General features: G+C 37.6%; 97 protein-coding genes, 2 tRNA genes, 1 other RNA gene and 1 pseudogene (1 of these 101 only partly in view). 51 read left to right on the forward strand and 50 right to left on the reverse strand.

The features are described from left to right. The first annotated feature begins 291 nt into the window (after positions 1-291). The 4 genes from BUA71_RS01375 to BUA71_RS01390 are packed head-to-tail and all read left to right on the forward strand — an operon-like array spanning position 292 to position 4,646. Positions 292-1,221, forward strand: coding sequence for an ABC transporter ATP-binding protein (locus BUA71_RS01375; protein WP_072875969.1), 930 nt, complete (start codon positions 292-294; stop codon positions 1,219-1,221). Beyond that, positions 1,214-2,506, forward strand: coding sequence for an ABC transporter permease (locus tag BUA71_RS01380; protein WP_072875971.1), 1,293 nt, complete (start codon positions 1,214-1,216; stop codon positions 2,504-2,506). The genes BUA71_RS01375 and BUA71_RS01380 overlap by 8 nt, the downstream gene beginning before the upstream one ends. Positions 2,507-2,548: 42 nt before the next feature. Next, positions 2,549-3,478, forward strand: coding sequence for a DUF6268 family outer membrane beta-barrel protein (locus tag BUA71_RS01385; protein ID WP_083572013.1), 930 nt, complete (start codon positions 2,549-2,551; stop codon positions 3,476-3,478). A 1-nt stretch (position 3,479) separates the two neighbouring features. Next, complete coding sequence (locus BUA71_RS01390; RefSeq protein ID WP_072875973.1) at positions 3,480-4,646, forward strand: sigma-54-dependent transcriptional regulator; 1,167 nt, start codon at positions 3,480-3,482, stop codon at positions 4,644-4,646. 177 nt (positions 4,647-4,823) lie between these two features. Here the strand turns inward: BUA71_RS01390 and BUA71_RS01395 are convergent, their stop codons facing one another. Then, positions 4,824-5,417 carry a hypothetical protein gene (locus BUA71_RS01395; RefSeq protein ID WP_072876840.1) on the reverse strand — a complete coding sequence of 198 codons (594 nt, stop codon included), beginning with the start codon at positions 5,415-5,417 and terminating at the stop codon, positions 4,824-4,826. A 269-nt stretch (positions 5,418-5,686) separates the two neighbouring features. Between BUA71_RS01395 and BUA71_RS01400 the strand changes: the two genes are divergently transcribed. From BUA71_RS01400 to BUA71_RS01420, 5 genes are all read left to right on the forward strand, one after another. Next, on the forward strand, positions 5,687-7,075 hold the full coding sequence (locus BUA71_RS01400) for a M20/M25/M40 family metallo-hydrolase (protein ID WP_072875975.1): 1,389 nt from the start codon (positions 5,687-5,689) through the stop codon (positions 7,073-7,075). Positions 7,076-7,282: 207 nt separating this feature from the next. Beyond that, complete coding sequence (locus BUA71_RS01405; protein ID WP_072875977.1) at positions 7,283-8,653, forward strand: MATE family efflux transporter; 1,371 nt, start codon at positions 7,283-7,285, stop codon at positions 8,651-8,653. A 2-nt stretch (positions 8,654-8,655) separates the two neighbouring features. Next, positions 8,656-8,886: a hypothetical protein gene (locus tag BUA71_RS01410; RefSeq protein ID WP_072875979.1), complete on the forward strand. Its 231-nt coding sequence runs from the start codon at positions 8,656-8,658 to the stop codon at positions 8,884-8,886. Next, positions 8,887-9,480 carry a phosphatase PAP2 family protein gene (locus BUA71_RS01415; RefSeq protein WP_072875981.1) on the forward strand — a complete coding sequence of 198 codons (594 nt, stop codon included), beginning with the start codon at positions 8,887-8,889 and terminating at the stop codon, positions 9,478-9,480. A gap of 629 nt (positions 9,481-10,109) precedes the next feature. Further along, positions 10,110-10,541, forward strand: coding sequence for an organic hydroperoxide resistance protein (locus BUA71_RS01420; protein WP_072875983.1), 432 nt, complete (start codon positions 10,110-10,112; stop codon positions 10,539-10,541). A gap of 193 nt (positions 10,542-10,734) precedes the next feature. Here the strand turns inward: BUA71_RS01420 and BUA71_RS01425 are convergent, their stop codons facing one another. Beyond that, positions 10,735-11,310, reverse strand: a complete 576-nt coding sequence (locus BUA71_RS01425; RefSeq protein ID WP_072875985.1) for a DUF2911 domain-containing protein — start codon at positions 11,308-11,310, stop codon at positions 10,735-10,737. A gap of 189 nt (positions 11,311-11,499) precedes the next feature. Between BUA71_RS01425 and BUA71_RS01430 the strand changes: the two genes are divergently transcribed. Further along, a complete protein-coding gene (locus tag BUA71_RS01430) occupies positions 11,500-12,201 on the forward strand; it encodes a peptidoglycan DD-metalloendopeptidase family protein (protein WP_072875987.1) in 702 nt (233 codons plus the stop codon). A gap of 34 nt (positions 12,202-12,235) precedes the next feature. On the opposite strand, the gene BUA71_RS01435 is transcribed toward BUA71_RS01430, so the two are convergent. The 7 genes from BUA71_RS01435 to BUA71_RS01460 form a co-directional block, all read right to left on the reverse strand. Next, positions 12,236-12,712, reverse strand: a complete 477-nt coding sequence (locus BUA71_RS01435; RefSeq protein WP_072875989.1) for a DUF4199 domain-containing protein — start codon at positions 12,710-12,712, stop codon at positions 12,236-12,238. 259 nt (positions 12,713-12,971) lie between these two features. After that, entirely contained in the window at positions 12,972-16,331 is a 3,360-nt protein-coding gene (gene secA / locus BUA71_RS01440; protein WP_072875991.1) for a preprotein translocase subunit SecA, read from the reverse strand. An 88-nt stretch (positions 16,332-16,419) separates the two neighbouring features. Then, the gene (locus BUA71_RS01445; RefSeq protein ID WP_006989959.1) at positions 16,420-16,641 is read right to left on the reverse strand and encodes a DUF2795 domain-containing protein; all 222 of its coding nucleotides are present in this window, start codon (positions 16,639-16,641) and stop codon (positions 16,420-16,422) included. Between the two features lie 249 nt (positions 16,642-16,890). Beyond that, entirely contained in the window at positions 16,891-17,463 is a 573-nt protein-coding gene (locus BUA71_RS01450; RefSeq protein WP_072875993.1) for a cob(I)yrinic acid a,c-diamide adenosyltransferase, read from the reverse strand. Positions 17,464-17,700: 237 nt separating this feature from the next. Beyond that, positions 17,701-17,868, reverse strand: coding sequence for a hypothetical protein (locus BUA71_RS17585; protein WP_175545924.1), 168 nt, complete (start codon positions 17,866-17,868; stop codon positions 17,701-17,703). A gap of 200 nt (positions 17,869-18,068) precedes the next feature. Next, positions 18,069-19,574 (reverse strand): OmpP1/FadL family transporter, encoded by a 1,506-nt coding sequence (locus BUA71_RS01455; protein WP_072875995.1) that lies wholly within the window; start codon positions 19,572-19,574, stop codon positions 18,069-18,071. 97 nt (positions 19,575-19,671) lie between these two features. Then, positions 19,672-20,748, reverse strand: a complete 1,077-nt coding sequence (locus BUA71_RS01460; RefSeq protein ID WP_072875997.1) for a hypothetical protein — start codon at positions 20,746-20,748, stop codon at positions 19,672-19,674. A 111-nt stretch (positions 20,749-20,859) separates the two neighbouring features. Between BUA71_RS01460 and proS the strand changes: the two genes are divergently transcribed. From proS to rpsT, 4 genes are all read left to right on the forward strand, one after another. After that, positions 20,860-22,338 carry a proline--tRNA ligase gene (gene proS, locus BUA71_RS01465; protein WP_072875999.1) on the forward strand — a complete coding sequence of 493 codons (1,479 nt, stop codon included), beginning with the start codon at positions 20,860-20,862 and terminating at the stop codon, positions 22,336-22,338. Positions 22,339-22,413: 75 nt separating this feature from the next. Further along, positions 22,414-22,485: transfer RNA gene (locus BUA71_RS01470), tRNA-Glu, on the forward strand. A 67-nt stretch (positions 22,486-22,552) separates the two neighbouring features. Further along, positions 22,553-22,624 (forward strand) — tRNA-Glu (locus BUA71_RS01475). A gap of 30 nt (positions 22,625-22,654) precedes the next feature. Continuing rightward, complete coding sequence (rpsT, locus tag BUA71_RS01480; RefSeq protein WP_072876001.1) at positions 22,655-22,903, forward strand: 30S ribosomal protein S20; 249 nt, start codon at positions 22,655-22,657, stop codon at positions 22,901-22,903. A gap of 107 nt (positions 22,904-23,010) precedes the next feature. On the opposite strand, the gene BUA71_RS01485 is transcribed toward rpsT, so the two are convergent. Together BUA71_RS01485 and pepE are read right to left on the reverse strand one after the other, a co-directional pair. Further along, on the reverse strand, positions 23,011-23,925 hold the full coding sequence (locus BUA71_RS01485; RefSeq protein WP_072876002.1) for a glutaminase: 915 nt from the start codon (positions 23,923-23,925) through the stop codon (positions 23,011-23,013). A 73-nt stretch (positions 23,926-23,998) separates the two neighbouring features. Continuing rightward, positions 23,999-24,712, reverse strand: a complete 714-nt coding sequence (pepE, locus tag BUA71_RS01490) for a dipeptidase PepE (RefSeq protein ID WP_072876004.1) — start codon at positions 24,710-24,712, stop codon at positions 23,999-24,001. 156 nt (positions 24,713-24,868) lie between these two features. On the opposite strand from pepE, the gene BUA71_RS01495 reads away from it, so the two are divergent. The 7 genes from BUA71_RS01495 (at position 24,869) to BUA71_RS01525 (ending at position 31,124) form a co-directional block, all read left to right on the forward strand. After that, complete coding sequence (locus BUA71_RS01495) at positions 24,869-25,666, forward strand: carboxypeptidase-like regulatory domain-containing protein (RefSeq protein ID WP_072876006.1); 798 nt, start codon at positions 24,869-24,871, stop codon at positions 25,664-25,666. A gap of 10 nt (positions 25,667-25,676) precedes the next feature. Continuing rightward, positions 25,677-26,444 (forward strand): carboxypeptidase-like regulatory domain-containing protein, encoded by a 768-nt coding sequence (locus BUA71_RS01500; protein WP_072876008.1) that lies wholly within the window; start codon positions 25,677-25,679, stop codon positions 26,442-26,444. 33 nt (positions 26,445-26,477) lie between these two features. Continuing rightward, the gene (locus BUA71_RS01505) at positions 26,478-27,245 is read left to right on the forward strand and encodes a carboxypeptidase-like regulatory domain-containing protein (protein ID WP_072876010.1); all 768 of its coding nucleotides are present in this window, start codon (positions 26,478-26,480) and stop codon (positions 27,243-27,245) included. Between the two features lie 41 nt (positions 27,246-27,286). After that, a complete protein-coding gene (locus tag BUA71_RS01510) occupies positions 27,287-27,790 on the forward strand; it encodes a DUF6702 family protein (protein ID WP_072876012.1) in 504 nt (167 codons plus the stop codon). A 61-nt stretch (positions 27,791-27,851) separates the two neighbouring features. Beyond that, entirely contained in the window at positions 27,852-30,158 is a 2,307-nt protein-coding gene (locus BUA71_RS01515; protein ID WP_072876014.1) for a M1 family metallopeptidase, read from the forward strand. 70 nt (positions 30,159-30,228) lie between these two features. Next, positions 30,229-30,501, forward strand: coding sequence for a Sec-independent protein translocase subunit TatA/TatB (locus tag BUA71_RS01520; RefSeq protein ID WP_072876016.1), 273 nt, complete (start codon positions 30,229-30,231; stop codon positions 30,499-30,501). Between the two features lie 65 nt (positions 30,502-30,566). Further along, positions 30,567-31,124, forward strand: coding sequence for a phosphatase PAP2 family protein (locus tag BUA71_RS01525; protein WP_072876018.1), 558 nt, complete (start codon positions 30,567-30,569; stop codon positions 31,122-31,124). On the opposite strand, the gene BUA71_RS01530 is transcribed toward BUA71_RS01525, so the two are convergent. Next, entirely contained in the window at positions 31,117-31,758 is a 642-nt protein-coding gene (locus BUA71_RS01530; RefSeq protein WP_072876020.1) for an O-methyltransferase, read from the reverse strand. The genes BUA71_RS01525 and BUA71_RS01530 overlap by 8 nt on opposite strands. Before the next feature lie 543 nt (positions 31,759-32,301). On the opposite strand from BUA71_RS01530, the gene kynU reads away from it, so the two are divergent. The 3 genes and pseudogenes from kynU (at position 32,302) to BUA71_RS17955 (ending at position 35,367) form a co-directional block, all read left to right on the forward strand. After that, a complete protein-coding gene (kynU, locus tag BUA71_RS01535; protein ID WP_072876022.1) occupies positions 32,302-33,582 on the forward strand; it encodes a kynureninase in 1,281 nt (426 codons plus the stop codon). A 10-nt stretch (positions 33,583-33,592) separates the two neighbouring features. Then, positions 33,593-34,513: a serine hydrolase gene (locus BUA71_RS01540; protein ID WP_072876024.1), complete on the forward strand. Its 921-nt coding sequence runs from the start codon at positions 33,593-33,595 to the stop codon at positions 34,511-34,513. A 93-nt stretch (positions 34,514-34,606) separates the two neighbouring features. Continuing rightward, positions 34,607-35,367 (forward strand): annotated as a pseudogene (locus BUA71_RS17955) (arylamine N-acetyltransferase family protein). Positions 35,368-35,422: 55 nt separating this feature from the next. Here BUA71_RS17955 and BUA71_RS01550 read toward each other — a convergent pair. The 8 genes from BUA71_RS01550 to BUA71_RS01585 form a co-directional block, all read right to left on the reverse strand. Continuing rightward, positions 35,423-35,917 (reverse strand): DUF192 domain-containing protein, encoded by a 495-nt coding sequence (locus tag BUA71_RS01550; protein ID WP_072876026.1) that lies wholly within the window; start codon positions 35,915-35,917, stop codon positions 35,423-35,425. Beyond that, a complete protein-coding gene (lgt, locus tag BUA71_RS01555) occupies positions 35,914-36,735 on the reverse strand; it encodes a prolipoprotein diacylglyceryl transferase (protein WP_072876028.1) in 822 nt (273 codons plus the stop codon). The genes BUA71_RS01550 and lgt overlap by 4 nt, the downstream gene beginning before the upstream one ends. A gap of 52 nt (positions 36,736-36,787) precedes the next feature. Further along, on the reverse strand, positions 36,788-37,030 hold the full coding sequence (yidD, locus tag BUA71_RS01560; protein ID WP_072876030.1) for a membrane protein insertion efficiency factor YidD: 243 nt from the start codon (positions 37,028-37,030) through the stop codon (positions 36,788-36,790). A 156-nt stretch (positions 37,031-37,186) separates the two neighbouring features. Next, positions 37,187-38,671 carry a cysteine--tRNA ligase gene (cysS, locus tag BUA71_RS01565; RefSeq protein WP_072876032.1) on the reverse strand — a complete coding sequence of 495 codons (1,485 nt, stop codon included), beginning with the start codon at positions 38,669-38,671 and terminating at the stop codon, positions 37,187-37,189. 33 nt (positions 38,672-38,704) lie between these two features. Further along, positions 38,705-39,382 carry a GTP cyclohydrolase I FolE gene (gene folE / locus BUA71_RS01570; protein WP_175545926.1) on the reverse strand — a complete coding sequence of 226 codons (678 nt, stop codon included), beginning with the start codon at positions 39,380-39,382 and terminating at the stop codon, positions 38,705-38,707. Positions 39,383-39,692: 310 nt separating this feature from the next. Beyond that, complete coding sequence (locus BUA71_RS01575; protein ID WP_072876033.1) at positions 39,693-41,153, reverse strand: glutamate synthase subunit beta; 1,461 nt, start codon at positions 41,151-41,153, stop codon at positions 39,693-39,695. Positions 41,154-41,155: 2 nt separating this feature from the next. Further along, positions 41,156-45,679, reverse strand: coding sequence for a glutamate synthase large subunit (gltB, locus tag BUA71_RS01580; RefSeq protein ID WP_072876035.1), 4,524 nt, complete (start codon positions 45,677-45,679; stop codon positions 41,156-41,158). Between the two features lie 256 nt (positions 45,680-45,935). Further along, the gene (locus tag BUA71_RS01585) at positions 45,936-47,078 is read right to left on the reverse strand and encodes an acyl-CoA dehydrogenase (protein ID WP_072876037.1); all 1,143 of its coding nucleotides are present in this window, start codon (positions 47,076-47,078) and stop codon (positions 45,936-45,938) included. Positions 47,079-47,171: 93 nt separating this feature from the next. Between BUA71_RS01585 and BUA71_RS01590 the strand changes: the two genes are divergently transcribed. After that, complete coding sequence (locus tag BUA71_RS01590; RefSeq protein ID WP_072876039.1) at positions 47,172-48,236, forward strand: anhydro-N-acetylmuramic acid kinase; 1,065 nt, start codon at positions 47,172-47,174, stop codon at positions 48,234-48,236. Positions 48,237-48,320: 84 nt separating this feature from the next. Further along, entirely contained in the window at positions 48,321-49,547 is a 1,227-nt protein-coding gene (locus BUA71_RS01595; RefSeq protein WP_072876041.1) for a Glu/Leu/Phe/Val dehydrogenase dimerization domain-containing protein, read from the forward strand. 340 nt (positions 49,548-49,887) lie between these two features. Here BUA71_RS01595 and BUA71_RS01600 read toward each other — a convergent pair whose 3' ends face one another. After that, a complete protein-coding gene (locus BUA71_RS01600; RefSeq protein ID WP_245812533.1) occupies positions 49,888-51,072 on the reverse strand; it encodes a porin in 1,185 nt (394 codons plus the stop codon). 345 nt (positions 51,073-51,417) lie between these two features. Between BUA71_RS01600 and BUA71_RS01605 the strand changes: the two genes are divergently transcribed. Continuing rightward, on the forward strand, positions 51,418-51,606 hold the full coding sequence (locus BUA71_RS01605) for a hypothetical protein (protein WP_072876043.1): 189 nt from the start codon (positions 51,418-51,420) through the stop codon (positions 51,604-51,606). 76 nt (positions 51,607-51,682) lie between these two features. Here BUA71_RS01605 and fahA read toward each other — a convergent pair whose 3' ends face one another. Continuing rightward, positions 51,683-52,972 carry a fumarylacetoacetase gene (gene fahA, locus BUA71_RS01610; protein ID WP_072876045.1) on the reverse strand — a complete coding sequence of 430 codons (1,290 nt, stop codon included), beginning with the start codon at positions 52,970-52,972 and terminating at the stop codon, positions 51,683-51,685. Positions 52,973-53,082: 110 nt separating this feature from the next. On the opposite strand from fahA, the gene glyA reads away from it, so the two are divergent. Beyond that, positions 53,083-54,354, forward strand: a complete 1,272-nt coding sequence (gene glyA, locus BUA71_RS01615; RefSeq protein ID WP_072876047.1) for a serine hydroxymethyltransferase — start codon at positions 53,083-53,085, stop codon at positions 54,352-54,354. A 274-nt stretch (positions 54,355-54,628) separates the two neighbouring features. Here the strand turns inward: glyA and BUA71_RS01620 are convergent, their stop codons facing one another. Together BUA71_RS01620 and BUA71_RS01625 are read right to left on the reverse strand one after the other, a co-directional pair. Further along, a complete protein-coding gene (locus BUA71_RS01620) occupies positions 54,629-55,042 on the reverse strand; it encodes an acyl-CoA thioesterase (protein ID WP_072876049.1) in 414 nt (137 codons plus the stop codon). Beyond that, positions 55,042-56,112, reverse strand: a complete 1,071-nt coding sequence (locus BUA71_RS01625) for a glutaminyl-peptide cyclotransferase (protein WP_072876051.1) — start codon at positions 56,110-56,112, stop codon at positions 55,042-55,044. The genes BUA71_RS01620 and BUA71_RS01625 overlap by 1 nt, the downstream gene beginning before the upstream one ends. 87 nt (positions 56,113-56,199) lie before the next feature. Between BUA71_RS01625 and ffs the strand changes: the two genes are divergently transcribed. The 3 genes from ffs (at position 56,200) to fsa (ending at position 57,857) form a co-directional block, all read left to right on the forward strand. Continuing rightward, an RNA gene (gene ffs, locus BUA71_RS01630) (signal recognition particle sRNA small type) lies at positions 56,200-56,298 on the forward strand. A 45-nt stretch (positions 56,299-56,343) separates the two neighbouring features. Continuing rightward, positions 56,344-57,165: an SDR family oxidoreductase gene (locus tag BUA71_RS01635; protein WP_072876053.1), complete on the forward strand. Its 822-nt coding sequence runs from the start codon at positions 56,344-56,346 to the stop codon at positions 57,163-57,165. A gap of 35 nt (positions 57,166-57,200) precedes the next feature. Then, positions 57,201-57,857 carry a fructose-6-phosphate aldolase gene (gene fsa / locus BUA71_RS01640; RefSeq protein ID WP_072876054.1) on the forward strand — a complete coding sequence of 219 codons (657 nt, stop codon included), beginning with the start codon at positions 57,201-57,203 and terminating at the stop codon, positions 57,855-57,857. A gap of 312 nt (positions 57,858-58,169) precedes the next feature. On the opposite strand, the gene BUA71_RS01645 is transcribed toward fsa, so the two are convergent. Beyond that, positions 58,170-59,585, reverse strand: coding sequence for a TlpA family protein disulfide reductase (locus BUA71_RS01645; protein ID WP_072876056.1), 1,416 nt, complete (start codon positions 59,583-59,585; stop codon positions 58,170-58,172). A 180-nt stretch (positions 59,586-59,765) separates the two neighbouring features. Between BUA71_RS01645 and BUA71_RS01650 the strand changes: the two genes are divergently transcribed. Next, positions 59,766-61,397, forward strand: a complete 1,632-nt coding sequence (locus BUA71_RS01650) for an ABC-F family ATP-binding cassette domain-containing protein (protein WP_072876058.1) — start codon at positions 59,766-59,768, stop codon at positions 61,395-61,397. Positions 61,398-61,593: 196 nt separating this feature from the next. On the opposite strand, the gene BUA71_RS01655 is transcribed toward BUA71_RS01650, so the two are convergent. After that, entirely contained in the window at positions 61,594-63,951 is a 2,358-nt protein-coding gene (locus BUA71_RS01655; RefSeq protein WP_072876060.1) for a TonB-dependent receptor, read from the reverse strand. Between the two features lie 469 nt (positions 63,952-64,420). Between BUA71_RS01655 and BUA71_RS01660 the strand changes: the two genes are divergently transcribed. Further along, on the forward strand, positions 64,421-64,783 hold the full coding sequence (locus tag BUA71_RS01660) for a CoA-binding protein (protein WP_072876061.1): 363 nt from the start codon (positions 64,421-64,423) through the stop codon (positions 64,781-64,783). Here BUA71_RS01660 and BUA71_RS01665 read toward each other — a convergent pair. After that, entirely contained in the window at positions 64,754-66,199 is a 1,446-nt protein-coding gene (locus BUA71_RS01665) for a sodium:solute symporter (protein ID WP_072876063.1), read from the reverse strand. The genes BUA71_RS01660 and BUA71_RS01665 overlap by 30 nt on opposite strands. Positions 66,200-66,290: 91 nt before the next feature. Between BUA71_RS01665 and recR the strand changes: the two genes are divergently transcribed. Together recR and BUA71_RS01675 are read left to right on the forward strand one after the other, a co-directional pair. Then, entirely contained in the window at positions 66,291-66,908 is a 618-nt protein-coding gene (recR, locus tag BUA71_RS01670; RefSeq protein WP_072876064.1) for a recombination mediator RecR, read from the forward strand. A gap of 264 nt (positions 66,909-67,172) precedes the next feature. Beyond that, positions 67,173-67,394, forward strand: coding sequence for a hypothetical protein (locus tag BUA71_RS01675; protein WP_072876066.1), 222 nt, complete (start codon positions 67,173-67,175; stop codon positions 67,392-67,394). A gap of 312 nt (positions 67,395-67,706) precedes the next feature. Here BUA71_RS01675 and BUA71_RS01680 read toward each other — a convergent pair whose 3' ends face one another. The 3 genes from BUA71_RS01680 to BUA71_RS01690 all read right to left on the reverse strand — a co-directional run bounded on the left by BUA71_RS01680 (position 67,707) and on the right by BUA71_RS01690 (position 71,766). Further along, positions 67,707-69,218 carry an amidohydrolase family protein gene (locus BUA71_RS01680; protein WP_072876068.1) on the reverse strand — a complete coding sequence of 504 codons (1,512 nt, stop codon included), beginning with the start codon at positions 69,216-69,218 and terminating at the stop codon, positions 67,707-67,709. 67 nt (positions 69,219-69,285) lie between these two features. Further along, positions 69,286-70,323, reverse strand: a complete 1,038-nt coding sequence (locus BUA71_RS01685) for a patatin-like phospholipase family protein (protein ID WP_072876070.1) — start codon at positions 70,321-70,323, stop codon at positions 69,286-69,288. A gap of 252 nt (positions 70,324-70,575) precedes the next feature. Further along, positions 70,576-71,766, reverse strand: a complete 1,191-nt coding sequence (locus BUA71_RS01690) for a CynX/NimT family MFS transporter (RefSeq protein WP_072876072.1) — start codon at positions 71,764-71,766, stop codon at positions 70,576-70,578. A gap of 195 nt (positions 71,767-71,961) precedes the next feature. Here BUA71_RS01690 and BUA71_RS01695 point away from each other — a divergent pair, with 195 nt between their 5' ends. The 5 genes from BUA71_RS01695 to BUA71_RS17960 all read left to right on the forward strand — a co-directional run bounded on the left by BUA71_RS01695 (position 71,962) and on the right by BUA71_RS17960 (position 77,136). Then, positions 71,962-72,795, forward strand: a complete 834-nt coding sequence (locus BUA71_RS01695; protein ID WP_072876074.1) for a mechanosensitive ion channel family protein — start codon at positions 71,962-71,964, stop codon at positions 72,793-72,795. Positions 72,796-72,936: 141 nt separating this feature from the next. Further along, the gene (locus tag BUA71_RS01700; protein WP_245812534.1) at positions 72,937-74,010 is read left to right on the forward strand and encodes a lipoate--protein ligase; all 1,074 of its coding nucleotides are present in this window, start codon (positions 72,937-72,939) and stop codon (positions 74,008-74,010) included. Positions 74,011-74,405: 395 nt separating this feature from the next. After that, positions 74,406-75,506: a transporter substrate-binding domain-containing protein gene (locus BUA71_RS01705; protein ID WP_072876076.1), complete on the forward strand. Its 1,101-nt coding sequence runs from the start codon at positions 74,406-74,408 to the stop codon at positions 75,504-75,506. A 58-nt stretch (positions 75,507-75,564) separates the two neighbouring features. Beyond that, positions 75,565-76,452: a serine hydrolase domain-containing protein gene (locus BUA71_RS17765; protein WP_317040881.1), complete on the forward strand. Its 888-nt coding sequence runs from the start codon at positions 75,565-75,567 to the stop codon at positions 76,450-76,452. Positions 76,453-76,527: 75 nt separating this feature from the next. Beyond that, positions 76,528-77,136, forward strand: a complete 609-nt coding sequence (locus tag BUA71_RS17960; protein ID WP_317040882.1) for a DUF3471 domain-containing protein — start codon at positions 76,528-76,530, stop codon at positions 77,134-77,136. 457 nt (positions 77,137-77,593) lie between these two features. On the opposite strand, the gene BUA71_RS01715 is transcribed toward BUA71_RS17960, so the two are convergent. Continuing rightward, positions 77,594-78,454, reverse strand: a complete 861-nt coding sequence (locus BUA71_RS01715; protein ID WP_072876078.1) for a formate/nitrite transporter family protein — start codon at positions 78,452-78,454, stop codon at positions 77,594-77,596. 329 nt (positions 78,455-78,783) lie between these two features. On the opposite strand from BUA71_RS01715, the gene BUA71_RS01720 reads away from it, so the two are divergent. Next, on the forward strand, positions 78,784-79,368 hold the full coding sequence (locus tag BUA71_RS01720) for a thioredoxin family protein (RefSeq protein ID WP_072876080.1): 585 nt from the start codon (positions 78,784-78,786) through the stop codon (positions 79,366-79,368). A 163-nt stretch (positions 79,369-79,531) separates the two neighbouring features. Here BUA71_RS01720 and BUA71_RS17460 read toward each other — a convergent pair whose 3' ends face one another. Both BUA71_RS17460 and BUA71_RS01730 read right to left on the reverse strand, forming a co-directional pair. Then, on the reverse strand, positions 79,532-80,383 hold the full coding sequence (locus BUA71_RS17460; protein ID WP_072876082.1) for a hypothetical protein: 852 nt from the start codon (positions 80,381-80,383) through the stop codon (positions 79,532-79,534). A 17-nt stretch (positions 80,384-80,400) separates the two neighbouring features. Then, positions 80,401-81,048: a hypothetical protein gene (locus BUA71_RS01730; protein WP_072876084.1), complete on the reverse strand. Its 648-nt coding sequence runs from the start codon at positions 81,046-81,048 to the stop codon at positions 80,401-80,403. A gap of 488 nt (positions 81,049-81,536) precedes the next feature. Here BUA71_RS01730 and BUA71_RS01735 point away from each other — a divergent pair, with 488 nt between their 5' ends. Both BUA71_RS01735 and BUA71_RS01740 read left to right on the forward strand, forming a co-directional pair. Next, complete coding sequence (locus BUA71_RS01735; protein WP_072876086.1) at positions 81,537-82,997, forward strand: sodium:solute symporter family protein; 1,461 nt, start codon at positions 81,537-81,539, stop codon at positions 82,995-82,997. Positions 82,998-83,374: 377 nt separating this feature from the next. After that, the gene (locus tag BUA71_RS01740) at positions 83,375-84,631 is read left to right on the forward strand and encodes an MFS transporter (protein ID WP_217653600.1); all 1,257 of its coding nucleotides are present in this window, start codon (positions 83,375-83,377) and stop codon (positions 84,629-84,631) included. Between the two features lie 114 nt (positions 84,632-84,745). Here the strand turns inward: BUA71_RS01740 and BUA71_RS01745 are convergent, their stop codons facing one another. The 3 genes from BUA71_RS01745 to BUA71_RS01755 all read right to left on the reverse strand — a co-directional run bounded on the left by BUA71_RS01745 (position 84,746) and on the right by BUA71_RS01755 (position 87,427). Beyond that, on the reverse strand, positions 84,746-86,038 hold the full coding sequence (locus tag BUA71_RS01745) for a chloride channel protein (RefSeq protein ID WP_072876088.1): 1,293 nt from the start codon (positions 86,036-86,038) through the stop codon (positions 84,746-84,748). A gap of 227 nt (positions 86,039-86,265) precedes the next feature. Further along, the gene (locus BUA71_RS01750; RefSeq protein WP_072876090.1) at positions 86,266-86,658 is read right to left on the reverse strand and encodes a DUF3037 domain-containing protein; all 393 of its coding nucleotides are present in this window, start codon (positions 86,656-86,658) and stop codon (positions 86,266-86,268) included. Then, positions 86,648-87,427: a HipA family kinase gene (locus BUA71_RS01755; protein ID WP_072876092.1), complete on the reverse strand. Its 780-nt coding sequence runs from the start codon at positions 87,425-87,427 to the stop codon at positions 86,648-86,650. Before BUA71_RS01755 ends, BUA71_RS01750 begins: the two co-directional genes overlap by 11 nt. 434 nt (positions 87,428-87,861) lie before the next feature. Here BUA71_RS01755 and BUA71_RS01760 point away from each other — a divergent pair, with 434 nt between their 5' ends. After that, positions 87,862-88,794 (forward strand): isoaspartyl peptidase/L-asparaginase family protein, encoded by a 933-nt coding sequence (locus tag BUA71_RS01760; protein ID WP_072876094.1) that lies wholly within the window; start codon positions 87,862-87,864, stop codon positions 88,792-88,794. On the opposite strand, the gene BUA71_RS01765 is transcribed toward BUA71_RS01760, so the two are convergent. Continuing rightward, positions 88,782-89,657 carry a cyanophycinase gene (locus BUA71_RS01765; RefSeq protein ID WP_072876096.1) on the reverse strand — a complete coding sequence of 292 codons (876 nt, stop codon included), beginning with the start codon at positions 89,655-89,657 and terminating at the stop codon, positions 88,782-88,784. The two genes, BUA71_RS01760 and BUA71_RS01765, sit on opposite strands and share 13 nt — an antisense overlap. Before the next feature lie 92 nt (positions 89,658-89,749). On the opposite strand from BUA71_RS01765, the gene cphA reads away from it, so the two are divergent. Next, entirely contained in the window at positions 89,750-92,368 is a 2,619-nt protein-coding gene (gene cphA, locus BUA71_RS01770) for a cyanophycin synthetase (protein ID WP_072876098.1), read from the forward strand. A gap of 103 nt (positions 92,369-92,471) precedes the next feature. On the opposite strand, the gene BUA71_RS01775 is transcribed toward cphA, so the two are convergent. Continuing rightward, positions 92,472-93,908 carry an exonuclease domain-containing protein gene (locus BUA71_RS01775; RefSeq protein WP_072876100.1) on the reverse strand — a complete coding sequence of 479 codons (1,437 nt, stop codon included), beginning with the start codon at positions 93,906-93,908 and terminating at the stop codon, positions 92,472-92,474. Positions 93,909-94,659: 751 nt separating this feature from the next. On the opposite strand from BUA71_RS01775, the gene BUA71_RS01780 reads away from it, so the two are divergent. From BUA71_RS01780 to BUA71_RS01790, 3 genes are all read left to right on the forward strand, one after another. Further along, positions 94,660-96,144, forward strand: coding sequence for an MDR family MFS transporter (locus tag BUA71_RS01780; protein WP_072876102.1), 1,485 nt, complete (start codon positions 94,660-94,662; stop codon positions 96,142-96,144). 407 nt (positions 96,145-96,551) lie between these two features. Continuing rightward, complete coding sequence (pta, locus tag BUA71_RS01785) at positions 96,552-98,645, forward strand: phosphate acetyltransferase (protein WP_072876104.1); 2,094 nt, start codon at positions 96,552-96,554, stop codon at positions 98,643-98,645. Positions 98,646-98,651: 6 nt separating this feature from the next. Then, the gene (locus tag BUA71_RS01790) at positions 98,652-99,839 is read left to right on the forward strand and encodes an acetate/propionate family kinase (RefSeq protein WP_072876106.1); all 1,188 of its coding nucleotides are present in this window, start codon (positions 98,652-98,654) and stop codon (positions 99,837-99,839) included. A 115-nt stretch (positions 99,840-99,954) separates the two neighbouring features. Here the strand turns inward: BUA71_RS01790 and BUA71_RS01795 are convergent, their stop codons facing one another. Further along, positions 99,955-101,154 carry an aminotransferase class I/II-fold pyridoxal phosphate-dependent enzyme gene (locus BUA71_RS01795; protein WP_072876108.1) on the reverse strand — a complete coding sequence of 400 codons (1,200 nt, stop codon included), beginning with the start codon at positions 101,152-101,154 and terminating at the stop codon, positions 99,955-99,957. A 160-nt stretch (positions 101,155-101,314) separates the two neighbouring features. Here BUA71_RS01795 and BUA71_RS01800 point away from each other — a divergent pair, with 160 nt between their 5' ends. Next, the gene (locus tag BUA71_RS01800; protein ID WP_072876110.1) at positions 101,315-101,773 is read left to right on the forward strand and encodes an Lrp/AsnC family transcriptional regulator; all 459 of its coding nucleotides are present in this window, start codon (positions 101,315-101,317) and stop codon (positions 101,771-101,773) included. Between the two features lie 227 nt (positions 101,774-102,000). Here the strand turns inward: BUA71_RS01800 and BUA71_RS01805 are convergent, their stop codons facing one another. Together BUA71_RS01805 and BUA71_RS01810 are read right to left on the reverse strand one after the other, a co-directional pair. Further along, positions 102,001-102,909, reverse strand: a complete 909-nt coding sequence (locus BUA71_RS01805; RefSeq protein WP_072876112.1) for a bifunctional metallophosphatase/5'-nucleotidase — start codon at positions 102,907-102,909, stop codon at positions 102,001-102,003. A 4-nt stretch (positions 102,910-102,913) separates the two neighbouring features. Continuing rightward, the gene (locus BUA71_RS01810) at positions 102,914-103,681 is read right to left on the reverse strand and encodes a 5'-nucleotidase C-terminal domain-containing protein (protein WP_072876114.1); all 768 of its coding nucleotides are present in this window, start codon (positions 103,679-103,681) and stop codon (positions 102,914-102,916) included. A 349-nt stretch (positions 103,682-104,030) separates the two neighbouring features. Here BUA71_RS01810 and dapA point away from each other — a divergent pair, with 349 nt between their 5' ends. Next, positions 104,031-104,912 (forward strand): 4-hydroxy-tetrahydrodipicolinate synthase, encoded by an 882-nt coding sequence (gene dapA / locus BUA71_RS01815; RefSeq protein ID WP_072876116.1) that lies wholly within the window; start codon positions 104,031-104,033, stop codon positions 104,910-104,912. Positions 104,913-105,398: 486 nt separating this feature from the next. Here the strand turns inward: dapA and yidC are convergent, their stop codons facing one another. The 6 genes from yidC to BUA71_RS01845 form a co-directional block, all read right to left on the reverse strand. Beyond that, positions 105,399-107,276, reverse strand: coding sequence for a membrane protein insertase YidC (gene yidC / locus BUA71_RS01820; protein WP_072876118.1), 1,878 nt, complete (start codon positions 107,274-107,276; stop codon positions 105,399-105,401). 51 nt (positions 107,277-107,327) lie between these two features. Then, positions 107,328-108,962, reverse strand: coding sequence for a CTP synthase (locus tag BUA71_RS01825; RefSeq protein WP_072876120.1), 1,635 nt, complete (start codon positions 108,960-108,962; stop codon positions 107,328-107,330). A 189-nt stretch (positions 108,963-109,151) separates the two neighbouring features. Next, positions 109,152-109,388 (reverse strand): DUF3820 family protein, encoded by a 237-nt coding sequence (locus BUA71_RS01830; protein WP_072876122.1) that lies wholly within the window; start codon positions 109,386-109,388, stop codon positions 109,152-109,154. Continuing rightward, the gene (locus BUA71_RS01835; protein WP_072876124.1) at positions 109,385-109,756 is read right to left on the reverse strand and encodes a response regulator; all 372 of its coding nucleotides are present in this window, start codon (positions 109,754-109,756) and stop codon (positions 109,385-109,387) included. Before BUA71_RS01835 ends, BUA71_RS01830 begins: the two co-directional genes overlap by 4 nt. Next, positions 109,753-110,619, reverse strand: a complete 867-nt coding sequence (locus BUA71_RS01840; RefSeq protein WP_072876126.1) for a histidine kinase — start codon at positions 110,617-110,619, stop codon at positions 109,753-109,755. The genes BUA71_RS01835 and BUA71_RS01840 overlap by 4 nt, the downstream gene beginning before the upstream one ends. 14 nt (positions 110,620-110,633) lie before the next feature. Beyond that, positions 110,634-111,206: a carboxymuconolactone decarboxylase family protein gene (locus tag BUA71_RS01845; RefSeq protein WP_072876128.1), complete on the reverse strand. Its 573-nt coding sequence runs from the start codon at positions 111,204-111,206 to the stop codon at positions 110,634-110,636. A 439-nt stretch (positions 111,207-111,645) separates the two neighbouring features. On the opposite strand from BUA71_RS01845, the gene BUA71_RS01850 reads away from it, so the two are divergent. Then, positions 111,646-113,172: a GH3 family acyl-acid amido synthetase gene (locus BUA71_RS01850; protein ID WP_072876130.1), complete on the forward strand. Its 1,527-nt coding sequence runs from the start codon at positions 111,646-111,648 to the stop codon at positions 113,170-113,172. 53 nt (positions 113,173-113,225) lie between these two features. Here BUA71_RS01850 and BUA71_RS01855 read toward each other — a convergent pair whose 3' ends face one another. The 3 genes from BUA71_RS01855 to BUA71_RS01865 all read right to left on the reverse strand — a co-directional run. Further along, the gene (locus BUA71_RS01855; RefSeq protein ID WP_317040883.1) at positions 113,226-113,900 is read right to left on the reverse strand and encodes a M48 family metalloprotease; all 675 of its coding nucleotides are present in this window, start codon (positions 113,898-113,900) and stop codon (positions 113,226-113,228) included. Between the two features lie 127 nt (positions 113,901-114,027). After that, positions 114,028-114,507: a DUF4168 domain-containing protein gene (locus tag BUA71_RS01860; RefSeq protein ID WP_072876132.1), complete on the reverse strand. Its 480-nt coding sequence runs from the start codon at positions 114,505-114,507 to the stop codon at positions 114,028-114,030. Positions 114,508-114,745: 238 nt separating this feature from the next. Then, positions 114,746-115,343: the 3' portion of a Cof-type HAD-IIB family hydrolase gene (locus BUA71_RS01865; protein ID WP_072876134.1), read on the reverse strand. 200 nt of this gene lie beyond the right edge of the window; 598 of the gene's 798 nt are visible here — the last part of the coding sequence; its start codon lies off the right edge, out of view; its stop codon occupies positions 114,746-114,748.

Here is a 115,343-nt window from a genome sequence, read left to right on the forward strand (position 1 = left end):
TATTCATATATTTGATTATCACTAAGTCTTTTAGTGATATTTTTTCTTTTTCATAGCAATTTTTTTCCCATCCTTAATTCTATTAAGGGTGGGTTTTGTTTTTATAGATATTTGGAATATTTTTAGCAATTGCAAAAAAGAACTTTCCTGGATTATTAATTTTATTGCAATTCGGTTTTTTTATACAGTATTTTAACGCTTTTATAATTTTCTTAGGATTGGCTCACGGCTATTTTTTTACTTTTGATTTAGCTTTAGAGAAAGACTACTTATTTATTACCTTATTACTTTATGGAAAACCTCCTGGTTGCAGAAAATATTTATAAGAAATTTGGCGGTTTTACCGCACTCAACAATGTTTCCATTAGCATACCAAAAGGTAGTATTTTTGGACTTTTAGGACCTAACGGCGCGGGCAAGACTACCCTTCTTAGAATTATAAACCAAATTACCATGCCAGATGAAGGTCAGGTTTTTTTAGATGGAAAACCGCTGCATCCTTCAGATATTGCACATATAGGTTACCTTCCCGAGGAACGCGGACTGTATAAATCTATGAAGGTGGGAGAGCAGGCACTTTACCTGGCTCGTTTAAAAGGCTTATCTAAAGCAGAAGCTAAAGCACGCCTGGAATATTGGTTTAAAAAATTACATATTGAAGGTTGGTGGAATAAAAAGATTCAGGAGCTTTCTAAAGGGATGGCGCAAAAGGTGCAATTTATCATTACCGTGTTACACAAACCTAAGTTATTAATTTTTGATGAACCTTTTAGCGGTTTCGATCCTGTAAATGCGGGCTTAATTAAAGACGAAATCCTTCAGCTTAAAGAAGAAGGTGCTACTATCTTATTTTCAACGCATCGTATGGAGAGTGTTGAAGAGTTATGTGATTATATGGCTTTAATCCATAAGTCGAACAAATTATTAGATGGAAAAGTTTCAGAAATAAAAAGAGAATATAAGTCCAATACCTATGAAGTTGGTCTGGAAGCCGAAAATGAGACCGAACTACTCAAAGAACTAAACGAGCGATTTGTTTTGGGTAAAGCCAAATTTCAAAGTATAAACGATGATTTAAAATTAACCATTCAGCTTCAGGAAAACGAGACTCAAAATGATCTTTTAACATACCTAATAGGAAAAGCCAGAATAAATCACTTTGTAGAGGTGATACCGTCAGTAAACGATATTTTCATTAAAACCGTTACTCAAAATGCGTAATTTAAAGCTCATCATTCAGCGGGAATATCTAGCGCGGGTAAGGAATAAAACCTTTATCATCATGACTTTTTTGAGTCCGCTTATTTTGGTGGGAATGTTTGCACTAATCGCATACCTAAGTATGTTGAACAGTAGTGAACAGCATATTATTGGCTTGTATGATGAAACAGAAATGTTTTCTACTGAATTTATCGATGCTGAAGAAATACAATACCTGGACCTTTCTGATAGAAGTTTGGAAGAAGCGAAAACCCTGGTTAGAAATGAAGGTTATTACGGCCTAATTTATATACCGAAAAATGTAGGGAAAGGCATGGAAAATGTAGCTTTCTACGGAAAAGAATCTCCTGGTTTTGGCACGGTACAAACGCTGGAAAAGACTATTGCCGATAGGTTGACCCGGCAGGAATTGGTGACACGAGGTGTAGATTTGAGTGAGCTGGACGATGCCAGAAGACAGGTAAAGCTTGAAATTCAGAATTTTTCAGGAGAGCGCACGTCAAAAATGTCCAATTATATAAAAATGTTTTTTGGTGGCGCCGCCGGTTATCTCCTTATGATGTTTATTATAATTTATGGAAATATGGTGATGCGTAGTGTGATAGAGGAGAAGACCAATAGGATTATTGAGATTATTGTTTCTTCGGTTAAACCCATTCAATTAATGATGGGTAAGGTTTTGGGGACTTCCCTTGCCGGGATAACTCAATTCAGTATTTGGTTACTGTTAGGTGGCGTTTTATCATTAATTTCTTTCTATATTTTGGGGATAGATTTATTTAGTGTTCAAAAAGATCAATTAGCAAATATAGAACAGGTGGTGCAACCAGAAATTGCGCAACTTGTAGTAGATGTTCTTAATTTACCTATTTTCAATTTAATCATTTTTTTTGTTATCTATTTTATTTCGGGATATTTTCTCTATAGCGCTATATATGCTGCCATTGGAGCGGCAGTAGATAGCGAAACCGATACCCAGCAATTTATGTTCCCGGTAATTCTTCCTTTAATGCTTGGCATTTATGTTGGTTTTTTCTCGGTAATTGAAAATCCGCACGGTAGTATTGCCACAATTTTTTCTATGATTCCGCTTACCTCACCTATTGTAATGCTTATGCGCATTCCTTTTGGGGTTCCCTGGTGGGAGCTTGCAATTTCTTTGGGGATTTTAATATTGACTAACTTTGCTGTAATTTGGCTGGCGGCAAAAATATACCGGGTTGGTATTCTTATGTATGGTAAAAAAGCCAGTTACAAAGAGCTTTTTAAATGGCTTAAATACTAAAAAACATAATTGATAAATAATCAAAATAATAAAGAACTAGCGATGAAAATTAAGAGGCAAGATTATAATTGCTTAAAAGCTATTATTTCTTTAGTTTTTATTGTTTTTATGATTATTCCGGTTAAATCACAATCTACAGATTTAGCCCGGCTTGAATATACCTACTTCCCCCAATCGAACTCAGACAACTCGTTTAGGAGGTTTAGAACTTTTGCAAATTTTCCTATAGTTTTAAATGGTAAAGGAGCTTATTTAATTCCCGGTTTGGAATATAGAAACGTAAGTTTTAAATACAGGAACAACGAGCTTTTCTCTACAGAACACCTGGATAGGTTTCAATCATTTACCGGGAAAATAGGTTATACCTTTAAAATGAATAAGCATTGGCGTTTTGGGATTGAAACAGGGCTTAAAATTGCGTCTAATTTTAGTAATAAGAAAACCGTAAATGACGATTATATTTATACAGGAGCCGTTTATTTCATGAAGTCAAAAGAAGAAGAGGTCAATGCAAAACCCTGGCGTCTAATTTTTGGCCTTAGTTACTCTACCACCCGCGGTTATCCCTTTCCTTTACCGGTAATTAACTACTATAAAAGGTTTGAACCTAATTGGGCTTATGCACTTGGAATACCAAAAACCAATTTAAAATATTTTATAAAAGACAAACATGAGTTGCAGGCTTTTGTGACTTTAGATGGCTTTTTTGCTAATATTCAGAATAATTTTAATCCGTATCTTCGAAGTCGGCCAAACTCAAATAAATTGGCCGAAAATGTTTCTATGACGGTTTTATTAAGTGGACTGGGCTATCAATATAACTTTACAGAACATATTTCATTTTACCTCTATGCCGGTTACACCGTTATAAATGATATTAGGCTAAGGGATGGTGACCACGAGGATTTATATACAATAGACGATAACAACACTTTTTACGCCCGTAGTGGCTTAAAATTTAGTATTTTATAATATGGCACAAATTTTATTAATTGAAGATGAAGCAGCAATTAGAAGGGTTTTAGTAAAAATTCTTTCTGAAGAAAATAAAAAGTATGAAGTAGAGGAGGCTGCAGATGGATTGGAAGGAGTAGAAAAGATTAAGGATAAAGATTTCGATCTGGTTCTTTGTGATATTAAGATGCCAAAGATGGACGGGGTGGAAGTGCTGGAGGCTATCATGAAAATTAAGCCTGAAATCCCCGTAGTGATGATTTCTGGTCACGGCGACCTTGAAACGGCTGTAAACACGATGAAAAAAGGTGCTTTTGACTATATTTCGAAACCACCAGATCTTAACCGATTGCTCAACACCGTAAGAAATGCTTTAGATCGAAAAGAGTTGGTAGTAGAAAACACCCGACTTAAAAAGAAAGTGAGCAAGAATTTTGAAATGATTGGTGAGTCTGAAGAAATTCAAAGAATTAAACAATTAATTGAAAAAGTAGCACCTACCGATGCCCGCGTGCTTATTACAGGCCAAAATGGAACCGGAAAAGAATTGGTAGCACATTGGTTGCATCAAAAAAGTGATAGGTCTAAAGCAGCAATGGTAGAAGTGAATTGTGCAGCTATTCCTGCAGAATTAATAGAGAGCGAACTCTTTGGCCACGTAAAAGGCGCTTTTACATCTGCTAATAAAGATAGGGCGGGTAAGTTTGAAGCTGCCAACGGCGGTACAATTTTTCTCGATGAAATTGGCGATATGAGCCTTTCTGCCCAGGCTAAAGTGCTACGTGCACTTCAGGAAAACAAAATTTCCCGGGTGGGAAGTGATAAAGATATTAAAGTAGATGTGCGTGTGGTTGCAGCGACCAATAAAGATCTCAAAAAAGAAATTGAAGAAAAGAAATTTAGGGAAGATTTATATCATCGTTTGGCAGTAATTTTAATAGAAGTACCTTCCTTAAATGAGCGCAGGGATGACATCCCATTACTTATCGATTATTTTAGTGAGAAGATTTCGGCAGAACACGGTTCCAATAAAAAAGAGTTCACTAAGGATGCAATCAATACTTTAAAGGAATATGACTGGCGCGGAAACATTCGGGAATTGCGCAATGTTATAGAGCGTCTGGTTATTCTTGGTGGAGATGAGATCTCAGAAGAAGATGTGCAGTTGTTTGGTAGTAAATTTTAATTGCGGGACGATAGCCAAAATTTGATTCTACGAGAAAGAACAGCCTAGAAATGCAAGAATTTTTTCTGAATAATGTATCCTTTTTGATCGAAATTGTTGAAAAATAAACTTACTTCACTCTAAAAGTTATTTCCCCGATTCCTTGAAGAATTTAATTTTTAGAGTGAATTTTTAGTTTTAATCTTTTGGAGGTGGGTTATACCTCAAAAAATACATAGTGTCCCCGCTGGGGTGGTCCCACTCATGGAAAAGCTCAAACCCAAAACGTTGATAAACCAGGGCGTTTTTGCGCATTCTCGTTTCGGCATATAGCGGAATTTGATATTCCTTTGCCTGCCGGTAAAACTCGTCTTTCATTTCCTTACCCACCTGGGTATCTGCTCCCCTGGAGTCGGCTAAAATTCCCCAAAACCAGCAATATAAATAATCTCCCTCTTGCGGACGTTGCTTTTGGATATAATTTTGGTTTTTTACAATACTGTAAGCATTTCTAATGCCGGTTACATTAAGCACTAAGCCAATTTGTGTTCTAATATCTTTAAGAAAATTATCGTCTTTTTTATTGGTACGGAACAAAATAGCAATACCTTTTCTATTTTTAGAAATCACTAAAGCATCTTTCTCAATAGCTTTCTCTACCATATGAGTAGCCAAATATCTAAAACGCTTATGGCGGTCACCACCTTTTTTTACAATCTCCATTGAAGATGGGATTTCTTTTAAAAGGCTGGTTACCTTGGCGATAATCTCTTCTTTTTCTTCTTTGTTCACACCATATTTATTTAGCGGCGAAGATATAAAATTTATCCTTTTTTTGATCAATTGTTAAGCTTTGAATGCTTGTTGCTTCTTAAAGTTTATCGGGAATTTTAAAAGTGATCCAGGAAACTTTTGGTATAAAAGTTGAAAACCGATTATTAAAGATTAATCGGCTTATCTCAACCTACAGGTAGCTATTTATAAAACCTATAATTTAAAGCTTAGCTTGTCTAGATTAACTATTTTAGCAACATAGTTTTATGGCATAAAAGTTTATTTAAATGAAGAAATTTTTGTTTTTATTATCTGGTATATTATTAAGTTTTGGCTTAACTGCTCAAGAAAATACAATTAAAGAAAATGATTCTATACAGATACGTAAAATATTCAATACGGCTCTTGTGAATGGGAAAGCTTATAACTGGCTAGATCATCTTTCCAATGCTATTGGAGGAAGATTGTCTGGTTCATTAAATGCTCAAAAAGCCGTAGAATATACGCAATCTCAATTGGAAGAACTTGGTTTGGACAAAGTTTGGTTACAGCCTGTTATGGTGCCAAAATGGACCCGCGGAACCCGGGAATATGCTTATATACAAACAGGCCCAGGTTCTTCAACCGAAGTAAATATAGCGGCTCTTGGCGGCTCTATAGCTACACCTACCGGTGGTTTAAAAAAACAGGTAATTGAAGTGCAGGGGCTGGAGGAGCTGGAAGAGTGTAAAGGAGAGATAAAAGATAAGATTGTATTTTATAATCGCCCAATGGATCCTACACATATCCAAACTTTTAAAGCTTATGGAAGCTGTGTAGATCAGCGCTACTCGGGAGCTGAGGCCGCTGCAAAGTATGGCGCTGCCGCGGTTATTGTGAGATCGCTTAGTTTAAAGATAGACGAGCATCCCCACACCGGCTCTATGAGTTATGGCAATCTCCCAAATAGTAAGCGAATTCCCGCAGCAGCGATTAGTACTAAAGATGCCGATTATCTAAGCGGAATTTTAAAGCTGAAAAAAGATTTGGAATTTTATTTAAAATTGAGCTCAGAAAATCGCGGGGAAGTGAAATCCTATAATGTGATAGGCGAAATTACCGGAAGCGAATTCCCAAAAGAAATTATGCTTGTTGGCGGGCATCTTGATTCCTGGGATTTAGGCGATGGCGCCCATGATGATGGCGCAGGGGTTGTGCAGTCTATGGAAGTGCTTCGATTACTCAAAGAAATTGATTATAAGCCTAAACGAACCCTAAGGGTAGTGCTTTTTATGAATGAAGAAAATGGTTTGCGTGGCGGAAAGAAATACGCTGAAGTTGCAAAAATCAACAATGAAAACCACATTTTTGCTTTAGAAAGCGATGCCGGAGGGTTTACACCACGCGGATTCTCATTTGAAGCGAGTGATGCACAATTTGCAAAAATAGAAGGTTGGAAAACACTTTTTAAACCTTATCTTATTCACTATTTTGAACAGGGGGGAAGTGGAGCAGATATAGGCCCATTAAAAAATGAGCATATAGTACTTGCGGGCCTGGCACCAGATTCGCAACGTTATTTTGATATTCATCACGCAGCTACCGATACTTTTGAACAAATAAATAAACGTGAATTAGAATTGGGAGCTGCCACTATGACTTCTCTAATTTATCTAATTGATAAATATGGACTGTAAAGTCAACAACTTTTCTGGAGCTTTTATGTTTTAAGAAAGAACAAAAATCGTAGCTATCATCTTTTAGTCTTTTTTCTTGTCTCTATCAGCCTAGCAATTTTGATTCTTAATTAGATAACATTAAAGCATAGATATCAATCAGCTTTTATTTCGATTTCAATTTTTGGACGATAAATTCCTATTATATTTGCCGCCAAAATTAGAGGTTTGCAATTACAGGCTTATACCAAAGAATTCAGTAAAAATTTACAGCTCGCTTTTCCCGTGATGATGGGACAATTGGGACACGTGCTCGTTGGGCTGGTAGATAATTTAATGATTGGTAGATTGGGACCTGCATCACTGGCCGCGGTATCCCTGGGAAATAGCATGATTTTTATTGCGCTTTCTATGGGAATTGGTTTTTCTTTTGCCATTACTCCGCTAATCGCAGAGGCAGATGGAGCTAAAGATATTAAAAACGGTAGAAGCTATTTTCACCATGGCCTTATCCTTTGTACTATAAACGGTATTTTACTATTTCTGGTATTATTAATAGCAAAACCGGTATTGTATTACTTAGATCAGCCCCCAGAGGTTGTAGAGCTCGCTTTACCATACCTAAATATTGTAGCTTTCTCTATGGTGCCGCTTATGATCTTCCAGGCATTTAAACAATTTGCCGATGGACTTTCCCAAACAAAATATGCGATGTATGCCACACTTATCGCTAACGTGGTGAATGTAGTCTTTAATTATATTCTTATTTATGGTGTTTGGATCTTCCCTAGATTAGAATTGGAAGGTGCAGCAATTGGTACTTTAATTTCCCGTTTTTTTATGCTTTGGTTTATTTGGGAAATTTTAAGAAGAAAGAAAAAGTTTGCCGAATATTTTAAATGGGGTAGAAAAGAAGCACTTAATTCAAAAGTCTTCAAACGCCTATTGAACCTCGGGTTTCCTACAGCCCTTCAAATGCTTTTTGAAGTAGCCATTTTTACGGCCACTGTTTTTCTTGCCGGTTTACTGGGAACAAATCCCCAGGCCGCCAACCAAATTGCATTAAACCTGGCTTCTATGACGTTTATGATTGCTGTAGGCCTTGGGGTTACCGCTACAATTAGGGTGGGAAACCAAAAAGGCCTGGCACAATTTAAAGATTTAAGAAGAATTGCGCTTTCCACCTTTTTGCTGGTATTTTTAATTGAAGCTGTTTTTGCACTTGCCTTTATTTTATTAAAAGATTGGTTGCCTACTTTTTATATAGATAATGCTGAAGTGATTTTACTTTCAGCGCAACTATTGGTGGTGGCCGCTTTATTTCAGCTAAGCGACGGCTTGCAGGTAGTTATCCTTGGGGCTTTAAGAGGTTTGCAGGATGTGAAGGTTCCCACACTAATCTGTTTTATATCTTATTGGATTATAGGTTTTCCGGTTTCCTGGTATTTTGGAAAAGCGAAGATGATGGGAAGTATGGGGATTTGGCTGGGGTTACTGGCCGGATTATCTGCTTCGGCATTATTGTTGTACTTTCGGTTCAATTATTTATCAAAAAAACTTATTTTAAAAAATTATAAACTTGCTCAATCTAAAATATAACTATGGAGATTCCTAAATTCCTTCTTGGTGATAATACCGATTTCCCTACTGCGGTTTTTGTGGTTCATACCGATTTTCCAAGGTTTATAATTAATCTTGAAAATGACGAAGTAGAGTGGTTGGAAGAATTTGACCAACAAGACGAAGATGAACTAAAAAATGAGACTGAAAACCTTATTAAAGAAGCGTCTGCTTTTTACGATAGGGAAGTGACCAGGTATGAAAAAGACTAAATGGAGAGAATAATTGAATTAGATCATCAACTTTTTATATGGCTTAATAATTTAGGCTCAGAAAATTGGGATTGGCTATGGTTGTTTATTACGGATAAGTGGTCGGCAATACCGCTTTACGCCTTTTTATTGTTCTTAATTTTTAAAAAATTTGGATGGAAAGCCAGTTTGCTTACCATGCTGTTTATAACTCTGTTAATTACAGCTACAGATCAATTGGGGAATATTTGTAAAGATTTCTTCGATCGTTTAAGGCCCTGTCGTCAGGAAGGCGTTATGGAATATACCCGTTTTGTCGCCAAAAGATGTGGTTCTTATGGTTTTTTCTCTGCTCACGCTGCTAATTCTATGGGCGTGGCAGTTTTTCTAGTACTCATATTCGGAAAAACCTATTCCAAATATATTTATTTTTTAATTTGTTGGGCTTTACTCGTCGCTTATAGCAGGGTTTATGTGGGAGTTCATTATCCGGGAGACATTGTGGCCGGCATCATAGTCGGGATATTTTTTGGTTTTTTATTTTATAAACTGCATACTTATGTTCAGGCGAAGGTTTTTAAAAAACTTAATAAGCAATCTGTGATTAACGAGTAATAATTGTTTAATGATTTTTTAGTATTAATTTTACACATCGATTTCCGTAAAAGACGTTATTCTGAAAACTGTTTATTCCAAATAGTTTGATTTGAATTTTTTATTACCTCAGTTCGACCTAAGTTGATTGAAGTTCAAAGCCAGTTGGTTCGAGACCCCTTACAAAAGTTTTAAAAAACGCTAATATTGAAATAATACCTTCAAAATTAAAGCCGAAAGAAGTTGCAATGAATTTCGCTGAAAAAAGGGTGGTTGCATGAGTATCTTTAATAGAATGCAAGTTCATAATTTCCTGTAAAGACAGATTTAGCTGAAATTGCTAAAAAATCAAGGTTTTTAAGTTGGTTACAGCTTAGTTTTTATTTTTCCCTACAGGATGATGATTATTCGAAGGGCAGCGCTTTAAAGGCGAAATATGATACTTAAAAACTATTGAAGCTCAAACTTTAAGTTAATAATTCAGACAGCTTTTTTTTGCTATTATAGCTTATCATTATGGTCAACCCATGTCAATTTTCACTCGTTTTTCTTAAGTCGGGTTATTTATGACAAATTTATGAACCCAATCTTTGTAAGCCTGCTTTATGCTTGTTATATTGAGAGTTTATCAATTAAACCAATATATAGAGATGAAAAATTTGTATAAAACAACGGTAACTACAAAAGGAGCTAGAAATGGTCACGCAAAAAGTGACGATGGACTACTGGATGTAGCTTTGAGTGTACCCAAATCCATGGGCGGCGACGGTGGTAATAATACCAACCCAGAGCAATTGTTTGGAGCGGGATATTCCGCTTGTTTTGGAGGTGCTTTACAACTAGTTGCAAAGAATCACGGGGTAGAATTAAGTGAAGACCTTAGCGTAAGTGCAGTGGTAGAGTTAGGTAAAACCGAAGAAGGCAATTTACAATTGGCAGTTATTTTAGATTGCTATTTACCCGGAGTGGATGTAGAAACTGGTGAGAAAATCGTTAACGAAGCTCACGAAGTTTGTCCTTATTCCCGCGCCACCAGAGATAATATAGACGTTACCTTAAACCTAATGGTTGACGAGGATTAAACATTTCTTTGCTAAAAGAAAGTTGTGACTGTCTAAAAAGCACTTTGATTTACTATCGGGATAAACGAAAGTATTTTCAACTTTTTGGAAATCAATAAGTAGGTTAAAGCACTTTGATGATAATAACGTTAAAGTTTACTTTTAAAACAGCCATTTACTATTTTCTTAAAATATCAAAGCTCACAAATACTTGCTATTTGTGAGCTTTTTTTATATCCTGTTTTATGGGAATGCTCAAAAAAGTTTTGTCCCAGGCTAATTGTAAATAAATAAAACCGTTTTGTTCTGTAAACTTTATTGTGAATTGGTCGAGACTATTTTTTAACTTTTTGGCGGGGACTTCAAGCACTAGTGCATCAAAAGCTGCGTCTCTATAAGCTTCTTCGTCCAGGTTTATTCCCCAGGGGTACATCCTATCGTTAAATATAACTTTCCAGGAATTTTCTTTGGGGATTGTCCAGAGTGTATATTTTCCTGCTTTTAATAATGATCCATCTATAAGGATATCTTTATTCGTAGAAAATGTGGTAGCTTCATTAGCTCCCGTTCGCCATACTTTATTATAAGGAATAAGCTCTCCAAAAATTTCCCTGTTCTTTTTATAAGGCCGGTTATAGAAAACTTCCAAATGTAAATCATCCCTGTTATAGCTCACTGTATCTTCCGGACTGTGGGATTTGGTATTGGAGTGAAATAAAAAAACAACCACAGCAGCAACAGCCATGATTGCAATTCCTATTTTTAAATATGTTTTTACAGGCTTTTTCATTTTAAGCTTATCCTTACGCTAAATTGCACTTTTAATAGGCGATATATAAATGCTTCAAAAAACGTGCAATTTTTCAACTTATCGAAAAAAGTAAAATTAATGCAAATTTGGGCAATGTTTTGCTAAACTAAAATGCTTGCTGTAATTTTAGCGATTCCCCAAAAAAATAAAAATTATTAAAAGTTGCTTATGGGACCCGACGGTTTTTCTGAATTTCTATCTAAACTCACTTTGGGGTTTACCAGCGTATTGGATGCTAATTTAAAGGAAGAAGATTATATTGTTATAGATCTTTCTGAAAATAATGTGGAGCTCAAAAAAGTAGATATTTCTTCCTCCCGCGCTTTTTCTAAATATATCGCAGAATATTTAAATGCTTTTGGAAAGAAAGTTGCCTTTGGAGGTTATTCAGAAGTGCGTAAACTATATCAAAGAAGCGAATTGTTTACTGCTTCAAAAGACGAAAATCACAATAGGAATATTCACTTAGGTTTAGATTTTTGGGCCGATGCTTATACCGATGTTCTGGCAGTTTTAGATGGAAAAATTCATAGTTATAACGATAATGCAAATTTTGCGGATTATGGCCCGACAATCATTTTAGAACATAATTATGAAAACAAAGTATTCTACTCGCTGTATGGCCATTTAAGTAGAGAGTCTTTGCAGAATCTTGTTCTGGGAACCAAGATAAAAAAAGGAGAGAAAATTGGTGAATTAGGTAGTCCAGAGGAGAACGGAGACTATGCGCCACATCTGCATTTTCAAATTATCGAAGATCTGAAAGAAAAAATTGGAGATTTTCCCGGAGTTACCTCCAGGAAGGATCTGGATTTTTATTTACAAAATTGTCCCAATCCCAATTATTTACTTAAACTTAGAAGTAATTAAGATTAAAGTTTATCGAGGTCCAATAAAACAATACTTATTTTCTCTTTAAAACAAGTGCTACCAGTGCGCTGGTTATAACTCCCATAGTTAGTGCATTAGATATACCCTGTACTATATAGGAGTTGAGGTTGAAAAAAGCTTCGGCGTCTTCCTGGCTCATTCTTTCAGCATCAACGTTGTAGTCAATTATATTATTAAAGAAATCTGGGCTTATTAATTTGTGCGCAATAACCTGGTGTAAAGGAGAAAGCAAAGCTATTACCACACTTAAAATGATTCCTGAAACAAAACCTTGCTTCCAACTCATTTTTCCGTGAAAAATCGTTTGCTTTTTATCCCGAATTGCCAAAAAATACACAACTATCGCGATAAATCCGAAGAAATTAGTGTATAGTGCTTGTTTGTCAATATGTTCATTGTGCCAGCCCAGTAGTTTTTCGAGATAGGTCCATATTACCATAAGCACGAAAAAAATCACGCCCCATTTTATTTCAATTTGATATTTCTTCATAGGAAAACTAATGTAAGAGCTAAATTAATCAAAATATTAAATTACAGAAATATTGCCTTTACGATTTAATACTAGTCTGATTTTGATGCTAAAAGTCTTTGATATTAGAGACCTCAAAGGTGTCAAAAACCTGTGAGATCTTTTACGTTACTTTATAGAAGAAACTACGAGATACAGAAGTGATATGATAAATAGGGTCTAAATAAAAAATTCCCGAAAAATTAATTCCCGGGAATTTTAAAAAGACCTCATTTTAAGGTTATTGATCTACTATAACCCAGTCCCCTTTATCTAGTAAGGGAATTGCTTGTTTGTATTTTACGGTTTTATTTTCACCGCTCATTACATTTTTAATGGTGACCTTTTCGTTACGACCAATTTTTGGTTTATCACGGGTAATGGTTTCAGTAACCTGGGGACGACGTTGCTGCTGGGTATTCCCAGCTGCTCTACTTTCAGAAGCCCTTTCATCCATATTAGGAATTTCTTCTTTCTGGGTTTCTACTTTTTCCTTTTTGCGCTGTCTGGCTTCCTGAATATTACCTACATTTCCTTCTGGAATTTCTCCTTTAAACAGGAAAGAGATAACATCGCGGTTCACCTGGTCTAACATAGCTTTAAATAATTCAAAAGCTTCAAACTTGTAAATTAATAAAGGATCTTTTTGCTCGTGAACGGCTAGCTGAACGCTTTGTTTTAACTCATCCATCTTACGAAGGTGAGTTTTCCAGGCGTCGTCTATTATGGCAAGACTTATATTTTTCTCAAAATCTTTAACCAATTGCACTCCTTCAGATTCGTAGGCTTTTTCAAGATTAGTGATTACCTGTAAAGTTTTTTGACCATCTGTAAAGGGCACCGAGATTCTCTCAAAATTATTAGCTTCATCTTCATAAACCTGCTTAATAACCGGGAATGCCCGGGCAGCATTGTTTTCCATCTTAGAATCATAATGCTCATAAGCCGCTTTATATACCACTCCTGAGATCTTTTGAACTCCCATTTTTTCAAATTCGTCTTCCGAAATTGGGGAATTCATAGAGAAATACCTAATCAACTCAAACTCGAAGTTCTTAAAGTCTTGTGCGACTTTGTTGTTTTCGGTAATTGCTTCAACGGTATCAAAGATCATATTGGCGATATCTACCCGCAAACGATCTCCAAATAGAGCGTGATAACGACGCTTATAAATTACTTCCCGCTGGGCATTCATCACATCATCATACTCCAATAAACGCTTCCTGATCCCGAAGTTATTTTCTTCTACTTTTTTCTGGGCGCGTTCAATAGATTTAGAAATCATGCTATGCTGAATCACTTCACCTTCTTCCAGCCCCATTCTATCCATTAATTTGGCTATTCTTTCTGAACCAAATAAACGCATTAAGTTATCTTCCAAAGAAGCGTAGAATTGAGAGCTACCAGGATCTCCCTGACGCCCAGCACGACCTCGCAACTGCCTATCTACACGTCGGGAATCGTGGCGTTCGGTTCCTACAATGGCCAGCCCGCCGGCTTCTTTTACTTCTTTAGTTAATTTAATATCGGTACCTCTACCGGCCATGTTGGTGGCGATGGTCACGATACCAGATTTTCCTGCTTCTGCAACAATATCTGCCTCACGTTTGTGCAGTTTAGCGTTTAAAACATTATGCGGAACGTTTCTTAATTTCAGCATCCTGGAAAGTAATTCTGAAATTTCTACCGAAGTTGTACCAATAAGCACGGGTCTTCCGGCATTGGAAAGCTCGGTAACGTGGTCTATTACCGCGTTATATTTTTCACGTTTGGTCTTATAAACCAAATCATCTTTATCGTCTCTGGCGATTGGACGATTGGTGGGGATTTCTACTACGTCTAGTTTGTAAATTTCCCAGAACTCCCCGGCCTCTGTCACTGCAGTACCGGTCATCCCAGATAATTTGCCGTACATTCTAAAGTAATTCTGAAGGGTTACCGTGGCAAAAGTTTGGGTTGCATCTTCAATCTTCACGTTTTCTTTGGCTTCAATTGCCTGGTGCAAGCCGTCGCTGTAGCGCCTGCCGTCCATAATACGACCGGTTTGCTCATCTACAATTTTCACCTTGTTATCTATCACCACATACTCATCGTCTTTTTCGAAGAGGGTATATGCTTTTAATAACTGGTTAAGGGTGTGAATACGCTCACTTTTTACACTGTAATCTCTAAAAAGCTCCTCTTTTTTCTCGGCTTCTTCTTCTTTAGAAAGTCCTTCATTTTCAATCTTAGCGATTTCCATGCCCATTTCTGGCATTACAAAGAAATCTGCGTCACCATCTGCCGATAGGAATTCAATTCCTTTATCTGTAAGGTCTATCTGGTTGTTTTTTTCTTCAATGGTAAAATACAGGTCGGCATCAACTTTGGGCATTTCCCGGTTGTTGTCCTGCATATAGTGATTTTCGGTCTTTTGCAGCAGCTGTTTTATACCTTCTTCACTTAAAAATTTAATAAGTGCTTTATTCTTTGGTAGGCCCCTGTAAACCCTAAGCAATAGGAAAGCGCCGTCTTTAGTATTTCCTTCGGCAATAAGCTTCTTGGCTTCGGCAAGAACCTTAACAAGATGTTTTCGTTGTAGATCTACGATATTGGAAACAGCCGGCTTAAGCTCGTGAAACTCGTGTACATCACCTTTGGGAATTGGCCCTGAAATAATTAATGGGGTACGCGCATCGTCAATAAGTACAGAATCCACCTCATCCACAATTGCAAAGTTGTGAGGACGTTGCACTAAATCTGTTGGAGCGTGGGACATATTATCCCTCAAATAATCAAATCCAAATTCATTATTGGTTCCGTAAGTGATATCGGCATTATAAGCTTTTCTTCTCGCTGCCGAATTTGGCCGGTGATAATCAATACAATCTACACTCATCCCGTGAAATTCAAAGATAGGAGCCATCCAGGCGCTATCCCTTTTTGCCAGGTAATCGTTTACGGTTACCAGGTGCACACCATTTCCGGTTAGGGCATTAAGGTACATAGGAAGTGTTGCCACAAGCGTTTTACCTTCCCCGGTTTGCATCTCGGCAATTTTCCCCTGGTGCATGGCAACCCCGCCAATTAGCTGCACGTCATAGTGAATCATATCCCAGGTTACCGGTTTACCGGCCGCATCCCAGGAATTGTTCCATATAGCGTAATCTTCTTCTAAGTTTACATAATCCTTTTCTGCTGAAAGTTCCCGGTCATATTCCGAAGCGGTAACTTTTAATTGCTTGTTATGAAAAAAGCGTTTAGCCGTTTCTTTTACCGTGGCAAAAGCTTCGGGCAAAATATCATTGAGAACCCCTTCTGAAACTTCGTAAGATTTTTCTTTTAGCGAGTCGATTTCGGCATAGATATCTTCTTTCTTGGTAATATCATTGGTCGCATCAGCTTCAGCTTCCAGCGCTGTGATCTTCTCGTTGATATCTTGTATTGCTTCGGCAATCTTTTCCTTAAAGCTCGTTGTTTTAGCTCTAAGTTCGTCTAAGCTTAAGGCCTCAAACTCTGCTTCGAGATCTTTAACTTTGTTTACTATGGGTTGTATAGCTTTGACGTCTTTTTTAGATTTATCGCCGACAAATACTTTTAGTACAGAATTTAAAAAATCCATAATAGTTTTTGTTTAATAGGGGTTCAAATGTACGCAAAAAAAAAGCCTCACTATGGAGACTTTTTTCTATTTTTTGCGCATTATTTTTTTAATATTCATCCTCATTCCAAAGATAATCTTCGTCTGTAGGATAATCGGGCCAGATTTCTTCAATAGAATCATACGAGTCGCCTTCATCTTCTATCGATTGTAGGTTTTCTACTACCTCGAGCGGCGCACCTGTTCTAATTGCATAATCAATTAACTCGTCTTTAGTTGCAGGCCACGGGGCATCACTTAAATAAGATGCTAATTCTAAAGTCCAATACATGGGTTAATCAAGTTTTATATTTTTGCAAAAATAAATTTTTAAATGGAATAGCCAAGAAAAAAATCTATAATTTAATCAATACCGGTAAGAACATACACAATAATCATATTTTTTCTTCGAAATATGAAACTTATGAAGTGAAACCACGTATCTAAATAAGCATTTTATAAATTGATAAGAAAGATTATACCAATAAACGTAACTTATAAAACGATAAGACAGTTCTTCTTTGTGCTGAACCGGAAGAAATTAAGTCTTCTGCGGAATCCATTGAATCTCTTCGGCCTGTAACCTTTTAGACAAGATTCGTGCCAGCACAAAAAGATAATCTGACAATCTATTGAGATATTTTAAAACATGATCATCAAAAGCTTCTACTTCATATAGAGCACTCGCCAGTCTCTCAGCACGGCGACAAACACAGCGGCCTATGTGACAGAATGACACACTTTGATGACCTCCCGGAAGAATAAAATGGGTCATCGCTGGAAGTTCTTCGTTCATTCTATCTATCTCCTGCTCTAAGAGTTCAATATCTTCCGCAGTGATTTTTGGAATATTTAAACGTTCTTTTCCGTTTTTAAGCTTTTGCTTTTCGGGATCTGTCGCCAACATAGATCCAATAGTGAAAAGACGATCTTGAATTTTACTTAAAACATCTTTTGCCTCTTTACCGGTATCTTGATCGCGTATAAGGCCAATATGGGAGTTGAGTTCATCTACTGTGCCATAACTTTCTATGCGCAAATGATGTTTAGGAACCCGCGTACCGCCAAAGAGCGCTGTGGTCCCTTTGTCTCCTGTTTTTGTATATATTTTCATATTATTTAGTTGAGGAATTAAACAAATGTCGCGTTTGTTTTATATGTTTCACAAAATTATTTAAAAAATACACGAACGATTAATTTTTAGAGGTCTATAAACATGTTTTCAACTTATTTTCAGAAAAAGTTTAACTAGTTTTAAACTAGACCTATTTAAAAATGTAAGAAGTAAGTAAAGCGGAAGAGTCTTAGAAATTTGTTTCGCTAATTTTAGTTAGAAATAGGGTAGAGGTAGTCAGGTTTTGTCCTGTTCCTCACGACGCTCCATGTAGCGTTTTCTGAAATTTCTATTTTTTCGTGCTTTCCTATTCTTTTTTGCCCTACGGGAATTCCAAATAAAATAAGCGAGAAAAACTGCGATAAGAATAATATAAACCCAGGTCTCCTGATCAAATTGAAACATATTGCATTATATTTTTTCACAAGATAAGAAATCTGAAATATTACCACCGGTAAAACATTTTCTAATTATTCTAATTTTTGCTCAAACTTGAACTAAAGATTTTAGTTGAAACAAAAGATTAGTGTTGTCTTTAACTTAAAGCTTCTAAATACTAAAAAAGCGCAGAAGATGATGAAGTTTATCTCCTGCGCTTTTTAATTTTAAAGTCCGAAGCTTAATGAAAGTACCACATTAGAAATTTTACGATCTATATTTGCAGTATTTGTTAATCCTACTTCATAAAGCCTGGGGTTTTCTTCATAACTGGAGTGGGTGTAAGCAAGGTCTAATTTTATGTTTCCAAAGTCATAACCCAAACCTCCGGAATAACCATTAAGGTCGCCAACCGTAGTTTCATTGGCATAAGGACTTTGCTCATAACGGTAGCCTCCTCTTAGGCTCCAGTTATTAATTCGATATTCCCCACCAAGTCTAAAAGTAGAAACGGCCTGAAGTTCTTCAGAAATATTATTGTTTTGATCTATAAACTCAGAATCGTTTTTAGGCCTGAATTCAGTAGCTGAAAAATCTTTATAAGAATAATCGAAACTAATTAGTCCTCTCTTTCCAAAAATTACTGCAAGGCTTCCGGTTAACTTCCCGGGGGTCCTAAGCTTATAATCGGGATAAATATTAATAATATTCGGGTTTACTACGGCGCGCTCACCAGCATTGTTGTTAGTTTCTAAGTACTGCGTGTTTTCTTCACTTATATTGTACCAGGTAGGTGATTCATAGGAAGCCCCAACCCTAAAACGATCATTTAATTTTGCAATGGCCCCAACCTGAAATGAAAATCCATCTCCATTGGTACTTAGGTTGTTTTCAAACCTAACTTCATTGGTAGCGCTGCCAGCGTTATCATTGGTTTCTATAAATCGAGTCGCCCTATCATAATTTAAAAAGTGTGCATTTAAGTTAGCCCCTAAATAGAGAAAATCTTTAAATTGCGTTCCGAAATTAAAACTGAATTTTCCATTCAAGCCCGTTGATACCTCGTGGTAATCCTGGTTAAAAGATCCCGCACCAATTAAAGAGTTGTATTGGGTGTTTTCTGGGGTGTTTTTATCGTGATCTAAAACATAAGCTTGATAGCCTAAAAAAGCTTGTTGAGCACCGTGACCGTGACGTTCCCCTAAAAACTGATACAAATCTGAAATTGTTTCATCTTCCCTTGTTTGTAATAATTCTAAAGGAGTGCCCTGGGCATAACCCAAAAAATATTGATCTATAGAAGTTTGACTTATCCCGCGGGCAACAAAAGCATCTTCAAAATTATTTGTAGTGCCGTAGTTTGCGCCAATGCTAAATTTCCTCCAGGGACTATTGTTTCTGGCTTTAAAAACAAGTACACCACCGGCCTGGTTAAAATTAATTTCAGAATTATTATTACTGGTGCTGGTACCAAAGTAATTTACGTCCTTATTATTAAAACGGTCGCTTAAAGTAATTGTTCCGAAGGAACTAATAAAAACAGCCGATGATGCCGGGTTAACCTGCAAGGCCGATAAATCTCCACCTAAAGCGCCAAAAGCACCGCTCATCGCTCTAAAACGAGCAGTACCGTTTAATTCTTCAGTAGAATATCGAAAAGCGTCAGTGATATTTTGAGCTTGCACACCTGCTGTGATAAGAATAGTTCCCAGTAATAGAAATATCTTTTTCATAATTCTTTTTAAATTTAATTCAGAAAAAACCTTACAGGATTTACTGTAAGGTTAATTTCATAATATGCTTAATAATATTGTTTAAACCGCCTTAGCATTATCTTCCTCTTCCTCCAGACCTGGACGAAGATGAAGAGGAGCGGCTACTGCCTCCAGAACTTCTTGTTCCGCTAGACCTTGAACTACTGGAACGTCTCACGGTACCACTACTGCTCCTTGAAGATCTTGAAGACCTATTATAAGAGTTGTTCGATCTTGAGCTTCTATTAGAACGGTTAATGCTAGAGTTTCTTCGCGTAGTAGTAGATCTATTCACTCGTGAAGGTTCGCTTCTACGACTGGAACGACTATATACCCTGGAGTCGTCCTTAGAACTACGGGAGTAGCTTCGGCTATTATTACTGTTGCTTCTTATTGCTTTTATACTTCTGGAATACGAAGAGTTGTTGGACCTCACAGTAGAATTACTACCTCTTCTGTATGTAGAATTACTGGACCTGCGTCCATAGTGGTAGGCAACATCTCTATAATGATTATTATTACCATAATAAGGGTTATTTAAATAACCTCTTCTCCAAAACGGACTGTAGTATCCGCCATATCTATAACCGTAACCATATCCATAGCCGTGTGCCCAATATGGGCCGTAGCTACCCCAGTAAGGTCCATAGCCCCAGTGTGGGAATGCTCCCCAATACGGGTTGCCCCAATAACCGGCATAACCATAGCCGTAACCATAATAACCCCATCTAAAGGGATTGTAATAGCTACCGTAGTAAGGCCTGTTGTAAATATTTATAGTGTATTGATCTGGATCATTTCCCCAGGGTGCGTTTCCGCCATTATAAGATTGCTCTTCTTCATAGTATGTACCATCTTCAGAGGCGTTGGCAGAAGAATAGGATTCCACATCGGTAAATACGATTTCATCGGCCATTTGACCGTAGAATTCAGATTTTTCAGAAAAAAGATTTTTATAATAATTGTTCCCTGCATTATTGTTATTAGCACGTTGAGATTGCTTTTTGGTCACCGGTGCCTGTACATCTGCATCACCGTAAATTCCATCTTCGTAACCAGAATATTGGTAAGAACCACAAGATGCCAATAATAGCAATAACATAGGTGCAACCAGAATCATGGTGTTTTTTGGAAAGTAATAATTGCGTATCATTAGCTTAGGTTTTTATTGTTGAACATTACAAAAATAGTTAGTTTTGCGCTAACTAAACCTGCATTTATATTGTATTTAATAAAAGTACAAGATTTATGCCAAATCACTGGAATGAGTAAAAAACTGACTAAGAGAAGCGAAGATTATTCAAAATGGTATAATGAGTTGGTAGTAAAGGCCGATTTGGCCGAGAATTCTGCAGTACGTGGCTGTATGGTCATCAAGCCATACGGGTTCGCAATTTGGGAAAAGATGCAAGCCCAATTGGATAAAATGTTTAAAGATTCTGGTCACGAAAATGCTTATTTTCCTTTGTTTGTGCCCAAACATCTTTTTGAAGCTGAAGAGAAAAATGCCGAAGGTTTTGCTAAAGAATGCGCCGTGGTAACGCATTACCGTCTTAAAACCAATCCTGAAGATAAATCAAAACTAATTGTAGATCCTGAAGCTAAACTGGAAGAAGAGCTCGTAGTGCGTCCAACCTCTGAAGCGGTGATTTGGAATACCTATAAAAACTGGATTCAGTCTTACCGCGACCTGCCTATAAAAATCAACCAATGGGCCAATGTGGTGCGCTGGGAAATGCGAACCCGTTTGTTTTTAAGAACTTCAGAATTTCTGTGGCAGGAGGGGCATACCGCTCACGCCACTAAAAAGGAGGCCGTAAAGGAGACAGAATTAATGAATAATATCTATGCAGATTTTGCCGAGAATTTTATGGGAATGCCGGTGATTAAAGGAACAAAAACCGAAAGTGAGCGTTTTGCCGGGGCGGTAGAAACTTTATGTATTGAAGCGATGATGCAAGATGGAAAAGCCCTGCAGGCCGGGACCTCTCACTTTTTAGGTCAAAATTTCGCTAAAGCTTTTGATGTGAAATTTACTTCTAGCGAAGGAAAGCTGGAAAACGTTTGGGCGAGTTCCTGGGGAGTTTCTACCCGTTTAATCGGCGCCTTAATTATGACGCATAGTGATGATAATGGTTTAGTATTGCCTCCTAATTTAGCTCCTACGCAGGTAGTAATCGTGCCAATATATAAAGGAGAGGAACAGCTAGAACAAATATCTAAGGTGGCTAATAAATTAGCAGCCGATTTAAGAGAAGCAGGGATTTCTGTAAAATATGACGATAGGGATACCCAGAAACCCGGCTGGAAATTTGCGCAATATGAATTACAGGGAGTTCCAGTTAGATTGGCAATTGGTCCTAAAGACCTGGAGAAGGGGAGCGTGGAGCTTGCAAGAAGAGATACCCTTACAAAGGAATTCGTGGATCAAACAGCCGTGGTGAAAAAAGTGAAAGCGCTAATGGTAGAAATTCAGGAGGCTTTATTTGAAAAAGCGCTTAATTTTAGAAATGAACACATCACAGAAGTAGATGACTTCAAAGAATTTAAAAAAGTTTTAAAATCTAAAGGTGGATTTATTTCTGCCCATTGGGACGGTACAGCAGAGACCGAAAACCGAATAAAAGAATACACGAAAGCCACAATTCGCTGTATTCCATTTAGTTCCGCAAAAGAAGCGGGGAGCTGTGTACTCACTGGAAAACCATCTGAGCAGCGAGTGCTTTTTGCCCGTGCCTATTAAATTTTAATTTTTTTTGCGGAAGACTTGTGGCATTCAAAAAAAGTTGTATTTTTGCATCCGCATTTAAGAAATAATGGTCCGTTCGTCTAGGGGTTAGGACGCCAGGTTTTCATCCTGGTAACAGGGGTTCGATTCCCCTACGGACTACAAGAAACACAAATTATATTATTGTGTTAAAAAAAAGTCCCGAAAGGGCAATTTGAAATAAATTAATGGTCCGTTCGTCTAGGGGTTAGGACGCCAGGTTTTCATCCTGGTAACAGGGGTTCGATTCCCCTACGGACTACTTTTAAAAAATAATTAAAGTAAATTTGTAATGGCAAATCACAAATCGGCATTGAAGAGAATTCGTAGCAATGAGACTAAGCGTCTAAGAAATCGCTACCAGCATAGAACTACCAGAAATGCAATTCGAAAATTGAAAGAATCTGAGAAGAAAGAAGCTGAAGCTATGTTGCCTTCTGTGGTTTCTATGGTAGATAAGCTTGCAAAGAAAAATATTATACACGAAAATAAAGCTGCGAACCTTAAATCGCAACTTGCAACGCACGTTGCTGCGCTCTAAGAAGTATTACAGTGTTCAATTATAAAAAAATGCCTTCTGATTTTTCAGAAGGCATTTTTTATTACCAGTTACTTTTATTTTTTCCAATCAATAAAATCACCGATTTCTTAAAAAACCGAAACCCCGGTTAAACTGGTAAGTCTTTTTAAAGCTTTCATCCCCAAACTAGAATTTCCCTGTTCATTTAAAATTGGACTCCAAACAGCCACCGAATACTGTTCTGGATGAATAGCGACGATACCACCACCAACACCACTTTTTCCCGGTAAACCTACTTCAAAACTAAATTCCCCCGCTTCGTCATAAAAACCGCAGGTTTGCATTAAAGAATTTATACGTTTTACCGTGACTGGTGTTAAAACCTGTTCCTCTGTGCCCAAAATTTTTCCTTTGTTAGCATACAGCATAAAAGCCTGTGCTAATTGTTTACAAGACATGGCAAGAGAGCAAAGGTGAAAGTAAAAATCTACCACCGGTTCTACATCACATTTAATGTTTCCTAAAGCTTTCATATAATTTACCAAAGCAATATTTCTGTATCCAGTTTCTTTTTCGGAAGCTGTAATTTTAGGATCAAAATTTATACTGTTATCCTGCGTTATTTTTCGTACAAAATCCAGTAATTCCTGTTCGGGGTTTTCCAGTTGATCTACCAAAATATCGGCAATAATTAAAGCTCCCGCGTTTATGAAAGGATTCCGCGGAATTCCATTTTCATACTCCAACTGGCTTAGCGAATTAAAAGCGTCTCCCGATGGTTCTACATCTACCCGGTCCCAAAGATCTTCTCCCATAATACGCATAGCCATAGAAAGACTAAACACCTTTGCAATACTCTGCACCGAGAAAAGTTCATCACTATCCCCAAAAGAAAAATGTTGATTATCCCCGCAAAAAACATGCATCCCAAATTTCCTGGGATCTATTTTTGCCAGTTCGGGAATGTAAGAGGCTACTTTACCAGATACATCCCTGTAACTTAATTCTTCGTCTATGGTGTTTAATATTTTTTGGTAATCCATAAATAGCTATGCTTTTTTCAACTTGTAAAATGTAAAGGTTTCATCTTTATTTTCTAAGCCTAAGTTTTTAATTTTAAGCTTCTGCTAATTCGTTTAGTTCACTTCCGGTTTCTATTTCGAAAGGTACTTTTTCTAGCTTAAAAATACGGGCGCTTAGTTCCCCTTTTAACGCAATTTTATTATTTTCTACCAGTAACCAGCTGCCTTCCCGCAAACCAACTACCGGCTGGGTATTAATTTTATGAAATTCTTTAATCCTGGTTTCCCGGGTTTCTCCTTTGTGGGTAGAGTTTTTATCGGGGTCTAAATAATGCGGATTAATATTAAAAGGTACTATTCCCAGTGTTTTAAAACTTGGCGGATAAACTATTGGCATGTCATTGGTCGTCTGCATCGTGAGCCCGGCTATATTGGTCCCTGCACTGGTTCCCATATAAGGAACGCCGTTTTTAACTGCTTGCTGTAAACCGGCCATTAGTTTATTCCTGTATAATTCTGAAACCAATAAAAACGTATTACCGCCACCGGTAAAAATACCTTTAGCCGATGCTATTGCTGTCTGCATATCCTTAAATTCGTGTAGTCCGCGTAACTTTATTCCTGCTTTCTTAAAAGCCACGGCTGCTTTTTCGGTATATTCATCGTGAGTAATACCTCCGGGCCGGGCAAAGGGTATAAAAATAACTTCTTTACTATCTTTAAAAAAGGACTTGATTTCTGGTAATAAATATTCCAAATAATCCTGCTCGTGTAAAGTTGAGGTGCTTGCTAATAATGCTCTTTTCATCTTCAATTTTTAAAAAGAATTAAACTTACTTTTAAATAATTATAAATTTTACAGGCATAAAATTACCTTAAATTGGGGTTTTAACAAAAGTTTACAAGCCACTTGTGGCGCTAAGATGCTTAAGAATCCTTAATTTGATCATAGAAAACTAGAGTTATGTATAAAAAAATACTTTTTATCACTTTATTACTATTCGGAACAATTTTAATAGCCCAGGAAAAAGAAAGAATTTTGGTGCAGGGGAAAATTATTGCCCCGGAAGGTGAATCACCAGAAGGTATGACTGTTTTTAATAAAAATACCGGTAATGGAACAATCTCCAACCAGGCTGGGGAGTTTAAGCTTAGAGTGGCCCTTGGTGACAGTATTACTTTTTCAGCTTTACAATTTCAGAAATTTAATGTAGCGGTGGAAGAGGGCGTGATAAATTCTGGTGAAATGAATGTGTTTTTAAGAGAGAGCGTAAATGAATTGCCCGAGGTGCGGTTATCTTCCAATCAACTATCTGGAGACATCAATGTAGATGTGCCAAAGATTGAAGTTGCAGATCCCGAGGTGCCGCGTTACTCTGCCGCCCAACTTAAAGCAATGGGGGTAAATGTTACACCAGATGCCCTTAGCGGCCCCGATAAAAATGCCGCCTTTGCCAGTAGCCAAACCAGGTTGGTAAACGGACTTAATTTTGTGAATATTTTTAAGCTTCTCGCGGGTGCCGAGATAGAAAACAATCCTTTCACCCAGAAGGAATTAGATGAAAAACTGCGGGCTATTTACGATGATGATTTCTTTAGGTCTAACCTGGATATTGATCGAGATAATATAAATGACTTTATTTATTACCTCACAGACCACGGACTGGATAAAAAAATGCTGGCTGATGGAAAGGAATTAGAGCTCATTGAATTTCTAATTGAAAAAAGTGAAGATTATAAAGCATTACAACCCCAGGATTAAAATTAAGAAAATGAAACACCTATTACTTCTATTTTGTTTGTTCGCCGGGATTTCTGCCAGTAGCCAGGAAAAGCAACAGCTAAGCGGAAAAATTGAAGCCGAGAATATTGAAGCTCCTATTCATATTATTAATGTGACCCAAAAAAAAGGTGGAGTTAGTGATAAAAATGGGAACTTTAAAATAGAAGTTTCTAAAGGTGATGAATTATTAATTTCATCGGTACAGTTTCAACGCAAAGAGTTAAAGATCACCGATAAAGTTCTTAAGGCTGGAATCTTAAACATAAAATTATTACCGGCAATTACAGAATTAGACCAGGTAAACCTTCACGAATTGACCGGAAATTTAAAGGCTGATATTGCAAATATTGATGTTGTGGATATGCCAATTATCAAAGTCCCTCCGCCAATTGGACCTTCCAGGCCCAGGGGGACGCCAAATGCGGCATTTAATGAAAATCAACCAAGTGCTCCAGCGGGAGGTAATATCTTAGGTTTAGTAGGGGCAATCATTGGGAATTCTAATTTTGGTTCCTTAACTAAGGCACCGAACAAAAAACCAACCCAGTGGGAAAAAGTAAATAAGCTTCGCAGTAGATTTGACGATTATTTTTTTACAAATCATCTAAATATTGAGTCTTCACATATCATGAATTTTCTTTCCTATGTTTTTGAAAATGGTTTGAGGGATAGCTTATTGAAAGAAGAAAATGCCTTAAAACTTATTGCATTTTTGGAAATGAAAAGTAAAGCTTATCTAAAATTTATTGAGGAATAGCAATTTTAGGGTATGTCCAAACTAGTATTATAGATGAGAAAATCCTTTACAGTTGTTTTCCTGCTGCTTTCTATACCTTATCTACACGGCCAGGAACGGGTTGCAATTAAGGGAGAAATAATTACCGATTCTATTGTAGCCCCAATTCATATTATAAATATTACTGCTGAAAAAGGTAGTTTGAGTAACGCGTCCGGGAAATTTGAGTTGGAGGCTGCCGTGGGGGATACTTTGGTATTCTCTTCAGTGCAATTTCAAAAGAAAGAGATCGCAATAACTGCTGCTCATTTAACCGGAAAACTTCTGGAGATAACATTACATCCCGAATTGAATGAGTTGGACGAGGTGCGGTTACATCAACTCTCTGGGAATTTGGCTAAAGATATTATCTCCATAGTAACTTATGATCCCAGGATTATCGATTTTGCACTTTCCGATAAAAAACCCTTGATTGTGGAAGAACGAAAATTGTTCGCTTTAAGCGATCCAAATGATCCTGTGGGACAGATATATGGTGCTATTTCTGGAGAAAAAAAGCGGCTAAGGAAAGCTATAAAAAGTCATGAATTACGAACCCTGGTTTTAGAAACGAAAAAGCTTTTTCCGCAGGAATTTTTTACAGAAACTTTAAAAATTGAAGCTGCTCGAATTATTGATTTTGTTTATTTCTGCAGTCGCAAAAAACTTTTTAAACAACTTGTGGATAATAAGGAAAACCTGGAATTGATGCGATTTTTTAAAGAAATGGCTTCGGAATATGATGCGTTTTTGAAAAACAAGGTGAAAAATTCAATTCATTAAAATTTTTGGAGTAGTTATTGTTCAAAAACAAGAAAAAATAAATGAGAAAAATAAGTTTTATCCTGGCGAGTTTTTTTCTGCTTTCCGCGTTTAAATCTGGCGCGCATGAATTTTATTTAAGTGTCACAGAAATAGAATACAAAGCAGAGCAAGAGAGTTTGCAGATTATCACCCGGGTATTTATTGACGATTTTCAAAAGGTTTTGAATGAGCGTTATCAGGCAGATCTTCAGCTTTCCGAAGAAGCAGAAAAAGGAGCCGTAAAAGAAAAAATTACTAAATATTTAGCTCAAAAATTAAAAATTAAAATTGGCGGAGAAGATCTTCAATTAAATTATTTAGGGAAGGAGTATGATGCCGACCAGCTTATACTTTATATTGAAGTGGAAAATGTAGCGGCCTTTAATGCCATTGAAGTTAGCAATGGAATTCTTACCGATCTATTTGACGATCAAAAAAATGTGGTGCACGTAAAAGTAAATGATAAAACAAAAAGCCTATTGCTATTGCGTGAGCAACAAACCGATACACTTAGTTTTCCGTAATTTTTAGGGATAAGCTTCAAAAAATTTTTACTTTTAACCCTCTTAAAATAAAATATAGTTGATGTATAGATTAAAACTCTTAAGTTTCGCATTAATGTTGTTTTTTGCAACGGGAATTCAAGCTCAGGAAAATAATGCTGAAGAAAAACCGAAGCAGGAAGGTCACGAAAACAATAACAAGTTTAAACAACTTTACCAACAGTTTGCAACGCCCAACCAGTACCGCACCGGTGCCGGAGCTCCCGGGGAAGCCTATTATCAAAATCAGGCAGACTATAAAATGGATATCGTTTTAGACGATAAAAATACCCGTTTAGATGGAGAAGCCCGGGTTACTTATCACAATAATTCTCCCGATAAACTGGAATACCTTTGGGTACAATTAGACCAGAATATTAGAAAGCAAAATGCCCCGGCTTTAGAAAAAAATCCCGGCGGAATGCGTCCCGTTGCTACTCCACAAAGCTTTGTTCAAGATTATATGAAAGAATCTTTTGACGGCGGATTTAATATTGAATCCTTAAAGCACGATGGGGATAATTTAAGTTATGTGATTAATAAAACTATGCTGCGTATAGATTTAGAAGAACCGTTGGAACCAGGAGAATCTTTTGAATTTGATATGAAATGGTGGTATAAAATTAACAATCACGTATCTGATAGGGCTAGAAGTGGATATGAACAATTCCCAAAAGATGGCAATAATGCTTATGTGATCGCTCAATTTTTTCCAAGAATGGCTGTTTACAATGACGTAGAAGGATGGCAAAATATGCAGTTTTGGGGTGACGGGGAGTTTGCACTTCCTTTTGGCGATTATGAAGTTAATATCACGGTGCCGGCAGACCATATTATGGAGGCTACGGGGAAACTTCAAAATAGGGACGAAGTTTATACCAGAGAAATGATGAAACGCTACAAAAAAGCTCAAAAATCCTTCGATAAACCGGTGGTGATAAGAACCCAGGAAGAAGCTGAAAAAGCAGAGAAATCTTTTTCCAACAAAACAAAAACCTGGAAGTATAAAGCGGAAATGGTTCGGGATTTTGGTTTTTCTACCTCAAGAAAATTCATTTTAGATATGATGGCTACAGATGTTATGGGCAAAAATGTCATGGCTGTTTCGTTGTATCCAAAAGAAGGGAACCCGCTTTGGGAAGAGTGGTCAACCAAAACAGTGGCAACCACTTTACAAAATTATTCAGATCATACTTTTCAATATCCTTATCATAAAGCCGTTTCGGTGCATTCCAAAAATCAGGGGATGGAATATCCTATGATTTGCTGGAATTATGGACGTCCCGATGTTGACGGCTATTATTCTGACAGGACAAAATTTGGGATGATTAGTGTAATTATTCACGAAGTTGGTCATAACTTTTTCCCTATGATTGTGAATAGTGATGAGCGCCAATGGGGCTGGATGGACGAAGGTTTAAATACTTTTACACAGTATCTAACCGAGCAGGAATTTGGAAGAAGATATCCGGAAGCTATAGCTCCTTTAGAGCAATATCCTTCCAGAAGGGGAATTCCCGCTAAGATTGTTCCTTATATGAGGGGTAATCAAAAATACATTGCGCCAATTATGTCCAATCCCGAGAATGTTTACCAGCTGGGGAACAATGCTTATGGCAAACCAGCCACAGCCTTAAATATTTTGAGGGAAACCGTGATGGGACATGAATTGTTTGATCATGCTTATAAAACTTATGCCAAACGATGGATGTTTAAACACCCAACCGCCGAAGATTTCTTTAGAACGATGGAAGATGCATCAGCCGTAGATTTAGACTGGTTTTGGAGAGGCTGGTTCTATACTACAGATAACGTAGATATGGGAATTAAAGAGGTGAAGAAATTGTTCATTACTGACAAGGCAACCAAACAAGGAAAGCAATTCCTGGAACAATATGGTGCAAATCCAGATGAAATTGAAGCTGTTTATGTAGTGGAAGAAGGTAATGAGGAATTCGATGAGAGCCTAAAAGGAAAATCTGTTCTGGAAAACTCTCCCACAATTAAAGAATATGTGATGGATAATTTTTCTGAAGAAGAACGTCGCAAATTAAAAGATCCCAAATATTTCTACCAGGTAACTTTTGAAAAACCGGGAGGGATTCCCATGCCATTAATTGTGGAATTGACCTATGCCGATGGTTCTACAGCGATGAAAAAATATCCCGTACAACTGTGGAGAATGAATGACGAGGTAGCAACCAAAGCCATTGCCAGCAGTAAAGAGATTGTGAAAATGGTGGTAGATCCAAACCTGGAAACGGCAGATGTTGATGTGAGCAACAACACCTGGCCTAAGCAAGAAACCACTAACAAGTTTGAAAAGTTTAAAGAAAGCCTCGGAAATTAAAATAATTTAAGCCGACTTTAACGAGTCGGCTTTTTTTATGCTTAAATTTGTCTCTATATTTGTTTTTGATATGATTGCAATACCGTTTTTTATAAGTGGAGCCGAAATAGCTTTTATTATATTTATTTTAGTAATGGTTTTCGGTGCAGATAAAATTCCAGACATAGCCCGCGGCTTAGGTAAAGGAATGAAAATGTTACGTAATGCCTCTAATGACATAAAGGGAGAAATTCAAAAAAGCGCCGATAAACAAGGCGATATTACCAGGGAGGTAAAAGGTGAAATGGACAAGGTAAAGGAAGATATAGACGAGATTACCGGCTCTATAAAACGTAAATTTTAAAATCAGTTTTAGTACAACGGGTTTATTTATTTTTTTCCAAAAGAATTCAATAATTTAAAATCTATATGTTAGAACAGCTTAAGCACTGGGACCGGGAGTTGTTCGTTTATCTTAATAGCCTGGGAATCGAGGCTTATGATGAGTTTTGGATAGGTGTCACTACCGTCCAAAATTGGATTCCACTTTATATCGCAATAATCTTACTTTATTTTACTGCCTTTTATTGGAAGAAAGCTGTTTTCGCTGGCTTATTTCTTGTAGCCTCAGTACTTTCTACTTTCTTTTTTACTAACATCGTTAAGAACTTTTTTTTGCGCTTACGGCCTAACAATGAGCCTGAATTGGTGGACGTCATAAGAATTTTACAGACCCCTGAAAATTACAGCTTCTTTTCGGGGCATTCGGCGTCTTCTATGGTGGTCGCAACCTTTGTCGTTTTAAGTTTGAAGGAAAAATACCCCTGGATTTGGGTAACTTTTCTTTGGCCTGTGCTGTTTATGCTAAGCAGGATTTATGTAGGCGTTCACTATCCCGGCGATATCATTGTAGGCGCTCTCGTGGGGGTTACCTTTGCGCTTATCTTCTATTGGATTTATCAACGCTCTGGCAAACGCTTTATTTAATTCGGCTTATTGTAAGTCCGTCTCGTATGGGGAGCATCACAGTTTCTATACGGTCATCTTCAGCAAGAATTTTGTTGTATTTTAAAAGCGCTTTGGTGGATGCATCATCCTCTTTAACGGGCTCAACTACCTTACCACTCCATAAAACATTATCGGAAAGTATAACCCCGCCGCTGTTCATTTTGTCGATGATTAAATCGAAATAAACCGGGTAATTCGGTTTATCGGCATCTATAAATACAAGGTCAAACTTTGCATCTATGCCCGGGATAATCTCACGCGCGTCCCCCACGTAAGCTTTAATTTGATTTTTATAATTTGATTGCTGAAAATATTTTTGCTGAAAATCATACAATTCCTCATTGATATCTATCGTATGCAGACTCCCACTTGCAGTTAAACCCTCAGCGAGGCATAAAGCCGAGTAACCGGTGTAAGTGCCAATTTCCAAAATATTTTTTGGGGCAATTATTTTTGAAATGAGGCTTAAAATTCTTCCCTGGTAGCTACCACTCAGCATTCTGGGCTGTAAAACCTTCTGGTTGGTTTCCCGGTTTAACTTTGCTAAAAGTTCTGGCTCTTTAGCAGAATGTTCTAAAATATAATCGTCTATTTTGTCGGGAAGAAAATGCATGGCTTATTTTTTCTTCAAATTTATTGAAATTAATTAAGCTTGAATAATGACCACAGAATTATAACCGGAAGATTATTTTTACCCGGTTTTTGATAAGTGCCGGGTTTTTTGCTACAAAGACGGGAAACCACTGAAACGCATAAAGATATTCTTAGGGTTTTTTCTGAAGTTTTGGCGTATTGGTGGCTCAGGTTGTTTATAAAAATCCATTCGAGTGGTTGTGCCGGAAAAAAATTTTCTGACTATCCGCCAACAGTAATATCGTTTAAAAAAATTATGCTATTCTAAATGCGATGCAATAAGTCTTTGCTATGAGAGATATAGGTCTCGAAAACCTGTGAGGTCTGACTTAATGAGACTTTCCATATTTATATGAATGAAAAGGAATATACAAATATATTTATTTTAGAAATTGTATTTTTACTTGATAATTGAGATTCAAAGACAGGATAGCCCCGGTTATTGACGTAAGAATTGTATATACTTATACTATATTTTTCTGCCGCATTCGGTTTATCTCACTTAAAAAAATAACAACCACACATGACTTTTAAAAATACGCTTGAATTTGCTCAAAAATTAGATGCTGAAGATAAACTTGCCCGGTATAGGGAAGAATTTATTTTTCCGCAGCATAATGGAGAGAATGTTATTTATTTCACCGGAAATTCCCTGGGGCTTCAACCAAAATCTGCAAAGAGATATGTAGATGAGATTATGACAGATTGGGCAAACCTGGCGGTAGAGGGACATTTTTATGCCGAAAAACCCTGGTGGGATTATCATGATAGGTTTGCACAAAAACTGGCAAAAGTTGTTGGAGCCAAACCGGCTGAAGTCACGGTAATGAATACACTTACCGTAAACCTTCACTTGCTTATGGCCTCTTTCTATCGTCCAAAGGGAAAGCGTTATAAAATAATTTGTGAAGAAAAAGCTTTTCCCAGCGACCAGTATATGATCTCGAGTCAGGTGCGCTTTCACGGTTATAAACCCGAAGATGCCATTGTAGAAATTAAAAAGCGTGAAGGAGAACATAATCTTAGAACCGAGGATATTCTTAATAAAATAGAGAAAGTGGGATCAGAATGTGCCCTGGTTTTAATTGGTGGTGTAAATTATTATACGGGACAGGTTTTGGCTATGGAAGAAATCACAAAAGCAGGACATAAAGTCGGTGCTTTTGTAGGGTGGGACCTTGCCCACGCCGCGGGAAATATAGCACTTAAACTTCACGACTGGCAGGTAGATTTTGCTGCCTGGTGTAGCTATAAATATATGAATAGTGGGCCGGGGAATGCTTCGGGGTGTTTTATTAACGAAAAATATCACAATCTAAAAGACATTCCACGTTTTGAAGGATGGTGGGGACATAAAAAAGACGAACGTTTTCTTATGAAACCCGAATTTAAGCCCGAAGCCGGTGCAAATGCCTGGCAAATCTCTAACCCCCCTGTTTTGGCCATGGCGCCTTATTTAGCCTCTTTAGAGTTATTTGCTGAGGTAGGGATGCCCGCACTAATTGAAAAGCGAAATACCATCGTGGCCTATCTGGAATTTATTCTTCAGGAGATTGATAAAGAAGTCCCTGGTACTTTTGAAATTATAACACCTTCCAGGCAGGAGGAACGGGGCACACAACTCTCGGTATTTTTGCACGGCCAGGGCAAAGCACTCTTTGATTATTTAATGAATCACGGGGTTATTACAGATTGGCGGGAACCTAACGTAATTAGGCTGGCACCCGCACCCTTTTATTGTTCTTTTGAGGATATGTATAATTTTGGCCAGATTCTTAAAAAAGGTATTCAGGATAAATCTTAAATCTCAATTTATGAAAATTGTTTTTCTTTTTAGCTTTTTAGTGTCCTCTGCGATTGGATTTTCACAAAATACAGATGCAAAACTTCAGCAACAGCTGGAACAGTTAAGTCAGGATTTTCACGGGGATGTGGGCATTTATGTTAAGCATCTAAAATCTGGGAAAGAAGCTTCACTTAACGCCGATATTATTTTCCCCACTGCAAGTATCGTAAAAGTGCCTATTTTGATAAAAATTTTCGATAAAATTGAAAAAGGCAGCCTGAGTTATAATGACACCTTGGTTTATACTAAAGACAGGGTTTACGGCGGTTCTGGCTTAATGCAGTTCTATAAAGACAGTACTACTACAGATCTTAGAACCTTGGTTGCACTAATGATTAGCTACAGTGATAATGTCACTTCCCTTTGGAACCAGGAACTGGCCGGAGGTGGTAAAGAGGTTAACGAGTTGATGGTAGATTTAGGATTAACACACACCAGGGTTAATTCCCGTACAGAAGGAAGGGAAAAAGACTGGGAAAAATATGGTTGGGGGCAAACCACGCCACGAGAGATGGCCAGCCTTTTGGAAAGAATAAGGGAACGAACGCTAATTAGTGCCACAGCCAGCGACGAAATGTACCGTTTATTGGGAAATTCGTTTTATCAGGATTACGCTTTATCGCAAGTGCCACCTTTTGTACAGGCTGCGGCAAAACAGGGAATGGTCAATAAATCCCGCTCTGAACTTTTTATGGTAAATGCCCCGGGCGGGGATTATGTATGCTATATCGCGACAAAAAACAATAGGGACGATTCCTGGAATTATGATAATGAAGCCTGGCAATTGCATAGGGATATTTCTGCTTTACTCTGGAATCACTTTGAACCAGATTCTAGTTGGGAGCCAACGAAAAATGCCAAAAAGCTGCTGAAAGGATTACGATATTAAATAGTTGAATGTCCTAAAATGAATAATACGACCTTTGATTTAAAAGCCTATTTTAAACGGATTGGATTTACCGGAAAAGCCCGGCCCGATTTAATGACTTTAAAAAGACTTCAATATTTACACGTTATCCATATTCCGTTTGAAAATTTAAATCCGTTGTTAAATATCCCGGTGAAGATAGACATTACCTCACTACAGAAAAAAATGGTTGAAAATGACCGGGGCGGTTATTGTTTTGAACAAAACGGACTTTTTTATCACGTGCTTAAAACGATCGGGTTTCAGGTTACAGCTTTTTCAGGCCGTGTTTTATGGAATAAACCCGATGATGAAATTACCGCGAAATCCCATAAATATTACTGGTAAACCTTAACGATACCACATATTTGTGTGATGTGGGATTTGGCGGGCAATCCCTTAGCGCACCGCTGGAGTTTAAGCTGAATGACATTCAAGAAACCCCACACGAAGATTATAAGATCATTCGTAAAAATGGCTGTTATTTTCTAAAATGCTCTATTAAGAATGAATGGAAAACGATGTATAAGTTTACTTTAAATACATCATACATGGTAGATTATAAAGTAGCTAATTGGTACACTTCTACCCATCCCGATTCCCACTTTAAAAATAAATTAATTGTCGCGCGTGCTGGAGAAGATTGCCGGTATGCATTGGATAATACTCGGTTTACAGTACATCTTGTAAAAGGCGAGAGTAAAGAACGATATTTAGACAGTCCGGAAGAAATTAAAGAAGTACTAAAAAATATTTTTCATCTAAAGCCTCCTCAAACCAGAAAGCTGGAACTTTTTCTTCGGCAATTATATGAAGAAACGAGGCCTAATAATTAAGATTTTAACTTTCTGGAGAATTAGGTTGTTTATTCTGGATTAAAAGGTTTCAGGGTTAATCAATTCTCTTAAAGTCTATTTTATCACCTACTTCAAAGTTCCATTCTTTGGCCAGGCCGGCATTTATTTCTAAAATAAATTGCGCCGGTTTTTCAGAAGGGAGGGAAGTTTCATCTTCGGGTTTTGCGTTTTCCTGCAGGCTTACCGCAGTACTATCTGCTCCAAAGTAAATGATATCTAGCGGAATATAGGTGTTTTTCATAAAGAAAGAGCGCGGTGCAGCTTTATCGTAAATAAACAACATGCCTTGTTCCTCTTCCATGCTATCTCGATACATTAAGCCGGTTTGTCTTTCGTAATTATCATCGGCAATTTCTATATCTAATTTTTTTATGGTGTCGCCAGAAGCTTTTAGCAATGTGGCTTCACCTTCTTTAGTAAAAACAATTTCTTCGGTTTCAATATTTTTTTCCGAAGGATCATCATCTTTACAAGAGGTAAAGAAAGCACAGCCTAGGAAAGCCGATAAAATTAGATATTTGCGAATCATACGGTTCTCGGTTTAGTGGGGCGGTACATAAAGTAGAGCCCTGCGATAATAAAAGGAATACTCAGCCATTGGCCGGTGTTTAAAAACCAGGTTGCGCGTTCATTAACCTGTGGTTCTTTTACAAATTCTATACAGAAACGAACCGTCCATAATAGTACTAAAAACAAGCCAAAGATATAACCTACTTTTTCACGTTTATTGGTTTTCCAATATAAATACCAAAGCAGTAAGAATACCAAAATATAGCAAAAAGATTCATAAAGTTGGGCGGGATGCCGCGGAAAAGTTTCTCCCAGGTTTTCAAAAACAACCCCATAATTAGAATTGGTTGGTTTTCCAATAATTTCAGAATTCAGGAAATTTCCAATTCTAACAAAAACGCCACCACTGGCTACCGGGATTACAATTCTGTCTAAAATCCATAGTACCGGCTTGTCCAATACGCGTTTTTTGTAAAGATACATGGCAGTAATAATACCAATGGCCGCACCGTGACTGGCAAGTCCTCTAAAACCGGTAAATTCAAATTCTGGTTCAAAGCGCACTGGTAAGAATATTTCCAATAAATGATGCTGAAAATAGTCCCAATCATAAAATATAACGTGTCCCAGCCTGGCACCAATTAGAGTCGCCAAAACCACATAAATAAAAAGGGAGTCCAGTTTTTCTATGGAAATTTTTTCCCTTACAAAGATGCTTTTCATGATATACCAGCCCAGTCCGAAGGCTATTAAAAACATCAAACTGTAATAGTGTAGGACAAAGAAACCGAAATCAAAACCTTCTGAAGGGCTCCAGTTAATCGCGTTAAAAAGCATAATTTAAAATTGATTAGAGCCGTAAAGATACATATTTGGCAATATCTGCCTATTATTTCGGTTCCGTTTTTTTAGGCACCGGATCATAACCACTGCCACCCCACGGGTTACAACTAACAATACGCTTTAAGCTAAGCCAGCCTCCTTTAAATAGTCCAAACCTACGCAAAGCTGTTAAACTGTATTGGGAACAGGTAGGTGTGTACCTGCAGGTCGCCGGAGTTAAAGGAGAAATAAAATTGCGATAAAATTTCACTAACCAGATAAATGGAGCAGCAAGAAATTTTGTATGCATAATATTTCTTTTTTAATTCTTAAGTACTGCCCAAAAGCAACCTGTATAGACGCGGTACAAATACGGTTAAAAAGTCCAGCTCAATAAGGCTGCCAACTTAATTTATTTTACCTCTAACCTCTAACCTCGTACTTCTAACTTTAGACCTCTTACTTTTTATTTTATACTAAAAGTAGTTCCTTCTTTTCCATCCTTAAGCTGAATGCCCATTTCCTGCAATTGATCTCTAATCTGGTCACTAAGCGCGAAATCTTTATTATTTCTCGCCTCAGCTCGCAATTTTATCAATAATTCTATGGTTGAAGAAAGCTTTTCTGAGGTGTCATTATCTTCAGAAACTTTATCTAAAAGTCCCAAAACATCAAACATAAAAACCCGCATAGTTTCCTGTAACATCCCTTTGTCTTTAGTAGAAATACTCGCCGATTCTTCTTTAATATTGTTAATCATCTTTACCGCATCAAAGAGTTTAGCAATAAGGATAGGGCTATTAAAATCATCGTTCATCGCATCATAGCAGGATTGCTTCCAGCTTGCAATATCAAGGCTTGATTTTTTGGAAGTCGGTAAGTCTTCTAATGCGTGATAGGCATCCATCAATCGGTTAAAACCTTTTTCACTGGCTTTTAAAGCTTCATCAGAAAAATCTAAAATACTGCGATAATTTGCTTGCAGCATAAAAAACCGGGTGACATTGGGGGAAAACGGTTTATCCAGCACATCATTATTTCCGGAGAAAATTTCTTCAGGAAGAATATTGTTTCCGGTACTTTTGGCCATTTTTTTACCGTTTAAGGTAAGCATATTGGCGTGCAGCCAGTAATTCACCGGGCTTTTTCCGGTTGCTGCTTCTCCCTGTGCAATCTCGCATTCGTGATGCGGAAATTTAAGGTCCATTCCGCCGCCGTGAATATCAAATTCCTCCCCCAAATATTTGGTGCTCATTACAGTACATTCCAGGTGCCAGCCGGGGAAGCCATCGCTCCAGGGAGAAGGCCAGCGCATGATATGCTGGGGTTCGGCTTTTTTCCAGAGGGCAAAATCCTGCGGATTTTTCTTATCGCTTTGTGCCGCTAATTCACGGGTATTAGCAATCATATTTTCCAGGTCCCGACCACTTAATTTGCCGTAATGATAACTTTTATTAAACTTTTTAACATCAAAATAAACCGAGCCATTTACTTCATAAGCAAAACCTTTTTCAATAATAGTTTTTATTATCTCAATTTGCTCTACAATATGCCCGGTTGCTGTAGGTTCAATGCTGGGTGGTAAATTATTGAATTTCTCCAGGATATTGTGAAAATCTATGGTATAGCGCTGCACTACTTCCATAGGTTCAATTTGCTCTAAGCGGGCTCTCTTAGCGATTCTGTCTTCCCCGCTATCGGCATCATTTTCCAGGTGACCGGCATCGGTTATATTTCTAACGTATCTTACTTTATACCCTAAATGTTTTAGGTAGCGAAAAACCAGATCGAAAGAAATAAATGTACGGCAGTTACCTAAATGAACATTGCTGTAAACAGTGGGGCCGCATACATACATGCCAACGTTTCCTTCATTTATTGGCTTAAAAATCTCTTTTTCGCCGCTCATCGAGTTATAAATCTTTAAGCTTTGTTCCTGGTAAAGCGCCATAGATAGTTGGTTATAAAATTTAAAAAAGAAGGTTTAAAAAGTGGTGTCCAGTTTTATATAATCAAGGAATTCCCGTTTTACAGACTGTTCTTTAAAAGCACCGCCAAATTCGCTGGTTACGGTGCTGCTGTCTATATCCCTAATGCCGCGGCTGTTTACACAAAGGTGTTTAGCATCTACCACACAGGCAACATCTGGTGTTCCCAGTGCTTTTTGCAGTTCCTGCACAATTTGCATGGTCATACGTTCCTGTACCTGTGGTCTTTTAGCAAAATAATCTACAATTCTATTCATTTTAGATAGTCCAATCACCCGGCCTTTAGAAATATAAGCTACGTGTGCTTTACCCACAATAGGAAGCAAATGATGCTCACAGGTAGAATAAACAGTAATGTTTTTTTCTACCAGCATCTCACCATACTTGTAGTTATTATCAAAAGTGGAAGCTACCGGTTTTTTTTCCGGATCGAGGCCGGCAAAAATCTCATTTACAAACATTTTTGCCACTCGTTGTGGAGTGCCTTTTAGGCTATCATCTGTAAGATCAAGCCCCAGGGTTTCCATAATACGTTTAACATCTTTATTGATAAGCGCTACTTTTTCAATATCACTTAGTTCAAAAGCATCTTCGCGAATAGGATTCTTTGCACTTCCCCCTGCGTGTGCGTCTCCCTGCTCATCAATATCGTTCAAAATCTTGTCTATTTTCATTCCGTTTTTACACTAATAGTCGTAAATCGATTGTTAGGCTTGCAAAGATACATATTTAAAAAGTTTTTATGTAATGACAAAAGACCGAGTTTAGTTATTACCTTATAATTGGTGGCATTCTAACCGGGACAACAGTAATATATGAGTAGAGAAGAAAGAACTGAGTTTAGTGCTGAATTTATAATTAAAAGGTGAAGGTTTCAGATTCGAAGTTCAAACAACAATCGAACTCAAAAAATGCAGTTTTCGAAATCCCACTCCAATTAAAAAAACTGACCTGACAACGAGAACCTACAACCGAGCCCCTTTTCTATGCGGCGGGAAGGTCTCCTTCGCCCTTGCGGGGCAACATAGATTTTCCCATTAAATATTTATCTACATGATAAGCTGCTTCCCGACCTTCGGAAATTGCCCACACAATTAGAGATTGTCCGCGTCGCATGTCGCCGGCAGTAAAAATATTGGGGATATTGGTTTGGTAATTTCTTTCTCCTTTAATGTTGGTTCGGCTGTCAAGTTCTAGGCCCAATTGTTCGCTAAGGGTTTTTTCGGGACCGGTAAAGCCTAAAGCCAGTAATACCATTTCGCAAGGCCATTCTTTTTCAGAGCCGTCTACCTCTCTTAATTGTGGTCTTCCATTCTTCCCTTTTACCCATTCTATATTCACGGTTTTTAATGCTTTTAAATTCCCCGCTGTATCCCGTATAAATTCTTTGGTATTAATGCTCCAGTTACGCGTCACACCTTCTTCATGCGAAGAAGTGGTTTTTAAGGTGAATGGCCAGTAGGGCCAGGGATTTTCTTTAGTTCTGAACTCGGTAGGCATAGGCATAATTTCAAAATTGGTAACCGATTTCGCTCCATGCCTGTTGGAAGTTCCCACACAATCTGAACCGGTATCCCCGCCGCCAATTACAATCACATTTTTATCTTTTGCCGAAAGTTCTTTGGTTTGTTCTTTAATCCCATCTACAATTTCATTGTTATTCTTTAAAAACGTCATCGCTTGCATAATCCCGGTTCCATTGGCTCCACTTATTGGTAATTTTCTTCCTTTGGTAGCACCGCCGCAGAGCACCACTGCATCGAACTCCTTAAGTTTTTCAGCATCATAATTTTCCCCCACATGTACTCCGGTTTCAAAGGTGATACCTTCTTTTTTCATAAGCGCTACCCGGCGGTCTATCACGTTTTTCTCTAATTTAAAATCGGGAATACCATAACGAAGAAGTCCACCAACTTTTTTATCGCGTTCAAAAATGGTTACTTGGTGTCCTGCCCGGTTAAGTTGCTGTGCTGCTGCGAGTCCGGCGGGACCAGAACCTACCACGGCGGCAGTTTTACCCGTTCTAGATGCTGGTGGTTGTGGGGTAATCCATCCTTCTTTAAATCCTCGTTCTACTATATATTTTTCAATAAGTTCTATGGCTACCGGCGGGTTTGTAATTCCCAGCACGCAAGCCGATTCACAAGGTGCAGGGCATAACCTTCCTGTAAATTCTGGAAAGTTGTTCGTACTGTGTAAAATGTTTAAGGCTTTTTTCCAGTCGTTTTTATACACGGCGTGGTTAAAGTCTGGGATTAAATTTCCCAGAGGACAACCACTATGACAAAACGGAATACCGCAGTCCATACATCTTGCCCCTTGGCTTCTAAGCTCACTGGGGGATTTTTCTTTCGTGAATTCTTTATAATTTTTAACTCTTATTTCAACAGCTTCTGTATTTTCAAGCTTTCGCTCATATTCCATAAAACCTCTTATCTTTCCCATAATTATGCTGTTTTAAGTTCAGTTTGTTCTTGTATCATGCGTTCTTCTTCCATTTTCTGTAAAGCCTTTTTAAATTCTTCAGGCATTACTTTTATGAATTTACCTGAATTTTCTTCCCAGTTTTCCAAAATTTCTTTCGCCAGGTCACTTTCTGTATAATTCAAATGATTTTCAATAAGTTCTTCTAATTCCTTTTTGTTTTCTTCGGAAGGGATTTCCAGTCCAATCATTTCCATATTGAAGTTATTGTGGTCAATACGATTATTGGGATTAAAAATATAGGCGGTTCCACCGCTCATTCCTGCAGCGAAATTTCTTCCTATTTCTCCTAAAATAACAGCGACACCGCCGGTCATGTATTCACAGCCGTGATCTCCAATTCCTTCAATTACCGCTTTTGCTCCAGAGTTTCTTACGCAAAAACGTTCCCCGCCAATCCCGTTGATATAAGCTTCGCCATTGGTTGCACCATATAGGGCTACATTTCCAATAATGATATTTTCATAAGACTTAAAGCTGGCTTCTTTTGGTTTCCGAACGCTTAACGTAGCACCAGAAAGTCCTTTCCCTAAATAATCATTGGTATTTCCGTTAATGCTCATGCGCACCCCTTTGGTAGCAAAGGCGCCAAAGCTTTGGCCGGCAGAACCGGTAAAGTTTAACTGCAGTGTACCTTCAGGTAGCCCTTTTGCCCCGTGAATTTTTGAAATTTCATTACTTAAAATGGCACCCGTTGTCCTGTTTATATTGCTTACAGGGAAATCTAAGCTTTGTTTTTCCTTTCTGTATATTGCCGGATGCGCCTGTTTTAAAATTTCAAAATCCAGTACATTCTCCAAATTGTGGTTTTGGATTTCGGTATTATGCAATGGCATATCCTTATCTATTTTTGGTTTATAGAGAATATTGGAAAGGTCTAATCCCTGCGCCTTATAATGCTCAATGGCACGGTTCATATCCAATTTCTGACTTTGTCCCACCATTTCGTTGATAGTTCTAAAACCAAGATTGGCCATGATTTGACGTAATTCCTGGGCAATGAAATACATGAAATTAATTACATCTTCGGGAGTGCCTTTAAACTTTTTACGCAATTCTGGATCCTGAGTGGCAATCCCAACCGGGCAGGTATTGAGGTGACAGGCACGCATCATAATACAGCCTGAAGCCACCAACGGTGCGGTAGAAAATCCAAATTCTTCGGCACCGAGTAATGCGGCAATCGCTACATCCCGACCCGTTTTTAATTGGCCGTCACATTCTACCACAATTCGACTTCTAAGGTTGTTAATAAGGAGCGTTTGTTGCGCTTCGGCGATTCCCAGTTCCCAGGGAAGGCCGGCGTGTCGCAAAGAGGTGAGGGGAGAAGCTCCTGTCCCGCCATCGTAACCAGAAATGAGTACTACATCGGCTTTGGCTTTTGCCACTCCAGCTGCAATAGTACCCACCCCAACTTTAGAGACCAGTTTCACATTAATTCGAGCCTCGCGATTGGCATTTTTAAGGTCGAAGATTAATTGTGCCAGGTCTTCAATCGAATAAATATCGTGATGCGGTGGTGGTGAAATTAAACCCACATAAGGCGTTGAGTTTCGGGTCCTGGCAATATCGGGGTTAACTTTTGGTCCCGGGAGCTGTCCACCTTCCCCGGGTTTTGCGCCCTGTGCCATTTTAATTTGAATCTCTTTGGCACTGCTTAAATAATCTATGGAAACTCCAAACCTGCCGGAAGCCACCTGTTTTATGGCCGAGTTTCTCCAGTTTCCATCTAAATCTTTATGAAATCGTTGTGGATCTTCGCCTCCTTCTCCCGAGTTGCTTTTTCCCTGCATCCGGTTCATGGCAACTGCGAGATTCTCGTGCGCTTCTTTGCTAATAGAACCAAATGACATGGCACCAGTTTTAAAACGTTTTACAATCTCGGTCCAGGGCTCTACTTCTTCCAGGGGAACAGGGTTTAGATCCCGAAATTTAAACATACCGCGAAGCGTCATTAAACGCTCACTCTGGTTGTTAATGAAGTTTGCGTACTCTTCGTACGCTTTCGTAGAATTTTGCTTTACCGCTTGCTGCAATTTCGCTACGCTTGCGGGGTTAAACATATGTCTTTCCCCGGTCCTTCTCCATCTATAATCCCCTCCAATTTCCAACTCAAGATCGGTGTTTGTTTTTTTGGGAAGAAAAGCATTGTCAAAACGCTTCTGCACTTCTTTTTCAATTTCATATAAACCGATTCCCTCAATTCTTGTTGGCGTATTTGTAAAATATTTTTCCACAAATTTTTGATTTAATCCGAGAATCTCAAAAATTTGGGCGCCGCGATAGGAGTGAAGGGTTGAAATCCCAATTTTATTCATGATTTTTATAATACCTTTTCCAATGGCTACATTAAAGTTCTCTACTGCTACTTCTGGCTCTCTAACTTCAATTTCTTCCTTTTCTACCAGTTTGTAGATAATCTCATTCACCATATATGGGTTAATGGCACTGGCTCCATATCCAAAAAGAAGGGCGAAATGATGAGGTTCCCGTGGTTCGGCAGATTCTACAACAATTCCAAAAGAAGATCTACGGTTGTGCTTTTTAACCCGGTGATGTACAAAAGAACATGCCAGAAGAGAAGGAATAGGTGCCAATTTAGCATTGGCATTTCTATCGGAAAGAATAATTACATTGCATCCTTTATCTACCGCTGCGTTAATCTCTAGTATGATCTCGTCTAAACGGGTTTCCAGCCCATTCAAGCCTTTTTCTGGCTCATACAAAATGCCTATGGAAGCAGTTTTAAAGTCTGGATGTTCTATGTATTTAATCTTATCCAAATCTTCGTTGGAGATTACTGGATTTTGAATGCGCAATTTTTTAGATTGCTCTGGGATGATATCGAATAAATTTCTGTCTTCTCCTATAGACAGACTTATATCTGTAACAATCTCTTCCCGAATCCCGTCTAAAGGCGGATTGGTAACCTGGGCGAATAATTGCTTAAAATAATTAAATAAAAGTTGAGGTTTATCAGACAAAACCGCTAAGGGAATATCTGCACCCATAGAGCCAATAGCTTCTTTTCCCAGAGTAGCCATAGGGCTAATAATAGTGCTGATATCTTCTTGGGTATAACCGAATAATTTTTGACGGGTATTGATGTCAATTTTTTCTACCGGGGTTTTGTTCCCGGTATAAGGCACTTCAGATAACTGAAGTAAATTTTCGTCTAACCATTTTCTATAAGGTCTTTCAGAAATTATCTTTTTCTTTACTTCTTCATCACCAATAATTCTTCCTTCATTCATATCTACCAGGAACATTTTTCCCGGCTCCAGCCTTCCGTGCAGTGCCACGTTTTCTGGTTTGATTTCTAAAACCCCTGTTTCTGAAGACATGATTACATAACCGTCTTTGGTTAAGGTATATCTGGAAGGTCTAAGTCCGTTTCTATCCAATAAGGCTCCAATGTAATTTCCATCGGTAAACGGAATGGAAGCCGGGCCATCCCAGGGTTCCATAATGCAGGCATTATATTCATAAAAGGCTTTTTTTGCATCGGCCATAGAAGGGTTTTTCTCCCAGGCTTCGGGCACCATCATCATAATGGCCTCGGGTAGGGAACGACCGGTTTGTAATAATAGTTCCAACACCATATCCATAGAGGCCGAATCTGATTTTCCTTCGGAAACAATAGGGATAATTTCTTTGAGGTCTTCCCCAAATCTTTCGCTTTCAAAAAGTTCCTCCCTGGCTTTCATTCGACTTAGGTTCCCGCGTAAGGTGTTAATCTCCCCATTGTGGCACATAAATCTAAAAGGTTGTGCCAAATCCCAGGTGGGAAAAGTGTTGGTGGAGAATCTTTGGTGAACTAATGCTAGCCTGGTAACTACATATGGTTCGTTGAGGTCACGATAATAGGTATTGATATCCTGTGGCATCAATAGTCCTTTATAAATAATGGTAGTGGTAGATAAACTGGGCAGGTAGAAGTATTTTGCTTCAGAAAGTTCTGATTTTTCAATTTTATGTTCGGCGATTTTTCTGGCAGCGAATAGTTTCGCATTAAAAATTTTGGCAGAAACATTTTCGTCTTTCCCTATAAAAACCTGTTGCACATATGGTTCAGATAGAGCGGCAATACTTCCAAGACATGCTCTGCTAACGGGTACTTCCCGCCAGCCGATTAAATTGAGGCCCTGTCCAATAATTTCTTCTTCAAGAATGTCTCTGCAAATTTTTTGCTGGTTTTTGGAAGGGGGTAAAAAAACCATTCCTACTGCATAATCCTTGAAATTGGGGAGTTTAAAATTACACGATTTTTTGAAAAAATCGTGGGGAATCTCAATTAGGATTCCGGCACCATCTCCGGTTTTTCCATCTGCACTTACTGCACCCCGGTGTTCCAACCGAATGAGAATGTCCAGAGCTTTATGAATTATATCATTACTTCTTTTACCCTTTAGGTTACAAATAAAACCAGCCCCGCAATTATCATGCTCAAATTCGGGTGAATAGAGCCCCTGCTTTTTTAATTTCATGTTCTTCCTTCCTTAAATTTTCTACTCAAAACTAGTTAAACAGATAAATTTTATGAAGTGAAATATCATTTAATTTGAAATAAATTCAATAAAAATAAATAAAAGGTTTAAAAATGATAATCGAATAATTAGAAGCCTTTTTGATTATTAGATTTATAAAATTCGTTTTCAGCCTGAGAATAAAAAAAGTCCGGTTTTCTCGAAAACCGGACTTATAAAAGTTAAAAGGAATAACTAAAAAATTACATTAGGGCAGTTATTTTTTTAAAATTCCCCTGGAAATAACAATCTTTTGTATCTCTGAAGTGCCTTCGTAGATCTGTGTAATTTTCGCATCCCGCATTAAACGTTCTACGTGATACTCTTTTACATAGCCATTGCCACCGTGAACCTGTACCGCTTCGGTAGTGACATCCATAGCGGTTTTGGATGCAAAATCCTTGGCCATAGCGCCAGAGAGGTCATAATTCTCTTTTTGATCTTTATCCCAGGCCGCTTTCATAATTAAATGTCTGGAAGCCTGGATAGAGGTGTACATATCTGCCAGTTTAAAAGCAATCGCCTGGTGGTTGCAAATCTCGGTGCCAAAAGCTTTTCGCTGTTTAGAATAATCTAAAGCCAACTCATAAGCGCCAGATGCTATCCCTAAAGCCTGGGCTGCAATGCCAATTCTTCCGCCAGAAAGTGTTTTCATAGCGAATTTAAATCCGAAACCATCTTCTCCAATTCTATTTTCTTTGGGAACTTTTACATCATTAAAGTTTAAGGAATGCGTATCGCTACCACGAATACCCATTTTATCTTCTTTAGGACCAATTTCAAAACCTTCCCAGGTTTTTTCTACTATAAAAGCATTAATACCCTTGTGTTTCTTATCCCTATCGGTTTGGGCAATTACCAAAAAATAATCGGCAGAATTACCGTTGGTAATCCAGTTTTTAGTGCCGTTAAGTAAATAATGATCTCCTTTATCTATCGCTGTAGTGCGTTGTGAAGTTGCATCACTGCCGGCTTCCGGTTCAGAAAGACAAAAAGCGCCTAATTTTTCACCGGTAGTCAATTTAGAAAGGTATTTTTTCTTTTGTTCTTCGTTACCATAAGTGTCAATTCCCCAGCAAACCAAAGAATTATTGACAGACATCACCACAGAGGCTGAGGCATCTATTTTAGAGATTTCTTCCATTGCAAGAATGTAGGAAATTGTGTCCATTCCGCCGCCACCATACTCGGGGGAAGCCATCATGCCCAAAAATCCAAGTTCCCCCATCTTCTTCACCTGTTCTTTTGGGAACTCCTGTTTCTCATCCCGCTCAATCACCCCGGGCAATAATTCATTCTTTGCAAAATCGCGGGCGGCATCGCGAATCATTATATGTTCTTCTGTAAGTTTGAAATCCATATTATTGTTTTAATTTAGGAAAATCTAATTTCGAGCATCAAAGGTAAAGTTTTGGTGTGTATTTTTCAATTTAGTTTAATAAATTTTAAGAATATGAAAAAAGCAAGTTACGCAATTGTTGGGGTCATGTCGGGTACTTCCTTAGATGGCATTGATTTGGTCTATATGAAGTTAAATTATAAAAATTCCTGGAAATATAAGATTTTAGAAGCTGAAACTGTACCCTATCCTTTAAATTGGAAAGAAACTTTGGAGGAAGCCATACGTTATTCCGAAGAAAAATTAGAAAAATTAAATGATAAATATACACATTATCTCGCCGAGGTTATTTCCTGTTTTCTGGAAAAACATCAAATTAAGCATTTAGATGCAGTCTGTAGCCACGGGCATACCATAAAACACGAACCGCAGAATAATTATACGCTTCAAATTGGAAACCTGCCTAGGTTAGCTTACTTAACAGGGCAAAAGGTAGTTTGCGATTTTAGGGTAGAAGATGTAGCCCTGGGGGGGCAGGGTGCTCCACTGGTACCAATCGGCGATGAACTGTTATTTTCAGATTATAAGTTTTGTTTGAATTTAGGCGGATTCGCAAATATTTCTACTGAAATAAATGGCGAGCGCCAGGCTTATGACATCTGTCCTGTGAATACCGTACTAAATTATTACGCTCGTAAACTGGGAAAAGATTTTGACGAAGGCGGAAAATTAGCGGCAACTGGGAAGTTAAATAAAGACTTGTTGGAAAAATTGAATAACCTGGAGTTTTATTCTCAAAAGCCACCAAAATCCCTGGGTATAGAATGGGTAAACGAGGAAATCCTGCCTTTACTTTTAAATTTTGAAGAAAATATCGCAGATATTTTACATACTTATTCAATACATGTGGCGCAGCAAATTGCTAATGCTTTAGATAACGATCCTAATTCTAAGGTGCTTGTTACGGGAGGTGGAGCTTTCAACAACTTTTTGATTCGTCAATTTAAAAAAGAATCAAAATGTCATTTCTCCATACCATCTAAAGACGTAATAAACTATAAGGAAGCGCTTATTTTTGGATTATTGGGTGTGCTGAAGCTTCGCAACGAAGTGAATGTATTAAAAGCTGTAACCGGAGCCGAACGAGATCATTCTGCCGGACTTATATATGAGGTTTAATTCTTTTGAAAAGGTTTAAATTTCTTGATAGATATTTATAAATAGCGTGTTTAGTTTATATATTTGTGAAAAACCACACTTAAAATGAAGGATTTATTAAAATTATATGAAAATAAACCACCAGAGATCGTATTCCATTGGCAGGATGCAGAAACCGATGCCGAAGGCTGGGCAGTAATTAACTCGCTGCGTGGTGGTGCTTCGGGGGGAGGAACCAGAATGCGTAAAGGTCTTGATGAAAATGAAGTATTGTCCCTGGCCAAAACCATGGAAGTGAAATTTACTGTTTCAGGACCGCCAATGGGTGGAGCAAAATCTGGAATTAATTTTGATCCAAAAGACCCGCGAAAAAAAGGAGTTTTAGAACGTTGGTTTAAAGCAGTTTCCCCATTATTAAAAAGTTATTATGGTACCGGGGGAGACCTTAACGTAGATGAAATGGATGAGGTAATTCCTATTACCGAAGATTGCGGGGTGTGGCACCCACAAGAAGGTGTTTTTAACGGGCATTTTAAGCCAAGTGAAGCCGATAAGATCAATAGGATTGGCCAATTGCGACAGGGAGTCATTAAGGTGCTGGAAAATAAAGAATACTCACCAGATATTACTAGAAAATATACAGTAGCCAATATGATTACTGGATTTGGTGTTGCTGAAGCTGTAAAACATTACTACGACATCTATGGCGGCGAGATAAATGGAAAAAAAGCGATAGTACAGGGCTTTGGAAATGTGGGGGCAGCAGCAGCTTACTTTTTATCACAAATGGGAGTGAAAATTATTGGAATTATAGACATTTCTGGCGGACTTATAAATGAAGAGGGTTTTTCTTTTGAAGAGATAAAAGAACTTTTTCTCGCTAAAGATGGAAATACTTTAGAGCACGATAAGCTATTGCCTTTTGAAGAAATAAATGAAAAAATTTGGGAACTTGATGCTGAAATATTTGCGCCCTGCGCAGCTTCCCGATTAATTACCCAACAACAAATTGACAGTTTAATAAACCGAAAGCTGGAAGTGATCTCTTGTGGGGCTAATGTACCCTTTGCCGATAAAGAAATATTTTTTGGAACAATCATGGAATCTACCGATGAGAAAGTAAGTCTTATCCCTGATTTCATTTCTAACTGCGGAATGGCCCGGGTGTTTGCTTATTTTATGGAACGACGAGTATCAATGACCGATGAGGCAATTTTTAATGATACTTCTATAACTATTAAAAATGCTATTCAAAGAACTTTTGATAATAATAGTAGTAAAACCAATATTAGTAAAAGTGCTTTTGAAGTAGCTCTAAAACAATTGGTATAATAGGTTTTATAGAAAAGTTATGTTTAATCTTGTGTTTTTAGTTGATTGAGATTAACCTTGAAACTCCCGTATTATTAGCGGGAGTTTTTATATTTTTTAATATAATTAGTGTTTATTAGGATAGTGGTGCTTTATCGGTGCTTGGTTTTGCTATCACAAAAAATATTTTTAAAATCTAAAGTCATTACGATGCACCAATTATGTTTAGATTTTTTAGGCTGTGCATATTTATGGTTCTTTATTTTTACATAAGTTTTAAAGTGCATTAAATCAGTTTATTAAAGGTCTTGTTTGAAACCTATTGAAGCTTAGAAGATAAATTCTGTAAATTAGGTTGATTTTATAACAACCAAAGCGGAGCGATAAAACCAATTCTGAATTCATTTTTATTATAATTTGATACCTCCAGATTGTCTAAAGCGTAAGAGGAATAATCGTAATATCTCCCAATATATGCTAAATAAAAACGGATATCAATATCTTTGAACGGACTGTAATAAAAGGTAGGAATTATGCCGTAACTCGTGCGCGCGTGATCGTTATTCTTTTCCAAATTTCCATAGGCACTACTAGTCATAAGTGTTAATAAGCCTTTAATTTTAAGGCTAAAACGATACTCGGCCCTTAGCCAATTTTCAATATAACGCACTTCTTCAGCTACTTTATCATTACCTATAATACCGGTCATAACTCCTTTAGTATCTACCTGCTCGTAGCTATAATCAAAATCGTACATCAAGCTTAGTTTTCTGTTTTCGTATTTATGACCTAATGTAAAAAAATAGGTGCCCCGGCTTTTTACCTGGTTGGAATAGCTGGCACTGTAAGAAGTTTGGAATTTACCATTAAAGAAATTTCCTTCCCAATTTCCAACAAAGGCCACAGGCCAATCTGGCTCCTGAATATCTTCTGCCGCAGCATCACCATATAGATCGTCATAATGCATGGTTCGGGAGTTTAAAATTTGAAACCCAAAATTGTGTTGCTCCAACGCCTGGTAAGTAATGCCGGCACCGGTAACATAAGCCAGGGCATTGCTGTAAATATCGTTGTATTCCAGCACATCCATCGCGCTGAATTTATATTCATAGCCGCCATAAAATGCATTCATCTTACCCAGTAGTAGCTGAAGCTTCTCACTCGCCTTAACAGTTATATACGCCAGTTCGATATTACTACCCAATTGATCTAAGGTTTGCACATTGCTCCCTTTATTAAAGCGATTTTTGAAGTGAAAATTTACCCTTTCGTGCAATTTCCCGGAGATGCCAAGGGCAGTATGTTCATTTTTAAACTGAATCCCATTGTAATAATGATCGCCACCCCTAAAAGTATAAGCTTGTAGTCCCATACGCATATCGAAGGTGATATTTATATTTTTTAAAAGTTCGATTTTTTCTTTGGGAATAATTGGTTGGTTTAAGCTGTCATTTACCTGAGAAAACCCAAAAAATGGAAGTAATAAAAACAGGCTTATAAAAATGATGTTTTGCATAAATATGGAAGTTTGGAAACTTATTTTCATTGATGAAAATTAAAGAAATATAGTTAAATTTTATCTTTAATTGCTGAAAAATCATAGGCTTTGTAGCTTATTTGTAAACATACTAAAATCCGTTAGGGATTATCGAATGGTTGAAGATTTGGTGAAACTCACTGTTTACGGATAAAACAAAATATAGTTTTATCTGGTATTCAAGATCTAAATACTTCGTAAGTTGCTTCGGAATAAAATAATCTCTCTATAATGTTTGTATTAGGCTTACCCGAGTATTCTATTCAAGATAAACTACTGTTAAAAAACCTTTACTTTCAGGCTTTAATACTTTAAGCATTGTATCTTAAACTATTAATTTCAGAATCTGTAAAAATGGCTAAGAAAGAAGATATCAGAAAGTTGGAGGAAAACTGGAAGTCTTTACACCAGGAAGATAGAGACCGGGAAGAACAGGAGTCTCTTCAAAACTCAAAGACAAAACAGAAAGATGGTTTGAAAGACAGTAATAAAAAGTTCAGGAACAAAATCCAGGATGATAAAAAGTTAAAAAGTAGGAGCTAGAAATCCTGATTCAAATGTGACAAAAAAAAAGACCTCACATCTTAAAAACTGTGAGGTCTTTTTTTATCAAAATAGGTTACTTTTTCTTAGGTTCGAAAACGGGTAGCAGTTTGGTGCTTACTTCGCCAAAACCTATTCTACGGCCTTCGCTTTCACAGTAACCACGCATAATAACCGTATCATTGTCTTCAATGAACTTACGTTCACTACCGTCTTTCAATTTCACAGGTTTTTCCCCTTTCCAGGATAGCTCCAGCATAGAACCATAGCTATCTGGTGTAGAGCCAGAAATAGTACCCGATGCCATCATATCTCCTGAATTTACTGGACAACCATTAATAGTATGATGCGCCAACTGCTGACTCATGTTCCAGTACATATATTTGAAATTCGTTTTTGATAACTGGCTTTCATCAGAATTTTCGGGCTGCAAACTAACCTCAAGATTGATGTCAAAACTCTTTTTACCGGTACTTTTTAAATAAGGAAAAACTTCCTGTTCCGGTTCTGGGCCGTTAGTTCTAAACGGTTCTAAAGCGTCTAAAGTTACGATCCAGGGAGAAATGGAAGATGCAAAATTCTTAGCCAGGAATGGGCCTAAAGGCACGTATTCCCAGGTTTGAATATCGCGGGCGCTCCAGTCATTAAACATCACCATCCCAAAAATATATTCTTCAGCTTCCTCAATAGGGATTGGTTCTCCCAGGGGATTGGCGTCTGTAGTGATAAAGGCCATCTCCATTTCAAAATCTACCCGTTTAGAAGGACCAAATACCGGTTTATCGGCATCTTTGGGTTTGGTTTGTCCTTGCGGGCGGTGTACCGGGATACCGCTGGGAATTATTGAAGAACTCCTGCCATGATAGCCAACGGGAATATGCAACCAGTTTGGTAAAAGAGCATTATCTGGATCGCGAAACATGCTGCCTACATTTGTAGCGTGTTCTTTACTCGAATAGAAATCTGTGTAATCGCCCACCTGAACCGGCATTTGCATTTCAATTTCGTCTAATGTGAAAAGCACGCGTTTTCTATGTTCCTGGTGGTCTCTTAATTTATCATTTTCAGCGTCAAAAATATCGGCGATTCGGTTACGTACCAGGCGCCAGGTTTTTTTTCCGTCAGAAATAAAATCATTTAGAGTGTCCTGTAAAAATATATCATCGGTAAGTGGGATACCTTCAAAGTAGCCCAATTGGTGTAAAGCTCCAAGGTCTATGGCAAAATCCCCAATGCGGGATCCTATGGTAATCACGTCGTCCCGGGTGAGGAATACCCCAAATGGAATATTCTGAATTGGGAAATCGGTATTTTCCGAAGTTTCCAACCAGGTTTTTCTATTGGGATTATTAGCAGTTATAGACATATAATTCTTTGGTTTTTATAAACATTCTAATCAATTCAAATATATTATTTTCCTGTAATTTACCGAATGTATTTGTTATTTTTGAGGAATATTTAACGTAAAATTTTAAGATGCAACGAGACACAGATATTTTTAACTTCATAGAAGAAGAAAAAGAGCGTCAACTTAATGGTCTTGAGTTGATTGCGAGTGAAAATTTTGTTAGTGACCAGGTGTTGGAAGCAGCAGGCTCTGTGCTAACCAATAAATATGCCGAGGGTTATCCCGGGAAACGTTACTACGGTGGTTGTGAAGTAGTGGATAAAGTTGAGCAACTGGCCATAGACCGGTTAAAAGAACTTTTTGATGCCGAATACGCCAACGTGCAACCGCACTCTGGTTCACAGGCCAATACCGCAGTTTTTCATACTTGCCTAAATCCCGGTGACAAATTTCTTGGCTTCGATCTTTCCCACGGTGGACACTTAACCCATGGTTCCCCGGTGAATTTCTCTGGAAAATTATACAATCCCGTGTTTTATGGTGTAAAAAAGGAAACGGGACTTATAGATTATGATGCAGTCGCCGAGATTGCTGAAAAGGAGCAGCCTAAAATGATTATTGCAGGAGCCTCAGCCTATTCACGGGAAATAGATTATAAAAGATTTCGTGAGATTGCCGATAGTGTAGGGGCAATACTGCTTGCCGATATTGCGCATCCCGCCGGTCTTATTGCTAAAGGTTTAATTAGTGACCCAATCCCGCATTGTCATATTGTAACTTCTACAACGCACAAAACCTTGCGAGGTCCCCGTGGTGGAATTATCATGATGGGTAAAGATTTTGAAAACCCCTTTGGCCAAAAATTAAAAAATGGAAAATTAAAGAAAATGTCTGCCCTATTAAATAGCGGAATTTTCCCGGGTAACCAGGGCGGTCCCTTAGAGCATATTATTGCGGCAAAAGCCGTAGCCTTTGGCGAAGCATTAAGTGAAGATTTTTTACATTATAGTGTTCAGGTGAAAAAAAATGCTGCTAGATTGGCCAATGTTTTTGTAGAAAAAGATTATAATGTGATCTCTGGTGGCACCGATAATCATATGATGCTTATTGATCTACGGAATAAGAATGTAAACGGAAAAGAAGCCGAAGAAGCCTTAACCAAAGCAGGAATTACCGTAAATAAAAACATGGTGCCTTTTGATGATAAGTCTCCTTTTGTAACTTCTGGGATTAGAATTGGAACCGCGGCGGTAACCACTCGTGGGTTGGTAGAAGAAGATATGCCTAAAATTGTAGCTCTTATTGAGCGCGTTATTAATAATATTGATAATGACAGTGAACTGGAAGCAGTTAAAGAAGATGTAAAAGCGATGATGAAAGACAAGCCGCTTTTTCAATAATTTTCGGTTTAAAGTTAAAATTTTGAGTTAACAGTTCCCCGTTTTTAGTTTTAATGAGCTGAAAATTGGGGGCTGTTTTGTTTTAAGGCTCAAGATGTGCAACCTCCCGAGTGAAGAATTTGTATTATAAAAAAAGATTCCTCCTACGTTGGAATGACAATTCATTACAATTTTAACGGCTTTCTTAAACCGGAAGTATAATAGAAACGGATTCTCCAATTATTAGATTTTTTAGAGTCTGCATACTGAGACTGCCAACTTTCTACTTTTTTCCTTACTGTTTAAATACCTTTTTAAGTTCTTCTGAAATTTTGGTGGGTTTTTGTTTTTCTTCGTCCATAAGCGCCCATACGGTTTTCGCTTCGACAAGCACTTTTTTAGTTTCAGCGTTTTTAATAATCACGTGGCGGGTAGATTTAACGTGCGTGGTTTTGCCTACATAAGTTTGTAAAAGAATCTCTTCGCCCAAAAATGCTTGTTGTTTATAGCTTATTTCGTGTTTTACTACGATCCAAAATAGCTTTTCCTGTTGTGCCGGGGTAGCTCGTGTTTCCCAGTGCGCCTGCGCCACATCCTGAACCCACTGCACATATTGCACGTTGTTTACGTGATTTTGTTTATCTAAATGCCGCTTTTCAACGGGAAATTTTAGCTCAAATATCTCTGGAGTAGCTTCGGTGGTTTCCATTATTTTTTTATAATTTCTACTTCAAAGAGTTTGTCCCAGTTTTTCCCGGTAACATAGAGCTTTTTAGTATTAGGATTATAGGCAATGCCGTTTAAAACATCATTTTGAGGATCCAGGTCGTCTATATTGGTTAAACGGTCCTGTAACCCTCTAAAATCAATTACCGCTTCTATTGCTCCATTTTTAGGATTTATAATGGAGACACTGGGAAATTGATAGGTGTTGGCATAAATCTTACCTTCTACCCATTCCAATTCATTGAATTTTGAATAAATCTTTGTGTTGGTCACTACCTGGAAATACTCTTTTTCGGCCTGGGTTTCTGCATCGAGAATCCAAATTTTTTCGGTGCCGTCACTTTTATAAAGTTTTTCTCCATCATTACACAAGCCCCAACCTTCTTCGCTTTGGTTATAACTAAAAGTGCCAATTTGTTTAAATGTATCTAAATCATAAATTAAGCCTGTTTTCTCTCGCCAGGTAAGTTGGTAGAGCTTATTATTAAGAATGGTAAGTCCTTCTCCAAAATAGGAATCGTCCAGATTTATTTTCTCTAAAACCTCTCCAGACTCTAAATCTAACTTTCTAAGAGAGGAGCTGCCATAATGCCCGGTGCTTTCATACAGGGTATCGTTGTGAAATTCTAAGCCCTGGGTGTAAGCTAAATTGCTATGCGGATATTCATTAATCACTTTGTAACTATAAGCCTTTGGTGCCGTGTCATTATAGATTTTAAGATGTTCGTTTATGGTGTCAACTTTTCCTTCGGCGTAAATTATAGCTTCCAGTTTTTGTCTTCCTAATCTGGCATTTTTTGCTACTGAAAAAGAAAAACCGGTTTCTGATTTTAAAGTTTTTAAATAATTCTCCTGAAAGTAAAGCCGAATGGAATCGATCTCCCGGTCTTTTGAATTATCTACAGAAGCTTCAATCGTGTCTCCAAGTTGAAATCCCGACTTGTTTTCTAAAGTTTTCAGCTTAAAATAAGAAGATTTTTTTTCTGAATTACTTCCGCAGGAAAAAAATAAAATACCTAAGATTAACAGGGTCAGGAACTTAAATTTGTGCATTGTTTATCTAAATTAAATACAAGACAAAAATACTCAATTCCCTTTAAAAAATACTTGCGTAAAGTAGGAAAGATTGTATATTTGCAGCGGCAAGTCCCACACAACCAGCTCCTGCTGAATCCCCCAGGGCGGGAACGCAGCAAGGGTAAGCGGTCGTAGCGGTGTGATGTGGGGAGCTTGCCATTTTTTGTTTCTGGATGCTTCCAATTTTTTATCCCAGCTTCGCAACCTATGAAAACAAATACTTCTGTAAAAAAAGTAGTGCTTATTACCGGGGCTTCTTCGGGAATTGGAAGGTCTATCGGCGAATATCTTAGCAAACAAAACTTTAAAGTTTACGGTACCAGCAGGAATCCTGCAAAAATAACGAACCCGCCATTTTCCATGGTAGCTTTAGACGTTACCAAAAAAGAAACCATTATCCAGGCCGTAAAACAAATTATTGCCAAAGAAGGTGCAATTGATGTGCTTATAAACAACGCGGGGATGGGCATTACAGGACCAATTGAAGAAACTCCCGATGAGGAGATTGCCAAAGCTTTTGATACCAATTACTTTGGGCCTATTAAAGTGATAAAAGCTGTTTTGCCCCAAATGCGGAAACAAAATAGCGGACTCATTATTAATATTACCTCTATCGCGGGCTATATGGGACTGCCTTACCGCGGCATTTATTCAGCTTCAAAAGGTGCTTTAGAGCTTACAACCGAAGCGTTTAGAATGGAGTTAAAAGACTTCAATATTAAAATGACTAATATTGCGCCGGGGGATTTTGCAACCAATATCGCTGCAGGTCGTTATCACGCGCCGGCCTTAGATGATTCGCCCTACAAAGAACCATATCAAAATACCCTTAAACTGATGGATGAAGATGTAGATGCGGGGAAAGATCCGTTATTAATGGCAAAAGCGGTGCATAGGGTGATAAAGAAAAAGAATCCGCGTGGACATTATAAAGTAGGAGAAGCCTTGCAAAAATTTTCGGTAGGCTTAAAACGTGTTTTGCCCGATAAACTTTACGAAAAGATGTTGCTAAAGCATTATAAATTATAAATTTGCGGTTGCATATTAACCAATAACTAGAACTTATGAAATTTTTTATCGATACAGCCAACTTAGACCAAATTAGAGAGGCGCAGGAACTTGGCGTTTTAGATGGAGTGACCACCAATCCTTCTTTAATGGCTAAAGAAGGTATAACCGGAAAAGAAAATATCCACAAACGTTATACCGATATTTGTGAAATCGTAGATGGAGATGTTAGTGCTGAGGTGATCGCTACAGATCTTGACGGAATAATTAAAGAAGGGGAGGAACTAGCAAAACTGCACGATCAAATTATCGTTAAAGTACCTATGATTAAAGAAGGTGTGAAAGCTATAAAATACTTTAGCGATAAGGGAATTAAAACAAATTGTACCCTGGTTTTTTCGGCAGGGCAGGCTTTATTGGCGGCGAAAGCAGGCGCAACGTACGTGTCTCCTTTTATTGGTCGTTTAGATGATATTTCTACCGATGGCCTAAATCTTATTGCAGAAATAAGGCTTATTTACGATAACTATGGTTTTGAGACCGAGATTTTGGCGGCATCTGTTCGCCATACCATGCACGTTTTAGAATGTGCAAAAATTGGTGCCGATGTGATGACCGGACCACTTTCTTCTATAGAAGGTTTGCTAAAGCACCCGCTTACCGATATTGGTCTTGAAAAATTCCTTGCCGATTATAAGAAAGGGAATAAATAATTTGTTAGAAATTAGTTTCCTCATAAAACAAAAGAAAATAGAAAATAGAGTAAACTGAAAAGATTGAATTCTGTATCTATTTTGAAATAGGATAATAAAAAGGGTTTTCTAATTTTTTAGAAAACCTTTTTTATATTTACAGATACTAATATCTTATTAAACCATAACGAAATAAATATACCATACTCTCAGACTAAAATTTAAAAGCGTTTTTATATCTTTTTTCTACTATTTTTTTACTGTTGAGTTTTTTCTCTTTCTTTTTGCAGCTTTGTGATTTTTTTCTTTAACCTGGCACTAGTGATTTTACAACTATTCGTTTAAGAATTCTAAAATTTGGCGTTCAAAATTTGGAGTATTTAATTGTGCTTTCCCGTTTATTATTTCTCCTTTTGCACTTAAAAACACTAATTTGTTCAAATAGTTCCGTAACAAATCTGGATTAATCTCGGGTGCGTCCAGTTTGAATTCCCAATCTTTTTTGTAGCCATACATATCTATAATTTCCTTCCAAACCTCATTAGATTTGCTGTCTATATTAATACCCACAAAATTAATTTCTGGATATTTCTCCCGAAGTGAGGCGATTAATTTATGCTGCCATTTAAAATGTTCGGGAGCTTGTAGCGACCAGTGATAGGTGATTGTAGGTTTGTTGGAGATTTTACTTAGACTTACTTCTTTCCCAGCGTAATCCATTAATTTTAAATCACCAATGTTGTTCCCGGGTAATAAATTCTTCTGAATTTTTGCCATCTGTTTAATTTCTGGCAAATGAGCATATTCATATTCTATTTCGTCAAGTTCGGTTAATATGCTGTCAATTTTTGGAGTATTATCAGAAAAAATTATGCCCTGTATAGCCAGTCTATTTATAAATATACTTTTTAACTCTTTTTTTTCTATAAGCGAATCGGCTAGGTTCATGCGAAAACTTATATTCTTAAAAGAATTCAATTCAAAGCAATCTGAATCTGGCTGAGGGTTTTCAAGACAATGTTCAATAGACCGCGTTCTTAAAAAGTCTTCTATAAAATTAAGGTAGCCATAATACTCCTTTAATTTCATATTATTGAAATCTAAATTCTCCCGATAATCTAGAAAATCCTTCGGAATCTGCTGGGCAAGCTCATTGTAATATTTTTTTACTAAAAAAGTGTAGCGTTCCCTTAAATGGTAATAATCGTAGTCTATACTGGCTGAAGCTAAATTCTTAAAAGTACTGGAGAATTGTTTAGACTTTTCCATAGTCTCCAGCTTGTCTCGTCGTTCTTGTTTTATAGAATCTGTAATCCTGGCAAATTCATCTGGTTTTATTTTATAGTAAGAAAGCATTAGGTTATTGGTCTTCTCGTTTTTTAAAAACATATCCAATAAAAAACTACTTTTGGCTGCTCCTTTCCCGCTAAAATTTAGGGACTCATCAAATTGCATGGTATTTAGCCAAACTAAGATGCTATCGCCGGGTTCCAAATACATAATTTGAGTTTCTGGCGGATGCTTAAAAGTATAAATTCCCGGTTTTAAATCTTTAAATTGTTTTCCAAATTGATTATTGTTATCCAGTCGCAGGGTATCTATAACTTTCCTGTCTTTAGATAGAATAAATAAATCATTGTAGGGATTCATAATTTGTCCGCCTACAAAAATAGTTGCCTGTTCTTCTTTCGAGCCTTCGCAGCTCCAAAGAAGCATAGCTCCAATAAGAAATAAAATTCTAAATTTCATACAGGTTTAAGGGACTTAGTATCTTCGTGAGTAGCTCAAATAAGAGCCGTTGCAACAAATATAGGTGCAGCCCCGTCCCGTGAATGTTAACCGGTAGTTAAAAGTGTAATAAAAACGTTAATCTTTCAATTAGTCCTGAACTTTGGCTACTTTTGCAAAAAATTACTAAATCGTTAATTTATGCTTTCAGTATCAAATCTTTCAGTGCAATTTGGGAAACGTGTTTTGTTTGATGAAGTGAACACAACTTTTACCCAGGGTAATTGCTACGGGATTATCGGAGCCAATGGGGCCGGGAAATCTACTTTTCTAAATATCCTTTCTGGAAAATCTGAACCTACTTCGGGCCACGTTAGTCTTGAGCCGGGAAAAAGAATGTCGGTTTTAGAACAAAATCATAACCTGTATGATGATCAACCGGTACTGGAAACAGTAATTTTGGGGAATGAGCCGCTTGCTGCCATAAAAAAGGAAATGGACGAGATTTATGCGAAAGAGGATTTTAGTGATGCCGATGGCGAGCGGGTAGGTGTGCTGCAAGTGGAGTTTGAAGAGATGAACGGCTGGAACGCCGAGAGCGATGCCGCTTCTTTGTTGTCTAATTTAGGAATCAAGGAAAACTATCACTATACTTTAATGAAAGATCTTGACGGGACACAAAAAGTAAGGGTGTTATTGGCGCAGGCGCTTTTTGGTAATCCTGATGTGTTGATTATGGATGAGCCTACCAACGATTTGGATTATGAAACCATCTCCTGGTTGGAACACTTTCTGGCCAATTATGATAATACGGTAATCGTAGTATCGCACGACCGTCACTTCCTTGATGCGGTTTGCACCCATATTTCTGATATAGACTTCGGAAAAATAAATCATTTTAGCGGGAATTATACTTTCTGGTATGAATCTTCCCAATTGGCAGCCAGACAGCGGGCACAACAGAATAAAAAATCTGAAGAGAAGAAGAAAGAACTTCAGGAGTTTATACAGCGGTTTAGCGCCAACGTAGCTAAATCTAAGCAGGCGACTTCCCGTAAAAAAATGATCGATAAATTAAATATTGAAGACATAAAACCTTCCAGCCGAAGGTATCCCGCGATAATTTTTGAACGCGAACGGGAAGCAGGGGATCAAATTTTAAATGTGGAGAAACTGGAAGCTTCCATAGAAGGAGAAACCTTGTTTAAAAATGTAAATATTAACCTTGCCAAAGGCGATAAAGTTGTGGTTTACTCAAGGGACTCCCGTGCAACCACCGCTTTCTATGAGATTATAAACGGAAAACAAGAAGCCGTTTCTGGTAAGTATTCCTGGGGAGTTACTACTTCGCAATCTTACCTGCCTTTAGATAACTCAGAGTTTTTTGAAAATGACCTTACTCTAGTAGATTGGCTGCGTCAATGGGCAAAGACAGAAGAAGAGCGGGAAGAAGTTTATATACGTGGATTCCTTGGGAAAATGTTATTTAGCGGTGAAGAAGCTTTAAAAACCTGTAGAGTGCTTTCGGGAGGGGAAAAAGTGCGGTGTATGTTAAGTAGAATGATGATGATGAGGGCCAATGTAGTGATGCTGGATGAACCTACCAACCACCTGGATCTGGAGTCGATTACAGCTTTTAATAATTCCTTAAAGAATTTTAAGGGTACTATGCTATTCACCACTCACGATCACGAATTTGCGCAAACCGTAGCAACACGGGTTATAGAATTAACACCCGGTGGCGCCATAGACCGTTACGCTACTTTCGATGAGTATATGAACGATAAAAAAATAAAGGAACAACGCGATAAAATGTATAGCGTAGAAGCTTAGTTTTCTAAACCTCGACAAAGTGTAAGTTTTTGATATTTAGACCTTACAGGTTTCAAAAACCTATAGGTCTGGTGATTTTAGCGAATTCAACTAACCGGACATACAGATTTAGTTTTTATCAAAAATTATGTTTCAAATAAAACCTCGGGACAATTCCACGAGGTTTTATTTTTCTTTGGCTAATCAAACTAAATTCTTAAAACACGCCGCCTCCATTGGCTTGGTTATCATCTCTTTTTTTACGTTTAAGGCTTCGGCTTTTTCCGCCACCAAAACGATAGGAAAATCCTAAGTACACATTTTGGCTTTCTCCTTTAAACCTGCCTTCTTGAGGTAAAGGCCGTCCATTAGTAAAGCTAAATTCCTGGGTGTCGAATACATCATTAAAATTAAGGCTTATCGTCGCTTTATCATTTAAAAGCGAATAACGCGCTCCAAGGTTTACAAAATACATGGGATCCATATCTACTTGAAGTTGTTTTGATGCACTTCTGTAAAACCCGAAGACTTGAAAAGTTAACTTATCGGTGGTTTTAAAACTGTGGTTTGTTCTAAAAGTCCAGGCAGTGTTGTCGGTTTCCAGGTAATCTTCGCCTACCACTCCTTTTAAATCCTGACTGTAGAGTTCAAAACTGGTGTTGGTGCTCCACCATTTGGTGAATTTATAATTGGTGCTAAGTTCCAGCCCATAAGAGTTATTGTTTTCAAAATTTTCATACTGCAATAAGAGTGAACCTGCTTCATTGGGATCTTCCACAAAAACCTGACTTATCTCATCGTTGATATTTCTATAGAATATCCCGGTGGTAAGACTGCCTTTTTTCTTAAAACTTCGGGTATAATTAAATTCAAAAGAATTAGTGAATTGCGGTTCTAATTCGGGGTTTCCGGTAACGGTTAAACGGGGAGAGCTTATTTCCCTAATAGGATTTACCTGGCCAAAGTTAGGGCGATCTACCCTGCGGCTATAGCTTAATTGATATGAATTGGTTTCGCCCGGGGTATAATTTAAAAATCCGCTGGGATAAATATTAAAATACTCATCGGTAAATACATTTTTATTGTTGTAAATGGCGTCAACTTTAAAGTTTTCTAACCTGGCGCCCACCTGATAAGACCATTTTTCAAAATTCTGACCATAGGTTGTATAAAAGGAATAAATATCCCGCTTGTATTGATAGGTAGAATTGCTATAAAAATCGCTATTTGTAGTATATGTATTATCGGTGTCAAGAAGTCTTGCTTCCGCACCAATTTCAAGCTTAGAATTTTCGGTTAACGGGTTTTCATAATCGATATTGGCAATTATATTTTCTCGTTTTTCCTTGACGTGATCGCGATAGTCTTCATAACCGGCGGTATTTCCTTCAAAATTAAAGACTGAATTTTCGTCCTGCTCATAATCATTATAATCGGCTTCAAAAAGAATTTTATGTCCGTCTTCATTAAATTTATGGTCAAAGGCAAAATTATAAGTGCTGTTGGTGTTATCGTATTCAGAATCTAAGTTTTGCGCTAAATCCAGTTCTGGATTTGCGGGGTAAATAATGCGTATGGCTCCTTCCGGGCCACCGTTGTATAGGTTTTGATTGGTATAAAATGAAAAAGTGTTCTGCTCGTCTAAATAGAAATCAACGCCAATCTTGTAGAGATAGGATTCCCTGGAATTTAAAACATCAAAGGCCTGTTTGTAATTAGCTTCGGTAAAATTAATACGTCCTAAATTAGCTTTTTCGCCAAACTGACCGCCAAAATTTCCGTAGAAATTAAATTTTCCCTTTCGGTAGTTTAAATCTAAGGAAGCATTGGTACGGGTATGTTTACCAACCGTAACCCCGGCATTAAAATTACCGTTAAATCCGTCGTTGGTATTCTTATGCAGCACAATATTAATGATGCCGCTATTGCCTTCCGGATTGTATTTTGCCGATGGATTTGTGATAAGTTCTATGGTTTTTATCGAGGTAGAAGGGATTTGTTTAAGCAATTGCGCCGGATCCATATTCGTAGGCTTCCCATCAATTAGAATGCGCACATTTGCATTTCCGCGTAGTGCAATATTTCCATCTTGATCTACATTTACCGAGGGTACATTGTTCATTATTTCTGAAGCGCTCGCCCCGGTAGTGGTGAGGTCTTTTCCTACATTTATTACTTTGCGGTCTATACGTTGCTCTATGGTAGTGCGTTCGGCAACCACGGTAACGCCATCTAACATCGCGACTTCGGGTTCTAAACTTATATTGCCAAAATTATAATTGCTGCTTTGACGGGTGATCTCAATTTCTTTAGAGAACGATTTGTATCCCATAAACTGAACTTTAAAAGCATAAGTTCCCTGCCTAATTTTATTAAGACTAAAGGAACCATCTTCTGCAGTAGTTTCTCCCTGAACCATTTCGCCATCTGTATTGGTTATACTTATGGTGGCATAAGGAATTGGCTCTTTCAATTCGGCATCTATCACCCTTCCCGAAATGCGGCCGAAGGGTTCAGTGGCTAAAGTTATGTTGCTCATTAGAACTGCGGTAAAAATTAAAAATAACTGTTTCATTTTTTGATTGATTTTGATGATTAGTGTGTTTAAAATAAATCCTTGTATAGCATAATACTTAAATTCATGTTTTGGATAATTTGTCGTTTTTGATGATGAAAAACTATCCGGTTGATTGATGAATGATCCCTTTAGTTTGTATAACAATATACTTTGTTATGCATAATACATAAAACCAGAATGTCAAAATTTTGAACTTTCTTCTACTATAAAGACGAGTGGAAAAGTAATTTGTTACAGGAAAAAGAAAATAATTTTTTGTAGTGCTGTTTTTATTGATAAAATTAAAGGCAGCCTCAGTCAGACCTCACAGTTTCAAAAAAGCTCGTAAAGTCTCTCATATCAAGGATTTTTTAGAAAATAGAAAACTATAATAATTAATATTACTGTTAGCGAAAATTTAGAAAATTAATAAAAAGATTAATTTCTGAAGCTTTGTTGCGTCGTGTTGATGTTGTAATTTTATGCTATGGATAAAAAAACATTGGTACTTGGGGCATCTTTAAATGCTTCCCGGTATTCGAACATCGCGATTAAACGTTTGATAAGTTATAATCAACCAACGGTAGCTTTAGGTCTTCGAAAAGGAGAAGTAGAAGGAGTGAAAATTGAAACTGAAAAGGTTCCTTTTCAAGGTATTGATACCGTCACACTTTACCTGGGGCCGCCAAGACAGGAAGAATATTATGATTATATCGTTTCTTTAAGTCCGCAGCGGGTCATTTTTAATCCCGGCACCGAAAACTCCGAATTTTATAAAATCCTACGAGAAAATAATATTGAGGTGGAAGTAGCCTGTACGTTAGTGATGCTTGGCACGAATCAATATTAAACCTAAAATAGTTAGGAAACCATTCAGAATTAAAATAAAGAAACCAAATTCAAAGCCAAACCAGGCTAAGCTATTGGTGCTTATCGCGTAAGATAGTATAGGAGCAAGAATAGCAACAATGGGAACTAATTTATCTTTTAATTGAATTTTGGTAAATAGCCCCAGGGTATAGAGGCCTAAAAGTGGTCCGTAGGTATAACCGGCAAATTCAAAGAGTTTATTGATCACGCTTTTATCGGCAATAGCATATTTAAAGATCATCATCACCGCTATAAATAAGATGGAAATTACAATATGAATTTGCTTTCTAATTTTCATTTGCCTGGACTGGTCATAGTGTTTTTCAATATTTAAAATATCAATACTAAAGGAAGTTGTAAGTGCGGTTAAGGTACCATCTGCACTGGAATAAGCTGCGGCAATTAGCCCAAGAATAAATAAAATGGCCACTCCAATGCCCAGTTCGCCCCCGGTGGCTATTGCGGGGAAGAGTTCATCTTTTATGGCGTTCAGACCATTTAAATCGGCATATTGGGTAAGGAAAACGCCAAGGATTAAAAACATCATATTCACCACAGTTAGCACCATCGTAAAAGAAAACATATTCTTTTGTGCTTCTTTAAGATTGCGACAGGTAAGGTTTTTCTGCATCATATCCTGATCTAACCCGGTCATGACTATGGCGATAAAAGCACCACTTACAAACTGTTTTATAAAATGATCCCCGCTTTTCCAGTCTTCAAAAAAGAATATTTTTGTGAGCCCGCTTTCCGACAAATGATTGAACATGCCACCGGCAGAAATCCCTAATTCATCAGAAATAACAACCAGGGTGACGCCAAGAGATAGAAGCATAAAAAAGGTTTGCAATGTATCTGTCCACACCACGGTTTTAATCCCGCTTCTAAAAGTATAAAGCCAAATAAGAAATATGGTGACGGAAACAGTCACGTAATAAGGCACTCCCAATTCATCAAAAAGGATAAGTTGTAATACATTGGCAACGAGGAAGAGCCGGAAACTAGAACCTATAAGCCGGGAAAGCAGGAAAAATGAGGCTCCGGTTTTATAGGAAAACTTCCCGAAGCGGGTTTCTAAATAAGAATAAATAGAGGTTAGGTTAAGCCGATAATATAGTGGTAATAAAACCAGGCCAATTATCGCATAGCCTATGGTATAACCCAGCACCACCTGGAAATAACTAAAACTATCTGTAGTCACTGTACCCGGAAGTGAAATAAAAGTTACCCCGCTAAGGGAGGCACCAATCATTCCAAAAGCCACAATATACCAGGGGGATTGCCTGTTTGCCCTAAAAAACTCGGCATTACTACCGGCTTTACTTGAAAAAAAAGAGACTAAAAATAAAAGTCCGAAGTAAGCGGCAATTAAAATTAAAATCTGGTACGGCTGCATAGGCTGGTTTTGTAGGAAGCGAATTTACAAATTTGCCTTAAACTTTAACCATCTTCCTGCGAATGAGCGCTAAAAATCCTAAATTCGCAACATGGATTTTTCTTCAAAATTATTGGAACAGGCCGTAGATGAGATGGCTCAACTGCCCGGTATTGGAAAACGAACGGCTTTAAGATTGGTATTGCATATGCTGAAGCAACCAGAATCGCAAACCAAACAGCTGGCCAATGCCCTTACCAAATTAAGAACCGATATAAAACGCTGCAAGAATTGTTATAATATTAGTGATACTGAACTCTGCGCTATTTGCGCCAATCCTGCCCGGAAATCTGAAATAGTTTGCGTGGTAGAAGACATTAGGGATGTTATGGCAATTGAAAATACCGATCAATACCGCGGCCATTATCACGTTCTTGGTGGGAAAATAAGCCCTATGGATGGGATTGGTCCATCCCAGTTAAGCATTAAACCTTTACTAGATAAAGTAGAAGCGGGAAAAATTGAGGAGATTATTTTTGCGCTAAGTAGTACTTTAGAAGGAGATACTACCAACTTTTATATTTACCGGCAGTTGGAAGGCAAAGGGATTAAGACCTCTACCATCGCCCGCGGAATCTCTGTTGGCGATGAACTGGAATATGCCGATGAGGTAACTTTAGGAAGAAGTATTGCAAACCGGGTACCTTTTGAAAGTTCTATGAGAAGCTAATTTTTAATCGCGGGGCGATAGCCAGGAGAATCTTGCATCTATTAAATACATGTGAAATTATATAATTATCCGCCTTTTACCAGAGGGATCAATATTCAATTTTAATTCGGATAAAGTCTTTACCCCGACCCCTAAAAAGTGCCCTTTTTCTATCAATTGAACCAATTTCGAACGCTTTATGGCTCGTGCAGATAAGATTGGCGGTATTTTCAGCAAAATGTTTTCTACTGCTAGAGTAGGTGGGAATCATTAAAAATTAAAGAGATGAAGTATTTTTTATTTTTAATAATGATTGTAAGTGCGTCTGGTTGTGTAGGAGATGATGCTGTAAGCAAACCAATAAATCTTTGTAGTGATCTAAATTGTGACAAATGTGTTTTAATTGACCGTGATATATTTAATGAAACCGAGACAGCTAATTATTCATTTCAGGAAATTAAGATTGTTGGAGATTGCTTAAAAATAAAATATGCTGGCGGTGGTTGAAATGGTGAATCTTTTGAAGAAGATTTAATTGATTCGGGATCCATAGAGGAAACTGCTACAGTACAGCGAAATTTAAAATTTAAATTAGTGGAAGATGAAGACTGTGAAGCTTTAATAACAAAAGAAGTTTCATTTGATCTTACTCCGCTCCAGACTAACGACAGTAAAGTCCTTTTAAATATCGAACAATGGGAAGAATCAATTTTATATGAATATTGAAGGCCTTATAAAATTAAAAGTTTAGAATTTCACGCTAGGTGCGCAAAGAAAAAAATACAAATAATTGAAAAATTGTGGCCGTAAAGTTTCAACTCACATCATTTTCGATAGTACATTCAACGCATTACCGGTCATAAAACGATCTACAATTTCTTCTGCGGTTACCTGTTTGTTTCGCGCTTGTTGCAGGGGACAGGGAGTTTTTATTTCTTTAATATAATTGTAAACGTGCATAAGCAGGTAATCATCTAATTTGTCTATTTGCACCGCCGTCCAATAGCCATCTATAGGATCTATAATTCCGTCAAAATCGCTACCCAGGCATTGTATGCCCCAGGCATATTGACCATTAGCATCTAAAACTTCAGCGATATGCCTTATTTGGTTCCAAACCAATTTAGACCAAGAGTACAATAAATTCCGTTTACTTTTTATGTCTTTGGTACTTCTTAAAACCATCCTGGAGCCAATTCGGCGTTCATCTAATTGAATTCCGAAGAGACCATTTGAAAGTCCAATTTTAATAATTTCATCGTCAAAAAAATTAATATCATCGGTATTAAAAACATTTTCCTGCGAAATACAGGTTTTTTGCGTCCCACCGGGAGAGGGAAGCCCGGTAACGCAACCGTGGCTCACTAATATGGGGATAGTTTGATTAGAGTATTTTTCCAGGATTTTAAAGTATTCCAGCCTGGATTTTCGGCTCATATGTTTAATGTCTATGTAAATTGGTTTTACGGCGCTCCCATCTTTATTTTGAAGAGGATCAAGCATCGCTGCAATGGCTTTTTCACCGGCTTTGGTTATACCGAGGTTTATTCCGTTTTCCTGATCTACTACGCATTTTACCAATCCGCCAAGACTTTGAGCGTGTCCGCACAAGCCATTCCAAAAATGATGTGCCAGGGTAATAAAAACCGGTCTTATAAGCCCATCTTTTTCCATACGTAAATCCCGTATGCGCTGCAACATTTTTTTTAGCGCTTTTTCAGAAATACCATCGGGATACTTGTATGCGGGTTCATCGCTATCTAAAACCTGATCGAAAACATGGGCACCTTCAATTGTGGGTATAAAAACAATGGTATCATCAACCAATTTTCCCTGTCGTTCCAAAAGTTCAATTTCTGCATAAGAATTGGTGATTAGGTATTGCATTTGCTTTCCATCTATATTGATAGAATTACCGTTTTCCTGCTCTACAAACCGCATTTCCAGTTTAAGATCTTCCCAATAGCTCTTAATGCTTTGGATATGATCTATCCTGGATTGTCCAAACTCTGTTGCCAATTTTCCAAGCAAATCAGAAGCTAATCCTGTGCCCAATTTATTATCAAAGAAATCTCGTTCCTGCGGATAAAAGGACAGGCAAACTATAGCTACCCGACCACGTTTTAAACTGGTGGCATCACTTTGTGAAAAATTGGTTAGACTGGCTATATAATTCTTCACTTTATCGAAAAAAGAAGGCGCATCGTGAAACCACATAGAATGCGCATGCCTGGGATTCCTGGATTGTAAACCGGGATTTTTCCTAAAAGACCGGGCGAAAGGCTTCATGGACGAATGACAATGAATGTCAACAAAGAAATGTGGTTTCATTTTGTTGGTTTTTACAAATAGACAACGTTGGATGCTGTTTATTGGGTTGTGCTTTCTAAATTATGAACTAAGCGTTAGCAATCAGTTTATCGACTATGATATCTAATTCAGTTTTATTTTCAGCAACGCTAAGTAATCCGTCTTCGTGTAAGGCGATTAGATTTTCTTTGGTCGCATTATCCAAAGCGCTATCGGCATACACCAATTTTGGCTGAAGCCGGTGATAATCTTTTTGATCCTGGGCCGAAAGGGTTTTATAAATCTGTTTTAGTTGATAATCTACGGTTTCGGCATTACCGCTCATCATAATATCAATGAGAGGTTTTATCCATTTAAAGACCCCGGCATTTTTGAAATCCTTGTAAAAATAGGGCTGTTTGTCGCTTCCGGTACCAATGCTCACAATAAGCATATCTTTAGCAGTGGGTTTTATAGGTTTTTCTGAATTATTCAATAAGGTTTTAAAATCTAACTTTCTGGCTTCGGCATAGGCACATAAGGCGGGGTTATTAGCAAAAACACCACCGTCTATAAGTACGTGAGGCGCACCGTAAATTGAATATATCTTTGAAACTTCAAAATAGGTAGGTGCTGCGGTGGCCGCCCGGGCCGCATCCCTAAGATAGAAGTCATAAACTTTATCCTGTGCTTCGAGGCTGGTAAAGAAGAAGGCTTTTCGATTGCGAATATCGTAACTGGGGATTAAACAGGGCTTTAGGAGTTCGCTTAGTTGTTGATCTCCAAAATATTTTAAGAGTTGTTTTTCCAGCGGCTTTTCAGGGTACTTTTCATCGGAAATTCCATTGAGACTAATTATTCTTTTTAAAAGTGAAACATCAAATATCTCGTCGCCTTCATTTAAATATACCTTTAATGCATCTATAGCGCTGTATTTAGACTTTCCTGTTTCATCTGGGCATAGGTACATAAAAGAGAGGAGCCCGCCGGTGCTGGTGCCGGTAATAAAATCGAAATAATCACTAAGCCGGGCTTTAGGATTTTCGGTTTTTTCTTTTAATTGGGCTTCCACGTAAGCAAGAATGGTTGCCGGAATAATTCCACGAATACCCCCTCCATCTAAAGATAAGATCCTAATTTTAGACATACGCCAAATATTTATAAGATTCCTTATAAATTTAAGAATAAATTCCGGATTATTTTTTATTGGGTTTGTTTAGAATTAACTAGAGCTTGTTTACCGAATATTATAATTTTATGAATATCTCCATGGAGTGTTATCCTTTAAAGGTTTTATTCAAAACTAAATTTGTTACGAAAAAATCATTAGTTAAGTAAGAGCTTTCACAAGTTTTTGATCCCTCATAGCTTTCGGGACTGTGAGGTTTGATTTAATAATCTAAACTTTTTGTGGTTTTCCGGCTCCGAGCCCGGCAATGAGTTTAAAGGCAGCAATGATAATAAGTAAACCAAGAGAATAGTTCCATACTTGGGTAGCTTCCTGTATTACGCCCACCATAAATGGTCCGGTGGCAGCGATAAAGTAGCCGATAGATTGTACCATTCCAGATAATTCGGCAGCGGTTTCAGTATCTGAGGCACGCAAAACAATAAGCAGGAGTGCCAACCCAAAAGTACCGCCTAATACCAAGCCCAGTAAAGAAACCCAAACCACGGTTAACCCAACATCGGGAAGCATTAAGCCTATCAACCCAATAATTTCAAAAAATACCAAAGTTAAAATTACCAGGCGTTGATCTTTTCTTGAACCGGCCCAAACAGGAATGATAAGAGCGCCCAGAATTCCGGTAGCCTGGGAGAGGGAAAGCATCCAGCCGGCAAATTCAGAGTCGTAACCACGCGCCAGCAAAATAGCCGGCAACCAGGCTAAAATCACATAAAAAGTTAGGGATTGCAAGCCCATGTACACAGCAATTTGCCAAACTAAGCGCGAACCGCTAAGACTTTTTAAAGCAGCCTTAAAGCTTCGGCGGGCTTTAGAGCGTTTTATTCGTTTTATTTGAGGAATCCAAATAAAAAGTGCCAAAAGGGATAAAAGTCCCCAGGTAGCTAAAGAACCGCGCCAACCTAAGTTTAGGTCATTGGCCAGAGGTACACTTAAACCTGCAGCTACTGCAGCCCCCACAGACATAGTAGCCGAATGTAAACTGGTGATTAAACCGGCTTTATCGGGAAAATTTTGTTTGGTAAGTGCCGGGATGAGTACATTGCCAAAGGCGATGGCAATACCTAATAATGTAGTCCCCAGGTAAAGCCCAAAAACACCGGCCGTAGATCTTATAAAAATACCCAGACTAAGTAAAATTAAAGCTCCCATTAGTGTTTTACCTATACCAAAACGCTTAGTGAACAAAGGGGTAATTGTAGAAATAACGCCAAAGGCCAATAAAGGCAAAGTAGTTAACAATCCCAGTAAGGTTTCTGAAAGCTGTAAGGAATGTTTTATAGCATCAACTAGCGGACCTATACTGGAAAGGGCAGGCCGCAAATTTATAGCGATAAATAAAATACCCGTTAGGAGCCAAATTGCACCGGGATTTTTAAAGGAAGATGGTTTATTTGAATTCATAAGAAAACGGGCAAAGGTACTTTTAAAAACCAAATCTTTTACATAGAATAAGTTAAAGTAAAATGGCCATAAAGCTTTGTTGATTCAGGTCTTTATTGTGAAGAAGAAAAACAGAAAAATATATCAGCTCTTTAGTTTGCTTAGTCATTTGTATATTTGTGATTCTGAAATACATGTAACTTCCAAAAAATACGGATGAATAGAAATTACTGGCTCGAATTAAAAACAAAACTTTTAGATTTTCTGGTGGATATAGGTCCCGAAATTATCTATTCGATCATCATCTTGATTATTGGGGTTTTTTCGATAAAAATTTTAATGCGTATGCTAAAAGGCGCATTGCGAAAATCTAAAGTAGAATTATCCTTAAAAACCTTTGTAGAGAGCTTAAGCGTGTTTTTACTTTACGGTTTTTTATTTTTTATTATCGGTTCTATACTGGGAATTAAAACTACCTCTTTTATAGCTGTTTTTGGCGCAGTGGGTATCGCCGTTGGTCTTGCTTTACAAGGAAGTCTATCCAATTTTGCTGGTGGAGTACTTATTTTGGTATTCAAGCCTTTTAGGGTTGGCGACTTAATACATGTGAATAATAATTTGGGCTTTGTGCAGAAAATAGATATCCTGTACACCCGAATTAAAACTTTTGATGGGCGGGCAATTACCATGCCCAATGGGAATGTTTCCAACAGCGATGTTGACAACCGTACGATGGAAAAATTCCGTAGAATAGATCTAGATCTTAAATTTTCTTTTGAGGAAGACATGGAGGAGCTGCGCAACATGATCATCACAGCTTTAAAAAGACATCCAAAACTGGCTAAAGAGATGCCGGTTGATGCCTGGCTGGATGAGCTTGGCGAATATGATATGAAGATAAAAGCAAGATGCTGGGTAGAATCTAAAGAATACTGGCCAGCTCACTGGGAGCAATTGGAAGCCGTAAAAAAGGAAATAGACTCAAGGGGCATTAAATTACCTATTCCTAGACGAGCCATTTACCAGGAGGAGAAAAAGACGATTGAATAATTTATTTTTGGAACCCCACCTGATGTTTCTGAATTATGCTATCAACCTTTTATTGAATAAATGAGATATAACGAAATTTCGTGATATCCTTATATAAAGCTCGTGGATTAGTCCCGGGGTAGTTTACTTCCGAAGAAAAGATTGTCGGTATTTTTAAAGAATTTAAATGCCAGGAACTCTTTTGCTTCGGGAAGCTTTCTTAAATTTGTAGGAAACCCTTTAAAACAAATAACTATGCTGTGCATAAAACATCATTCTACAGATCCTTATTTTAATATCGCTACCGATGAGTTTATCTTTAAGCATATTGAGGAAGATTGTTTTATGTTATGGCGAAACGATAATGCTATTATTGTTGGAAAACATCAAAATACTATAGCTGAAGTTAATGTGGACTATGTAAAAGAAAAAGGCATTAAAGTAGTTCGCAGGCTCTCGGGTGGGGGCGCCGTTTATCACGATCTTGGGAATTTAAATTTCTCCTTTACCAGAACAGGAAAAAATTCTGAAATGATAGACTTTCAGCGATATACCAAACCCATTCTCGACGTGTTACAAAGTCTTGGCGTAGATGCTAAATTTGAAGGCAGAAATGATCTCACCATTAAAGGAAAAAAGTTCTCCGGAAATGCCGAGCACCTGGTGAAAAATAAAATTCTGCACCACGGCACCTTACTTTTTTCTTCAGACATGAAAGATATTAGCGGGGCTTTAAAGGTAAATCCCTTAAAATATAAAGGTAGGGCGATGAAATCTGTGCCTAACCGGGTGACCAATATAAGCGATCACCTGGAGGAAAAAATCTCCCTGGAAGAATTTACCGATAGGGTTATGGACCATATTACCAATATGTTTGAAGACGCCAGGATGTATGAATTTACGGAAGAAGATTTAAAGAAAATTCAGGAAATACGCGACGAAAAATACAGCACCTGGGATTGGAATTTTGGCTATTCCCCCGATTATAATTTTGAGCAGGGGTTGCGTACCGAAGGTGGCACCATAGAAATGCATATGAATGTCTCTAAAGGCTTAATCACCGATGTAAAGATTCACGGTGACTTTTTTCATATTAAAGATATCGAACCTATTGAGAAAGCACTGCAAAACACCAAACACGAAGAGGCAGAAATTAGAAAAGTGTTGCAGCAATTCAATCTAAATGAGTATTTTAATAAGGTGACCGAAGATGATCTTATTAAGATTATGTTCTAGCTCAATTTGAATAATATTACTTTCAAAAACGCAAAGTTGACGCTCCATAACTCGGAATTCTCTTTAACTTTTTGTGGAGATTGCGTTTAGAAGAAATTATATGAGAAGTATATATGGTCAGTAATTTCTGTATTATCGCTAAGGTTGAGGTAACTCTATGTTATTCCTCTTGAAAGTTTTAGCTTAAAATGTTGAATTTTGGATGTCAGCGATTTATCTATGATTTTTTAAATTTCGGAAAATACAAGTTCGTTATTGACTATTTTCTATCGCATATTACGGTTATGAAATTATTAGCTATTTTACTCATTACAACTTAAAAAAGCAGCTGAGTTTAAAAAGTTCATACCAAACAAAACAATACTGCATATATTTGTAGTATTATAAGCAATTTTATGATCAGAACAACTTTTTACCGTTTTTTAATATTTGTAGTTTTATGTGCGTTCGCATCGCATACTAATGCACAGTCCAAACCTTTTAATCCTTCTAAAGATACTCTTGTTATAAGTGTTGCTGGTAATGACCCTTTTATTGTAGAGGACGAAGATACCGATGAGCTTAGGGGTATTTCCATAGATATTTGGGAGGAAATGGCTTATAAAAATAATTGGCAGTACCGGTATATATCCTATCCTACAGTTAATAAAGCATTAAAAGCTGTAGAAAAAGGAGATTCAGATTTGGCAATTGGCCCTATAAGCATAACTTCAAGTAGAGTTAAAAAATTAATGTTTTCTCAACCGTATTATCAATCCAGTCTTGCCATAGGTTCTCGGGCCGATGGTCTTGGATTATGGGGTAGGATTAAGCCACTTTTCAGCTTAAAACTTTTAATTGCGGTTGGTGTGTTTTTATTTATTCTGGCTATTGTGGGAACGCTTTTATGGCTGGCAGAACACAAGGCTTCTCCAGAGCAATTTCCGCGAGATCCCAAAAGAGGAATAGGGAATGGAATGTGGCTTGCCATTGTAACCATGAGTACAACGGGTTATGGTGATATGGCTCCCGTAACCTTGCGTGGAAGAATTGTCGCCGGTATCTGGATGGTGATCACAATTATCTTTGCGACCTCTATGGTTGCCGGTATTGCCAGTACCCTTACCCTAACCGGCATGGGAGATTCAACAATTACCAAGGTGGAAGAACTTGCAAATAAAAAATCTGCTACTGTTGCCGGTTCCCCCGCTACAACTTTTGTTAAAGAGCATAAATCTAAACCCATAGTTGTAGATACTTTTGATGAGGCGCTAAAGCTTTTAGACGAGAAAAAGGTAGATGCCGTGGTTTATGATAGGCCGCAATTACTATATTTTCAACAAAATAATAAAGAGGAAGATCTATATGTAGCCAAAGCAGAATATTATAAACAGGGTTACGGCTTTGCTTTTCCGTTAAACAGTGAATTTGTGTATCAGGTAAATTTAGAACTGTTAAAACTTGCTGAAGAGCGGGAAATAGAAGATATTGTCGCTGAATATTTAGGGAAGGAATAACCATTTTTTTCTTCAGAAGTTTTTAAAATTTAAAACTTAATCTCTTTAAAATCAACTTATGAAAAAGCTATTCTCGAGAGTTTTCGTATTATCCTTATTTTTATTTTTAAACCAGTTCACCGTATTTTCCCAAGCTTTGAGTCCGCAGCAAATTGATAGTTTGGTGCAAAAAAGTATGAAAACCTTTAATGTGCCGGGTATGGCTGTAGCTGTAATAAAGGATGGCGAAATAGTTTCAAAAAAAGCTTATGGAAAACGGTCCCTAAAAACGGGAAAACCCGTAACTACCGAAACGCTTTTTGGAGTGGCTTCCAATACCAAGGCTTTTACCACCGCAGCTTTGGCACAACTGGTAGATAAGGATGAATTGGAATGGGATACCAAAGTAACCAACATTATTCCTGAATTTAAACTGTACAACCCCTATGTGACCAGTGAGTTTACGGTGAGGGATTTGGTAACCCATCGCAGCGGATTGGGACTTGGAGCCGGGGACCTTATGGTTTTTCCAGCTTCAAATACTACCACAATGGACGAAATGATCCATAATTTAAGGTATTTAAAACCGGTTTCTTCTTTTCGGTCTAAGTATGATTACGACAATTTGTTATATATCGTAGCGGGAGAAATTGTTGCCAGGGTTTCTGGAATGACCTACAATGATTATATCGATAAGTATTTCTTTGAGCCTTTAAACATGGAACGAGCTACGATGAATACAAAAGAAATCGCTGAGGATGATAACCGCATTGATGGTCACGCGCCGGTAAATGGAGAGTTGAAAATTACCGGAGAAACATTTACCGAGATTGCGACTCCTGCTGCAGGTATTTATGCTTCTATAAACGATATGACCACCTGGGTAAAGGCAAGACTAAATCACGGCAAGTATGGTCCTGGTTTACAGGATAGTCTTTTCAGCGAAAAACAACACCGGGAAATGTAGACACCGCAAACCATCATTAAAAGTGGAAAAGGTCCATATAACACCCATTTTTCCGCTTATGGATTGGGTTGGTTTTTGAGTGATGTAAATGGTTATTTTCAAGCAACGCATACCGGTGGATTGCTGGGAATTGTAAGTCAGGTGACCTTGATACCCGAAATGAATCTTGGTATTATCGTACTTACTAATCAGCAGTCTGGAGCTGCCTTTAGGGCAATAACCAATTCCATTAAAGATGGTTATTTTGGTATAAACGGTAAAAACCGGGTAAAAGATTATAATGATGCTCGTTTAAAAGCTGAAAAACGTGCCGATAGCATTACCTCTGAAGTTGAAAAAGCAATTTCCGGAAACGAAGGAAATAAAGCTTTAGAACCTAAGCCTAAGAATTATACCGGAACTTATAAAGACGCCTGGTTTGGAAAGGTTGAAATAGAAAAGCAAAAAGATGGAAAACTTTCTTTTGAATCTAAAAAATCATCTGATCTAACTGGTAAAATGCAGTTTTATAAAGGCACCATCTATGTAGTACGATGGAATGATGCTTCCCTTAAAGCCGATGCTTTTGTGAATTTTACACTAGATATAGAAGGCCGTGCGAATGGCTTCACCATCAAACCAATTTCGCCTTTAACCGATTTTAGTTATGATTTTCAGGATTTGGACTTTAAACGGGTAGAGTAGTAGTTTGGGCTGTCATTCCGCCGAAGGAGGAATCTTTTCTTCTAACAATAAGTATTGTTTATTCCGCCAGTTGCGCCTGTTTTGAGCAAAGTAGAAAGCTTCTGAGCAACAAGCTAGGTTATTATCAACGTAGTGCTAAATTATAGCCTAATAGTTTTTGTAAAGTTGGCTTCGAAAAAATAATTTCTAGATGATTTAATTTGTCTAGAATTTTGGCAGATTTTTGAGTTGAACTCTTTTACGAAATGTAGAAAAAACGCTGATTATTCAGACTATAAGTCGTACTTTTTTTAGTAAAATAGAATTCTAAAAAGAAATAAGTTTTTCGATCTATAAATGGAGTTTTCGTGCTTAAGCAGAATCACTACTAATTCTTTGTATTCTTATGCCTTTGGAATATTGCCTAATTAGTTTTTATTAGCCAGAACTTTGTGAAAAATCACCATACAAATTAACCTTAATCCACTCCAATGTTTACAATAAAAGCCCGGTATTTTAAAAGTGCAACAAAGACCGCACCGCCAACTGCATTTCCAAATAAAGCTAAACTCTGAAACGTGAGATAGTCTGAAAGCACAACTTTTGGAGTGCTAATTAACCCTGCAAAAACTTCAATATTTCCTATAATACTATGGTGTAACCCGGTAAAGGACATGGTCGCTGTGATTCCAAAAATCACAAGAATTCGGCTTACGCTGTCTTTAAAGGAGGTAATTAACCAGCTAAGTAAGCCCATAAGCCAACCTGCAAGAATTGCACTTATAAAAATGGTAAACGAGTCTGCATCGGTCACATGAACTGCAATTTTTTCTACGGTTTGCATATCGAAAATATGCAGTTTGGGGCCTATCCAAATAAGCACAAGCGCCATGAGATAACCACCAATTAAATTCCCCAGGATAACCACGCCCCACAGTTTGAGTAAGTTCCAAATCGATTGCTTTTTATTTAAAACAGGTAAGCTCAATAAAGAAGTCTGTTCTGTAAATAAAATAGATTGTCCTAAAACGACCATAAGGAAGCCAAAGGGGTAAACGAAAGCAAGCATTTTAAAAATCACTTTTTCAGCAACGATTCCCGTAAGAAAATAAAATAGAGTACAGAGCAAAAGATAAGTAAAACCAATTTCCAAACCGGCCGAGAAAGAGCTTAAAAAGATACTCCCGGAGCTGCGATCGTAGATCTCCTGGCCTTCAATGATCTGATCTTTTAAAATCTCGCCATGACTTTTCGATTTTGCTTCATCAGAAGAATCAGACTTCTTTAATTCTGAATCAACTTTTTGCTGTTTTTGTTCTTCTTTTAGGTCGTCACTCATAGCATTCAACTTTTTAAATAGGCCGTTTATTCTGTGAAAATTTCACCTATTATTTTTTGCAAAATACCATAAGATTTTTAATTGTATCTACGCACAACCTATTTTTAAGAAAAAAATAATTTCTGCTAATTATATTATCTATAATTCCGGTTACCTTTATGTTACTTACTTCAAAAAATATTTGACTTTTTGAAGATACAGAGCTTTTAACCAATTCTAATTAGCTAAATACCTGTTTAAAATCATATCAAGATAGCATCTTTAAGTAAACAAGAATTTCTAATTTTACGTAAAGAAAATACAAACTTAAAAATATAGAAATCTATTTTATGGATATCAATAAACCTGTATTTAGCTACGATGAATTTTATGAATGGACCAAAGAATTGGTAAAGGCCGGGAAAACATCTGGTGAAAATCAAACTGAAGTTCTGGCCGACTTTACCGCACTCAACAAAAGAAGGATGAGGCGGTTAAATAAGACGATAAAAATTAAGCCTGAATTATTAAAGCTTTTGGAGAATATAAAGCAGCCGCAGCATTGGATGGTCATTACCGAAGCCTGGTGTGGAGATAGCGCCCAGTCTTTACCGGTAATAGGAAAGATGGCCGCCGCTGCGAAAAATGTAAAGCTTAGCGTGGTTCTGCGCGACGAAAACCCAAAACTTATCGAAAAACATCACACTAACGGCAGTAAGTCTATTCCCAAATTGGTGGCTTTTAATGAAGCTGGAGATGAACTGTTTAGTTGGGGCCCAAGGCCTGCACCGGCGCAGGAACTATTAATGAATTGGAAAAAAGAGCCGCAGGGTAGAAACTGGGAAGAATTTGAAAAAGAACTGCATACCTGGTATGCGAAAGATAAAACCAATACCATACAGCAGGAATTTATTAGCTTGCTTAGCCATATTTAAGTAAGCCTGAATTAAAAAAAGCAACGAGACTATTAAGTTTCGTTGCTTTTTTACTCGATAATCGATGTTTTTTAAAGATGCTCTGAGGCTTGCCTCGCAAACAAATTAGTACTTTTTTTATAATACCTCGTGAACTTGCTGCGAGGTAGTTTGTGGGGATGTATTATCCTTTTCCTCTGTAATTCTGACCGTCAAATTCTTCCCGGTCATAAAAAGAATCGTCACTTTCTGATATTCCGCGGTGATTTGGTCTTTCTTTATGGCTTTCTACGTTTTTAGGAGATTTACCCGGAGTTTCACTATCAGTTAAAGCTTCTCTTTTTTTGTTAGACCAAAATTCGGGATCCTGGCGTTGACGCTCTTCTTCCAATAACAGTCTTTCCTGCTCTAATTTTACACGTTCCTCTTCCAGCTCTTTACGTTTTTGTTTAAGATCGGCTTTTTCCCTCTCTAGTTCCTCCCTGGTAAATTCTCTATTAGAATCTTGCTCCATGTGGCGCTGTTCTTTTTCCCGATCAGCTTTATAAGGCGATTTTTTTATTGCTGCCTTATCTTCACGGGAAGTATCAACAACTCGTTTGCGTTTGTATGATCCCATTACCGCTTCTTCATATTCACGATTAATATTTGCGCCTGTTCTTATCCGTTTAGTTTCAGCAAAGGTTTGATGATCTATAGTGTTGGTATAAACAAATTTCTGGTCATTGTTTATATCTACCAATCCCACCGGAATAATAATGTGGTTTTCTCCTTCTTTGTTCACAAATTCATGCACCTCCGCGTTTGCCGGCTTTCCGTAGGGATCGTGATTGGCTTCTATAATGGTTTCATCTACTTCTACATCGAGATAAACTACGCGTTCCAAATCTTTATTTACCAATAAATTGTCAACTTTCCCAATTACGCGATTGTCCTTGTCTTTAACGCTCCAACCGGTAACATCAGAATAATTGCTCGCTACCTTATAGTCGGAGAGTTCGTTTAAATAATATAAATGTTTCTTTTTATTTTTCATGTTTTTATTCTTTATGGTTAGTTCATCTTCCTTAAAACATCGGCTGTTTTATCAAAAAACGCTTCTATCTCATCCTGCTGATTAGACATTTCTTTATCGGTTTCTATTGCCGATAAAGATTTTTTTGCCGCTTCAATTTGCTCTGATAACTGCGGAAATTCTTTCTGCTGAAGTTCTTCCAAAGCTTCTATTACTTTATCACCGGTGTTCTTTATTTTTTCCGAAGAAATACTTTTAGTATTTTCTGAAGTATTCATAACCTCTTTTCGTATTTGATCTAGATTTGAATCTAAATCATACTCCAATGCTTTAGCATTTACCGCATCTACGAGCTTTAAAAGCGCATTATTTGTGTAGGTGCTGTCACTTCCCAACTTATCGTCATCTTCTATAGCAGCATAATAAGCTGAAGATAAAGATGCAAAACCACCCGATAAGGAGTCATTAAGTTGTTCATTTTCCCAGGTATCTGTATTTTCTTGATTACCTTCAATCTCTAAAGAATCCCTCGTTTCTACCTGTTCCATATCATCGGTATCAGAAAAATCATCATCGGCATCATTGTCTGCAAAGACGAGAAAATACAGCAATGCAAGAATGACTAATACGATAATAAGAATCCACGGCCAGATTGGTTTCTTTTTTTCAATTTTAATTTCTGCCATAATTTTTAATATTTGATTGGTTGTTTTAAATATTTAATATTAACTAAATTAATGCTTAAATAAGTAGAAATAATTAATAACAACCTAAATGATTGTTAATTAAGCATTAAAAAATTATTGATCCTATTATTAAGTCTAGAAATCCTTAAGAATAGTAAACCCATCTTTTATATCATTGCTCTTTGGTTAAAATTTAACCATTTAACCCTTTTCTGTAAGTGTCCGGTTTGTTATCCCGATTGGCTCTTTTACCGGTTTAAGTTGAAGCAGCACTCAACTTAATAGCTAATCATATTTCCAATTGTCACCAAACGGTTACATTTCCAAATTGCTTATTGGTTTCGTTTTAAAGAAAAGCCTAACTTCGACCAAAATTTCAAAGATTTTGTTCGCAAAATATGCTCAGGTTTTTTTAATCTGCCATAATTATTTAGAAAAAGAACCTTAGTTTAAGTGAATTTGTAAACAGCGAAAATTAGCGTAGAAACATGCCGAGTACAAATATTGGTATTCTATTTTTAGTGATTTATACCGTAGGAATTACCGCGGTTGGTATTTGGAATAGAAAGAGTGAAAATAGTGAAGATTTTTTCCTGGCTTCCCGTAAACTTCCTGCCTGGTTACTGGCAATCACTTTTATAGCTTCCTGGTGGGGTGGGGGATCTGCCATAGACCTTGTAGATCACGCCCATAGAAATGGGATTAGTTCTTTTTGGATTTACGGCGTGCCGGTATTAATAGCCACAGCACTTATGTATGTATTTGCTAAAGGCATTAGAAATATTGGCTCTATTTCGCAATCCCAGTTAATGGAACAACGCTATAACAGTACAGTTTCATTATTACTTACCATTTTTATTATAATTTTTATGGTAATTGCCGCTTCGGTACAGGTAATCGTAGTCGGTAAATTTTTCCAGGCTTTTTTTGATCTCAGCTATCAAACGGGAGCGATTATAGGTACTTTAATCGTATTAACCTACTCCCTGTTTGGCGGATTTAAAGGCGTGGTACTTACCGATTTGCTTCAGTTTTTATTCTTTTTATTTACGGGAATTTTCCTGTTTTATATTGCCTATAATGAATCTGGTGGGTTAGAGGCGGTAAAAGCAACCGCATCGTCTAATAATAAAACCGGTTATACTTCGTTGTTTAATGATGTATCAGATAACCTGGCATATGTGATTACATTTGGTACTTCCTGGATGATCCAGGCAAATATTTGGCAACGAATTTCAGCGGCAAAAAAAGCTACCGATGCCAAAAAAATGATGGTAATTAGTTTTATCGCTTTTATTCCGCTTTACCTTATGGTAACTTATACCGGAATGTTTGCTTCGGTTTTTTACGATACTGTTCCAGAAAGTGGGATTGTGCCCAGTATGATAAGTAATATCTCAAATCCCGTAATAAGTTCTATTCTTTTTGTTGGGTTAAGTGCCGCAATAATGTCCACTATGGACTCTCTTATCAATACCGGCGCTTTATCGCTAAGCGTAGATATTTATAAAAAGTACATTAATCCCGCCGCTTGTGATGCCCTTAGCGTGAGGGTAGGTCGAGTTTCTACCTTTATCATTGGAGCCCTGGCTTTATTGATAGCTTTAAAAATCAAATCGGTTTTAACGATTTCATGGATAGGTTCAGATTTTCTTACCAGCGGGGCTTTTATACCTTTAGTATTTGGGTTTCTATGGGTGCGGGGAACAGATAAAGCAGCGACAATTTCTATGCTTTTCGGATTAATATTTTCCACTTATAATCTATTAGTTGCACTTGGGTTACCGTTACCTATTGCCTGGGAAATCGCTTCGGTTACACAGGCTTTAATTGGTATCTCCATTTCGCTTATTTTATATATAGGCATTAGTTTTATGACTAAAAATGATAAAGAGAAAAGCAGGAGATTTATACGTAAAGCCAATATTTTGAACCGAAAATATGAGTAGATAATCTGTGTTTTATTAAAATATAAATTATCATTGATGTCCGATAAAAATATAACCAATTAGCATGTTCTCTTTTATAGCAAAGCCCAAAAGCGATTTCATAATTATCCTCCTTGCTATTAAAAATCTTCACGAAAAAGAGTTAATTGAAGTATATCACTTATGAAAAAAGCAGGATTCTCAGTTAGTTAGAGTTTAGTCTTTTCTCTTTTTTCTTGCAGTGAAGCGATCTTGTTTCTTTGCCGGACAGTCGTGATAAATTACTGATTTTCCTTTCTGATAATTTTATAAAACAACAATGTTTTTAATGAATCCCAGGTTAAAAGTTTAAGGAATTTCTAAGATTTGTTCCCTGTTTAAAGCCTTAGCTTTGTCGCGTGAAAAATAACAGCTCAAAAACCATCTTCGGAACCGACTCTCGTATAATCGTGTTAGGAATTGCCAGAATGGCCGATGCCCTGGGTAATTCTTTTTTAATTGTAGTACTACCGCTTTATATAGCAAGCGGCGAAGTAACCGGAGATTTTTTCGGATTTTCAGAATCGCTTATTACAGGCCTTGTTATAGGGCTTTTTGGCCTGGTAAGTAGTTTTTGTCAGCCTTTTACCGGTCGTATATCAGATAAAATGGGAAAGCGACGGCTGTTTGTCCTGGTTGGTCTGTTTATTTTTATGTTGGCCAATTTTTCTTATTCCATAGCGCATAATTATACAGCACTTTTAATAATTAGGGCTATACAGGGATTAGCAGCTGCATTAACGATTACAGCAACCCTTGCACTGGTAAGTGAAGTAAGCTCCAATGGGAATCGTGGTGGTAATATGGGAGTTTATAATGCCTTTAGGCTTATTGGTTTTGGAATTGGTCCATTAGCAAGTGGCGCTCTGGTTGAGGGCGGGCCTTATCACCTTCCAATAGTAGGTGAGTTTAATGGGTTTATGGCAGCCTTTGCCTTAGCTGCCATTGCCGCTTTAGTGAGTTTTTTATTGGTGGCATTTTTTGTACATGATCCCGAGGATATAGAGCCAAATTCCGAAGGGATGATTATTCGGTTTAGATCGCGCGAGCCCGGGAAGTTTCTGGATCCTATTTTCACCCTTGGCCTTGCAACCTTATTTATGAGTATGGGGTTTGCTTTGCTGGCACCTATAGAATTGGAAGTTAACGAAAGACTTTCTCAGGGTGCTTTTCTTTTTTCCGTAGAATTTAGCGCACTTATTGGTTCTATGGCTATATTGCAACCCATAATTGGGAAAGCAAGTGATAAATACGGTAGGCGTATTTTTATAATTATAGGTTTGGTATGTTTAATCCCCATTATTATTGCTGAAGGGCTTGCCACGCAACCCTGGCATATGATAACCGCACGAGCATTACACGGGATTAGCGCTGCTATGGTTTTTGCCCCCGCACTGGCGTTAGCCGGTGATTTGGCGAAAAAAGGTCAGGCTGCCGCACAGCTATCGGTGCTTACCGTGGCTTTTGGTCTGGGAATTTCCCTGGGCGCTTTTTTAACGGGTTATGCCATTCGCTTCGGCTTCGTAGTGCCTTTTATTATTGGTGCTGTCCTTGCGGCCATCGGTGCAGTTTTAGTGAAAACACAAGTGCCCAAAGGAGAAATTGCGAAGAGTTAAGTCTGAAATTATTTAGACTAAATTATTTTTCTGAATATTTTCTGAAGTAATAAAAATCTAATCGATAGGTTTCTATATATTTTAGAAGACAATTTGATTTAATATTTCCAAAAACTATCTACGGAAACCGGAAACATGTCCTGAAAAGTTCGACTTATAGCTATAAACCGTATAGCTACATATTAATTTCGCGACATACTTTGCAATAAAAGATCCAATTAAAATTGGGAAAAATAAGATAAAGCCGTCACTTACTATTCCGCAGACGAGAAATAGGGCGGTAAGGGGGGCGTGAATTGCCGCGCTAAGCATAGCTGCTGCCCCAATTAGTGCAAAATTTAGCACAATAAGTTCTGTGTTAAAAAAGTGATTGCAAACTATTGCTATAAACATTCCTAAAATAGCACCGGCCACAATACTGGGAGCAAATACACCGCCATCCCCACCGGCCCCTAAAGTTAAAGATGCAGCCAGTGGTTTTAAAAATACCAGGGCGAGTAGGACCAGGGCAAATTTTGCAGAGAATATACCCTGCACACTCTCGTGCATTAATTCTGTTATTGCGTGATAGCTGTCACCATACAGCTGCGGAAAAAAGAAAATACCTATTCCTACCAACAAGGCACCAGTATTTACACGAAGAAAATTGTTTTTAATTCCGCCAATTTTGTCTTTAATGATGATTACACTCTTGGTAAAATAAACCGCTGTTAGTCCTGCTAAAACACTTAGTAAAACCATAAAAGGCAGGGCCTCTTTATTCCAGGTGATGACTGAAAAATCAAAGAGTTGTCCCACTTCATTAAAATGAAGAAACAACCAGGCGGTGAAAACGGCTATTGCGCAACTTAGAACGATGGTTTTAGTGATTTTTCTGGCAATAACTTCTACAGCAAATAGAAATCCGGCGATTGGGCTGGCAAATAGAATTGCAATTCCGGCAGCTACCCCGGCACAGATTAATTCAGTTTTAAAAGCATTGGGAACCTTATCTTTACGATGTAAAGAAGCACCCATTGCAGCAGTTGCAACCACAGTAGAAACTTCAACTCCCGTAGAGCCACCAAAAATAATGGTTAGAAATCCGTTGAGGTAATGAGAAGGAACTTTATAGAAAGGCAGTTCATCCCGGCGATGATCGAGGGTGTGAAATATCTCTTTTATTCCTTTATTTTTCTTGCCTTTGAAGAGGTGTTTCCGAGCAAAATAGACTAGGGTAATACCAATGGAAGGCAAGATAATAAACAGCAGGGACCAACCAGAAGTAATAACTGCATTAAAAATATGCTCTTCAAAAAACTCGGTGAGACGTTTTAAGGAAACCGCCAGGAAAGTAGCCAGAACTCCAATTATGATAGAGCTCACTATTAAATTTACATAACTTTTTCTAACTACGCTTTTTCTCATGCTCTTTAAATCTTTTTTACAACTTGCGTTTGCAAATATCAAAATTTTATCTGCTAGTTATTTTATAAAATGATATTATTAAAAAGTCAACTTCTGAAAAATTACAAAAATCCGGATCAAACCGCCAGATGCAAAGTTTTCCTAATTGCGTAAAGACAAAACACAAAAATGGATACCACTAAGTTTATGCCCGGCGAAATACATTGCGCATAATGAATAATTCATTTTTAAGGCGAATTCAGGACATACTTCTTAAATAAATCATCCAGGGTTTCTTTAGGATTGTAGCATAAGCCGGGGTGGGTAGGCGAACTCTGAATAATAGTACTCCTGGAAGCTGCCAGCCATCTAAACCTATCAGAGAGTTCCAGGCTGCCAATAACACCTGCATCGGGTTTTCCTTCACATACTAATTGCCAGGCTTCTAAATACGCTTCAATTTGAGCCATATTAACCTCACATGAAAAAGCATCCAACTTTTTGGTATTCACAAAGTATTTTACCCCCAAAAACTTTTTCCGTTTAGAAAAAAGAATAACGCCAATATTAAAGAACTCTTCGCGTTCCACTTTTGGTACCAGTCTAATAATCGCATATTCAAAAGTAACTCTATCTTTCATCCTGGGCTTCTTTTGCGAGGGTGTCAATCATAGAAATTTTAGCGTCTAAATAGGTGATATAAGCTGCTCTTTTATCATTAGGTGTTATGGTTTCTTTTTCATTTGTTAACCAATCTTCCGGAATTTTAGAAACAATAGCTTCCACGGTATCCTGGTTAAGAATTTCCTTAATTTTTTTAGCTGCTTCCAATAAATGGGAGGCTTTAGCTAAAAGGACGTGGTTTTTTATTAGGGGAAATGTTCTGGTTAAATGATTTTTCCAGGTGGGCCAGTTATGATGAAAATAGAAACTTGCCCCATTATCAATAACCCAGGTTTCTGTATGCCATTGTAGTAAATTGGTGTTCTTGTGGGTACGGTCTATATTGCTAATTAAGCTATCTAACAGTACAATTTTAGAAGCGGTAATTCCATCGATTTCAGAAACCAAAGGATCATAGGTTATAGCTCCAGACAAAAAGTGCAACCCCAAGTTCAGCCCAACACTAAATTTTAATAAATCCTGAATTTCTTCGTCAGGTTCAGTTTGGCTAAAAGAATCGTCGAGATTCATAAAAACCAATTCGGGAACTTTTAAGCCTATAGCACGGGCCAATTCCCCTCCAAGAAATTCTGCTATAAGCGCACTTTTTCCCTGTCCTGCTCCTCTAAATTTTAGAACATAGAGAAAACCGTCATCAGCTTCTACGATAGCGGGAAGCGAACCACCTTCGCGCAAAGGTTTAATATACTGAACAACATTTACAGTTCGAATATCGGGATTTATCATAACGGCAAAGATACTAAGGATCTGTTTAGAAATAAAACATCAGGAATGGAGGTAGCTGTTTTTATTCGCAGCAGGACGAAAACAGGGGATAATTGTGGCGTTCAACGAGAGTTGCGAAGAAAATACAAGTAAAATAAAAAGAGTTTTTATGGATAGGTTCCAATCCTTTCTTCAAGAACAATTTTTTACAATTTCTTGCAATTTATTCGATAATAGAGATTTAAATGCTCTGAGGTTTGCTTCGAAATTAAATTATTACTCCTTTATAATACCTCGTGGGCTTGCCCGGAGGTAGTTTATTTTAACGAACTCTACGTAATTTAATAGTACTTAACAGCATTGCATTTGTATTCCTAAATTCATAAATACTTGTTTTAATAAACCGAAAATTGTTTATAATGAACTAATTTAACGGGGAATATAAATTAGTTAATATGGCCAGGTTTGCAATAGCGCTTCACGGTGGTGCGGGGACTTTGATAAAAGGAAATATGACGCCAGATAAAGAAAAGGCGTATAAAAAAGTACTTTCCGAAGCTTTGCAAAAAGGCTATACGGTGTTAGAAAATGATGGAGCCGCCGTAGATGCGGTGCAGGAAGCGGTGATGTGTATGGAAGATTCCGCCTTGTTCAATGCCGGAAAGGGCAGTGTTTTTTCTGCGAATGGCACCCACGAAATGGAGGCTGCGATAATGGAAGGAAAAACCAGAAAAGCAGGAGCTGTTGCGCTGCTCACAGGTATTAAAAATCCAATTTCTGTAGCGAGGGATGTGATGGAAAAAAGTCAGCATGTGTTTCTTTTGGGGCAGGGAGCTCTGGAATTTGCCAAATCTATGGATCATGTTCTTCAGGATTCGAAATATTTTTATGATGAGTTTCGTTATCAGCAATGGCAGGAAATAAAAGGCTCTTCCCAGTTTCAATTAGATCACAGTAAATCCAAAAATTCAAAATTTGGTACCGTTGGAGCGGTGGCTTGTGATCGTCGGTCTAATCTTGCAGCCGCTACTTCTACCGGCGGCATGACCAATAAAATGATTGGCAGGCTCGGGGATTCTGCGGTGCCAGGGGCTGGAAATTATGCCAACAATAAAACCTGCGCGGTAAGCTGCACGGGTAGTGGGGAATATTTTTTACGGGGCGTGGTGGCTTACGATGTCTCCTGTCTTATGGAAATGAAAAATATGACTTTACAGGAAGCTGCCGAAGAAGTTATTCAGCGCAGGATTTTAGAGATTGGCGGTGACGGGGGATTGATTGCTGTAGATGCGGAAGCCAATATTAGCCTACCCTTCAATACCGAAGGAATGTACAGGGCGTTTCAAACTTCCGATGGTGTTGCAGGAGTTAAAATCTATAAAGATTGACTTTCCTGTTTTGCCGTTTTAGTTACCGGTACCACCCGTATTTCCCGTTTTAAGATATCAAAATGATAGCCATTGGCAAGCACGTGGGTTTTTAAATTTGCAATAGTCATTGGGTGCCCAACTTTGGTGCTGGCCTGATTATTAAAGCTAAGTTCACTCGCATCAAAAATAATAACCATTCCCGTGCCTACTATTTCAAAGGAATTACAATTTTTAACCACCAGGCCGGTATCCTCGGCAAGTCCAATTCCAATTAAGTTCGTAAACCGCGCCGTGGCTTCTGCCAAACGCCCAAACCTGCCACGTCTTATAAAATGGGAATCGATAATTAAGTGAGGAATAAAACCAAGGCCCTCGCCCATACTTACCGCGCCTTTATTAAAAAATTCTTTTCCGCCCCCGCCGGTAATCATTTCTTTAGACATGCACATTGCTCCTGCACTGGTACCGGCAATTACGATATTTTCCTTTTCAAAGCGTTCTAATAGGATTTTATGAATTGTACTTCCACCAATTTTATGAACAATTTTTGATTGACTTCCGCCAGAAAATAAAATACAATCTGCCTGCTCTATCAACTTTATGTTTTCTTCATCTTCCGATTCATCCCGGTTGCGGATGTCTGCCACAGCAAGATTTTTACAACCAATTTGACCAAAACTATCGATGTAATTCGATGATACTTCTTCCGGAATTCGTGATGCTGTAGGAATAATAACAATATTGGCTTCTATACCGCCACTTTCTTTTACCACCCTGGCCAATACGCTTTCTTCTACAAACTCTAGATGATCCTGTTCCCGGGTATTTATACCCTTATCCTCGTTTCCGCCAATTATAATCAAAATACCTTTTACATCCATAATTCTTTGTTATTTATTTACTAATTTAAACTTATGATTCAAAATAATAGGTAGTTTTAATAAAATGATTTTGAATTTAAAAATTAATTCTAATGAAGATTAGGGAAATTACCGCTTTAAGAGGGCCAAATTATTATTCCGTAAGACGTCATAAATTAATAGTGATGGTTTTAGATTTAGAAAATCTCGAAGAAAAACCATCAAATAGAATCCCGGGTTTTTATGAACGTTTAAAGAAACTTTTGCCCAGTTTGCAAGAACATCATTGTTCTGAAGGTCATGAAGGTGGTTTTTTTGAACGTGTAAAAGACGGCACCTGGATGGGGCATATTATAGAACATATTGCATTAGAAATACAAACCCTGGCGGGAATGGATACCGGTTTTGGAAGGACCCGCAGTTATGGGGAAGAAGGTGTTTATAATGTTGTTTTTTCTTATGAAGAAGAAAATGTAGGCAGGTATGCTGCAAAAGCTTCCGTAGCAATCTGCGAAGCTTTAATTGCCGATGAACCGTATGATTTAAAGCCCGAGATTCAGCGTATGCGCGAAATAAGGGATCGTGATAGATTGGGCCCCAGCACCGGCGCTATTATTGCAGAAGCCGAAAAAAGGGGAATTCCCTGGATTCGCTTAAACGAAAATTCCCTTTGTCAATTGGGATATGGCGCAAACCAAAAACGAATTCAAGCGACTGTTACCAGCCAAACCAGTTCTATAGGTGTAGAATTGGCGGGCAATAAAAAAGACACAAAATATATGCTGAAACAAGCTGAAATACGTGTTCCCAACGGTGCTATTGTCTCTAAAATGGAAGAACTGGAAGCAGTTTGTGAAGAAATTGGTTTTCCGGTAGTGGTAAAACCCATTGGCGGAAATCACGGGAGGGGAATTAGTGTCGCTTTAAAGAATTTGCCCGCCGTGGAAAAAGCTTTTAAAGAAGCCAAAAAAGTTTCCTATGATATTATTGTGGAACAACAAATTTCCGGCTACGATTTTAGGTTATTAGTGATTAATAATCAATTTATAGCTGCTTCAAAGAGAACACCGGCGCACGTGGTAGGCGATGGAAAATCTACTATAAAGCAATTGATAAAAGAAAAAAATAAGGATCCGCGTAGGGGCTACGGTCACGAAAATGTGCTTACCATGATTAGCATTAACCAACTCACCAAAACCATTATCGCGGCTAAAGGGTACAATATAAATTCTATATTAAAAAAGGATGAGGTTTTAGTTTTAAAAGACACCGCAAACCTTAGCACCGGGGGGACGGCAGAAGATGTAACCGATATTGTTCATCCTGAAAATGTGGCCGAGGCCGAACGTATTTCCAGAATTATAGACCTCGATATTTGCGGGATAGATATAATGACCGAAGATATTAGTAAACCCTTATCCAAAACCAGGGGAGCTGTTTTAGAGGTTAATGCGGGACCCGGTTTTCGAATGCATTTGGCGCCAACTATAGGAAAAGCTCGAAATGTGGCAGAACCGGTGGTAGAGCAATTGTTTCCACAAAAAGCAGATACCGGAAAAATTCCTATTATCGCCGTCACAGGCACCAATGGTAAAACCACCACTACACGCCTCATAGCGCATATGGCAAAAATGAGTGGCTGCCGCGTGGGTTATACCACGAGTGATGGGGTTTATATTCAAAACCAACTTCTACAGGAAGGTGATTGTACCGGGCCGGATAGTTCCAATTTTGTACTAAAAGACCCGACTGTTAATTTTGCGGTGATGGAATGTGCCCGCGGCGGATTGCTGCGGGCGGGATTGGCTTTTTCACAATGCGATGTGGGGATTGTAACCAATGTAAGCGAAGATCATCTTGGCCTAAGAGGAGTGCACACCATAGATCAATTAGCGCGTGCCAAAGCGGTTATTCCAGAGATTGTGATGCCAGAAGGTTATGCAATTTTAAATGCCGACGATGATTTGGTGTATGCGATGCGTGAGAATATATCTTCTAAACTCGCCCTTTTTTCGATGCAGCAAGCCAATCCCAGGATTTTGGAATTGCAGGAGCTAGGCGGGATAACCGCGGTTTACGAAAACGGCTACGTTAGTTTATTTAAAGGATCCCGAAAAATGCGGGTAATTAAAGCTGAAAACATCCCCTTAACTTTTGGTGGCAAAGCGACTTTTATGATTCAGAATATTTTGCCGGCAATAATTGCGGCGCACGTGCAAAATATCGAGATTCAGGATATAAAAGCTGCTTTGGGAACTTTTATTCCTTCGGCTTTGCAAACCCCGGGACGACTAAATTTATATGAATTTCAAAATTTTAAAGTACTGTTGGATTATGCGCATAACCGCGCCGGAATGCGTGCTTTAAAAAATTTAACCGATGGCATGGATGCTTCTGTAAAAGTAGGGGTTATTGCCCCAATAGGCGATAGAAGGGAAGAAGATAATATTGAAATTGGAAAAATTGCCGCAGAAATGTTTGATGAAATAATTATTAGGTTAGATAAAGACTTGCGTGGTAAATCTGCCGATGAACTTTTGGCAATGGTCACCAAAGGTATCCACTTGATCAAACCCAATTTAAAACCGGAAGTAATTTCCTCTGAAACTGAAGCTGTAAAAAAAGCCATAACAAAAGCGCAAAAAAACGCTCTAATTGTAGTTTTTTGTGATGATGTAACATCTGTAACTAAAGTAGTGGTAGAAATGAAAAAAGAAGAGCACAGTAAATAGAAAACGTTACAAGTTTGTTGGATGAAGAAAATGTTCCCGGAAGCTTAATTTATGGGATTCAACCGTTAATAATTAATTTTGCTCTAGTAAACTTCAAACCAAATTATCCAAACCATTCTTGTAGCTGCTGTTCTTCTTCTGCAGGTTCTTCCTCAACCTGTTTTAAATCTAATTTTACAAGATTTTTCTTAGAATTTAAATACCTGTTGACAATCCGTTCAGCGTAGCTTGAATTTTTTTGTGGCACTAAGTAGTCTTTAAATTGTGCCGTGTTTTCAAAATCATCGGTTTCGGTTATAAAACCGTAACCTGCGTAACGACCTTTGTTTAAATAAATAAATGATTTTTCTTCTTTAGTTCTCCCGTTTTCTACCAGTAAACAGGAATTCTCATATTCGTTAATATAATCTATAGCCTTAGAAACACGTTGGTTGTAGGTAGAATTATCAATTTCATCCTCGCACACGCCACTACAGCTCTTTATTTTATAATGACTACACTGGGATACACCTCGTTGCAATCCGCAATATTTGGGACATAAATCGAATTTGATACAGAGCTCTTCCATAAATTTTACGGCTTCTTCACGCGTGTAAAATTTCATCCAACTCACCGGTGATATTTTATTCTTATGAATCACAAATTGTTCAATTCCTTTTTGATTATGATAGGAGGTAAGCGTATAAGGCCGGGTTACCTTTTTTTGCGCTTTATTGAATTTTGGGAAAAACTTCAGGATTAATTCAGATTCGCGTAGTAAAGCCAGTAATTCACTACCAGTAAGCTCATAATCAATACTATAGGTAGCTTGCATTAATTTATACTTGCTGTTTGATTTTGCCTGAAAATGTGACTTTATTCGGCTTTTAATGTTTTTTGCTTTCCCAATATAAAGTGGAATTCCTTCTTTATCCTTAAAAAAATAGACTCCGGTCGATGTGGGAAGTTTTTCAAAATCTGAATCTTTAAAATGTGGGGGTAAGTAGGAAGCCGCTGTACGCTGATTTAATAAATTGGTAAGCACTTCATCGTTATTATCTAAATCTACACAGCGCTGAAACAAGGTTACCGTAGCTTCGCAATCCCCGCGAGCACGATGCCTGTCTACGTGTGGAATGTTTATAGAAGTACAAATATTTCCCAGGCTGTAAGAAAAAAGTCCGGGAATAAGCTTTTTGGCCAATCGTACCGTGCAAAGACGCTTTCTATCGAATGTGAGATTTAAATTGTTGAATTCACCCCGAAGAATATGATAATCGAAATTTACGTTATGGGCTACAAAAATACAGTCTTTAGTAATCCTGTCAATATCCGCAGCAATTTCAGAAAACTGTGGTGCATCTACAAGCATTTGGTCATTAATCCCGGTGAGGGTTTCAATGTATAAAGGAATTTCAGTATTGGGATTTACTAAAGAATCATATTCTTCTATTACCTTTTCGTTTTGAACAACAATGATACAAATTTCGGTGATTTTATTCCCTTTTATACCACCGCCAGTGGTTTCAATATCGGTTATAGCAAATTTTACATCTTCCATACCTACAAAATTACACATTTAAATCAATAAAGAAGGAATAAATACTAAATAATGGATAAAGTCCAAAGAAGTGATTTGGTTAAAAAGAATTCTATAATAATATCACAAGCTTTTAAAACTTGAAGAATACCTACATTTTTTGTTGACCAGACGGTAGCGTTTCAGATTATTAAAAAGCATTATAGATAATTTGAGAATTATTCTAAAGATACACTTTCATTTTTTAGTGGTACCATTATAATTCATAGTGGATTTTATTTTTGCTAAGGATATATCTTTCTAAATTATTATGAATAATTTTTACTATTTTCATAGCTGTGATTGTAATAAATTAAGACTCATTGATAAATTTTCAAAAATGATCAAATCCTTTTCATTATCCCTGTGGAGGTTATATTATTATAAACAATGACGGAACTTATCTCTCTCAGAGAGGCGAGTATAGTTATTCAAAAAGTTTTATTAAGGAGGTAAAGGATTTCGCGAATAATTAAATAGCAGTGTTGGTTTAATCTTGAACCGGAAACTGCTTTAAATTTCAATCGATAATTGCGATTTTAATGCTCCAACTCTTGCCTCGAAATCAAAACAACCTTCCTTTATACCTCGTCCGCTTATTCCGAGGTAGTTTACTTGCTGCATCAGCATAAATTTCGAAAAAGAAGGTGTACTTAGGTCTCAAAGTATATAGGATATATGAAATGCAAAAGCACTATTAGATACTTCTTACTTTCATGTACCTTCGCAAATTATGAATAATTCGGCTCCTCCTTTAAAACGAAATTGGATCCTGGCAGCCCTTATGCTCACTATGTTCTTGGCTGCGATGGATATTGCCATAGTTTCTACCGTGATTCCACAAATAGTTGGTGATCTTGGCGGATTTAAAAAGTTTTCCTGGGTATTTTCAATTTACCTCTTAACCCAAACCGCCAGTATTCCGCTTTACGGAAAAATGACCGATTTATACGGGAGGAAAAAGATTTTACTCTTTGGAATGGTCGTGTTTCTTATTGGTTCAGCGGCCTGTGCTGCATCCTGGAATATAGAATCTTTAATAACTTTTCGCGGCTTGCAGGGACTTGGCGCAGGTTCTGTTATGGCAACAGTAAATACCATTGCCGGCGATATTTATTCTATAAAGGAACGTTCTAAGATTCAGGGGTGGTTGTCCAGTATTTGGGGGATTTCAGCTATTGCCGGGCCGGCGCTGGGAGGCGCGATGGTAGAATTTGTAAACTGGCGGTGGATTTTCCTTATAAATATTCCCATTGGTATTGTTGCCGGAGCATTGCTTATTATTTTCCTTAAAGAAAACCTCAATAAAAAGAAACCAAAGATAGATTACCTGGGAGCTTTATTAATTTTTAGTACGCTCACTTTGTTTATCACTTTTTTACTGAATGGCGGCCAGGAATGGGAATGGCTTTCTGGCTGGAGCCTGGGATTATTATTTGTAGTCATAATTCTAACTATATTGACCATAAAAGTGGAGCGAAAGGCAGCTTCTCCCATAATGCCACTTTGGTTGTGGACTAACAAAACTTTTTTGGGTTCAAACCTGGCGCTTATGGGAATGGGCGTCATTATTATGGGACCGGAAACATACCTGCCAACTTTTGCACAAGCTTCCCTGGGCGTAGGTGTGACAGTTTCGGGATTAATTTTGGCCAGTATGAGTATCGGTTGGCCCACTGCTTCGGCACTTTCGGGCAGGTTGTATTTGCACATTGGCTTTAGAAATACCGCTATTATAGGGGTGTTTTGCGTACTGACGGCCGCTGTAAGTTTTTTGTTTATTTCTTATCCGCAGCCCATTTATTTGCTTGTAATTAATCAAGTTATTTTAGGCGCCGGCTTTGGTTTGATCTCCACGCCGGTTTTGGTAGGAGTGCAGTCGGTGGTGAACTGGGAACAGCGTGGTGTGGTAACCAGCGCCAGTATGTTTGGCCGAAACCTGGGACAAACCATAGGTGCAGCAATTGTAGGGGCTATTTTTAATACCTCTTTTTCATATCAGATAGAAAATGCCCAGTATCAATTACCTGAAAATAATGGTAATATTTTAGAAATGCTACAATCTCCGGGCCTTTCCCAAAAAGCTGAATCCTTTCTGAAAAGCGCTATCAACAACGCCTATCACCATATTTATTATGGCATGGCGATATTGGCGGTTATCACTTTTCTAATCATTCTTTTAATTCCGAAGCGATTAGAGGTGAAAACTTCAGAATAAGAAACTAACTGAATTAATTTCTTCCCATTATTTTAAAGACCTCAGGATCTGTTTAAGACTTTCAGAATATTTCAGCATAAACAATTATAAAATTGAACTTATAGCATTAGCGCAGCGATCCTGGATCTTTCCCGGGTCCCAGTGATTTAATGCTACTTTTCTGAAGAAAAAAAATCTTTTAAAAATTAATTACTGATTCTTGTCAGTTTTAAATTCATTAGTTTAAAGTTTTGGACTTATACTTTGAATTAATTTTATTTTTGTGTTAGAAATTAATTAACATCATTGAAGAGAAGTGTTTTTTAGCGCGGGAAACTCATTTTTGATCAATCCCAAACACCCGGGATAGTTGAGCTTAATCGCTAGAAGCATATAATAAATTTTATGAATAATCTGGATTTAAAAATATGAACAAAGGAATTTATATAGCCACGTTAGAGTCCCATAGTGGAAAATCTATGATCTCCCTGGGCTTGATGCGTACCTTGCTGGGTAAGATGGAAAAAGTAGGTTACTTTAGACCTATAATTGGCAACGTTCCAAAAGGGAAGAAAGATAATCATATAGACACGGTTTTAAGTTATTTTGATTTAAACATTCCTTATGAAGATACCTATGTTTTTACCAGAAGTGAAGTTATAAAAAAAGAAAACGAAGGTAAATCTGGGGAAATTATAGACGCTATAATAAGCCGTTATAAAAAACTGGAACAACAGTTTGACTTTATTTTGGTAGAAGGTAGTGACTTCTCTGGTGAAGGTAGTGTGTTTGAGTTTGATGTGAATGTTTTAATTGCCAAAAACCTGGGAATTCCGGTTATTATCATTGCCAGTGGGGATAATAAAAGCTGGGAGGAATTATTGGGGAATCAACAAATGGCTTTTAGAGCTTTTACCGAGAAAGAAGTTCCGGTGATGGCTATGGTGGGTAATAAAATTCAGGAAGATAACCTGGAACTTGCTACAAAAAATATGCAGGAATTTTTACCAAAAGATGTCGCTGTTTTCGCAATTCCATTAGTAGAAACTTTAAAGAGTCCTACCCTAAAAGAGATTGTAAAAGCGCTAGATGGAAAAGTTTTGTTTGGAGAAAAATTTCTCGATAATCAAACCGGTAGTTTTGGAGTTGGGGCGATGCAGCTGCGCAACTATCTTACTACCTTAAAAAACGAAAGCCTGGTAATTACTCCCGGAGATCGAGCCGATATTATATTGGGTGCTTTACAGGCAAATATCTCCAGTAATTATCCAAGAATTTCAGGGATTATATTAACCGGCGGTTTAACTCCTGAGGAATCTATCCTGAAACTCATTGAAGGACTATCTGATGTAGTTCCTGTCATCTCTGTAGAAGAAGGTACTTTTGCGGTTACTAATAAAGTGGGAGATATTAAGTCTAATATTTATGCCGATAGCATTCAGAAAATACAAACTACCATTAGCGTTTTTGAGCGTTATGTGAATTTTGATCCTTTGGTAGAAAACTTGATGAACTATACACCGCAAGGTATTACTCCCAGAATGTTTCAGTATAGTATGGTGCAACAGGCGCAGCAAAGTAAAAAACACATTGTTTTGCCAGAAGGGACAGATGAACGCGTTCTTACAGCCGCAAAGCGCCTGGTAGATATGGATATTGTAGAACTCACCTTATTAGGAAATCCTGAAAATATTAAAAAGATTTCGGCCAATCTTGCCTTGAACCTGGATTTTGAAAAAATTAATATTATAGATCCCATTAATTCCCCAAACTTATATGATTATGCCGAAACCTTCTATGAGCTTAGAAAACACAAGGGGGTAAATATGGATATGGCCAAAGACAGGATGTGCGATGTTTCCTATTTTGGTAGCATGATGATTTATAAAGGTCAAGCCGATGGAATGGTATCTGGCGCGGCTCATACTACCCAACATACTATTTTACCGGCTTTACAGTTTATAAAAACAAAACCAGGAGTATCGGTAGTATCTTCAGTATTTTTTATGTGTCTTGAAGATCGTGTTTCTGTATTTGGTGATTGTGCTATTAATCCAAACCCTTCTGCAGAAGACCTGGCAGAGATAACCATTTCCTCAGCTGAAAGTGCTTCGGCCTTTGGTATAGAACCAAAAATTGCAATGCTTTCGTACTCATCGGGAGCCTCGGGAAAAGGAGAAGAGGTAGATAAGGTGCGCAAAGCAACCCAGCTGGTAAAAGAGCAGCGTCCTGATTTTAAAATAGAGGGGCCAATACAATATGATGCAGCCGTAGATATAAGCGTTGGAAAGAGCAAATTGCCAGGTTCTGAAGTTGCCGGGCAGGCCAATGTTTTAATTTTTCCAGATTTAAATACAGGAAATAATACCTATAAAGCTGTACAACGGGAAACGGGAGCACTAGCCATTGGACCAATGCTTCAAGGCTTAAATAAACCGGTAAATGACTTGAGTAGAGGTTGTACCGTAGCCGATATTTATAATACTGTAATTTTAACTGCCATCCAGGCGCAAGGAATTTAATTTGACATGAAAAATATCTTAATTATAAATTCAGGAAGTTCTTCTTTAAAATTTCAACTAATTCAAATGCCCAGTGAAACAACCCTGGCTTCGGGTTTGGTGGAACGTATAGGATTAGATCACGCTCAATTGCATTATCGAACAGAAGATGTAAATATTTCTGAAGATATTGGGGCAGAGAACCACACCCTGGCACTAAAAGCGATTACCAATTTGCTAATGGATGCTGATAAAGGGGTGATAAAAGATGTTTCAGATATTCCTGCGATAGGGCATAGAGTGGTTCATGGAGGAGATGTTTTTACCGATACCGTAGAAATTGATGAAAGTGTAAAGTCTAAAATTAAAGATTTTTTCGACCTGGCACCCTTGCATAATCCGCCTAACCTGGAGGGAATTGAAGTGGCCGAAAAACTTTTTCCGCAAGCAAAACAAATTGCCGTTTTTGATACCGCCTTTCATAGTAGCATTCCAAAAAAAGCGGCACAATATGCCATTCCTACCAAATTTTACGAAGAACACCATATTCAGGTTTATGGGTTTCACGGGACAAGTCATAATTATGTAACTAATCTCGCTACAAAACACTTAAAGAAAGATGAATCAAAATTAATTAGTATTCACTTGGGGAACGGGTGTAGCATGACCGCAGTAAAAGATGGGAAAAGTATAGACCATTCTATGGGGTTTACCCCTTTAGATGGTTTGATAATGGGAACCCGAAGCGGAAGTATCGATCCTTCGGTGATTTTTCACATGGTCGATAAGTTGGGATATAGCTTTGAAGAGGTAAGTAAGCTTTTACAAAAAGAAAGCGGGATGCTGGGCCTCACCGGTTATAGCGATCTAAGAGAGATTGAGAAAGAAGCCGAAAATGGAAACCGCCAGTGCCAGCTCGCGCTTGAAATGAACGCCTACCGGATTAAAAAATATATCGGCTCTTATATCGCAGCTATGAACGGAGTGGATGCTATTATTTTCACCGCAGGAATTGGCGAAAACAGTGATGTTATAAGACGCTTAGCTTGTAAAGAAATGGATTTCTTCGGAATAGTGCTGGACGAGGAGAAGAATAAAGTTCGTGCTAAAGAGGTTCGTTTTATCAATAAGGAAGAAGCCAAAGTGAAAGTTATGGTGATACCTACCAATGAAGAACTTGAAATCGCGCAGCAAACTTACAATTTGGTTTTTTAAAATTAACTCATTAAAATAAGAACAGGCAGCCGCAGGATGTAGTTATTTTTACTGCCCACGGCGACTGCCTATTACAACTGCCCACTGAGACTTTTTTACTGTGACTGCCAACTTATTACAAAACTCCTACTATCTGCATACACTTTTTCATGCGCTTATAAGTGCGTTCTATATCGTTATCTAAGCCAATACTAAACCTAATTAAGCCGTTGCTCAATCCCATGGCTTCCTGTTCTTCAACAGGGATTTCAGAAGAAGTAGAACTGCCGGGAGCACTAAAGAGGGTCTTGTAAAAGCCTAAGCTCACCGCCAGGTAACCCAGGTTTTCCTGTTGCATAAGTTCCATAAGTTCATTGGCTTTATCCAAACTGCCAACATCTATCGTTAGGAGTCCACCAAAACCATAGTCTTCATTCATTAAGGCTCTAAAACTTTCGTGCCCAGGGTGATTTTTTAAACCCGGATAAACGGTTTTTAAATTGTCCTTCTGAAAACGTTGGGCCAAATACATGGCATTTTGGCTGTGTTGCTTCATTCTAATATGCAGCGTGCGTAGATTTTTTAATATAGAAGCCGCCCTAAAACTATCTAAGGTTGGTCCAAGAAGCATATTGGCGCCATCGTTTACACTCCGCAGGGAATTGACAAATTCTTTACTACCGCAGGTTACTCCGCCAACCGTGTCACTACTACCATTTATAAACTTGGTTAAACTGTGAATAACAACATCGGCGCCCAGTTTCGCCGGACTTATAGAAAGTGGTGAAAAGGTGTTATCTACCACAAAAGTAAGCTGGTGTTTTTTAGCAATTTCAGCCAGGACTTTAAGATTTGCTACTTCCAGCAGGGGATTGCTTACGGTCTCACAATAAAGTACTTTGGTGTTTTTGGTAATGGCTGCTTCAACCATTTCTGGTCTGGTAATATCTACAAAAGAAGTGTTGATGTTAAACTTCGGAATAAAATTCTTTAAAAACGTATAAGTACCGCCATAAACGGTGCGACTGGAAACAATATGATCTCCCGTCTGGCATAGCTGAAGTAGGGTAGAAGTGATAGCGCCCATCCCACTGGCTGCCACAGTTGCGGTTTCGGTACCTTCCATCGCAGCCAATGCCTCGCCCAAATAGAGATTGGAGGGAGAAGAATGCCTGGAATAAAGGTAACAGCCTTCTGCATTGCCTTCAAAAGTATCGAACATTGTTTTTGCTGAAAGAAACGTGTAAGTCGAGGAATCTGAAATAGATGGATTTATCCCTCCAAATTCTCCGAAATACTGTAAATCCTGAATATTATTTGCCGGCTTATATTTCATTGCTATTGATTTTAGGTGTCTTTCAAAATAATAGCATATTCGAATCAAAAATCAATAGTGTGGGGTGTTTATAGAATATAAAACTAAAATTAATTTATATTTCAGTTTTATATTCTTTTAATTCTATAAATTAGATAGTTCTTAGAAAAATATTCTGAAAATGAAATTAGACCAGAAAGATCTCGACATTTTAAAATTCTTACAGCAGGATAGTAAAATGACCAATAAGGAAATATCGAATAACTTAAAACTTTCGGTAACTGCGGTCTTTGAGCGGGTAAAGCGGCTGGAACGCAAAGGGATAATTTCAAAATATGTAGCTATTGTCGCGCCAGAGGAGGTGGGAAAAGATTTTATGGTTTTCTGCCAAATAAAGCTTATTCAGCATACAAAAGCCTATCTCACCAGGTTTGAAAAAGAAGCAGCAAAATTAGATGAGGTGCTGGAGTGTTACCACGTAAGCGGGGAATATGATTATATTCTAAAAATACTGGTTAAGGATATGCCGGCATATCGCGAATTTATGGTGACAAAGCTCACCAGTCTGGACCATATAGGGAGCACCCAAAGTACCTTTGTAATTAATCCTGTAAAGAATACTACGGCATTGCCACTTTAAAAGGTCAGTAACCATTAATGTCAGATAAAAACCTAACTAACTAGTGTGTTCTCTTTTATAGCAAAGCCTAAAAGTGATCTCATAATTGCCCTCCTTACTGTTTGAAATCTTCACGAAAAAGAGCTAACTGAAGAATATACTTATGAAAAGTAGAATTTCAGTTAGTTAGAATTGAGTCTTTTCTCTTTAACGAAACGTTTCTTTATCGGATAATAGTGGTTATTATCCTATACTTCAATCTTTAATCCGTTGGCTTTTAAACTAGATCTATCATCCAGGTAAAAGTCTATTCTTCCCAAATACAGACCGTAACATCCCACCTGATTTACCAGTACTTCTTTACCTATTTTATTTCTAGTTACCGTGGGTTTGTCTAAAAATGTATGCGTGTGCCCTCCAATAATGAGGTCAATATTCTCTGTGTTTTTCGCCAATTTCATATCAGAGATTTTATCACTTTTATAGCTGTAGCCCAAATGAGAAAGACAAATCACCAAATCACAATTCTCTCGCTGCTTTAAATTCCTTGCAGTATCCTGCGCTATCTCAATGGGGTTTAGATACCTGGTTTCTTTGTAAAGGCTATCATTTACCAGACCTTTTAATTCGATACCCAGTCCAAAGACACCAATTTTCACTTCGTCTTTTTTAAAGATTTTATAGTCTCTGGTATGGCCATCCATAATCGTATTACTAAAATCGTAATTGGAGATTATAAAATCGAAATCGGCGTGAGGTAACTGTGCGTAAAGTCCGTCTATGCCGTTATCAAAATCATGATTTCCAATAGTGGTAGCATCGTACTTCATTTTGCTCATAAGTTTGAATTCGAGTTCTCCTCCATAAAAGTTAAAATAAGGAGTTCCCTGAAAAATATCCCCGGCATCAAATAAAAGGGTATTCGGATTTTCCATTTTAATCTTTTCTATTAGACTGGCCCTTCGTGCCACGCCGCCCATATTTGGGTTTCGGGAATCATCTGGCGGGAAAGGTTCAATATGACTGTGCACATCGTTGGTGTGTAGAATTGTAATATGCTTTTGAGTGTTTGGAGCAAAAGATAGCGATAAAAGTCCGCCAAGACCTACTAAAGCGGTTGCTGCCGAAGTTTGCTGAATAAAATTCCTTCTCTTCATAATATTATTTTCTAATAAAACGCTGGTCTTTTTTAAAACTTAGCGTATCTACCTTCTTAAAATAGTCTATCATCGCATTTCGTATCTTGTAATCTATTTTATAAAGATTTACAGGATTTTTAAAGAAATTCATATTATCGCCGCCCTCCTGTAAATAGCCGGAAGTAGCTATATAATAATTTTCATTTTCTTTAATCTCCTTACCATTTATAAGCGCCTTTTTAACCTTATAATCCCGGTTCATGATAATTTTAATTCCACTAACCGGATGCGCGGTTTTAGCTTTCTCCAGGTAATTGAGCATCTCTTTAATTTTGGTGCCGGTAAGCTCTGTCACTACAATTTCATTTTCAAAAGGCATTAAGGAATAGGCGCTTCGGGTAGTAACATTTCCTTTGTTAAGTCCAGATCTTATTCCGCCATAATTCAGCAGAACCATATCTAGTGTTTCGCCGGTCCTGTTTTTAAAAATGGGATTGGTTTGTTCCATGACAATATCTGCCATCAAATTACCTACCGCAGTATTTAAATCCCCGTCACTTTTTACCATATGTTTTGGGTTATAGGCCAGGGCGCTGTCTAAGGTATTGTTGAGGTGCTTTTTGTAAGGTGCTATAAATTTGGTGATCGCAGCATCTTCCGATAGGTCTTTGTTTATTTCTATGCGATTTCCTTCAATTTTAACTGTTTGCAAATCATTTTCTTTGCAGGCCGTTAAAAGGATACCTATTAATAAAAAACAGCCAATTTTTAAAGTGTTTTTTGAGTTCATCTTGAAAATGTATTAGGAATAAAAACCAGGAGGGAAGTTAGGTAATTGAAAGCTGAAGAATAAAGCTCTGGTATTTTCATAAAACGTGTTTGGAAGCTGCAAAGATAAATAGATTATTTGAGATGTGTTTTTTTAAAGTCCAAAGTTCAAGGCTCCCGGCAAATGTAAAAAGCTGTTTCTTTTTTAACAGAAAGAATAAAGCTGTTAAATATGTTTGAAAGTAATAAATCTAAGTGCTATTTGTAGTTTACACCAATAACAAAATAAATACATTTGTGCACTAGATTTTTGTCTAATCCTACTTTAAGGAACGGGCAAGACTTTAATTTCTTTAAAATAAAAAATCGCAATGGAATCATTTATTGGCATGGGTGTAGCTTTAGTCACCCCTTTTAACGAAGATCTTTCGGTAGATGTAGCCGCACTGGAAAACCTGGTGGAATTTCAAATTGAAAATGGGGTAGATTATCTTGTTGTATTAGGGACAACCGCCGAATATGCCTGCCTTACTTTGGCCGAAAAGCAATTGGTGAAAGAGACGGTGATAAAACAAAATAATAAAAGATTACCATTGGTATTGGGGGTTGGTTCTAATAACACCCTTGCCGTTTGTGAGGAATTAAAATCTGGCGATTTTACAGGTTTTGATGCAATTTTATCTGTATCACCATTTTATAATAAACCAACTCAAGAAGGAATTTACCAGCATTTTAAAGCGGTATCGGCTGCCACAGAATTACCTATAATTCTTTATAACGTGCCGGGTAGGACTGCGTCTAATATGTTGCCGGAAACTGTTGCCAGAATCGCTGCCGATTGTACGAATATCATTGGAGTAAAAGAAGCATCTGGTAATATGGCACAGGCTATGAAATTGATTAGCCTGGTCCCGAATGATTTTCTGGTTATTTCTGGAGAAGATATGCTTACCCTGCCTATGATATTGGCCGGAGGAAAAGGAGTGATTTCGGTAATTGGCCAGGGCTTACCTTCCGAATTCTCTGAATTGGTTTCTCTGGGCTTAGCTAATGAGGCTACAGAAGCTTATAAAATTCAGTATAAGCTCCTGGAGTCTATGGAGCTTATTTTTGCTGAAGGGAACCCCGCCGGAATTAAAACGATTTTAGCTCAAAAGAATATTATTCAGAATTATCTAAGATTACCACTGGTGAAAGCAAGCGCCGAACTTCAGCAAAAAATATCAGATTTTCTTAAAAACCTGGAAGCTTAAGTGGAGGTTGTGAGTTGTGGGTTCACATTAGAGGCATTGGAAATTGCCAGAAATGTTTAAGATTTCAATGATTTTTAGGATAAACTAATTTTACCTTATTGAATTCACCTTACCTGTTAACCCTTCCGACTTCTTCCGTATAGCATAAGAAGCCACCTTCCCTGCGAAGGGAAGGAGCGCTTTTAATTCATTTAATCCCATAGGCTTGACTCTCTTCTTTCTTGGGGCTTTAAAGTCTTTTTGACTTATTTAATTTTAAGCGATAGCTATTAAACATCTGTAATACATTGATTTAAATATTAAGTCAATAAACGATGTAGAAGCACGAAAGACAGGTGATTAACATTGATGTTTTGATAGTGTCGATTTGAAATTCAAACCACAAACTAAAGAAAAAATGCCACGTTTTGCATTTCTGCAAGAACGTGGCAATTTTGTTTAATCTTCAGTGTGCTTTTTCTTACACTAAAGGTTCTATTTTAAAGCTTACTTTTTCTTTTGTTGTTGCTTTTTCTGTTCTTCAGCCTGCTCCATCATTTCCTGCATCTTACGGGTAAACCTATTTTGCTTTTTAGGTTTTTTCTTGTTGGCCTGGATCTTTGCGTGAATTTTATCTTCATCAATGATTACGTGCTTAATCACTAACATAATCCCTATAGTAATTAAGTTAGACGTGAAGTAATACAGAGAAAGTCCACTGGCGTAATTGTTGAAGAAAATAAGCATAAACAGCGGTGATAAGTACATTATAAACTTCATGTTGGGCATTCCAGGCTGTTGGGCTTGTTGCATATTTTGTCCCGTGGTCATCATCATATAAATAAAAATCGCGATAGAAGCCAAAATAGGGAATAAGCTCACGTGGTCACCATAAAACGGAATGTTAAACGGTAAATTAGCGATAACATCATAGCTAGAAAGATCGTCTGCCCATAAAAAGCTTTTTTGCCTAATTTGAAATGCACTTGGGAAGAACTGGAACAAGGCATAGAAAACCGGAATTTGCATTAAAGCCGGTAAACACCCACTCATAGGGCTGGCGCCAGCTTTACTGTACAGCTTCATGGTTTCCTGCTGTTTCTTCATCGCATTGTCCTTATACTTTTCATTAATCTCATTAATCTCTGGCCTTAGCACCTTCATTTTGGCTTGTGAGAGATAAGATTTATAGGTTACGGGCGAAAGCACAATACGCACCACAATAGTCATCACGATAATCGCGATCCCGTAGCTGGGTAGAACTCCGCTAAGGAAAGCAAAGAAAGGAATGAATACATATTTATTTATCCAACCAAAAATTCCCCAGCCCAGCGGAACTATTTCATCCAGGTTACGGTTATAATCGTTTAAAATTTTATAATCTGTGGGACCATAGTACCAGTTCATATTGTAGTTAAGTTCCCCGCCATTTAATTCTAAAGGTAAACTCGCAGAGAACTTTTTAGTATAAACAGTATCTACTTCTTCGTCCTGTACCAGGTTTTCTGAGGTGAATCTTCCTCGTTTAAAATTTGTATCAGTAAGTAAAATGGAAGTGAAAAAGTGTTGTTTAAAAGCTACATAAGAAATATCCTCATCTTCAGCTTCTTCGTGATCGCCGGCTCCTAAATTATCATCATCGCCACCATCATATTCATAAATAAGATCTGTGTACCTGTTTTCATAAGAAATACTCTTGGCGTGACGATAGCCTTTAAGTTTCCAATCTAAATTAATATCCTGTGAACTATTAAAAACTCCACTAAGTCCTTGTGAACGTATGCTAAAATCTAACATATATTCACCCGGTTTCAGCACATACCTGTACTCTAAAAAAGCGTCTTCAGATACCTTTAATTTCATGGAAAGTATATGGTTCTCTCCATTTTTGGTCACTTCGGGTTCAAAATAAAGATTTTCAGTATCTAAATTTCTGCCGTCTGTAGTTGTAAAGTTAATATTGAAAGATGCATTACCATCTTTAATAAGATAAAGCGGAATAGAATCATAAGTTTTAAAGTTGGTTAACCTGGCTTCAGAAATATAACCCCCTTTATTATCTATTTTCAGCTCTAAAACATCATTAGAGATAACGGTAGTGTGTTCTTTAGCAGACGGAAGACTGGCAGAATATCCAAAAGCTCCCAAACGTTCATTAGCCTTGGCAAGTGCAGTAGAGTCGGTAGCTGGAGCAGATTGTTCTTGTTGATTTGCCTGTTGAGGCTCATTAGCATCTGTATTACCGGGAACTTCTACCTGTTCGGTTTCCTGTTGCGATTCCAATTCTTCTTCGGTTGGACTATTGTTGTATAACATCCAAAGTAGAATTCCACCAATAAGTATAAATCCAATTAAGGATTGAACATCAAATTTCTTTTCTTCCATGCTTTTCTAAACTATAACTTGCATTGGTCAATAAACCGACCATTATTGTTTTTATGCCAGACTGGCATTTTTTTTATTTTTTGAATAATCGTAAGCGGCTTTTACGAACGCGATAAAAATAGGGTGGGGTGTTGCCACAGTACTTTTATATTCCGGGTGATATTGTACTCCTACAAACCAGGGATGATCCTTTAACTCGATGACTTCTACAAGCCCTGTTTCTGGATTTATACCGGTACTTAACAAGCCAGATTTCTCCAGTTGTACTTTGTATTTATTGTTGTATTCGTAACGATGACGGTGCCTTTCTTTAATTTCGGTTTTACCATAAGCTTCGTGCACTTTAGAAGCTAAACTAAGTTCGCAATCCCAGGCGCCAAGTCTCATAGTGCCGCCTTTATGGGTGACTTCTTTTTGTGCTTCCATAAGGTCTATCACAGGATGTTTTGTGTTGGGATCCATTTCGGTAGAATTGGCAGTTTTTAGCTGCAATACATTTCTTGCAAATTCTATTACCGCCATTTGCATACCCAAACAAATTCCTAAAAATGGCAACTTTTTCTCACGGGCATATTTTACCGCATCAATTTTTCCTTCTACACCGCGCTCACCAAAACCTGGGGCTACCAAAACACCATCTAAGTGCGCAAATTTATGCTCTATGGTATTCTCATTGATAAATTCTGAATGAATACTTTCTACATTTACTTTTACTTCATTTTCTGCACCGGCGTGAATAAAAGCTTCTAAAATAGATTTATAAGAATCCTGTAATTCTACATATTTCCCAATTAAACCAATAGTAATTTCGGCTTTGGGATTTTTATGCCTGTTTAAAAATTGGTTCCAATGTTCTAAATTTGGTGTGGTTTCGTCGGGTAGATGTAGTTTTTTTAAAGTAACGGTATCCAGGCCTTCGTGTAGCATTAGATTAGGAACATCATAAATAGTTGCCGCATCAATACTCTGTATCACGGCTTCCTGTCTTACATTGCAAAAAATCGCCAGTTTACGTCTAATATCATCAGAAAGTTCGTGCTCTGTTCTGCACACCAATACATCGGCTTTAAGACCGCTTTCCATTAAGGTTTTAATGCTGTGCTGGGTAGGCTTGGTTTTAAGTTCGCCCGCTGCGGCCAAATAAGGCACAAGGGTAAGGTGAATAACCAGCGCATTTTTATCCCCCAATTCCCATTTTAGTTGCCTAACGGCTTCAATATATGGTAGGGATTCAATATCGCCCACAGTACCGCCAATTTCAGTAATTACAATGTCATATTCATCATCCTGACCTAGAATTTGAATACGTTCTTTAATTTCATTGGTAATGTGTGGAACTACCTGCACTGTTTTTCCCAAAAACTCACCACGGCGTTCTTTCTCTATAACGCTTTGGTAGATTTTGCCGGTAGTGACATTGTTCGCCTGCGAAGTATTTACATTTAGAAACCGTTCGTAATGCCCCAAATCCAGGTCGGTTTCTGCCCCATCTTCGGTCACGTAGCACTCCCCGTGTTCGTAGGGATTTAAAGTTCCGGGATCAACATTAATATAGGGATCCAGTTTCTGAATAGTGGTTTTAAACCCACGCGCTTGTAATAATTTTGCCAGGGACGCTGCTATAATTCCTTTTCCTAAAGAAGAGGAAACGCCGCCCGTGACAAAAATATACTTGGTTTCGGCCATTTTTGAAGGTTTTGTTGCGTTGTTTTATTCAGGGCGCTAAATTACGAAGAAGAATAGAAAGGGCGTTAATTTTAAACTGAATATTTTTACAGCATATCCACAGTCAAAAAACAGAAGATTTTAATTAAAATTCAGCTTTTATTTTCTTCGGAATAAAGAAGTTAAGCTGGGCACTAAGGCTGGAAAACCTTAGGGTTTGGGGAGCTTTCTACGTATATCCCTAAGCAAGCCTTCCATTCCATTCACTTTTAGTTCGAATACCTCGCTCATTTGCCGGCCAAGTTTACCCTCGGGAAAACCTTTTTGCCGGTACCAAACCAAATAGTATTCGGGGATATCACTTAAGTAGGAACCTTTGTATTTTCCAAAGTGCATTTTGGCATGTGCGAGTTCTAAAAGGGCTTTGCGGTTTGGTGTGATGCTCATTTAACCTGTTGTAGCAGAAAGGAAAGTTCAGAAATTTTATCTTTATTCAACGGCTTTTCCACATATTCCACAACTGAAGGATATTCTTTGGATTTTTGTAAATCTATCTCGCTGGTGCTGGATGTAAGGATGATAATCTTATGTGGATGCTTCTTAAGGTTTAAAGAATCTAGAAATTCCCAGCCATTCATTTCGGGCATATTCAAATCTAAAAAAATAAGGCTTGCCTGTTTTTCACCTACAAATTTTAAAGCTTCCAGAGGATTGGTGAAGTCTAAAACCTGTTCTTTAAAACCCGCTACCTCTAGTAGTTTTCGGGTAATAAAATTAGCGATGGGCTGGTCGTCTATTAAAATAATGGAATTCATAATTCCTTTGCTTTTAATTGGGTTAATTCTGTAGTGGCAGTTTTGATGACTTCCTGTAAAACTTGATCCATTTCGTCAGAAGATTGTATGAGCTTGGGAACCAGTTCTGTTCTGCAAGTTGCATCGTCAAAAACTTCAAAGAGCTGAACAATTCCTTGAATTCTCGATAAAGGTTCCCGAACATTATGGGCGTTTAAAGCTGAAATATGGAGTAATTTTTCATTTTTTTCCACTACTTCTTTAGTACGTTCTTCAATAACCTGCTTTTGGTTCTCTACAATCTTATGGATTTTTGCGTTCTGGCTCTTAATTAAATCTAGCGCTTGTAGCAGCGACTTGTTTTTATGATCTAATTGCTCTTGTAAATAGATCTCTTGAAATTTTGCCTGAAAACTGTCGCTAATCAATCTTAGCATTTCGATATCTCCAACATCAAAAGGCTTGTTCGCATCGGCTACCAGGGAAACGGTAAAATGTAATTCCATTTTTTTAAAACTCCAGCACCATAAACTTGGATGAACAAGATTTATTTTGGGAATATCTTTTATTAAAATAGACGGAATCTTTTGAGACTTAACCGGAATGCCATCTTCCAGGATTTTTATTTCGTGAGGAAGTAAATGTTCTTCGGAAATAAGACTGAATTCCCCACGAATATTGTTTTGAGAATAGACTAAAAAATTGCCGTCTTGATTTAAGCTGATTCTAAAAACGTGAAAATTTAGCAGGTATTTTAGAAAACGCACAGCGACTTGTGAAACTTCTTCCAGATTTTTACAAGAATTTAAATTGTTGCTGAATTTGGAATAAGTTTCATAAGTGATGCGGTAAACCCTGGAGTTTTTATTTTCTAAAGATTTCATACGTTAACAGAACCTTATTCTGGAGTTTCCAGTAGCTCGTTGTCTATTTTAATTCCTGAAACATCGGCTATTGTATTAAGCATATTTACCAAATCTGCCTGGGCCATAAGTTCCTGGATTTCTTTTTTAGAAAATCCCGCTTTTTCCAATTCAGCAAAATCCTGGTCTGAAACTTCATTGTGATTTAGCGCAGCGCTGGTAACAATTTTAACAGCGGTACGAAAACTAGCAGGCATAGAAGGGGAGTTCATATTTTCAGTAGCTTTAAAGCCTTTTTCTTCAGAAATCATCGCACTCATACTATCGGCAAAAATACCGTGAGCGTGAGAACAATAGCTGCAGCCACGTTGTTTCGATACATTGTAAATAATTAACTGTTTTAAGACATTTGGAACCTCACCTTCCATTAAGGTGTTCTTTAATTTGCTCCAATTGCCTTTTAAAAGTGTAGCATTATCTCCCTGGCATTTAAACCAATTTAACACAAAGGGAAGTTGTAGTGTTTTTTTAGTGTCATCGTAAATGGTCTGAACCTCTGGGGTAGCCTCCTCGTAGGAAACCATAGGGTAACGCGCGGTTGAATTCATTTTAGTAGAAATTTGAAATAGAAATTGGGTTTATAAAGATTGCACGAAGTAAATTAATTTTTTTAAATCATCCCAATATATTATTTGATATTTATCGTTTATTTAACAAATGATTGATTTTACTCCAATGAGAACCATGAAAATCAAGATTTTTTTGCTCATTTGAAGAATTTTGCTTTTCGTATCACTTGGCTACGGAGAGATAAGAGTGAAACATATGGAACAAAAATGTGGAATTTTAGTCAATGTAAAAGGTTTTTATGACTTCATTTATAAGTGGTTTCAAAAAAGCAATTTTTTTCTTAATTAAAAGTTTCTTTAACTCAGAAACGCAAATTTTATAAAGGTTAAATAATTGATAATTATAAAGATATTATCATTCTAATTTTCTGTTTTTTCTATCTTCAATTTTGATAAATCAACCTAAATTAAAAAATTTATGCCCATAATAGGTTCCCTAATTAAAAGTGTTATAGAACTACGTGACAGCATAGTTTCTGAACCCGATGCACAAAAAGCCCAGAGGGAGGTTTTGGTGAAATTGCTAAAAAAAGCAAAGAAAACCCAGTTTGGTAAACATTATGATTTTGAAGCTATTTTAAATTCTGAAAATATAGAAAAAACCTTTGCCGAAAAGGTACCTTATTTCGATTATAATAAAATGAATGAAGAGTGGTGGCAAAAGCTGCACGACGGTGAGGAAGATGTAGCCTGGCCGGGGAGACCTCCTTATTTTGCTTTGAGTTCTGGTACTACCGGTAAATCCAGTAAGCGTATTCCTGTAACCGAAGAAATGATCGATGCGATTAGACAAACCGGAATAAACCAGGTTGGAGCTTTAAGTAATTTTGACCTTCCGCCAGATTTCTTTGAAAAAGAAATTATGATGCTGGGAAGTTCTACAGATCTTGAAAAAGAAGGAGACCACGAAGAGGGAGAGATTAGTGGAATTTCTGCCAGCCAAATCCCATTTTGGTTTAAGGGCTATTACAAACCGGGCGATGAGATCTCTAAAATCCCTGAATGGGATGATAGGGTGCAGCGTATTGCTGAAAATGCGAAAAACTGGGATATTGGTGCCTTAAGTGGAATCCCCTCCTGGTTGGAGCTTATGATGAAAAAAGTGATTGAATATCATAAGGTAGATAATATTCACGAAGTATGGCCAAATCTGCAGGTTTACACATCTGGAGGAGTAGCTTTTGAACCTTATGAAAAAAGTTTTAATGCGCTTTTAAAACACCCTATTACTGTAATTGATACTTATTTGGCTTCTGAAGGTTTTTTAGCCTACCAGGATAGACCAGATACTACCTCTATGAAATTGGCCTTAAGCAATGGGATTTATTTTGAATTTGTGCCTTTTAAAGCCGAGTATATCAATAAAGATGGCTCATTAGTGGAAGGTGCGCCGGTAATTTCTATAGAAGATGTTGAGGAGGAGAAAGATTATGTGCTATTAATTAGTACGGTTTCTGGAACCTGGAGGTATTTAATTGGAGATACTATTAAGTTTACCAATGTAGAGCGTAAAGAAATTAGAATCACGGGAAGGACTAAGTTTTTCTTAAATGTTGTGGGATCGCAACTTTCAGTAAATAAAATGAATGATGCCGTGCAGGAGATGGAAGATAAGTTCGATATAAAAATTCCTGAATTCACCCTTGCAGCTGTGAGGATAGAGGGAGAATTCCATCATCATTGGTATCTGGGTACAGAAAGCGATATCGATAATGAAAAACTCGCTGAAGCCCTGGATGAATCGCTAAAAAATGCCAATAAAAATTATAAAGTAGCTCGATCTAAAGCTTTAAAAGGGGTGAAGGTTACTAAAGTACATCCAGATATGTTCCCCGAGTGGAGTGCTGCCAATAAGAAAAAAGGCGGACAGGTTAAGATGGAAAAAGTAATGGAAGAAGAACGATTTGCTAAGTGGGAAAAGTTTGTAGAAGAACATTCAAGCTGAATTTTTTAAATATTCATCTAATAATCTAAATTTCTTCAAAAGGAGGATGTCGCTCAATCGTCATCCTCTTCTTCGTTTAGTTCATCTACAAGCACCATGATTTCTTCCTGGGAAAGATAAAGTCTTTTTATACGGTTTTTATAGGAATCGGCCAGGTTGGCATTATTCAGGATAAAATCTTTTGTGGCAATAATGTATTTTCCCAATCCGTGGTTCACGGCATAGGTGTCTGCGGCGCGCTCGGCTTCTTTAATATAGTTTTTTGAGGTTAAATATTTAATGCCAAACCAAAGCATATTTGCGCTACTGCGCTCCCGGTAGTCCATAATGTGGCCAAGTTCATGGCCAATCCACCCAATAAGCACATCAGATGGGGCGTTTTTTACTTCAAAAACCTGATCGTCTATCACCACTTTTTCACTAATTAGGACGTAGTAAGAGCGATTCTTTTTATTTTTTAACAGCGTAGCCACTTTTGGTTGGGCCTGCATAAAGGACTTTTTAATTTTCTTCTTAAATTTAAATTCTATTGGAGTATCTTTTAATTCAGGGTAATGGGAAAGCGCTATAAAAGTTTCCCGCCAAATTTCATCTGGCACAATTTTATTTTCAAATTTTAAGGCTTCCTTTTGTTTCATAGTTTGCTGCGCATAAAGTTTGTTCTCACTTAAATGTCCCAGGAATATAATAGACAAGATTATAAGATATGTTTTTAAAGCTGAATTCAAATGGTGAAGTTTTCCTGTTTCCCCTAAAATTAGGACTTACTAAGAGATTACTCAAAGATGAAGTGATAAAATTAACATAAAAAAAAGGCCGCCAATGGCAGCCTTTTTAAAAGATAGTGCAGGGAAATTATCCTTGCATTAGTTTTTGTAATCGTTGTTGTAGCTCAGTGTCGGTTTGAAGTGCCATCGCGATTTTTTCATATCTCTGAACTTCAAGTCCTTCTTCAGAAATAGCATCTTCCATTTCTTTTTGAAATTTACCTTGCATACTTTCAATATCTGCAACTACTTCCTTATGCTTACTCATTTCTTCCTCTGTTGCATCAACTTCTGTATTTGGGTCTAAAGATGCCTGGTGAATTTTATTAAAACGCTGCACGTCAAATCCGCCATCTTCCACTTTCTTTACCATTTCTTGCTGCGCTTTCTGATTTACCATCCTAATTTTCTGGTAAGCATCTGCAAATTTAGCCAATTCGGCATCACTCACATCAACATCTACTTGTTGCTGTTGTTGCGGCATAGGCTGCGTTTGTGCAAATGTACCTACCGAAGTTACAAGAGCAAATGCAAAAATTAAAGCTGCAAACTTTCTAGAATTAATCATAACTGTTGTTTATTGTTTTACATTTAAAACCTCCAAACTATAAAGACCCTGTGACGATACAAAGAAAGCGGGGCTTTTTTTTTACTTTTTGAGAAAATATTAACCTTAACAACTAAGTCTGTTAAAATGTTAGTTTAAAAAAAGCGTTTTTAAAGAACTTGAGTCGCTTTATATTCGAATTTAGCTCAACTTAAATTCTCAAGCAAAATGTATTTCTGTCTAAGACAATTTAACTCAATTAGTTCTGTTTTATTAATCCCATATCAGTTATTGTGCGCAACACGCCATTCTCATTATTATCATAGGCCGTAATATACTGGCTGGCATTAACAATTTCTGGATGGGCATTCTTCATAGCATAGCTATACCTGGCATTCTGCATCATTTCCAGGTCATTAAGGTAATCACCAAATACCAGGGTTTCTTCAGGAGAAATATTCATTTCCTTTTGAATGCCTTTTATCGCATTCCCCTTATTAGCGGTTTTAGAAGTAATATCTATAAAGATATTGGCTGCGATGGCTACTTTAAAATCTTCGTTATAGTCTTTAAAATGCGGATAGGTATGTTCTTCCACACCATTATAATTGCAAAAAGTTACTTTTAAAATAGTATCGTCTACCTGGGTGAGATCTTCTACTTTTTCAATTTTCTTGTAGAATTTATTAATTTCCCGGTAAAAATCTTCGTCTTTACTTTCTATATAAGCCGATTTCTTTCCGCAGAGCACCATTTGGGTATCTGGAAGTTCGCGTCCTTTTCTTATAAATTGAAATGCCGCTTCTTTATCTAGGGGATTAACGTAAAGATCTTTTCCTTTATAAACTACGTGGGTT

This window comes from Salegentibacter echinorum (assembly GCF_900129445.1).
Classification (GTDB): Bacteria; Bacteroidota; Bacteroidia; order Flavobacteriales; family Flavobacteriaceae; genus Salegentibacter; species Salegentibacter echinorum.

Excerpts from the sequence above, each read along its gene's own strand:
- BUA71_RS01375 (WP_072875969.1), top strand. The coding sequence starts at position 292 with ATGGAAAACCTCCTGGTTGCAGAAAATATTTATAAGAAATTTGGCGGT.
- BUA71_RS01380 (WP_072875971.1), top strand. The coding sequence starts at position 1,214 with ATGCGTAATTTAAAGCTCATCATTCAGCGGGAATATCTAGCGCGGGTA.
- BUA71_RS01385 (WP_083572013.1), top strand. The coding sequence starts at position 2,549 with ATGAAAATTAAGAGGCAAGATTATAATTGCTTAAAAGCTATTATTTCT.
- BUA71_RS01390 (WP_072875973.1), top strand. The coding sequence starts at position 3,480 with ATGGCACAAATTTTATTAATTGAAGATGAAGCAGCAATTAGAAGGGTT.
- BUA71_RS01400 (WP_072875975.1), top strand. The coding sequence starts at position 5,687 with ATGAAGAAATTTTTGTTTTTATTATCTGGTATATTATTAAGTTTTGGC.
- BUA71_RS01410 (WP_072875979.1), top strand. The coding sequence starts at position 8,656 with ATGGAGATTCCTAAATTCCTTCTTGGTGATAATACCGATTTCCCTACT.
- BUA71_RS01415 (WP_072875981.1), top strand. The coding sequence starts at position 8,887 with ATGGAGAGAATAATTGAATTAGATCATCAACTTTTTATATGGCTTAAT.
- BUA71_RS01420 (WP_072875983.1), top strand. The coding sequence starts at position 10,110 with ATGAAAAATTTGTATAAAACAACGGTAACTACAAAAGGAGCTAGAAAT.
- BUA71_RS01425 (WP_072875985.1), bottom strand. The coding sequence starts at position 11,310 with ATGAAAAAGCCTGTAAAAACATATTTAAAAATAGGAATTGCAATCATG.
- BUA71_RS01430 (WP_072875987.1), top strand. The coding sequence starts at position 11,500 with ATGGGACCCGACGGTTTTTCTGAATTTCTATCTAAACTCACTTTGGGG.
- BUA71_RS01435 (WP_072875989.1), bottom strand. The coding sequence starts at position 12,712 with ATGAAGAAATATCAAATTGAAATAAAATGGGGCGTGATTTTTTTCGTG.
- secA (WP_072875991.1), bottom strand. The coding sequence starts at position 16,331 with ATGGATTTTTTAAATTCTGTACTAAAAGTATTTGTCGGCGATAAATCT.
- BUA71_RS01445 (WP_006989959.1), bottom strand. The coding sequence starts at position 16,641 with ATGTATTGGACTTTAGAATTAGCATCTTATTTAAGTGATGCCCCGTGG.
- BUA71_RS01450 (WP_072875993.1), bottom strand. The coding sequence starts at position 17,463 with ATGAAAATATATACAAAAACAGGAGACAAAGGGACCACAGCGCTCTTT.
- BUA71_RS17585 (WP_175545924.1), bottom strand. The coding sequence starts at position 17,868 with ATGTTTCAATTTGATCAGGAGACCTGGGTTTATATTATTCTTATCGCA.
- BUA71_RS01455 (WP_072875995.1), bottom strand. The coding sequence starts at position 19,574 with ATGAAAAAGATATTTCTATTACTGGGAACTATTCTTATCACAGCAGGT.
- BUA71_RS01460 (WP_072875997.1), bottom strand. The coding sequence starts at position 20,748 with ATGATACGCAATTATTACTTTCCAAAAAACACCATGATTCTGGTTGCA.
- proS (WP_072875999.1), top strand. The coding sequence starts at position 20,860 with ATGAGTAAAAAACTGACTAAGAGAAGCGAAGATTATTCAAAATGGTAT.
- rpsT (WP_072876001.1), top strand. The coding sequence starts at position 22,655 with ATGGCAAATCACAAATCGGCATTGAAGAGAATTCGTAGCAATGAGACT.
- BUA71_RS01485 (WP_072876002.1), bottom strand. The coding sequence starts at position 23,925 with ATGGATTACCAAAAAATATTAAACACCATAGACGAAGAATTAAGTTAC.
- pepE (WP_072876004.1), bottom strand. The coding sequence starts at position 24,712 with ATGAAAAGAGCATTATTAGCAAGCACCTCAACTTTACACGAGCAGGAT.
- BUA71_RS01495 (WP_072876006.1), top strand. The coding sequence starts at position 24,869 with ATGTATAAAAAAATACTTTTTATCACTTTATTACTATTCGGAACAATT.
- BUA71_RS01500 (WP_072876008.1), top strand. The coding sequence starts at position 25,677 with ATGAAACACCTATTACTTCTATTTTGTTTGTTCGCCGGGATTTCTGCC.
- BUA71_RS01505 (WP_072876010.1), top strand. The coding sequence starts at position 26,478 with ATGAGAAAATCCTTTACAGTTGTTTTCCTGCTGCTTTCTATACCTTAT.
- BUA71_RS01510 (WP_072876012.1), top strand. The coding sequence starts at position 27,287 with ATGAGAAAAATAAGTTTTATCCTGGCGAGTTTTTTTCTGCTTTCCGCG.
- BUA71_RS01515 (WP_072876014.1), top strand. The coding sequence starts at position 27,852 with ATGTATAGATTAAAACTCTTAAGTTTCGCATTAATGTTGTTTTTTGCA.
- BUA71_RS01520 (WP_072876016.1), top strand. The coding sequence starts at position 30,229 with ATGATTGCAATACCGTTTTTTATAAGTGGAGCCGAAATAGCTTTTATT.
- BUA71_RS01525 (WP_072876018.1), top strand. The coding sequence starts at position 30,567 with ATGTTAGAACAGCTTAAGCACTGGGACCGGGAGTTGTTCGTTTATCTT.
- BUA71_RS01530 (WP_072876020.1), bottom strand. The coding sequence starts at position 31,758 with ATGCATTTTCTTCCCGACAAAATAGACGATTATATTTTAGAACATTCT.
- kynU (WP_072876022.1), top strand. The coding sequence starts at position 32,302 with ATGACTTTTAAAAATACGCTTGAATTTGCTCAAAAATTAGATGCTGAA.
- BUA71_RS01540 (WP_072876024.1), top strand. The coding sequence starts at position 33,593 with ATGAAAATTGTTTTTCTTTTTAGCTTTTTAGTGTCCTCTGCGATTGGA.
- BUA71_RS01550 (WP_072876026.1), bottom strand. The coding sequence starts at position 35,917 with ATGATTCGCAAATATCTAATTTTATCGGCTTTCCTAGGCTGTGCTTTC.
- lgt (WP_072876028.1), bottom strand. The coding sequence starts at position 36,735 with ATGCTTTTTAACGCGATTAACTGGAGCCCTTCAGAAGGTTTTGATTTC.
- yidD (WP_072876030.1), bottom strand. The coding sequence starts at position 37,030 with ATGCATACAAAATTTCTTGCTGCTCCATTTATCTGGTTAGTGAAATTT.
- cysS (WP_072876032.1), bottom strand. The coding sequence starts at position 38,671 with ATGGCGCTTTACCAGGAACAAAGCTTAAAGATTTATAACTCGATGAGC.
- folE (WP_175545926.1), bottom strand. The coding sequence starts at position 39,382 with ATGAAAATAGACAAGATTTTGAACGATATTGATGAGCAGGGAGACGCA.
- BUA71_RS01575 (WP_072876033.1), bottom strand. The coding sequence starts at position 41,153 with ATGGGAAAGATAAGAGGTTTTATGGAATATGAGCGAAAGCTTGAAAAT.
- gltB (WP_072876035.1), bottom strand. The coding sequence starts at position 45,679 with ATGAAATTAAAAAAGCAGGGGCTCTATTCACCCGAATTTGAGCATGAT.
- BUA71_RS01585 (WP_072876037.1), bottom strand. The coding sequence starts at position 47,078 with ATGGATTTCAAACTTACAGAAGAACATATAATGATTCGCGATGCCGCC.
- BUA71_RS01590 (WP_072876039.1), top strand. The coding sequence starts at position 47,172 with ATGAAAAAAGCAAGTTACGCAATTGTTGGGGTCATGTCGGGTACTTCC.
- BUA71_RS01595 (WP_072876041.1), top strand. The coding sequence starts at position 48,321 with ATGAAGGATTTATTAAAATTATATGAAAATAAACCACCAGAGATCGTA.
- BUA71_RS01600 (WP_245812533.1), bottom strand. The coding sequence starts at position 51,072 with ATGAAAATAAGTTTCCAAACTTCCATATTTATGCAAAACATCATTTTT.
- BUA71_RS01605 (WP_072876043.1), top strand. The coding sequence starts at position 51,418 with ATGGCTAAGAAAGAAGATATCAGAAAGTTGGAGGAAAACTGGAAGTCT.
- fahA (WP_072876045.1), bottom strand. The coding sequence starts at position 52,972 with ATGTCTATAACTGCTAATAATCCCAATAGAAAAACCTGGTTGGAAACT.
- glyA (WP_072876047.1), top strand. The coding sequence starts at position 53,083 with ATGCAACGAGACACAGATATTTTTAACTTCATAGAAGAAGAAAAAGAG.
- BUA71_RS01620 (WP_072876049.1), bottom strand. The coding sequence starts at position 55,042 with ATGGAAACCACCGAAGCTACTCCAGAGATATTTGAGCTAAAATTTCCC.
- BUA71_RS01625 (WP_072876051.1), bottom strand. The coding sequence starts at position 56,112 with ATGCACAAATTTAAGTTCCTGACCCTGTTAATCTTAGGTATTTTATTT.
- BUA71_RS01635 (WP_072876053.1), top strand. The coding sequence starts at position 56,344 with ATGAAAACAAATACTTCTGTAAAAAAAGTAGTGCTTATTACCGGGGCT.
- fsa (WP_072876054.1), top strand. The coding sequence starts at position 57,201 with ATGAAATTTTTTATCGATACAGCCAACTTAGACCAAATTAGAGAGGCG.
- BUA71_RS01645 (WP_072876056.1), bottom strand. The coding sequence starts at position 59,585 with ATGAAATTTAGAATTTTATTTCTTATTGGAGCTATGCTTCTTTGGAGC.
- BUA71_RS01650 (WP_072876058.1), top strand. The coding sequence starts at position 59,766 with ATGCTTTCAGTATCAAATCTTTCAGTGCAATTTGGGAAACGTGTTTTG.
- BUA71_RS01655 (WP_072876060.1), bottom strand. The coding sequence starts at position 63,951 with ATGAAACAGTTATTTTTAATTTTTACCGCAGTTCTAATGAGCAACATA.
- BUA71_RS01660 (WP_072876061.1), top strand. The coding sequence starts at position 64,421 with ATGGATAAAAAAACATTGGTACTTGGGGCATCTTTAAATGCTTCCCGG.
- BUA71_RS01665 (WP_072876063.1), bottom strand. The coding sequence starts at position 66,199 with ATGCAGCCGTACCAGATTTTAATTTTAATTGCCGCTTACTTCGGACTT.
- recR (WP_072876064.1), top strand. The coding sequence starts at position 66,291 with ATGGATTTTTCTTCAAAATTATTGGAACAGGCCGTAGATGAGATGGCT.
- BUA71_RS01675 (WP_072876066.1), top strand. The coding sequence starts at position 67,173 with ATGAAGTATTTTTTATTTTTAATAATGATTGTAAGTGCGTCTGGTTGT.
- BUA71_RS01680 (WP_072876068.1), bottom strand. The coding sequence starts at position 69,218 with ATGAAACCACATTTCTTTGTTGACATTCATTGTCATTCGTCCATGAAG.
- BUA71_RS01685 (WP_072876070.1), bottom strand. The coding sequence starts at position 70,323 with ATGTCTAAAATTAGGATCTTATCTTTAGATGGAGGGGGTATTCGTGGA.
- BUA71_RS01690 (WP_072876072.1), bottom strand. The coding sequence starts at position 71,766 with ATGAATTCAAATAAACCATCTTCCTTTAAAAATCCCGGTGCAATTTGG.
- BUA71_RS01695 (WP_072876074.1), top strand. The coding sequence starts at position 71,962 with ATGAATAGAAATTACTGGCTCGAATTAAAAACAAAACTTTTAGATTTT.
- BUA71_RS01705 (WP_072876076.1), top strand. The coding sequence starts at position 74,406 with ATGATCAGAACAACTTTTTACCGTTTTTTAATATTTGTAGTTTTATGT.
- BUA71_RS17765 (WP_317040881.1), top strand. The coding sequence starts at position 75,565 with ATGAAAAAGCTATTCTCGAGAGTTTTCGTATTATCCTTATTTTTATTT.
- BUA71_RS01715 (WP_072876078.1), bottom strand. The coding sequence starts at position 78,454 with ATGAGTGACGACCTAAAAGAAGAACAAAAACAGCAAAAAGTTGATTCA.
- BUA71_RS01720 (WP_072876080.1), top strand. The coding sequence starts at position 78,784 with ATGGATATCAATAAACCTGTATTTAGCTACGATGAATTTTATGAATGG.
- BUA71_RS17460 (WP_072876082.1), bottom strand. The coding sequence starts at position 80,383 with ATGAAAAATAAAAAGAAACATTTATATTATTTAAACGAACTCTCCGAC.
- BUA71_RS01730 (WP_072876084.1), bottom strand. The coding sequence starts at position 81,048 with ATGGCAGAAATTAAAATTGAAAAAAAGAAACCAATCTGGCCGTGGATT.
- BUA71_RS01735 (WP_072876086.1), top strand. The coding sequence starts at position 81,537 with ATGCCGAGTACAAATATTGGTATTCTATTTTTAGTGATTTATACCGTA.
- BUA71_RS01745 (WP_072876088.1), bottom strand. The coding sequence starts at position 86,038 with ATGAGAAAAAGCGTAGTTAGAAAAAGTTATGTAAATTTAATAGTGAGC.
- BUA71_RS01750 (WP_072876090.1), bottom strand. The coding sequence starts at position 86,658 with ATGAAAGATAGAGTTACTTTTGAATATGCGATTATTAGACTGGTACCA.
- BUA71_RS01755 (WP_072876092.1), bottom strand. The coding sequence starts at position 87,427 with ATGATAAATCCCGATATTCGAACTGTAAATGTTGTTCAGTATATTAAA.
- BUA71_RS01760 (WP_072876094.1), top strand. The coding sequence starts at position 87,862 with ATGGCCAGGTTTGCAATAGCGCTTCACGGTGGTGCGGGGACTTTGATA.
- BUA71_RS01765 (WP_072876096.1), bottom strand. The coding sequence starts at position 89,657 with ATGGATGTAAAAGGTATTTTGATTATAATTGGCGGAAACGAGGATAAG.
- cphA (WP_072876098.1), top strand. The coding sequence starts at position 89,750 with ATGAAGATTAGGGAAATTACCGCTTTAAGAGGGCCAAATTATTATTCC.
- BUA71_RS01775 (WP_072876100.1), bottom strand. The coding sequence starts at position 93,908 with ATGGAAGATGTAAAATTTGCTATAACCGATATTGAAACCACTGGCGGT.
- BUA71_RS01780 (WP_072876102.1), top strand. The coding sequence starts at position 94,660 with ATGAATAATTCGGCTCCTCCTTTAAAACGAAATTGGATCCTGGCAGCC.
- pta (WP_072876104.1), top strand. The coding sequence starts at position 96,552 with ATGAACAAAGGAATTTATATAGCCACGTTAGAGTCCCATAGTGGAAAA.
- BUA71_RS01790 (WP_072876106.1), top strand. The coding sequence starts at position 98,652 with ATGAAAAATATCTTAATTATAAATTCAGGAAGTTCTTCTTTAAAATTT.
- BUA71_RS01795 (WP_072876108.1), bottom strand. The coding sequence starts at position 101,154 with ATGAAATATAAGCCGGCAAATAATATTCAGGATTTACAGTATTTCGGA.
- BUA71_RS01800 (WP_072876110.1), top strand. The coding sequence starts at position 101,315 with ATGAAATTAGACCAGAAAGATCTCGACATTTTAAAATTCTTACAGCAG.
- BUA71_RS01805 (WP_072876112.1), bottom strand. The coding sequence starts at position 102,909 with ATGAAGAGAAGGAATTTTATTCAGCAAACTTCGGCAGCAACCGCTTTA.
- BUA71_RS01810 (WP_072876114.1), bottom strand. The coding sequence starts at position 103,681 with ATGAACTCAAAAAACACTTTAAAAATTGGCTGTTTTTTATTAATAGGT.
- dapA (WP_072876116.1), top strand. The coding sequence starts at position 104,031 with ATGGAATCATTTATTGGCATGGGTGTAGCTTTAGTCACCCCTTTTAAC.
- yidC (WP_072876118.1), bottom strand. The coding sequence starts at position 107,276 with ATGGAAGAAAAGAAATTTGATGTTCAATCCTTAATTGGATTTATACTT.
- BUA71_RS01825 (WP_072876120.1), bottom strand. The coding sequence starts at position 108,962 with ATGGCCGAAACCAAGTATATTTTTGTCACGGGCGGCGTTTCCTCTTCT.
- BUA71_RS01830 (WP_072876122.1), bottom strand. The coding sequence starts at position 109,388 with ATGAGCATCACACCAAACCGCAAAGCCCTTTTAGAACTCGCACATGCC.
- BUA71_RS01835 (WP_072876124.1), bottom strand. The coding sequence starts at position 109,756 with ATGAATTCCATTATTTTAATAGACGACCAGCCCATCGCTAATTTTATT.
- BUA71_RS01840 (WP_072876126.1), bottom strand. The coding sequence starts at position 110,619 with ATGAAATCTTTAGAAAATAAAAACTCCAGGGTTTACCGCATCACTTAT.
- BUA71_RS01845 (WP_072876128.1), bottom strand. The coding sequence starts at position 111,206 with ATGAATTCAACCGCGCGTTACCCTATGGTTTCCTACGAGGAGGCTACC.
- BUA71_RS01850 (WP_072876130.1), top strand. The coding sequence starts at position 111,646 with ATGCCCATAATAGGTTCCCTAATTAAAAGTGTTATAGAACTACGTGAC.
- BUA71_RS01860 (WP_072876132.1), bottom strand. The coding sequence starts at position 114,507 with ATGATTAATTCTAGAAAGTTTGCAGCTTTAATTTTTGCATTTGCTCTT.